Origin of the sequence: Caballeronia sp. ATUFL_F1_KS39 (assembly GCF_023630985.1) — a bacterium.
Lineage (GTDB): Bacteria > Pseudomonadota > Gammaproteobacteria > Burkholderiales > Burkholderiaceae > Caballeronia > Caballeronia zhejiangensis.
This window is the reverse complement of sequence record NZ_JALQDZ010000001.1, coordinates 168754-279657: the sequence shown is the minus strand read 5'-3', so window position 1 is coordinate 279657 and position 110904 is coordinate 168754. Positions and strand designations below refer to the sequence as shown.

The following is a 110904-nucleotide window of genomic DNA, read 5'->3' as shown; positions in this document are numbered from 1 at the left end:
CGCCGGTACGACGCCGGCGTCGCGCATCGAACGGCACAGCGCGCGCAGGCCCGCGACCGGCGTCGCGACGACGCACAGCGCGTCATCCGCCGATGCATGCGCGAGCGCCGCGGCGAAATCGGTCTCGAATGCGAGCGCGTGCGGCAGCGTCACGCCTTCGAGATAGCGCGTGTTTTCGTGCGTGCGGGAAAGTGATTCGATGAGCGCGGAGTCGCGCGCCCAGAGCTTCGTGTCGTGCCGGGTCGCGAGGTGGCCCGCGAGCGCGGTGCCCCATGCGCCGGCGCCGAGAACGGCTACTTTCATGCTCGGCTCCGGTCCGGCAGAGTCAGGTCAGTGCGTCGCGCCGTTCGCCGCGCCTTCCTGGGCGCTCGCGAGTTGGGCGATACGCTGCTCGTACAGCGCCTGGAAGTTGATCTCCGCGAGGTGGATCGGCGGGAAACCGGCGCGCGTGATCGCGTCGGCGATGTTCGAGCGCAGGTACGGGAACAGAATGGTCGGGCACGCGATGCCGACGAGCGGATCGATCTGCTCCGCCGGAATGTTGCGGATGTCGAAGATGCCTGCCTGCTTGGCTTCGATCAGGAATGCGACCTTGTCGGTGACTTTCGCCGTGACCGTGCCCGTGACCAGCACTTCGAAGACGCTTTCCGCGAGGCGGTCGGCCTTCACGTCGACTTCGACTTCGACCGACGGCATTTCCTGTTCGAGGAAGATAGCCGGCGAATTCGGCTGCTCCAGCGACATGTCCTTCAAATAGATGCGCTGGATGTTGAAAAACGGCTGGTTGTTCTCGTCAGACATTTTGATTTCCTAGGTAATCCGGTATGCGGCGCGCGTTCGTGTCGAATCGCGCGCCGCGAGTATGCATGTGTCAGGCCGATTCGAGCAGCGGCACGAGGCCGCCCTTTCGATCGAGCGCGGACAGATCGTCGTAGCCGCCGACGTGCGTCTCGCCGATGTACACCTGCGGCACGGTCCGCCGTCCGGTGCGCGTCATCATTTCCTCGCGCCGGCCCGGCTCGCGATCGATCAGGATCTTCTCGATCGTTTCGACGCCGCGGGACTTTAAAAGACGTTCGGCCATCTGGCAATACGGGCACACGACCGTGCTGTACATCACCACTTTTTTCACTTGACTGCTCCTTGTTTCACCACCGGCATGCCGGCTTTTTGCCAGGCGTCCACTCCGCCTTGCAAAACGTGGACCTCGGCGTAACCCGCCTCGGACACGGTGCGGCTCGCACGCTGCGATTCTTGACCGGTTTGGCAAACGAGCACGACCGGATTGCTCTTATTCTTCGCGATCTGGCCGATTTTTGCTTGAAGCTCCGTGGCTTCGATTTTTCGTGCAGACGGCAGATGTCCCTTCGCGAATTCCGCGGCGGGCCGCAAATCGACGACCACGGCGTTGCGCCGGTTGATGAGCGTCGTGGCTTCGGCGGCCGAAATGCCGCCGCGCCCGCGCCGCGTGACGGCGGGCCAAAGGAGCAGCGCGCCGGAAACCAGCGCGATGACGATAAGTGCAATATTCGTGTAATCAGTGAAAAACTTCACGTCGAGGGCCGCCGAAATTTAGTAGGAAAGGAAGAAAGGGAAATGGGCGCAATCGGGGCATTATAAAATAACCGTTTCCCGCGATGGCCTCTGCCGTCCGGCCGATGGCGACACCCCGCCCGTTCGGGCAGCATGACGGGGTGCGATCGGCGCACCGCTTTTCCAACTGACCGACCGAAATCATGTACAAGCTAGTGCTCATCCGCCACGGCGAATCGACGTGGAACAAGGAAAACCGCTTCACCGGCTGGGTCGACGTCGACCTGACCGAGCAGGGCAACCGTGAGGCGCGCCAGGCAGGCGTGCTGCTGAAGGAGGCGGGCTACCAGTTCGACATCGCGTATACGTCGGTGTTGAAGCGCGCCATCCGCACGCTGTGGCACGTCCAGGACGAGATGGATCAGATGTATATACCGGTTGTGCATTCGTGGCGCCTGAACGAACGCCACTACGGCGCGCTCGCGGGCCTGAACAAAGCAGAAACCGCGAAGAAGTACGGCGACGATCAGGTGCTCGTCTGGCGCCGCAGCTACGACACGCCGCCGCCCGCGCTCGAACCGGGCGACGAGCGTGCGTCGTACAACGATCCGCGTTACGCGAAGGTGCCGCGCGAACAGTTGCCGCTCACCGAATGCCTGAAAGACACGGTCGCGCGCGTCCTGCCGATCTGGAACGAATCGATCGCACCCGCCATCAAGTCCGGCAAACAGGTCGTGATTTCGGCGCACGGCAACTCGATCCGCGCGCTGGTCAAGTATCTGGACAACATCTCCGATCAGGACATCGTCGGGCTGAACATCCCGAACGGCGTGCCGCTCGTGTACGAACTCGATGAAAACCTGAAGCCCATCCAGCACTACTATCTGGGCGATCCGGAAGCCATCGCGGCCGCGCAGGCCGCTGTCGCCAAGCAAGGCAAAGCGGGCTGATTCCGGCTGTCCGGCAGGTGTTTGGCCTGACGAGGGCGCCATAACGGGCGCCCTCGCCGCGTTCATGGCGCCCGGCTGACGAACCGCGAGCGGCATCGACAGGATCGCGTCGAAACGTGCGCGAGCCATCGCTTCAACGGATGAAAGCCTCAGGCATTTAAGTTGCGTTTAAGTCGCCAATCAAGGCGAGCGGGTATACTGGCCCGTCACCAACGATGCAGCCCATCCGATTCCGACCGCACTCTCTATGCGAAAGAACCTGAAAAACTTCGGCCTGGTAGCCGTTGGCGTTGCTGCCGGCGCACTCGCCACCCTGCAGATCTCCGCATCCGCACAGCAAGCTGCTTCCTCGCCTCTGCCGCTCGAACAATTGCGGCTTTTCGCCGAAGTTTTCGGTCAGATCAAGCACGAATACGTCGAACCGGTCGACGACAAGAAGCTCCTCACCGCCGCCATCAAGGGCATGGTGTCGAGCCTCGACCCGCACTCGTCCTATCTCGACAAGACCGATTACGAAGAGCTGCAGGAACAGACCAAGGGCCGATTCGCGGGCCTCGGCATCGAGATTTCTTCGGAAGACGGCCTCATCAAGGTCATTTCGCCGATCGAAGACACGCCAGCGTTTCGCGCCGGCATTCGTCCGGGCGACCTCATCACGCGCATCAACGACAAGCCGGTGCGCGGCATGACGCTGGATAAAGCCGTGAAGCAGATGCGCGGCGAGCCGGGCACGAAGGTCACGCTCACGATCTTCCGCAAGAGCGACGACCGCACGTTCCCGCTCACCGTGACGCGCGCCGTGATCCGCGTGCAGTCGGTGAAGATGAAGGTGCCGGAGCCGGGCTACGGCTACATCCGCATCACGAGCTTCCAGGAGCGCACGGTGCCGGATCTCGCGTCGAAGCTGCAGGATCTCGCGCGCCAGCAACCGAATCTGAAGGGCCTCGTGCTCGATCTGCGCAACAACGGCGGCGGCTTGCTGCAAAGCGCGGTCGGCGTCGCGGGCGCGTTCCTGCCGGATAACGCGGTCGTCGTGTCGACCAACGGCCAGATCGCGGATGCGAAGCAGACTTTCCGCGACACCTACGACAACTATCGCCTGCCGTCCTTCGATTCCGATCCGCTGAAGAGCGTGCCGGAAATCTTCAAGAAGGTGCCGATGGTCGTGCTGACCAACGCGTATTCGGCGTCGGCCTCCGAGATCGTCGCGGGTGCGCTGCAGGATCATCATCGCGCGCTGATCGTCGGCAAGACCACGTTCGGCAAGGGCTCGGTGCAGACCGTGCGTCCGATGACCGCCGACAGCGCCCTGCGCCTGACGACGGCCTATTACTACACGCCGAGCGGCAAGTCGATCCAGAATCAGGGCGTGCGCCCCGACGTGCCGGTCGATCAATACGCGGACGGCGATCCGGACGACGCGCTCGTCACGCGCGAAGTCGATTACTCGAACCACCTCGCGAACACGCAGGATCCGAACGAGAAGAAGGAACAGGAGCAGCGCGAGGCGGATCGTCTGGAGCAACTGCGCATTCTCGAAGAGCAGAACGACAAGAAGACGCCCGAGCAGCGCCGCAAGGACCGCGAGCGCAAGCCGGTCGAGTTCGGCAGCGCGGACGACTTCATGCTCCAGCAAGGTCTGAACAAGCTGGAAGGCAAGCAGGTCGTGGAGTCCAAGTCGTACAGCGAACGCAAGCTCGCGCAGAACAAGCCGGCACGTTCGGCGTCCGCTCCGGTGGTTGCACCGCCTGCGCTGCCGGCCACGCCGGGTTCCGCGCCGGCGTCGGGCGCGCAGCCGGCATCGGCGCCTACCGCGCAGCAGTCGAAGTAACTTTTCCGTAGTCCCCGCAAAGGCTTCGCAGCGTAACGTTGCGAAGCCTTTCTTCTTTTCGCGCTTAGAATGCTTCGTTCGAGCAAGCCGATTCTTTCCGCGATGAACGACGACCAACTCCTTCGCTATTCCCGCCACATCCTCGTCGATGAAATCGGCATCGAGGCGCAGCAGCGCTTTCTCGACGCGCACGCCGTCATCATCGGCGCGGGCGGACTCGGCGCGCCCGCGGCGATGTATCTCGCGGCGTCAGGTGTCGGAAAAATCACGCTCGTCGATGCCGATACTGTCGATCTCACGAATCTCCAGCGGCAGATCGTGCACATGACGCGATCGGTCGGAGCGCCCAAGGTGGAATCGGCACGCGAGACGTTGAGCGCGCTGAATCCGGACATCGACGTCATCGCGGTGAACGCGCGCGCCGACGCCGCGTGGCTCGACATCAACATGCCCGGTAAAACCGTGGTGCTCGATTGCAGTGACAACTTCGCGACGCGTCACGCGATCAACGCGGCCTGCGTCACGCATCGCGTGCCGCTCGTGTCGGGCGCGGCGCTGCGTTTCGACGGGCAGATCAGCACCTTCGACTTCCGCGCACCCGATTCGCCCTGCTACGCGTGCGTGTTCCCGCCGGATCAGCCGTTCGAGGAAGTCGCGTGTTCGACGATGGGCGTGTTCGCGCCGACGGTCGGCATCATCGGTGCGATGCAGGCGGCGGAGGCGCTGCGCGTGATCGGCGGTTTCGGCGAGACGCTCGCGGGCCGGCTGATGATGCTCGACTCGCTGCGCATGGAATGGAACACGATGCGAATCGCGCGGCAGCCGGATTGCGCTGTCTGCGGGCACACCGGAAACCGCGAAGCAGCGCGCTAAATCGGTCGCGTCTTACGCCGTCGACCGGACGGTCCGCTTAAGCTCATCGATTCTTCAATCGCAGGGCGGATCGTTCTTTGAGCGCCATCACTTCGCCGGCGAGCGCGCAACGCGGGCTCACGCAAAGCGCGTTCGCGCGGCCGTCGCTTCCGCGAATCACCCGCACACGGAGTTCCGCACGCCGTATCGCGTGATCAATTTCCACGCATGCATTGGTTGCTTCAACGACACGACGTGCGACTTCGACAACCGCGATTTTCTGTGGTGTCCGCGCAGGCGCGGCAAGCCAAGCCGCTTTCAATGCACTTCGGCGATCTCACCCGAGCAGGTCATCGCTCGGGTGGATCGACTGATTGCGGATCACGGCTTGGCCTAGACCTTCTGCAACGCCGTGAGCGCGGCCTGCAATTCAGCGGGTTCGTAGGCCGCAAGCACATCCGCGACCGGCTTTTCCAGCGCCTTCAGGTTCGAGCGCAGAATTTCCTGCTTCACGATCAGCAACTGGCTCGGATGCATCGAAAACTCGGTGAGCCCGAGGCCGAGCAACAGGCGCGTGACGGCGGGATCGCCCGCCATTTCCCCGCACACCGACACCGGCACGCCCGCGCGCTTCGCCTCGCGCAACGTGAACGCGATCAGGTTCAGCACCGCCGGATGCAGCGGATCGTAAAGATGCGCGACGCTGTTATCGGCGCGATCGATCGCGAGCGTGTACTGGATCAGATCGTTCGTGCCGATCGACAGAAAATCGAGCCGGCTCAGGAACAGCCGCACGGCGATGGCCGCCGCCGGAATCTCGATCATCGCGCCGACCTGAACCTGACGGTCGTACGCCACGCCTTCGTCGTCGAGTTGACGCTTCGCCTCGCGGATCAGATCGAGCGTCTGGTCGATTTCCTGTGCGTGCGCGAGCATCGGAATGAGAATCTTGGTCGGCCCGAACGCCGACGCCCGCAGAATGGCGCGCAACTGCGTGATGAACATCTGCGGCTCGGACAGGCTCCAGCGGATCGCGCGCAAGCCCAGCGCGGGATTCGGCGCGGTTTCGTAGCCATCGCTTCCGGTCATGGAATCGAGCGGCTTGTCCGCGCCGACATCGATCGTGCGGATCGTCACCGGCTTGCCGTTCATCAACTCGACGGCGCGCTTGTATGCCTCGAACTGCTCCTCTTCCTCCGGCAACTGGTCCTTGTGATTCATGAAGAGGAATTCGGTGCGGAACAGGCCGACGCCCATCGCGCCCGCTTCGACGGCGACTTGCGCGTCTTCCGGCAACTCGATGTTCGCGCACAGTTCGATCTTCGTACCGCAGAGCGTCTGCGTCGGCGAGAACTTCAGGCGCTGGAGCTTGCGCTGTTCCAGCAGTTTCTCGCTCTGACGATACGAATACTCTTCGAGAACGATCGGCGCCGGATCGACGATCACGATGCCATGATCGCCGTCGACGATGATGAGATCGTTCTGGCGGATCAGCACGCTCGCCTGCTGCACGCCGACGGACGCCGGAATGCCGAGACTGCGCGCGACGATCGCCGTATGCGAGGTGCGGCCGCCGAGGTCGGTGACGAAGCCCTTGAACGCCTGCGTCTTGAACTGAAGCATGTCCGCCGGCGCGATATCGTGGGCGACGACGATCATTTCGTTGTGCCCGTTGCTGGCGGCCGTATGCACGACGAGCGACGCGGCCGTCGGCGCGCCGGCCAACGCTTTCAAAAGACGCTCGACGACCTGCTCGACATCCGCCTTGCGTTCGCGCAGATATTCGTCTTCGATCTCGTCGAAATAACCGCCGAGGATTTCCAGTTGCTCGGTGAGCGCCCACTCGACGTTGTAGCGGCGCGTGCGAATCAGGTCGATGGTTTCCTGCACGAGCATGGCGTCGTTCAGGATCATCGTATGGACGTTGATGAACGCGCCCATTTCGCTCGGCGCATCGGCGGAAAGGTCTTCGCGCAGCGCTTCGAGTTCGGCGAGGACGGCCGCCTGCGCCGCGTGGAATCGGGCGATTTCCGCGTCGATCTGATCCGGCTCGATCAGATAGTGGTCTACGTCGAGCGCCGCCGGCGCGATCAGATACGCGCGCCCAATGGCGATGCCGCGCGAGACGGGAATTCCATGCAGCGTGAAGGACACGCGCCCTCCTCTAGTTCTTTGAATGTCGCGGTCTGCCAGGCGCCCCCTCGACGGGCACAAACCGCGCGTCCATTATATGTTCGATCGTGCTCACAAGTCCCTGAACACCCGGTGACGACAGGGCCGGAACGGTTGCACGACGTTACGCGAAAGCGTGATGCGGATACGAAAAAGCCGCGTCGATGCGCGGCTTTTCACTGACGGACACTGCGGCGAAACGCTTACTGCCCTTCTCCGAATTTATCGGCGATGAGCGCGAGAATGGCTTGCATCGCTTCGGCTTCGTCCGCGCCTTCGGTTTCGATCGTCACCGTGCTGCCGATGCCCGCCGCCAGCATCATCACGCCCATGATGCTTTTCGCGTTGATCCGGCGCCCGTTGCGGCTCATCCAGATCTCGCATTGAAAATTGCCCGCCAGTTGTGTGAGCTTGGCCGAAGCGCGTGCGTGGAGCCCCAGCTTGTTCACGATTGTTGTTTCTTGTTGCAGCATGATGCTCCGAAGCGCTAGATGGATGAAATGAGCGGCGTCAGTGGCTGGCGGCCTTCGCGCTGATGAGATCGGCGCTCGCCGAGCATGCCGGATCGGGCGAGCCGGCGGCCTTCGTCGCGAGGGCGCAGGGGTTGAGCGGCGTAGACGAATCCAGTTCCTGGATGCCCTTCGAGCCGCCCTGAAGAATCTTTTCGGCGAGCGTGTCGAGCGGCGTCGCGCGGTAGCAGACGGCGCGCACGAGCATCGGCAGATTGCAGCCGGCGAGCACGCGCACATCGGTGTCGTGCAGGCTCGCCGCGATGTTCGCGGGCGTCGCGCCGAACACGTCGGTGAGCACGATCGCGCCGTTTTCTTCTTTCAGGCGATCGATTTCGGAGCGCGCGAACGCGCGAACTTCGACCGGATCGCAGTCGGGCATCACGTCGATGACGCCGATGCGCGCCGGCAAGCCACCGTAAATATGTGCGATGCACTCGCGTAGCGCGGTGGCGAAAGGTGCGTGCGCGATGATCAGAATGCCAGCCATGTCAGGAAATTGCCTCAGCGACAAATCAACGACGAAAAATCGGACAAATACGTCGGAGTTCGCTCGAAAGCGCGCGAGCGGCGCGGAACACAACTCTAAAGTGGATGCCGTTACAACGAAATCAACCGCCTTCCAGCTTCATTACCCCAAGCCTGCGCGTCGATGCTTAAGCGAACTTTAAGCGCACTTTTAGACGCGATCGCGCCCCAGAAACGCGGGCGCGGGAAAGTCAATTCTAACAGTCCCGCCGAGGTGAGTTTGGCGCGCTGTCCGCGCGCGTTTCGTTGGCCGGCAGACTCAGTGCGCCGCGCGCTCGAGCGCGTCGATAAACATGCCCGCAACGTCGAAGCCGGTCTGATCCATGATTTCGCGAAAGCACGTCGGACTCGTGACGTTGACTTCGGTGAGATAGTCGCCGATCGCATCCAGCCCGGCGAGCAGCAGGCCGCGCGCCTGCAGCACCGGCCCGAGCGTCTCGGCGATTTCGCGATCGCGCGCCGACAGCGGCTGCGCGCGCCCGAGCCCGCCCGCCGCAAGATTGCCGCGCACTTCGCTGCCCTGCGGAACGCGCGCCAGCGAATACGGCACCGGCTGACCGCCGATGACGAGAATGCGCTTGTCGCCATCCTTGATTTCGGGGATGAACTTCTGCGCCATCACCGTGCGCGCGCCGTCCTCGGACAACATCTCGACGATCGAGCCGAGATTCATCCCGTCCGCCTTCACGCGGAACACGCCCATGCCGCCCATGCCGTCGAGCGGCTTCAGGATCACGTCGCCGTGCTCGGCGTGGAAAGCGCGCAGGCGCGCGGCATCGCGCGTGACGAGCGTCGGCGTGACGAACTGCGGCCATTCCGCGATGGCGAGCTTCTCGGAATGATCGCGGATCGCCTGCGGCTTGTTGAAGATGCGCGCGCCGTTGCGCTCGGCGATCTCCAGCAGCCACGTCGCGTTCACGTATTCCAGATCGAACGGCGGATCCTTGCGCATCAGCACGGCGTCGAAATGCGTGAGCGGCAGATGCTCGGCCTGCTCGGCGGCATACCACGGCCAGCGGTCACTGTTGGCCTCGTCGCCGACGATCGCGATGCGCCGCGCGCTCGCCTCGACCTTCGTTCCGGTCCACGCGAGATGCTGCGGCTCGCACGCGTAGAGCACGTGGCCGCGCCGCGCGGCTTCGGCCATCATCGCGTAGGTCGTGTCCTTGTAGATCTTGAAGCGATCGAGCGGGTCGGCGATAAAGAGGATGTTCATGACGATTTGCTAGTTCGGTGCGCGGCCTGCGAGCTTACCGCAAGCCGCGAACTCACACCTGAATGGCTTCAGGATCGGTCTTTTCGAGCTCGACCGATGCCGCCAGCAGCGCCAGCCGCGCCACCACGCCGTACATGTAGAAGCGGTTCGGCGGCGCGGCGCCGGGCTTCGCGTGCGTGTCGGGCAACGCCGTGTGCTCGAAGCCGAGCGGCACGAAATGCATGCCCGGCGCGTTGAGGTTCTGATCGCGCTCGCGCGAATCGTGCACGCGGTAAAACCCGCCGACGACATACCGGTCGATCATGTACACGACCGGCTCCGCGACCGCATTTTCCACGCGCTCGAACGTATGCACGCCTTCCTGCACGATCACGTCGTGAACTTGCAGGCCTTCCTTGGCGTCGTTCATCTTCGTGCGTTCGCGCTTGGTCAGCGCGGCGACTTCGCTCGCGTCGTGGACGGTCATCACGCCCTTTCCGTACGTGCCGGCATCCGCCTTGATGACGACATACGGACGCTCGCTGATGCCGTACTCGCGATACTTCTTCGCGATCTTCTTGAGCACGCCGTCGATGGCTTCCGCGAGCGCTTGTTCGCCCGTGCGCGCTTCGTAATCGACGCCTTCCACATGCGCGAAGTACGGATTCACCATCCACGGATCGATCTCGACGAGCTTCGAGAACTTCTTAGCGACGTCGTCATAGCAGGAGAAATGGGTCGACTTGCGGCGCACCGCCCAGCCGGCGTGCAGCGGCGGCAGCAGATACTGCTCGTGCAGATTTTCCAGCACGGGCGGAATGCCGGCCGAAAGATCGTTGTTGAGCAGGATCGAGCAGGGATCGAAGTTCTTCAGGCCGAGGCGCCGCGGCGTGCGTTCGAGCGGCTCCAGCACGATTTTCTGGCCATCGGCGAGCGCGATGGTCACAGGACCGTGGATATTCTCGTCCAGCGTGCCGAAGCGGATGTTGAGCCCCGCTTGCCGCATGATGAGCGCGAGGCGCGCGACGTTCTCGAGATAGAACGCGTTGCGCGTATGGCGCTCGGGAATGACGAGCAGATTCTTCGCGTCCGGGCAGATTTTTTCGATGGACGCCATCGCTGCCTGCACCGCGAGCGGCAACACTTCCTGCGGCAGATTGTTGAAACCGCCGGGAAAGAGATTGGTGTCGACGGGCGCGAGCTTGAACCCCGCGTTGCGCAGATCGACGGAACAGTAGAACGGCGGCGTGTGCTCCTGCCATTCGAGCCGGAACCAGCGCTCGATGGCGGGCATGGCCTCGAGGATTTTCCGCTCGAGATCGAGCAGCGGGCCACTTAACGCCGTAACAAGGTGCGGAACCATGTATTACTCGCGGAAGAAGACAAAAGATTGTAGAGCAATTGCTTTGCCTAAATGGGTATCAACCGCCAATTGACAAGGTTTTGCGGCCCGCGCCGCGCCGCTTCCACGCACTTTTCCGCCTGTCGCTTCAATAGGTTTGGCCGCCGCCTTCGACGAAACCCGGACGGAAATGGCGCACCAAAAAAAATGCCCGCCATAAGGCGGGCGAAGTCGCTGCGCTCGTTCCTTGCTCGCAGCCTACGCGCTCTCGCGGCGCGCCGGTTGCGGCGTAAGACTTACTCGACGTGCTCGCCGTGCAGCGTGACGTCGAGACCTTCGCGTTCCTGTTCTTCCGTGACGCGCAGGCCCATGGTCATGTCGATGATCTTCAGCAAAACGAAGCTGACGACGCCGCTGTAGACGAGCGTGACGAGCACGCCCTTCGCCTGCACGAGCACGCTGCCGTCGAAGCCGCCGATGTCCTTCACCGCGAACACGCCCGTCAGCAGCGCGCCGATGATCCCGCCCACGCCGTGCACGCCGAACGCGTCGAGCGAGTCGTCGTAGTTGAACTTGTGCTTGAGCCACGTCGCCGACCAGAAGCAGACCACGCCCGCGACAATGCCGATCACGATCGCGCCCGTCACGCCGACGAAACCCGACGCCGGCGTCACGGCCACCAGACCCGCAACCGCGCCCGAGATGATGCCGAGCACCGACGGCTTGCCCTTCGTGATCCACTCCGCGAACATCCAGCCGAATGCGGCGAACGCGGTGGCGATCTGCGTCGTGAGCATCGCGAAACCGGCACGGCCGTCAGCCGCCACTGCCGAACCCGCGTTGAAGCCGAACCAGCCCACCCACAGCATCGATGCGCCGATCAGCGAGAGCACGAGGTTGTGCGGCGCCATCACTTCGCGGCCATAGCCGACGCGCTTGCCGAGCACGAGACAGCACATCAGACCCGCGATACCGGCGTTGATGTGAACCACCGTGCCGCCCGCGAAGTCGAGCACGCCAGCCGATGCGAGCCAGCCGGTAGGTTCCCAGACCATGTGCGCGATCGGCGAGTAGACGATCAGCGACCACAGCGCCATGAACACGAGCATCGCCGAGAACTTCATGCGATCCGCGAACGCGCCGGTAATGAGCGCCGGGGTGATGATCGCGAACGTCAACTGGAATGCGAAATAGACCGACTCGGGGATCGTCACGGCCAGATGGCTGACGGTAAGCGTCGTCGCCTTGTCGCCCTTGATGTAGGCCATGCCGTGCAGGAACACGCGCGAGAAGCCGCCGAGGAACGAGCCGCCCGGCGTGAACGCGATGCTGTAGCCGACGACCGTCCAGAGGATCGTCACGAGACAGCAGATCGCGAAGCTCTGCATGACCGTCGCGAGCACGTTCTTCTTGCGGACCATGCCCGCGTAGAAGAGCGCGAGGCCGGGAATCGTCATGAACAGCACGAGCGCCACGGAAGTCAGCATCCACGCGGTGTCGCCGGAGCTGATCTTCGACGAATCGACCATGACCGGCTCGGTCGGTGCGGCCGGCGCGGCATCGGACGCGGCGGATGCGCCGGACGCGGCTTCTGCCGCCGATGCCGCCTGAGCCGACGACGCCATCGCCGTGTTGGCGCTTTCGGGCGCGCTTGCAGCGGGTGCCGAGGCTGCGGCCGGAGCGGACGCATCCTGAGCGAGAGCGGTGCCGACATTCGCGCCGATCAGCGCGCCCGCCACCAACAGTGACATCAAAAAGTTACGCATTCTTCTGGTTCCTCTTATCGCCAATTTCTTGTTAGAGCGCGTCGGCGCCGGTCTCGCCGGTGCGGATGCGGATCACCTGTTCGATTGAGGTGACGAAGATCTTTCCGTCACCGATTTTTCCCGTGCGTGCGGCGCGTTCGACGGCTTCGATCGCCTGATCGACGATGTCGTCCGAGACGGCCGCCTCGATCTTCACTTTCGGCAGAAAGTCGACGACGTACTCCGCGCCCCGATACAGCTCGGTGTGCCCCTTCTGTCGGCCAAAGCCTTTCACCTCGGTCACGGTGATGCCCGAGACGCCGATGGCCGAGAGCGCTTCACGCGCTTCGTCCAGCTTGAACGGCTTGATGATTGCGGTAATGAGCTTCATGTATCCCTCGCTGTGGTGTGCTGATCCTTCGATGCCGTCCATTGAAGCGTGCAGAAAAGGTCGCGCCACTTATGCAACTCGTATGCCATGCGAGCATCCATGCGGCTTTGCGCGATTTCGCGAAACAATCGCACGAAGGGTCGGCCGAACGGCTAACGCGGGCCGCGCGTGCTGGCGTCGGGGTAGGTTCATTGCTAGAGTGGTCCAGAGGTCCCGCAAAAAGGGGCATGGGCGGACAACGCGAGCGCGCGGCGGCGCTAAAATCGCGGCGCCTCAAGGGTGCTTCGACGCGCGTTCGCGCATTCGGCGGCGCGCACCAATATCGAACATTCGATAATTCGGGGCACTGACCTAACAATGAATGCACTTTTTTTGTGCAAGAAGGGAGAAACGATGAAGCAGCCCAACGACGTTTTCAACGATTTGCAGCAGAAGATGAGCGATCTCTTCAAGAATTCGCCCGCGAAAGACGTCGAACGGAATATGAAGGCGATGCTCTCGCAAGGCTTTTCGAAGCTCGATCTCGTGACGCGCGAGGAATTCGACACGCAGACGCAAGTGCTCGTCCGCACGCGCGCTCGTCTCGAAGAACTCGAAAAGCGCGTCGCGCAGCTGGAGCAGCGTCTCGCGGGCGGAAACACGGCCGCGCAAGACTGAGGCGCCAGCACTGCCTATCGCGTACCTCGGCTAGCGAGCCGTGAGTTTCTAGTTTTATTGCCGGCGCGGTCCATGCGCCGTTTCAGGTGAAATCATGTCGCTTGCCGTGGTACGCAGCCGCGCGCCCGCTCCTGGGCGCGCGCCCGAAGTCGTCGTCGAAGTCCATCTCGCCAACGGGTTGCCGTCGTTTTCCATCGTCGGTCTGCCCGATCTCGAAGTCCGCGAAAGCCGCGAGCGCGTGCGCGCCGCGCTGCAGAACTGCGGCTTCGATTTCCCCGTCCGCAGAATCACCGTCAATCTCGCACCCGCCGATCTTCCGAAGGAAAGCGGCCGCTTCGATCTGCCGATCGCGCTCGGCATTCTGGCCGCGAGCGGACAGATTCCGGCCGCAGCGCTCGAACATCGCGAGTTCGCGGGCGAGCTTTCGCTGACCGGCGCGCTGCGTCCGATGCGCGGCGCGTTCGCAATGGTCTGCGGCGCGGCGCGCCACTATGCATCGATGCGCGATGCAGCCCCGCCAATCCCCGAAATCTACGTGCCGCTCGCAAGCGCGGCGGAAGCGGCGCTCGTGCCGGGCATCGAGGTCTTCGGCGCGGCGGACTTGCCCACGCTCTGCGCGCATCTGAACGATGTCCCCGACGCCCGTCTGCGACCCGTGCAAGCCGCTCCGCTTCCCTCGACAGCCGCGCCGTCCGCGGATCTCGCCGATGTCATCGGCCATCCCGCCGCCCGCCGCGCGCTCGAAGTGGCGGCTGCGGGCGGTCATCATCTGCTGATGGTCGGTCCGCCCGGCGCGGGCAAGTCGATGCTCGCCGCGCGCCTGGCCGGCCTGCTCCCGCCGATGAACGACGACGAAGCGCTCACCTCCGCCGCGATCCTTTCGGCGAGTTCGCTCGGCTTTACGCCCGAGCAGTGGCGGCGACGGCCGTTCCGCGCGCCGCATCATTCGGCGAGCGCGGCGGCGCTCGTCGGCGGGCGCAATCCGCCGCAGCCGGGCGAGATCACGCTCGCGCATCTCGGCGTCCTGTTTCTCGACGAGCTGCCCGAATTCGACCGAAAAGTGCTGGAAACCCTGCGTGAGCCGCTCGAAGTCGGCCAGATCACGATTTCGCGCGCCGCACAGCAGGCGGAATTTCCGGCGGCCTGCCAGCTCGTCGCCGCGATGAATCCATGTCCGTGCGGCTGGCGCGGCGACCCGAGCGCGCGCTGCCGCTGCTCGCCCGATGTCGCCGCGCGTTATCTGCGCAAGCTGTCGGGTCCGCTGATGGATCGCATCGACATTCAGATCGAGTTGCCGGCGCTCTCGCCCGCGGAACTGTCGGCGCGCGGCACCGAGCGCGGCGAGTCGAGCGCCGTCGTCGCGGCGCGGGTCGCGGCGGCCCGCGACATACAGACGCAGCGTCAGGGCAAGATCAACCGCGATCTCGACGGCCGCGAAGCCGACGCCGTCTGCCGCCCCGATTCCGCCGGCGAAGCCTTGCTGCGCGCTGCGGGCGAGCGCTTCGGCTGGTCCGCGCGCGCGTACTACCGCGTGCTGAAGGTCGTGCGGACGATCGCGGATCTCGCCGGCGCCGATATGCCCGACGCGTCCCATGTCGCGGAAGCCGTTCAGTACCGCCGGGCGCTGTCGATCGCCTGAAGCCAGCGCGGACGCGGGGTGGTCCGCGCGATGCTAAGCGGAAAATTACTTGTCAAGACTTGACTTATGCACACTGAAGCGATCCGGGGCGGTCCTTCGTCTGATCAAACCCCGGTTTTGGCCACATTTCACAGACCATTGATTTTATTGAATTATTTAACTTGCCGCGAACGAAGGCAAACTAACGTAAACCGCATGAGTCGGGCTTTTGAGCGCTACCACACACTGTTTTCCACAAAGTTATCCACAGACATTGTGGATAGCGCAAAAAGTCCATATGAATCCGAGAATTAGCGCGTAAACTTCTGAAGGAACTTCGGCTATTTCCGACACACTAAGACACTTCTTAAGTTAGTGCCTGCAGAATTCGAGGCCTTCCTCTAAAACAGTTTGAACGACGAAAAGAACTGCTCGGCCTGCTCGGTCGGCGTCGTCTTGTCTGACACGATCGCCAGTTGATAGACGTGCGCGCCGCGCGCCACGAAGCGCGCGTGAATCGTCCGCGACTCGCGCTTCTCCCCGCCTTCGCCCTTCACCTCGATCTCGCTGCCCGACACGCGTCCGCCCGCCGCGAGGTCGATCTGCGTCGCACGCGCCTCGGGCTTCGCATTCACGTTGCGCGCGAGACCTTGCTGGAGGAAATCGAGTGTCGCGCGCTGCAATTGCGGATCGGCGCTCGGCAGCACGACCGTGCCGACGGCGAACACGGCGTCGCCGGCTTCTGCGGTCTGCATGTGCATCGTCATCGACCGGCCTGCGATGTCGATCTTGCGCTCCTCGGAACGCGGCTTCGCGGGCAGCGTCACTTCGTAGCCGTCGTCGTTGTTCGTCACGGTGCGCCAGTCGTATGAGGGCGTGCACGCGAGCAATGCGCCGCATGTGACAGTTGCGCACATCAGCTTGTTGGCGGAAGCAATATTCGGAAGAAAGCGCGCGGCCGCGCGCCGCAAACGGACAGGAAACACGGGGAAAACTCGTTTCATGAGGAATCGCTGCGTGAAAACCATCATTATCGCGCTGCGATGCCGGGCTTATCGGCGCGTCACGAACGCATCCCGAAATTGGCGCTAAAATACGCAGCAGTCTCCGTTCCGTTCGCCGGAGCGCCATCCGAGGTTCCCATGTCCCAAGCCACGCAAGAAACATCCACGCGCGCGAAGAGTCCGCTGCGTTACATCGTGATGGCGCTCGTCGCGGGCGTGATCGCCTGCACCGGGTATTTCGCCTTCGGCGGCCAGCAGAAAGTGCCGGACGCGACCTTCACGCTGCTTTCGGGACAGAAGATTTCGACGTCGGGCGATCTGAAGGGCAAGGTCTATCTCGTCAATTTTTGGGCGACGAGCTGCGAGACATGCATGAAGGAAATGCCGCAGATGATCGACACGTACAACAAATTCAAGGGCCGCGGCCTGGAGTTCGTCGCGGTCGCGATGAACTACGACGCGCCGATGTACGTCAACAACTACGCGCAGACGCGCAAGTTGCCGTTCAAGGTCGCGATGGACGACGGCAGCGCTGCCAAGCAGTTCGGCAACGTGCAACTGACGCCGACGACCTTCGTCATCGACAAGAACGGGAAGATTTTGAAGCGCTATGTCGGCGAGCCGACGTTCGCGGAACTGGATCAACTGCTCGACAAGGCGCTCGGTTCGGCCTGAACGCCTTTACGCGAAACACGCAGCCCGCTGGCGACAACCAGCGGGCTTTTTTATCGCTCGGACGAATCGCCTTTCACGACGATTCCGTATCGCTTGATCTTCTCGTACAGCGTCGCCTTGCCGAGCTGCAGCCGATCAGCCGCCACCGCGACCGCGCCGCCGCACTGCTCCAGCGCCTGCCCGATCACCGCGCGCTCGAACTGCTCGGTGCGTTCCTTGAGCGATTGCGTCGATGTGTCGAGCGCCGCCGCCGCACCGCTGTCGTCGAGAATGCCGAGCACCATGCGATCCGCCGCGTTGCGCAACTCGCGCACGTTGCCCGGCCAGTCGCGCTGCATCAGTTCGGCGCGCTGACGATCCGTGATGAGCGGCGCGGGCCGCTCGTAGCGCACGGCCGCATCGAGCAGAAAATGCTCGAAGAGCGGCACGATATCTTCGCGCCGCTCGTTGAGCGGCGGCAGCGTGATCGTCACCACGTTCAGCCGATACAGCAAGTCGCGTCGGAACGTGCCATCGGCGACGAGTTCGTTCATGTCGCCCTTCGCCGCCGCGACGACGCGCAGATTCGCGCGCACCGGCTGATTCGAGCCGAGCCGCTCCAGCACGCCGTCCTGCAATACGCGCAGCAGTTTCACTTGCAATGACAGCGGCATGCTCTCGATTTCATCGAGAAAGAGCGTGCCGCCCGACGCGTGTTCCAGCTTGCCGATACGCCGCTTCTGCGCGCCCGTAAACGCGCCGGCCTCGTAGCCGAACATCTCCGATTCGAACATCTGCTCCGGCAGCGCGCCGCAATTCACCGCGATGAACGGCTTGTCGCGACGCGGCGACATGTCGTGCAGGCTGCGCGCGATGAGTTCCTTGCCCGCGCCCGTATCGCCGTTGATGAGCACGGAGGCATCCGTCGGCGCGATGTTCGCGATCAGCCGGCGCACCTGCTCGATCGCGAGACTGCGCCCGATGATGCGGCTCTGCCCCGCGCCCGCCAGCTCGCGCCGCAGCGCCTGATTCTCGAGCACGAGCGTGCGGCGCTCCAGCGCGCGGCGCACCGCTTCGATCAGGCGCTCGGACGCGAACGGCTTTTCGATGAAGTCGTAGGCGCCGTCGCGCATCGCCTGCACGGCCATGGAGATGTCGCCGTGGCCGGTGACGAGAATGACCGGCACTTCGGGCGCACGCTCGCGGCATTGCGCGAGCAGATCGAGGCCGCTCGCGCCGGGCAAGCGGATATCGCTCACGATCACGCCGGGGAAACTCGCGTCGATCGCGCGCGCGGCGGATTCGACGCTGCCGTGCCCGATCACGTCGAAGCCCGCGAGTTGCAGGCTCTGCACGCTCGCGCGGCGCACGAGTTCGTCGTCCTCGATGAAGATCACCTGCAAACCGGTGGTCATGTGTTGCTCCAACTGTGTTTTCAAGCGCGCCGCAAAGTCAGCACGAACTCCGCGCCGTGCGAATGATCGGCGTCCGCCTGGGTGCCGCCTTCGGGACCGTCCGCGACGATCGGCGCCTCGCGATTGCGCGCGACGAGCGTGCCGCCGTAATCGCGCGCGATCGCCGATGAAATCGCAAGCCCGAGGCCCAGTCCCTGCCCCATTTCCTTCGTCGTGAAGAACGGCTCGAAGAGTTTCGGCAGCGCATCGACGGGAATGCCGGGACCATTGTCGCGCACGATGAGCTCGATCGTATCCGCGTGGCCATTCAGTTCGATGACGATGCGCGGCCTGTCACACGACGCGACCGCATCGAGCGCGTTGCCGATCAAGTTGATGAGCACCTGCTCCAGCCGCAAGTCCTCGCAACGCACGAAGATCGGCGCGCTGCCTTCGGCGAGTTCCGGCGCGATATCGATGACGACGTTCTTCATGCGCGGACGCAGCATCGAGAACACTTGGCGCAGCGCCCGCGCGACGTCGGCGCGCGCATTCTTCGGCCGCGCCTTCGTGACGAACAACTTCAGCTGATTCGTGATGTTGCCCATGCGCTCGGTCAGCGACGCGATCGCTTCGAGATTCTCGCGCGCCGCCGCCTGATCGCCGCGATCGATCAGCACGCGAGTGTTGTCGGAAAAACTGCGCAACGCGGCGAGCGGCTGATTCAGTTCATGCGTGATGCCCGCCGCCATCTGGCCGAGCGCGGCGAGCTTGCTCGCCTGAATGAGCTCGTCGTGCGCGGCGCGCAGATCCTGTTCGGCGCGCGTGCGCTCGTTCACTTCCTTCGTGAGTTGCGCGTTCGCTTCCGATAAATCCGCCGTGCGCTCCGCGACGCGTTGATTCAATTCGGCATACGCGGTCTGCAACATCTCCCGGCTGCGGATCATCTCGCGCACGCGCGCGCGCCGCATGCGCCAGTAGAACGCGAGCAGGCACAGCGAGACGAATACGAGCGCGGTGACGATGACCGCGATCTGCGCGCCGCTCTCGACGGGATCGAGCGCGGCCATCGTGATCAGTTGCCAGTCGGGTTCGCCGATGGAGCGATGCGTCGCGAGAAACGCCGGCGCATGGTGTCCGTCTCGCCCGCCGCCGCCGACGCGCACGATCTGCGCGCCGCCCTCGAGCGTCTTTACGATAGTCATCGGCAGCGGCGTGATCGCCTGTTGCGCGTATTGGCGCGTCGCATAGACGGACGCCTCGACGTTCTGCGGCAGCGGCCGCACCGTGTGATATTTCCACGCGGGCACGGACGAGAGAAAGATGACGCCGTGATCGTCGGTGACGATGAGCGGCTCGGATGCATCCGCGCCTTGCAGCCATTCGAGATTCAGCTTCACGACCGCGACGCCGATGATCTCTTTCGTGCCCTCGCGATAGACCGGTTGCGAGATGTAGTAGCCGGGCTCGGTCGAGATCGTCCCGATGCCGAAGAAACGGCCGGTGCTGCCCTTCATCGCGTCGATGAAATACGGCCGGAAGTTGTAGTCCACGCCGACGAAACTGTCCGTCGCGTTCCAGTTGCTCGCGGCAACCGCGATGCCGTTTGCGCGAATCAGATACGTGACGGTGGCGTGCGAGCGCGCGTTGAGGTCTTCGAGATAACGGTTCGCGCGCTCGACGTTCGCACGATCCGGATGATCGAGCGCGTCCTGCACGACCGGATGCCGCGACAGCAGATAAGGTAGATATTCGTAGCGGTCGAGCGTGCTCTTGAGCGTGTTCGTCGTGCGATCGACGCGCGCGGCGGCGTTGAGCCTCAACTCGTCGATGCCGCTTTGCCACGCGAGATGCCACGTGAGCGCGCAGCACGCCACGAGCGCGGCGAGAAGCGCGAAGAACACGACGATGCGGCGCGACACGTGAGCAGATTCCCGCGAAAGAGGATCTGCCATTGTGTCATAGGCTTGTGGCGAATCAGGCGCCGGAAACGACTGCGGCGAAGCACTCGCGGACTGAGGCTTCGCCGCTTGCATGATCGCTTCCGGCTTCAGTGCGGATTCAGACCGACTTCGCTTCTTCGGCGTCGGTCACGTCGACATCGCGCGACAACGCCGCCTTCAGCTTGCTGCGATCCAGCTCCTTCTCCCATGCCGACACGACGACCGTCGCCACGCCGTTACCGACGATGTTCGTCAGCGCGCGGCATTCCGACATGAAGCGGTCGATGCCGAGAATCAGCACCATGCCCGCGAGCGGAATCGTCGGCACGACGGCGAGCGTCGCGGCCAGTGTGATGAAGCCTGCGCCGGTCACGCCCGAAGCGCCCTTCGACGTGAGCATCGTCACGGCGAGCAGCGTCAGTTGCTGGCCCCACGAGAGATCGGTGTTGGTCGCCTGCGCGATGAACAGCACGGCCATCGTCATGTAGATGTTGGTGCCGTCGAGGTTGAACGAGTAGCCTGTCGGCACGACGAGACCCACGACCGAACGCGAGCAGCCGAGCTTTTCGAGCTTGAGCATCAGTTGCGGCAGCGCGGCTTCCGACGACGACGTGCCGAGCACGATCAGCATTTCTTCCTTGATGTACGCGATGAACTTCAGGATGTTGAAGCCCACCATGCGCGCGATCGCACCGAGCACCACGACGACGAAGACGATCGACGTCAGATAGAACGTGCCGATGAGCTTGAGCATCGGCAGCAGCGAACCGATGCCGTACTTGCCGATGGTGAACGCCATCGCGCCGAACGCACCGATCGGCGCGAGCTTCGTGATGATGCCGACCATGCCGAACAGGATGCTCGACAGACCTTCGATGAACGTCGTCACGACCTTGCCGCGCTCGCCGATATGCGCGAGCACCGCGCCGAACAGGAGCGCGATCAGCAGGATCTGGAGGATTTCGCCCTGCGCGAACGCCGACACCAGCGTGTCCGGGATGATGTGCAGGAAGAAATCGACCGTGCTCTGGCCGTGCGCCTTCGTCGCGAAGGAATCGACGGCCTTGTGGTCGAGCGTCGAAGGATCGACGTTGAAGCCGACGCCCGGCCGCAGGAGGTGCGTCGCGGCGAGACCGAGGATCAGCGCGAACGTCGACACGACTTCGAAGTACAGCAGCGCCTTGCCGCCGACGCGGCCGACCTTCTTCATGTCTTCCATGCCGGCGATGCCGGTCACGACGGTACAGAAGATGATCGGGCCGATGACCATCTTGATGAGTTTGATGAACCCGTCGCCGAGCGGCTTCATGTCGGTGGCGAGCGAGGGATAGAAGTGCCCGAGCGCGATGCCGATGATGATCGCGACGATCACCTGCACGTACAGGACTTTATGGATGGGTTTTTTCACGATGTTTCCAGGCGATAACAAGCAGTTGGCGGAAGTACGGCCAGCGGCGAGCGTTGACGCGGGGCGGGCGTGTGTGGGCACGTCTGAACGCGTCGATGGGCGATAGCCGCTTCGTCGACGGATCAGGGACGTTTGGATGCGAGAGGGGTCATCGGCTTGTCTCCTTGACTTTTATGGGCGGCTCATGGGCCGTGCCGTTTGTATCGCAAGGGCAATGCCAGGTTTAAGTTTCGCTTAAGCCGATGATTCTATGGGAGTTTTCTGAGCGGCTGGCGGCTTCGAATCCGGGATTCCGGAAATCCGGAATGCGGGCGTCCGGGGTTCTGGACGGTTAGCGCCTCGATTACGAGAAACAAAAAACCCACCGTCTCCGGTGGGCTTTCTCTCAGCGGAAGGGCAAAACCGGCGTCAAACCACGCCCGCCCCATGCGCCTGCACATCCGCGTGATAGCTCGAGCGCACCATCGCGCCGACCGCCGCGTGCGTGAAGCCCATCTTGTACGCCTCTTCCTCGTACATCTTGAAGGTATCCGGATGCACGTACGCCCGCACCGGCAGATGATGCTCCGAAGGCTGCAGATACTGCCCGATCGTCAGCATGTCGACGTCGTGGGCGCGCAGGTCGCGCATCACCTGAAGAATTTCCTCTTCCGTTTCGCCGAGACCCACCATCAGGCCCGATTTCGTCGCGACTTCCGGATGCAGCGCCTTGAAGTCCTTCAGCAACTTCAGCGAATGGTGATAATCCGAACCCGGGCGCGCTTCCTTGTAGAGACGCGGCACCGTTTCGAGGTTGTGGTTCATCACATCGGGCGGCGCGGCGGTCAGAATGCCGATCGCGCGATCCAGACGCCCGCGGAAGTCCGGCGTCAGAATTTCGATGCGCGTTTCCGGCGAATGCTCGCGAACCTGCCTGATGCACTCGACGAAGTGCGCGGCGCCGCCATCGCGCAGATCGTCGCGATCGACGGACGTGATCACCACGTATTTCAGCTTCAGCGCGCCGATGGTGCGCGCGAGATTCAGCGGCTCGTCGGCGTCGAGCGGATCGGGGCGGCCGTGTCCGACATCGCAGAACGGACAGCGGCGCGTGCACTTGTCGCCCATGATCATGAACGTCGCGGTGCCCTTGCCGAAGCATTCGCCGATGTTCGGGCAGCTCGCTTCCTCGCAAACCGTATGAAGACTGTGCTCGCGCAGGATCTTCTTGATCTCGTTGAAGCGCGAGTTGCCCGTCGCGGTGCGTACGCGAATCCACTCCGGCTTCTTCAGCTTCTCGATCGGAATGACCTTGATCGGAATGCGCGATGTCTTCGCCTGTGCCTTCTGCTTTGCAGTGGCGTCGTAAGCGGCGGGCGACGAAGCAGAAGCGGCGGTGTCGCCAGCCAGGTTTGCGGTTGCGTCAGTCATTCGGTCGATCCGGTTGTTGCAGCGGCAATTGCGGGGAGGCCGCCGATTTGAAGTGCCAGCCGTTCGGCCAGCACGAGAGCTACGTCGCGCCAGTCGGCCGCGACGCCGAGCGTCGCCATGTCGACCGTTTCGAGCCCCGCGTAGCCGCACGGGTTGATTGCGAGGAACGGCTGCAGGTCCATTCGCACATTGAGGCTCACGCCGTGATAACTGCAGCCGTTGCGAATCTTGAGTCCGAGCGCGGCGATCTTCGCGCCTTCATGCGCCTGCGTACGATCGTTCGCGCCTTGAGGATGCCGCGCCACGTAAATGCCCGGCGCGCCGGCCTTGCGGTCGGTCGCGAGATTATACGTCGCGAGGGTTTCGATCACGGCCTCTTCGATGCGCCGCACTAGCTCGCGCACCATGAGCTTGCGGCGGCGCAGGTCGATCAGCAGATAAGCGACGATCTGCCCCGGCCCGTGATACGTGATCTGTCCGCCCCGATCCACCTTGACGAGCGGAATGCCGCTTTCGGCGAGCAGCAGATGCGCCGGATCCCCCGCGAGACCGAGCGTGAAGACGGGCGGATGCTCGACGAGCCAGATTTCGTCCTGTGTTTCGGGCGTGCGGGCGTCGGTGAAGGCGCGCATCGCGTCGAAGCTCTGGCTGTACGGTTCGAGACCGCGCCAGCGCAACGCGACCGGAAAGTCACCGGAACTGAGCACGGTGGCGGGCGCGTCGTGGATTGCTTGTGGGATGGCGAGCGGTGTAGCGAACATGGTGCCGGTAGTTTACCGAAATAGCCCCATGCCCGCCGATGGTGAATTCGCATGCCTTCGATGGCAAATGCGAATACTTGGGGTCAGACGGTTCTCCATCCGGAGCGCAACCGCTGCGCGAGACGCTCGATGCGCGTCGAAACCCAGTGCATCGCGCGTTCGTCGCAGCGCGGCAGGATCGTGAAGACGACATAGGCCGGACGGTCGCCCTCGACGGAAAGCCAGAGCCGCTCGCGCTCGCGCAGCTTGAGATTGTCGCCGGGCACGAGCCAGTAATCCTCGATGTCGTTGCTTCGCGTCGCCCAGACGGGACTGCCGTGGACCATGAGACGCGTGCCGCGCGCAATTCTCATCGGCACGGTTTCGCCGGGCTTGATTTCGAAGGTGACGCTTGTTGATATTTCTCGCATGATCCACTCCGCCAAGGGAACGTTTCGATGACTACAATCCTAGGCGTGACAAGGCATCAGGCAAAACGATCAATTTTCACTGCTATGTGAGCTGTATTGACAACGACACCGCCGACAATCCATATGGACCTCCGCCAGCTTCCCGCCCTGAACGCGCTGCGCGCCTTCGAAGCCGCCGCCCGTCACGAGAGCTTTTCCCGCGCCGCCGACGAGCTTTTCGTCACGCACGGCGCGGTCAGTCATCAGATTCGCGCGCTGGAGTCGGAGCTCGGCGTGTCGCTGTTCGCGCGCGACGGCAAACGCGTGCGTCTCACCGATCGCGGCCGGCAGTACGCAGCGGAAGTGCGCTCGGCGCTCGTCGCGCTGGCGGAATCGACGCGCCGCATCCGCTCCGGCGATCGCGACCGGCGGCTGATCGTATCGACGATTCCGTCGTTTTCCGCCCGCTGGCTGACGCCGCGCGTCGGCAGATTCATCGAGCAGCATCCGGATATCGATCTCGAACTGCTGACGACGGCCTCGCTCATCGATTTCAACCGCGACGACGCGGACGTGGCGCTGCGTTTCGGCTACGGCAAGTACGCGGGTCTGCACACCGAGGAATTGCTCGACGAGGTTTTTTTCCCGGCGTGCTCACCGAACTTTCGCGGCGGCGCGCTGCCCCGCGTGCCGCGCGATCTGGAAAAGCTGCCGCTTCTGCGCTCGGACGACGAGCTCTGGCGTCCGTGGTTCGACGCCGCGGGACTCACCGATCTGCCCGAACCGAAGCGCGGCGTCTTGTATGAGGATTCGTCGAATTTGCTGCAGGCGGCGATCGACGGTCAGGGCATCGCGCTCGTGCGCCGTTCGCTCGCGATGCAGGAAATCATCGCGGGACGGCTCGTGCGGCTTTTCAATGTCGAAGGGCCGAGTCCGTGGAAGTATTACTTCGTGTGCCCGACCGCGCTGCTTCAGACGAAGCGCGTCCACGCGTTCAGGGAGTGGGTTTTCGAGGAAGCGGAGCAGTTCAGGCTGCTCTACGAGCGCACGCCGGCGGTGTGCGATGCGCCCGCGGGCAAGATCAAAGCACTACCTTGACCATCGGATGGCCGGTGAGCGCGCGATAGATATCGTCGAGATGCGCGCGATTCTGCGCGCGCACGGTGCAGGTGAGACCGGTGTAGTTGCCGCCCGAAGACGGGCGCGACTCCACACGCGACGCGTCGAAATCCTTGTCGAAAGCCTTGAGCACATCGACGATCGTGTCGTGGAATTCCGGATGCGTCTTGCCCATCACCTTGATCGGGAAATCGCAGGGAAAATCGAACAGCTCGTCGGCGCTGTGCTTGGCGCTGTCGGTCGGATCGGTGGCTTGTGGCTTGTCAGTCATGACTTTCTCCTTCACTTGCCGCGCTTGGCCTCTTCGGCGAACTCGCGCGCTTTGGCCCGCTGGTAGGCGTCGTACAGTGCAGCATAGACCGGACCGGGGCGGCCGTCGCCGACGCTCTTGCCGTCGAGCGTCGTGACCGGCATGACTTCTTTCGTCGCCGAGCTGATCATGACTTCGTCCGCCGAACGCAATTCTGCTTCGGTGATGTCGCGCTCCTCGAACGCGATACCCGCCTCGCGCGCCAGTTCCTCGATGAGCCCGTAGCGGATGCCTTCGAGAATGCGCGGTCCGCGCGGCGCGCCCAGCAGCGTGCCGCCCTTCACGATCCACACATTTGAGGACGAACCCTCGGTAAGCAAGCCGTCGCGCAACTGAATGGTTTCGAGCGCGTCGTTTTCGGCGGCGTGCTGCGCCATCAGCACGTTGCCGAGCAACGAGACCGATTTGATGTCGCAATGCAGCCAGCGTTTGTCTTCGGCGGTGACGGCGACGGCGCCGCGCGCGCGATCCGCCGCGCTCGGGAACACGAGCTGGCCGAGCATGACGAACACGGTCGGCACGATTCCCGCCGGGAACGCGTGCCCGCGCCGTTTGGCGACGCCGCGCGTCACCTGGATGTAGACGAGCGCATCGCCCGCGCCGGCGTTCTCCGCGATGACGCGATCGATCAGCGCGCGCCAGCCGGCGTCATCGAACGGATTGCCGATGCGAATCTTGCCGAGACTGCGATCGAGCCGCGCCAGATGCTGCTTCAGGCGGAACGGCAGACGCGCGCCGTCGGCTTGCGCGTAGAGCGGCACGACTTCGTACACGCCGTCGCCGAAGATGAAACCGCGATCGAGCACGGGAATGCGCGCTTCGGAAAGCGGTCCCCACTCGCCGTTCAGATAGACCGTCGGATCGAATGCTTCGGCTTGGCTCATCACAGGCTCCTTACTTACGCTTTTGCCACCAGAGCAGCGCCGAATCCCACAGGCGGCCGAAGATGCCCGCTTCCGGCACATCCTGCAACGCGACGAGCGGGAACTGCGCGACTTCCTTGCCATCGGCCATCATCTTGACGCTGCCGATCTGCTGGCCCTTCTTGATCGGCGCGACGATCAGATTGTCGTGCGTGACCGTTGGCTTGACCTTCTCGCCCAAGCCCTTCGGCACGGTGATGTACTGATCCGTCGTGACGCCCGCCTGCACGTTGTCGGCCGCGCCCTTGTACACGCGCGGCGAATCGATCACCTGATTCGCCTTGTACAGACGCAGCGCGTCGTACGCGGTGTAGCCGTAGTTCAGCATCTTCAGGCTGTCCTGCACGCGGTTGTGTTCTTTCGGCTCGCCCATCATCACGGCGACGAGGCGGCGGCTCGCGTCGGGCACGCCGACGAGCGAACGCTTCGCGGTCGCGATCAGGCAGTAGCCGGCGGCCTTCGTGTGGCCGGTCTTGAGGCCGTCGACGGTCGGATCGAGCCACAGCAGGCGATTGCGGTTCGGCTGCTTGATCTTGTTGTACGTGAAGTCCTTCACCGAGAAGATGCTGTAGTACTCGGGGAAGTCGCGGATCAGGCGCGTCGACAGCACGGCGAGATCGCCCGCGGTCGTGTAGTGCTGCGGATCGGGCATGCCGTTCACATCGGCGAAATTCGTGTGTGTCATGCCGATGCGCTTCGCCGCCGCGTTCATCAGCGTGACGAAGTTGCCTTCGCTGCCGCCGACGAGTTCCGCGAGCGCGATGGCCGCGTCGTTGCCCGACTGCACGATCATGCCGTACACGAGATCGTGCACGGTGACGGGCTTGTTCGCCTCGATGAACATGCGCGACTCGTCGGTGCGCACGCGGCGCACGGCCTCGCTCGGCATGACGGTCTGATCCATGTTGATCTTCTTCGACTTCAACGCATCGAAGACGAGATACGCGGTCATCAGCTTGGTGAGCGATGCCGGCTCGACGCGCTCATCGGGATTGCCCGAGGCGAGCACCTGATTGCTGGTGGCGTCGACGAGCACCCACGAACGGGCCGTCACGTCGGGCGGCGGAACCTGGGCGAAAGCGCTCGCCGCCGCCAGCACGGCGGGCAGAACGAAAACGGCTTTTGCGGAAACGGAAACGGAAGGAAAAGACAGGCCGGAAGGGACAAAGCGCATAGGATCGATCGGCGGAAAAAGCACGCTGCGACGATGACGATCGAGGATCGGATGATCGGCGAAGCACGGGTTGAACAGGCTGACCGTCGCTGTCGGTCGGGCATTTCGCCAGGACAGCGGCACGCGCGGCGCCGCGGCGAAAAGCGCTCGTTCGACAGACGGACGCAAAAACGGTTCTCAGAAGCCGGGGTTTCGACGGCCGCGATACGTCGAATGCAACGTCGCGCGGCCGGAATCCGTGAAAAAATTCTGCGCCATTATACGCGCGGGCCGCTTCCGTTTTCCTTGGAATCTGCGCGGTTGCCGCTCGTTTTAACGTTTTTCAGGCTGCGCTTAGCCGCTTTTGCCGATCGATGACGAGCGATGCGCTCAACGCCACGCGTCGACGATCACGCGCTTCAGGATATGCAGCTTGCGATGGAAGAAATGCTCGCCGCCCGGAATTACGACGACGGGCAGTTCCTGCGGCCGCGCCCAGTCGTAGACGGATTGAATCGGCACGGTGTCGTCGACTTCGCCGTGGATCACGAGCGTCGTGTCGGGCACGGGCGCGACTTCCCAGCGGCTCGCCGCCGTGCCGACGAACACCATGCGCTCGATGTTCTTGCCGGCATCACGCATGCGCTTCGCGACGTGCGACAGCACGAAGGTGCCGAACGAAAAGCCCGCGAGCACGATCGGCACGTCCGCCTGACCCGGCTGCGCGCGCATGTGATCGATCAGCGCGAGCAGATCGTCCTGTTCGCCGATGCCGTTGTCATGCTCGCCGCCCGTCTGCCCGACGCCGCGAAAGTTCGAGCGATACGTCGTGTAGCCGAGCTGGACGAACGTGCGCGCGAGCGTCTGCGCGACCTTGTTGTCCATCGTGCCGCCGAAAAGCGGATGCGGATGCGCGACGAGCGCGATGCCGCGCGGCGCGCTGTCGGTCTTGTCGAGCGCGCATTCGATCTTGCCGACCGGACCGTCGATGAGAAACTTTTCGGTTTGCGCGTTCATGCGGGTTGATCGATCAGAAGACGTTCGACGATTTTGCCGTTGGCGAGATGCGAATCGACGATCTCGTCGATGTCGGTTTCATCGACATACGTGTACCAGGTGCCTTCCGGATACACGACCACGACCGGCCCGAGTTCGCAGCGGTCGAGGCAGCCGGCCTTGTTGATCCGCACGTTGCCTTCGCCCGCGAGACCCAGTTTTTTCACGCGCTTTTTAGCGTATTCCTGCATGGCCTGCGCGTTGCAGTTCGCGCAGCTCGGACGCGCCGCATCGGCTTCGCGCTGGTTCAGGCAGAAGAACACGTGGTACTTGTAGAAGGAATCCATGAGCGGGTGCGATGAGAGTGTCGGTCGATTATAGCCAGCGATGTTCGTGCCCGCCGTATCAGGCCGAGCGCCCCGCCTTGCGCGCGCGCCGCCGCGCGAGCCACGCGCGCTCCGCCGCCGAAGCGAGCCAGCCGAGCGCCGCGTACGGCCACACCCACGCGAGCCAGTGCGCAAGCCCGTTGAAATGCAGATAGCGGCCCTGCCGCCAGTCGGCGAGCACGATGTCGAAATACGGATTCACCGGCAGCAGATTGATGAGCGCGAGCGAGATCACGAGCGCCCCGCCCGCGAGCGCCGCGCGCAAGCCGCGCGGCAACGCGACCGACAGCACGCCCGCGATCGTCGCGATGGCGATGCCTTCCAGCGCGCCGTCCGTCGCCCAGTCGAAGGTCAGGCCCGCGCGCGACTGCAGAAAGCTTGCGCCCGCTTTCGCGAAGATCGTCATCGCGATCAGGCCGAGCATCAGCCGGATGCGTGGCGCGCGCTGCCGCGTGAGCAGCGTCGCGAGCACGAGCGCGGCGAACAGGCTCGTCGATGTGATCAGCGCTTCCCAGGCGTCGTCCGGCAGAAGCGCGCCGAGCCGGTCCGGCCAGCTTTCGATGTCCCACGCGGCGGGCGTCCACGCGAGAATCGCGTCCTGCATCGCCGGGTCGAGCTCGTCCCACAGCACGCGCGGAAGATCGCCGCCGCCGAAGAGATACGGCGCGGGGAACATCGCCGCGAACGGCCAGAGCGCCGTCAGCCCGAGCACATACGCCGCGTCGCGTTCGAACCACGTAAAGCGGATGCGCCGCAACAGGCCGCGATCGAGCAGCGCGCTCGTCGCGGGCGCGATCAGCATGCCGCCGACGAGCGCGCCGAACGCGTTCGCGGCGAGATCGAGGTTCGAGGCGACGCGCGTCGGCAGATACGTCTGGATCGCTTCCATCGCGCCGGAGAGCAGCGCGCCGCCGATGAGCGCCGCGCCGACCGCGAATGTGCCGCGCAGACGCGGATAGAGCGCGAGCACGATCAGCGCGCCGAGCGGCATGTAGCCGAGCACGTTGGTCACGACATCGAAAACGGTCAGATATTGCGGCAGCGGATCGGTGAGATACGCGAACGGGCTCAATCCGAGCGAGCGCCAGCCGGAAAACGGATAAAGCGAACCGTAGACGACGAGCGCCGCATACGCGGCGAGCGCCTGCCGGGAGAACGCCGACGGGCGACGCTGCCATTGCTTGATCGTCATGAGCCGCCCGGACGCTTCGATGCTGGGCGGAAGATCATCGTGACGCGGAGAGCGGCTGCGCGGCGAGCCACGCGGAAAGTTGCGCGATCACATCGTCCGATGCAGCCGCGAGCGCCCGCGCGCCGCCGGGGGCATCGGCGCTCGGCGCGGGCGCGCTCGCGGCGAAGCTGCGCTGGCCGACGACGCGGCCTTGCTGCGTGAGCGTCGCGCGCACCGACACGAGGCCGCGGCTTTGCTCGGGCGCATCGAAGACCTGTTCGAAGCTCGTCAGCTCGACTTCGAGCAGCGGCACGGCGCGCACCGGATCGGCGCCCGACAGAACCGGGCCGCGCGCCGCGAGCGCATCGCGCAGGCGTTGCGTCAGCAACTGCGCGGGCGGCATCGTCCAGTGGCTGTTCGAATAGTTGCCGGTGCGCTGTGCATCGACATAGCTCAGCCGATACGCGAACGAATCGGTTTCGAGACTGCGCGGCGCGCCCACCGCGAGCACTTTGACCGGCGGCATCGGCGCGGCGTTGGCGCTTGCGTTGGCAGCCGGTATCGCGCCGAGGTCGTAATGCGCGTTCGGCATCGCGGTCGACGTCGATCCGCAACCTGCGAGCAACGCGGCGCAGCCGAGCGCGAACGCCGCGACCGCTCCTTTCATGTCGATGTCCGTCATATCTTTTCCCCGATCAATGCGCCGCTTTCGCCGGCCACGCGAAGCCCGGCTCGCCCGGTCCCGGCTCCTTCTGCGGCGCGCCGAAGAGCACGCTGCGCGGATTGGTGCTGAACGCGTCGGCGGCGCGATCGACGGAACGCGCCGCCGCGCTCACGTCGTCGCTGAACGAATAGAAGCGCGGCAACGCCTCGAAACCGACGCGCGCCGTGATGAAACGCAGCGATTCGTTCATGTCCGCGAGCGCCGCGCCCGCGTCTTCGGCGGCCTTGCCCGCCTTGTTCAAGTTGGACACGAGCGGGCCGTCCGGACGATTCAGGTTCTGCACGAGCTGATGCGTCGAGGCGAGCGTCGTGTTGATCTGCCTGAGCGTCTGCGGCAACTGCGCCGTCGCGGGCTGCACCTGGCTCGCGAGCGTCGCGATGCCGTCGGCGGCGGTTTGCAGGCTCTTCGTCGTCGCCATGAGCTGATTGCGCACGTCGTCGGAGAGGAACTTGTCGGCGTCGTCGGAAAGGCGCTCGAACTTCTTCAGGATGATGTCGCCGCGCTGCTGCAACTGCTCGAAAAGACCGGGACGCATCGGCACTTCGGCGACGTGCTGCGGCGACGAAGCCAGCGCGGCCGTATCGGTGCCGGTGTCGTCGAGCTGCACGAACGCGATGCCCGTCACGCCCTGAAAGCCGAGCGTCGCGTACGTGGAATGCGTCATCGGCGCGTTCTTGTCGACGACAATGCGGATGCGGATCTGCCCCGGATGCGACTTGTCGAAGCTGATCGACTGCACCTTGCCGACGCCCAGGCCGCGATAGCGCACGGCCGCGTCCGTGAAGAGGCCGGTCACGTTGGTGCGCGCGATCAGATCGTACGGCACGCGCACGGTGCGATCGACGTTGAAGAAGAACACGGCGAACGCGATGGCCAGCACGAGCACGATCGTGAAAAGCCCGGTCCAGAACGCGTGTGATTTGTTTTCCATCGGCAGGTTCCTTTGGCGCTCGCTTCGCGCTTACTTGTTCACGGCGATCGGCGCATCTTCGAGCGCGGCCGGCGGCAGCTTCGCGCGGCGCTCGGACGGCAATGCCTGCAACGCGCGGCGGCCGCGTCGCCCCAGAAAGTACTCGCGGATGAACGGATGATCCACCGCGCACGCCTCTTCCACCGGCGCCGCGACGAGCACGCGATGATCCGCCAGCACCGCGACGCGCGTGGACAGCGCGACCATGGTGTCGAGATCGTGCGTGACCATCACGACCGTCAGACCGAGCGCGCGATGCAGCGTCGCGATCAGATCGACGAATTCGTCCGATGCCTTCGGATCGAGACCGGCCGTGGGTTCGTCGAGGAACAGCAGTTCGGGCTCGAGCGCGATCGCCCGCGCGATGCCGACGCGCTTCACCATTCCGCCCGACAACGCGGACGGCATCTTGCTCGCGTGCTTGCACGACAGGCCGACCATTTCGAGCTTCAGCATCACGAATTCGCGGATCAGGTCCTCGGGAATCTTGCCGAGTTCGCGAAACGGCTGCGCGATGTTGTCATATACCGTCAGCGACGAAAACAGCGCGCCTTGCTGAAACATCATGCCGGAGCGCGTGCGCAGCATCTTCGCGGTTTCGTCGTCCATTTGCGCCCATTCCTCGCCGAGCACGCGAATGGTGCCCGATGTCGGCGACTCGAGGCCGAGAATCTGCCGCACGAGCGTGGTCTTGCCCGAGCCCGAACCGCCGAGCAACGCGACGATCTCGCCGCGCCGCACATCCAGATTCAGATGCTCGTGAATCACCGTGCGCCCGTAGCGCTTGGTGAGATCGCGCACTTCGATCACCGGTTCCGCGATGACGGGCGGCGGCTGATGACGAACGGCGGTGGCGAGCGTGGTCGACATGGCGGTCAGAGTCCGACGTTCTGGAACAGGATCGCGAAGACGGCGTCCGCGAGAATGACGATGGTGATCGACGTCACCACGGACGTCGTCGTGCCTTCGCCGAGACTCTGCGAATTCGCCTTGATGCGAAAGCCGAAGTGACACGCGGCGAGCGCGATCAGCATGCCGAACACGACGCCCTTGCCGAGCCCGATCCACAGGTTCGCGATCGGCACGACCGACGGCAGCGAGCGAATGAAGAAGTTCATGTCGATGGACAGCACGAGCTTCGCCGCGAGCGCGCCGCCCGTCAGCGCGATGATGTTGGTCCACATGACGAGCAGCGGCATTGCGATGCCGAGCGCGATCACGCGCGGCAGCACGAGGCGCAGGCTATGCGGAATGCCCATGACCTGCATCGCGTCGAGTTCTTCGGTGACGCGCATCACGCCGATCTGCGCGGTGATCGCCGAACCCGAGCGGCCCGCGACGAGAATCGCGGAAAGCACCGGCCCGAGCTCGCGGATCACGGAAAGCCCGAGAATATTGACGATGTACTGGTTCGCCCCGAACGCCTGCAACTGCTGCGCGGACAAGTAGCTCAACACGATGCCGATCAGGAACGCGACGAGCGCGGTGATCGCGAGCGCCTGTGCGCCGGCGCTGTAGATGTTCGCGGAGATTTCCGTCCACGGAATGCGCTGCGGGCGCCGCACCAGCCCGATGAGATCGAGCACGAAGGCGCCGAACATCGCGAGGCCGCCGTACAGGTGATCGAAGAAACCGAAGATGAGCTGGCCGAGCCGCGTGACCGGATCGACGCGATCGACGGCTTCGGGTTCCTCGCGTTCGGCGTCGAGCAGCGCGACGCGCTCGAAGATTTCGCGCTGCGTGTCGGACAGCGCGATGGTCGCGGGCATCTTGCGTCCCCACACGCGCCAGAGCGCCTGGCCGCCGACGTGATCGAGCCGCTCGACGGAAAGCAGATCCCACTGGCTGATCGCCTCGCGCCCGATGGCGCGCAGACGCCGCGTGACGCCGCTCTTCGCGCGATCGCGAGCGAGCGCGAGCGCGGTCCACTGGCCCGATAGCCGGACCACCTTGCCCTGCAGACCGGCTTCCACTCTTAGGCGCGGCGGCGTGTCGAAGTCCAAGGATCGATGGCGCGATGAGACGCGGTTAAAGGGGAGAGGACATTGTAGCGAAGAGTGTCGGGGGGACGCGGGGATGGTGGCAGGCGGGTTTCGGCTGGAAGGCGCAAGGATCGGAATTTCCGTGTTGCGGTGCACTTGAGTCGCTGAGCCATCATGGTTTCGACAACTCTGGTGCAACCGCAATGGACAAACGACTCGATCCGCTTATTTCCGAACTCGGATTCGCTCGAAGAGGCTGAACTGTATGACGCCTGGTTCCGCGCGGAGGTAGAAGCGTCACTTGCGGACCCGGAGCCGTCGATTCCCAACGATCAAGTATTCGCGGAAATGGATGCGCTCGTGGCGGCCAAGCGAAAGGCACGGAATGCTCGTTGATTGGCGGCCGCGCGCACGGAGACAACTCAGGGAAATCTACGAATACATTGAAGAGCGTGATCCGCAAGCGGCCGACAATCTACTTTCGATGAACAGGGAAGCAGTCCGGACGTTAGCGGATGTTCCATACATCGATCGTCACGGGGGGGTGTCGAATACCAGAGAGATGGTGGTTCATCCGAATTACCTGGTGGTTTACCGTGTGACGCACCGCGTCACTGTACTCGACTCGCTGCATGCACGGCGGCGGTATCCGAGCGACAAGACGCGCTGAAGCGGAGTTTCACGGGCTTCGAACACGCATCCCACGGCTACAATACCCGCCATGACCCCCTCTCCTTTCGCCCCCTTCGCCCCCGACGCGCCCTGGCGCATCGACCGCTCGCGGCTTGCGACGCTTGCCGAGCGGCCCGCTCGCGACTGGACCATCGACATCGTCGACGAAACGGGCTCCACCAACGCCGACGTTTTGGAGCAGTTGCGCGCCTCGCGACGCGACGGCACGCCTGCACCCGTCGTCCGCGTCGCGTACTCGCAATCCGCCGGTCGCGGGCGGCGCGGGCGCGCGTGGCTCGCCGAACCGGGCAATGCGCTGCTGATGTCGGTCGGCTGCGTGCTGCGGCGGCCGATCGAAGGGCTGTCGGGTCTGAGTCTCGCCATCGGCACCGCCGTCCTCGATGCGCTCGCGCGTCTGCCGCTCACGCCATCCGCGCGTCCTGCGCTGAAATGGCCGAACGACGTCCTGCTCGACGACGGCAAGCTCGCCGGGATTCTCATCGAAACCGCGTGGAACACGCCTGACGCGACCGCGGTCGTGATCGGCATCGGCATGAATCTGCACGGCGCGGAACAACTCGCCGCGCAGGTCGACGAAGCCAACCGGCTCGCCGCGCAATCCGCGCCCGGCGCCGCGCCGGCAGCGCTCGCGCGGGCATGGCCCGACGCCAATCTCACCGACACTCTCGCCGCGCTCCTCAACGCGCTCGACGCAGCGCTGCCGCGCTTCGAAGCCGAGGGCTTCAGGCCGTTCCGCCAGCGCTGGCTCGACGCGCACGCGTGGGCCGGACGTGAAGTCGCGCTGATCGACCAGGGCATGGAAGTGACGCGCGGCATCGCATCGGGCGTCGACGAGGGCGGCCAGTTGCTGATCGACGCGCCCGAAGGCCCGCGCGCCGTCACGACCGGCGAACTCACGCTGCGCCTTGCGAAGGAACGTCCGTGAACGCGTCGGGAACCGAGGCGCCGTATCTGCTCATCGATGCGGGTAACAGCCGCATCAAATGGTCGCTCGTCGATGAAGCCGGCGCGTCGCTCGCGAACGGCGCATTCGAGCACGCGCATCACTCGACCGTCGCCGACGACGCCGCGCTCGACGATTGGTCCGAACTTCCCGCGCCGGCGAGCGCGTGGATTTCGAACGTCGCGGGCATGCCGGTACAGAACCGCATCCAGCGCCTGCTCGACGCGCGCTGGCCGACGCTGCCGCGCACCGTGGTCCGCGCGCGCGCCGAGCAGTGCGGCGTGATCAACACCTATGCCGATCCGGCCCGACTCGGCAGCGACCGCTGGGCCGGCATGATCGCAGCGCGCGCGGCGTATCCGGGCGAGCATCTGCTGGTCGCGACCTTCGGCACGGCGACGACGCTCGAAGCACTGCGCGCCGACGGCGTGTTCACCGGCGGCCTCATCGCGCCCGGCTGGTCGCTGATGATGGAATCGCTCGGCAGCCATACGGCGCAATTGCCGACGCTCGACGCGGCATCGGCGCGTGAGGCGCTGAGTCAGACGCGCAGTCTTTTCGCCACCGACACCGCCGCCGCGCTATCCGCCGGATGCCTGCTCGCGCAGGCGAGCCTGATTGAGCGTGCGTGGCGCGACCTCAAGGCCGACTGGCGCGCCGACGTCCGGCTCGTGCTGGGCGGCGGCGCGGCAAATGAAATCGCGGGCGCGCTCGACGTGCCGCACACCCGACACGATTCCCTCGTGCTGTCCGGCCTCGCGCTCATCGCGCGCGACGCGACGGCGCGCCACTCATCCTGACTTTTCTGATTTGATTGACGGACGGAGCCCAAGAATGCTGCGCTGGCTGATCGCCCTTCTGATTCTCGCCAACTTGCTGATGTTCGCGGTCATGCGCGGCATGTTCGGCCCGCTTCCCGCGGCCGGCGTGCGCGAACCGCATCACTTATTGCAGCAGGTTCATCCCGAGGCGCTCGCGACGCGCCCGCTGAGTCCCGAAGAAGCGTTCGATCAGCCGCGCGTCGGCGGACCGGCGCCTGCCGCCAACGTGCAGACCGCGCCGCTCGGGCAGTGATCGCGCGCGTGCGAATCAGCTCTGCGCGCGGACTTTCTTGAGGAGCGCGGTCGTCGATCGATCGTGCTCGAACGCGATGGCGAGCGCCTTGCCGCCCCAGCCGCGCACGAGTGCCGATTCGGCCAGCTTGTCCATGTCGTAGTCGCCGCCCTTCACGAGCACGTCGGGGTGCACGGCTTCGATCAATTGCAGCGGCGTCGTTTCCTCGAACTTCACGACCCAGTCGACGCTCTCCAGCGCGGCGAGCAGCGCCATGCGGTCATCTTCCCGATTGATCGGGCGATCGTCGCCCTTGCCTAGCGTGCGTACCGACGCATCGCTGTTCACGCCGACGATGAGCGTCGCGCCGAGCGCTTTGGCATCAGCGAGATAGGTCACGTGGCCGCGATGAAGGATGTCGAAGACGCCGTTGGTGAAAACGACGGGACCGGCGAGCGTCGGACGGCGCGCGGCGAGCACTTCGCGCGTGATGATCTTGCGTTCGAAAATAGCGGGCATGACGGCGCTCGTTGCGATGTGCTGAAAGCGCGCATTGTGCCACGGCGCTTCGCACGGGAAAAATGCAAAACGGCTCGCCGGTGCTGACCGGCGAGCCGTCCGTTCATCGAAGCCGAAACTCAGGCCGGCTGTTCAGCCCCGCCGCCCGGCGCGGCCTGCAGGCGCTGCGTCACTTCCTTGCGATAGCGATTCAGTTCCTGCGCGGTCACGAACGAACGCTCGAACAGAATCGACAGGTTGTGCAGAATGCGCTCGACGACCTTCTTCTCCCAACTGTCGTCGAAGCGGATCTGGTCGTCCAGCCAGCGCTCGAGCCATTCGGGATCGGGCAAACGCGACTGCACGGTGTCGCGCGGGAAGAGCGCCTGATTCACATGCAGGTTGGTCGGATGCAGCGGCTTTTCCGTACGGCGCGCGGACGCCATGAGCACGCCGATCTTCGCGAACGCCGCACGCGCGGTGTCGCCGGCGTTGACGAGCGCCTTCTTCATGTAACGCAGATACGCGCCGCCGTGACGGGCTTCGTCGCGCGAAATGGTTTCATAAATGTGCTTGATGACGGGTTCCGTGTGCCACTCGGCCGCGCGGCGATACCAGTGATTCAGGCGGATTTCGCCGCAGAAATGCAGCATCAGCGTTTCGAGCGGCGGCGCCGGATCGAACTCGAAGCGCACCGCGTGCAGCTCTTCTTCGCTCGGCACCATGTCGGGCTTGAAGCGCCGCAGATACTCCATCAGCACCAGCGAATGCTTCTGCTCCTCGAAAAACCACACGCTCATGAACGCGGAGAAATCGCTGTCGTGGTGGTTGTCACGCAGGAACATTTCGGTTGCGGGAAGAGCGGACCATTCGGTGATCGCGTTCATCTTGATGGTTTTGGCCTGCTCGTCGGTGAGCAGGGAAGCATCGAATTTGTCCCAGGGAATGTCCTTCTCCATATCCCAGCGGACGGATTCCAGCGATTTATAAAGTTCCGGATAAAGCATGGTGTTCATAGTCCACCCCTGATGCCACTTATGCGACGTTATATCTGTATTGACTTTCGGCCGGAACGTGCAGACATGCCTTGCACGCGCGCAGCCAAGCTTTCAATTTTACGCGGGATTCGGTCGGCCGAAGACGAAATGCGACAACGAAGCGCGACATTCGGCGCTGCGGCAACGCGTCGCGTCCCGCGTAAACACTGCACTCCCCGTGCAAATGTTGCTGTTGTGCGTCTTGTTCTACCGTGGGTGAGGAGCGAAACCTGTGCCTGAGGTATGTTCAAGTGGCGCCGAACTGCCGCCGGAACCGCGCCGGCCGCGCAGTATGACGTGCGCGCATGACAACGATGCGATGCGCGCTTGATGCGGATTTCCGCGCCAATGCCCGACGTTTCGGGCGTCGTCGATCATAGCACGGTGGATTGACGCCAATCCGCGACGGTCTCATCGATCGGGGTCAACCCCGCGATGTGATGCACGCCGTCGTCGAACTTGCGGCGCAGCGCCGGGCTGCTGCCGCCAACCCAGATGCGGACGTGCGGCGGCAGCAGGTTGCGCAGGTCGGTCAGCCCGTTCGAAATGGACTGCGCCGGCAGCACCGCCGTGAACGACAGCGCGACGATATCGATCTTGTGCACCGACACGGCATCGACGATATCGTGCAGCGGCGTCTGCAATCCCAGTTGCACGCATTCGCACTCGGATAGCGTGAACATCGCCTCGGCCATCAGGATGCCGAGGCCGTGACCTTCGCCGGAAAGCGTCGTGAGCAGCACGCGCGGACGGCCGTTGCGCCCGCGCACGGCATCCGAGAGCGGACGTATCAGCGTGCGCAGCGTCGACTGGATCGCCTCGCTGAACAGATGTTCGTGATAGACCTGCAACGTGCCCGCCGCCCACGCATTGCCGATGCGTGCCGACAGCGGCGCCGCGACATCCAGCACGAAGCGTTCGAGGCCGTCGCGCGTTGCGCGCTTCAGCAGGCCGAAGCGGAAATCGTCATAAGCGCCCGCGCGCAGCAGTGAGATCAGATGGTCGAGCTCGGCGTCCGGCGCGTCCTGGCCGACGCCCGAGCTTTCGGCCAGTTGCTGCAGCGCGTCGATCGATTGCCCGAGCACTTTGCTCGGCCGATGTCCCGCGTCGAGCAATCGCTTCACGAGCCGCAGCTTCGTCACCTGTTCCTGCGGATACAGCCGCTCCCCGCCGGAAGTGCGCATCGGCTGCGGAAATCCATACCGGCGCTCCCAGACACGCAAAGTGTCCTTCGTCAGACCAATCTCCTGAGCGATGGCGCCGATGCCTATGCCGGTCGCGCCCGCCGTTGCGGCGCTTGGCGGCACGGGTTCCGGACGCTCGGGGCCATCGGAGATCGAATCCGAATCGAAATCTTGTTCTGATGAATTTGTCATGGACAGATCGGTTCGAACGAAATATCGCATTCGATGCAGATTGCGTGCCCAACGCCGATGGATGGACAAAGATTCCGCACCGTCAAGCTTTCATCATAGACAAAATCGAAATGTGCGTCGGTGCTGAGATGCGTTTCGGCTACGGAAATGTGCGCGTCGAGGGGAATTGGCGAGCGCGGCGGCGCTATGCGCGCCGCCGGTCGTAGTGAGGGAAGTGAGCGCGCCGGAACGCGCGTAGTCAGCCGGGTTTCTTGCGCGGCGCCGTCTTGCGCGCGGCCGCCTTCTTCGCGGCCGCCGCGTCGGGCCTTTCATCGGCGTCGTTGGCGGGCTGCTCCGCGGCGCTCTCACCAGCGGCGGCCGGCTGCGCGCCCGCGGCGCCCATCGGGTGGAGCGGGCCGCTCATGCCGGGCTGAATCATCGCGAGATGCGCAAGCTGATTGAACTGCGATTGCAGCACGTTCCACCAGCCGGTCGGATCGAAGCCGGGCGGCGGCGCTGAAGTCTGCCCCGAAGCGTCTTCGCCTTCAGCCGATGCCTCGCTCGCGGGCGCGGCGCCCGACGCTTCCTGCTTCGGGGCATCGGTCTTCGCCGCGCCGCCCATCGGCCATCCGGCTGACGCGGCCTTCGCATTCTCCGCCGCCGCGGTGTGCGCGCTCTCGACGGACGTCTGAGCGAACGCGCCGAACGCGCGCAGCGTCGCGAGCGTCGCGCGCTGCACTTCGAGCGCCTGAATCGCCGATTGCAGCATGTTGAGATTGAGCTTCAGCCAGTGCTCGACGGCGCGCATGTCGGTCACGCGCTTGTCGAGTTCTTCGATGTTGGTGAGCGGAGCGAGCATGTCGGACATCATCGAGAGGGAGGGGCCCATGCCCTGCCCGCCGCCGGGCATCGCGGCGGCGAACGGATTCAGGCGCATCAGTTCCCACATCTTGCCCATCATGTCGGCCTGGCCGAATCCGGGAAAACCGGGAATCGTGTAGGGCGGCGTGCCGCCGGCGTTATCGGTCATTCGACTCTCCTTGTTTTCGTGTGAGGTTCGCGCGGTTCAGAACGGCGCGCCGCCCGGGAAATCCGGCGCGCGCCGTTCGCGCAGCGAGCGCATGCCTTCGTGCACGTCCGGCCCCGCGAAGCCCATGAATTCGAGCGCGAGCGACGTATCGAAAGTCGGCCCCGCCGAGCGCAGCCAGTTGTTGAGCGCGTACTTGGTCCAGCGAATCGCGGTCTGCGAACCTTGCGCCAGACGGTTCGCCACTTCGATTGCCTTCGGCATGAGTTCGTTCTCGTCGACGGCGAGCGACACCAGCCCGATGCGTTCCGCTTCCTCGCCGCTCACCGGCTCGCACAGCAGCAGATAGTACTTGGCCTTCGCCATGCCGCACAGCAGCGGCCAGACGATCGCCGCGTGATCGCCCGCCGCGACGCCGAGCCGCGTATGCCCATCGATGATGCGCGCCGACTTCGACGCGATCGAAATATCGGCGAGCAAGCCCGCGACCAGCCCCGCGCCGACCGCCGCACCGTGCATCGCGGAGACGATCGGCTTGCCGCAGTTGATCACGTTATAGACGAGATCGCGCGCCTCGCGCCACACGCGCGCGCGCACGTCGAAATCGTTCGCCATCTCTTCGACGAGCCCGAGATCGCCGCCCGCCGAAAAGCCCTTGCCTTCGCCGCGAATGAGCGCGACGCGCGTGTCCGGATCGCGATCGATGTCGCGCCAGATATCCGCGAGCTCGCGATGCATGTTGGCGTCGGCGGTGGACAGGCCGCTCTTGTTCGCCCCCGCGCCGGGCATGACGACTTCGAGCACGCCATGCGGATGGCGGCGCAGTTCGAGCGACTTATAGCCCGAATACATGGATAGATCGCTCATGGTCTCGTCGATTGAAGGTTAGCGCGGCTGATAGACCCACTTGCCGTCGCGGATCTCGACCATCACGCGCGCGCGCTGATCGAGGCCGATGTGATCGTTGGGCGACATGTTGACCTGCCCGTTGGTGTCGGAGAAATTCTTCGTGCCTTCGAGCGCATCGCGCAGCGCAGCGCGAAACGCCGGCGTGCCGGGCGCGCCCGCTTTCATCGCGATAGGCACCGCGCGATTGAGCAGCATGCCCGCGTCCCACGCATAGGAGCCGAACGCCGAGACCGTGCCCGCGCCCTGCTTCGCCTCGTACAGTTTGATGTATTCGAGTGCGAGCCGCTTGGCCGGATGGTCGTCGGGCAACTGCGCGGCGACGAGCACCGGGCTCGCGGGCAGGAACGTGCCGTTGCAATCCGCGCCGCACACGCGCAGGAAGTCGCGGTTGCCGACGCCGTGATTGTGATAGACCTTGCCTTTGAAGCCGCGCTGCGCGAGCGTTTTCGGCGGCAGCGCGGCGGGCGTGCCGGCCGCGCCGACGACCACCGCATCGGGCTTGGCCGCGAGAATCTTCAGGATCTGCCCGGTCACGCTCGGATCGGTGCGATTGAAGCGTTCATTCGCGACCACTTCGATCTTGTGCAGCTGCGCGAACTTCGCGACTTCGGCGTAGAAGGTCTCGCCGAGCGCGTCCGCCTGGCCGATGTACGCAAGCGTCTTCACGCCATGATTGCTCGCATGCGCGATGATCGCGGAGGCCATCATCGCGTCGGTTTGCGGCGTCTTGAAGACCCAGCGGCGCTTGTCGTCGACAGGCTCGATGATCTTCGCCGACGACGCCAGCGAGATCATCGGCGTTTGGCCTTGCGCGACGACATCGATCATCGCGAGCGAGTTCGGCGTGATCGACGAACCGATGATCGCATCGACCTGATCCTCGCTGATGAGCTTCTTCGTGCTTTGCACGGCCTGCGTGGTGTCGGAGGCGTCGTCGAGCACGATGTAGTCGACGGGCTTGCCACCCATTTCCTTCGGCAAGAGCGCGACGGTATCGCGCGCGGGAATGCCGAGCGACGCGGCCGGCCCCGTAAGCGACAGCACGAGACCGATCTTCACGTGCTGCGCCGTCTGCGCGAATGCCGCCGTTGCCACCGTCGCGGCGGTGAGCGCGAATGCCGCGCCCGCCAGAAATTTCCACTTGCCTGCCGCCATCGAAGTCTCCTTTTTTTGATCGTTCTTGTGCTGCCCGAAGAGCAGCCCGGCAAAGTGTAAGGCGAGGCTTGGGCGCGCCGCATCGGGCGAAACCCGTTCAATGCTCCGGTTGCACGACCGCCTGATCGATTGCGCCGAAGATCGACTTGCCTTCTTCGTCGAACATTTCGATCTTCACGCTGTCGCCGAATTTCATGAACTCTGTCTGCGGCGCGCCGTGCTCGATCGTCTCCAGACAGCGCTTCTCGGCGATGCAGCAGTAGCCGCGCTTCGTGTCCTTGTTCGAGATCGTGCCCGAGCCGACGATCGAGCCCGCGCGCAGATTGCGCGTCTTCGCCGCGTGCGCGATGAGCTGGCCGAAGTGGAACACCATGTCGGTGCCGCAGTCCGGCTGGCCGACTTTCCTGCCGTTCCAGTGCACGATCATCGGGCGATGCACGCGCCCTTCGCGCCACGCGTCGCCGAGTTCGTCGGGCGTCACGGCAACCGGCGAGAACGCGGTCGCGGGCTTGCTCTGGAAAAAGCCGAAGCCCTTCGCAAGTTCGGCGGGAATGAGATTGCGCAGCGACACGTCGTTGACGAGCATCAGCAGGCGCACGCTGCGAAGCGCTTCGTCGGGCATCGCGGCCATGTGTACGTCGGACGTGATGACGGCGACTTCCGCTTCGAAGTCGATGCCATACGATTCCGTCGCGCACACGATGTCGTCCGTCGGGCCGATGAAGTCGTCGCTGCCGCCTTGATACATCAGCGGATCGGTCCAGAATTCGGGCGGCATTTCCGCTTTGCGCGCCTTTCGCACGAGCTCGACGTGATTCACGTACGAGGAGCCGTCCGCCCACTGGAACGCGCGCGGCAACGGCGCCATGCAGGCTTTCGGATCGAACGAAAAGCTGTTGCGCGCGCGGCCGGCGTTCAGCGCTTCGTAGACTTCCATGAGTTGCGGCGCGTAAAAGGTCCAGTCGTCGAGCGCGCGTTGCAGCGTCGAGACGATTCCATCGGCGATTGCGGCCGTGCGCAGGTCGCGCGAGACGACGATCAGCTGGCCGTCGCGCGTGCCGTCCTTCAAGGTTGCAAGTTTCATGGAGCAGTGCCGGGTGAGCGTGGTGACGCGGGTGACGTTAAAGGAAATGTATTTTACGATGGTGAATCCGCCGCCGGCACTCGGCCGAACGGCATAGGCCTTTTCGCACATGCAACCCACCTCTCTCACCGACGACGAAGACACCAGCGACGCCGCCGAAGAAAAAACGCGCTCCGGCATTCAGTCGATCGAAGTCGGCTTCCGGCTGCTCGACGTCCTCACCAACGAGCCGCGCGCGATGATGCTGCGCGATCTCGCCCAACGCGCGGGCATGAGCCCGGCAAAGGCGCATCGTTATCTGGTGAGTTTTTTGCGGCTCGGCGTCGCATCGCAGGATCCGGTTTCCGGGCGCTACGAACTCGGCGGTTTCGCGTTGCAAATGGGCCTCGCGCGGCTTGCGCGCGTCGATGGCGTGCGGCTGGCGCGCATCGCGCTCGCGGAACTGCGCGACCGGCTGGATCAGACGGTCGGCATCGCGGTGTGGGGCAATCAGGGGCCGACCGTCGTGCACTGGATGGAATCGAGCCATCCGGCGAAGGCATCGCTCAAGCTGGGCGACGTGATGCCGCTGCTTTCATCCGCGACGGGTCTGCTTTTCGCCGCGTATCTGCCGCGCAGCAAGACGCAGCCGATGCTCGATCGCGAGCTCGCCGCAATGAAGCAGACGATGGCCGATGTCGAGCCGCTTCTCGCCGAGGTGCGCGAGCACGGCGCGGCGCGCGTCGAAGGCATGCTGCTGCCGACGATCCACGCGTTCTGCACGCCGGTCTTCGATTCGACGGGCGAACTCGCGCTCGGTCTCATCGCGCTCGGGCACGAAGGCACGTTCGACACGCGCTGGGGCGGCGAAATCGACTCTGCCTTGCGCGAGTGCGCACGCGGCCTGTCGTACGAATTGGGGCACAAGGCGAGCGAGCGCTGAAAACGTCCGTCGAAGGGCCCAGGAACATCGTTTCCCTCGCGCATGTCTTATGCCTTTCGCCCGATCGTCCGTAACACGCGCTTTTCACGCTTTCCACGATGTCACTGTTTCAATTCCGCCGTCCTCGCCCCGCGTCCGGCGAGCCGCCCGATGCCGCTATCGAATCCGCCGCGCCCCGCCGCTGGGGACGCTGGGTGCTGGCCGTGCTCGTCGTTGCGGGCCTGCATCTGAGCGCGATGCGGTGGATCGAGCACAACCGTCAGCCGGCGAGCGCGCCGCCCGAAACGCCGCCCGTGCAGGTGGAATTGCTGACGCCCAAGCCGATCGCGCCGCCCGCGCCGACGCCGCCCGCGCCGCCGAAACCGGCCGCGTCTCCGGAACCCGTCGCGCCTCCGAAGCCCGCCGCGCCTGCGCCGAAGCCTTCGCCCGCTCCGGTGCTGAGCGCTGCGACGCCAGAGCCCGACGCGCCCGCAGCCGCTTCCGCTCCCGCGCAAATGCCGCAGGCTCAAGCGCCGTCGCTCGCTTCGCAGACCGCGCCGCAATCCAACGCTGCATCGGGCGACAAGTTCAGCGTCCCGCCCACGGGCGATTTACGTTACGACACGCTCGTGAACGGCATGATGAATCAGACCGGCACGATCCACTGGAGCAACGACGGCCAGCATTACGAAATGATCGTCTCGATCCCGCTGCCTTTCGTCGGTCCGTATGTGTATTCGAGCAAAGGCCATATCGACGGCTTCGGCATCGCGCCGGAACAGTATTCGGAACAGCGCGGCCGCCGTGCCGCCGATATCGCCATCTTCAATCGCGAAACGAAGCAGATCGTCTACACGAAAACGCCGCAAAGCCAGCCGCTCGCGGACGGCGCGCAGGACCGCTTCAGCGTCGTCATGCAGTTGGCGAGCCTCGTGCGCGGCGCGCCGGACAAGTACAAGCCGGGCGTCACGCGGCAATTCAGCGTCGCGGATAACGACAGCAACGAAATCTGGCCGATAGAAACCGTCGGCGACGAAACCGTGGAGGCGCGCGGCGGCTTTACGACGGCGCGCCACTTCACGCGCCTGCCGCGCAAGGAAGGCGACCGCCGCAAGCTCGATATCTGGCTCGCGCCGTCGATCGGCTGGCTGCCCGTGCGGATTCTGCAAACCGAGCCGAACGGAATGCAAATCGAACTGCTCTGGGCAGGCAAGCTCGCCGCGCCGCCGGCGGCGGCACAGGATGTCACCTCGGGCACGCAAGCTGCGTCTGATGAATCCGCGCCCGCCATGCCGAGCACGCCCGCCGCGGACAAACCGTAACGGGGCCGTCACACTCCGTCATGTCAGGCACGAGCGCATTCTTTACGGAGCCGATATGCAGTTGACGATCAATCGCATCGATACACGCTATGTTCTCGACAACGAAGGCGGCGGTCCCTGGCTCGTCTTCATCCATCAGCTCGCCGGCGATCTTTCGATCTGGGATCAGATGGCCGGCTACTTCCGCGACGACTTCACCGTGTTGCGCTACGACCTGCGCGGACACGGCGAAACGACCGTGTCGCCGGATTCGTTCACGATCGACGATCTCGCCGACGATCTCGCGCAACTGCTCGACAAACTCGGCGCGCCTTCGGCGCATGTGGTCGGGCTGTCGATAGGCGGCATGGTCGCGCAGAAATTCGCGATCAACCATGCCGACAAAGTGGATTCGCTGACGGTCGTGGGCGCGCCCGCCTTTATTCCCGAGGACGCGCGTCCGACATTCGCGCAACGTGCAGCATCCGTGCGCGAACACGGGACAGCGAGTATCGTGGAAGCCACGCTCGAACGCTGGCTCACGCCGGAGTTCCGCAAGGCGCACCCTGAAGTGACCGAGCCGATCGCGGACACGATCGCGCGCACGCCCGTCGAGGGTTTCGCGCGCGCGGCGGAGGCGATCAGCCGTTTCGATGCGCGAGATAAACTGGCTTCCGTGAAGCAGCGCACGCTCGTCGTCGCGGGTGAAAAGGATGTTGGCACGCCGCATGCTGCTTCAAAGGTTGTCGCAGACACGGTGCCGGGCGCACGCTTCGAATTACTTAACGCCGCGCACCTTGCACCGGTGGAGGAATCGCAGCGCTTCTCCGCTTTATTGGGGAACTTCTTGCGCGGTTCGAGTTGATTCTTCCTGTTTTTGTTGCAAAAGAAAGCCTCGATACAACCGGCATCACGTCGAGGCCACCCCTTGAATTCCAACCCAATCGCTCCAACTACGATTCAGGATTGCCACGGAGCAAACAAGGAATAAGGAGTGTCGCCATGCAAATGATCTACAACAGCCCCAACTATTGCGTCGTCGAATTTCCGCCGCAAGACAACCACCTCGCCATGAAGGCGGGCGGCTACGAGATCGTCGACAAGAACACGCAGCGGGAGATCTTCATCGACGGCGCGCTCGCGGCGAAGTTTCGCGAGCACGTGCAACAGTTGATCGCCGAAGAGCCGTCGCTCGAGGATGTCGATGAATTCCTCGGCCAGTTCGATATCTTGATGAATCAACCCGTCGTGCTTCACTGATGCATGCACGCGCGCGTGCGGCGCCATGCCGCTCGCGCCCGCCGCCGCCCGGACCAGCGGCACAGGCGACACTCGCCACTTCCCAAAGACCCCGCCCGCGCCAGGCGGGGTTCTTTTTTTGCCCGCCCGGAATCGCGCACGCGCCCGCCCATCGGGAGCGACCGTTGCGCGCTGCGGCTACAATGTCAGGCTATTTCACATTTGGTGCAGGCCTCGTCCGTCATGACCCAGAACGCCATTCCGAAAGCCCCCGCGCGCGCCTATACGCGCGGCGCCGCGCTGCCCGCGCTGCTGCAAAAGCGCATCCTGATTCTCGACGGCGCGATGGGCACGATGATCCAGCGCTACAAGCTCGACGAAGCCGCGTATCGCGGCGAGCGCTTCAAGGACTACGGCCGCGACATCAAGGGCAATAACGAACTGCTGTCGATCACGCAGCCGCAGGTGATCCGCGAGATTCACGAGCAGTATCTGGCTGCGGGCGCGGACATCCTCGAAACGAACACGTTCGGCGCGACGCGTGTCGCCCAGGCCGATTACGGCATGGAAGACCTCGCCGCCGAGATGAACATCGAGTCGGCGAAGCTTGCGCGCGAAGCCTGCGACAAATACTCGACGCCCGACAAGCCGCGTTTCGTCGCGGGCGCGATCGGACCGACGCCGAAGACCGCGAGCATTTCGCCCGACGTGAACGATCCGGGCGCGCGCAACGTGACCTTCGACGAACTGCGCGACGCGTACTACGAGCAGGCGAAGGCGCTGCTCGATGCGGGCTGCGATCTGTTCCTCGTCGAAACGATCTTCGACACGCTCAATGCAAAGGCCGCGCTGTTCGCGCTCGATCAACTGTTCGAGGACACCGGCGAACTCGTGCCGATCATGATCTCCGGCACCGTCACCGATGCATCGGGCCGCATTCTCTCCGGGCAAACGGTCGAGGCGTTCTGGAACTCGCTGCGTCACGCGAAGCCGCTCACGTTCGGCCTGAACTGCGCGCTCGGCGCGGCGCTGATGCGTCCGTACATCGCCGAGCTGGCGAAGCTGTGCGATACCTACGTGTCCTGCTACCCGAACGCGGGCCTACCGAATCCGATGAGCGACACCGGCTTCGACGAGACGCCGGACGTAACGTCCGGATTGCTGAAGGAATTCGCGTCCGCCGGGCTCGTCAACGTCGCGGGCGGCTGCTGCGGCACGACGCCGGAGCACATCGCGGAAATCGCGAAGGCGCTCGCCGAAGTGAAGCCGCGCGCTTTCCCCTCGCAATACCGCGACGCCGCCTGAATCAGAGAAGAGAACAAGACATGACCGATCACACGATGCGTCTTTCCGGCCTCGAGCCGTTCAACGTCACCGACGGCTCGCTTTTCATCAACGTCGGCGAGCGCACGAACGTGACCGGCTCGAAGGCGTTCGCGCGCATGATCCTGAACGGCCAGTTCGACGAAGCGCTCGCCGTCGCGCGCCAGCAGGTCGAGAACGGCGCGCAGGTCATCGACATCAACATGGACGAAGCGATGCTCGATTCGAAAGCCGCGATGGTGCGCTTTCTGAATCTGATCGCGTCGGAGCCGGATATCGCGCGCGTGCCGATCATGATCGACTCGTCGAAGTGGGACGTGATCGAAGCGGGCCTGAAATGCGTGCAAGGCAAGGCGATCGTCAATTCGATCTCGCTGAAGGAAGGCAAGGAGCAGTTCGTTCATCACGCGAAGCTGATTCGCCGCTACGGCGCGGCATCGGTGGTGATGGCCTTCGACGAGCAAGGCCAGGCCGACACGTTTCAGCGCAAGACGGAAATCTGCAAACGCTCTTACGACATTCTCGTGAACGAAGTCGGCTTCGAGCCCGAAGACATCATCTTCGATCCGAACATCTTCGCAATCGCGACGGGCATCGAAGAGCACAACAACTACGCGGTCGATTTCATCGAAGCGACGCGCTGGATCAAGCAGAACCTGCCGCACGCGAAAGTGAGCGGCGGCGTGTCGAACGTGTCGTTCTCGTTTCGCGGCAACGATCCGGTGCGCGAGGCGATCCATACCGTGTTTCTGTATCACGCGATTCAGGCTGGCATGGACATGGGCATCGTCAACGCGGGCCAGCTCGGCGTGTATGCCGATCTCGACGCCGAGTTGCGCGAGCGCGTGGAAGACGTCGTGCTGAATCGTCGTGAGGACGGCACCGACCGTCTGCTCGAAATCGCGGACAAGTTCAAGACCGGCGCCGCGAAGAAGGAAGAAAACCTCGAATGGCGCAATCAGCCGGTCGAGGCGCGTCTGTCGCATGCGCTCGTGCACGGCATCACGAACTTCATCGTCGAAGATACGGAAGAAGTGCGGCAGAAGATCGACAAGGCCGGCGGTCGTCCGATCAACGTGATCGAAGGCCCGCTGATGGACGGCATGAACATCGTCGGCGACCTGTTCGGCGCGGGCAAGATGTTCCTGCCGCAAGTCGTGAAGTCGGCGCGCGTGATGAAGCAGGCGGTCGCGCACCTGATCCCGTTCATCGAAGAAGAGAAGAAGCGTCTCGCCGATGCCGGCGCGGACGTGCGGCCGAAGGGCAAGATCGTCATCGCGACCGTGAAGGGCGATGTGCACGACATCGGCAAGAACATCGTGTCGGTCGTGCTCCAGTGCAACAACTTCGAAGTGGTCAACATGGGCGTGATGGTGCCCTGCGCGACCATCCTGCAGAAGGCGAAGGAAGAAGGCGCGGACATCATCGGGCTGTCGGGACTGATCACGCCGAGCCTCGAAGAGATGGCTTATGTCGCGTCCGAAATGCAGCGCGACGAATACTTCCGCGGCAAGCAGACGCCGCTGCTCATCGGCGGCGCGACGACTTCGCGCGTGCATACCGCCGTGAAGATCGCGCCGCATTACGAAGGGCCGGTCGTGTACGTGCCGGATGCGTCGCGTTCGGTGTCGGTGGCGTCGAGCCTGTTGTCGGACGAAGGCGCGGCGAAGTATCTCGACGAACTCAAGAGCGACTACGAGCGCATCCGCACGCAGCACGCGAACCGCAAAGCGCAGCCGATGGTCACGTACGACGAAGCGCGCGCCAACAAGACGAAGATCGACTGGAGCGCCTACGCGCCGAAGAAGCCGAGCTTCATCGGGCGGCGCGTGTTCAAGAACTACGACCTCGCGGAACTGGCGAATTACATCGACTGGGGTCCGTTCTTTCAGACGTGGGATCTCGCCGGTCCCTATCCCGCGATTCTCAATGACGAGATCGTCGGCGAGTCGGCGCGGCGCGTGTTCTCCGACGGCAAGTCGATGCTCTCGCGCCTCATTCAGGGCCGCTGGCTGACGGCGAACGGCGTCATCACGCTTTTGCCCGCCAACACCGTGAACGACGACGACATCGAGATCTACACGGACGAATCGCGCTCGCAAGTGGCGATGACGTGGCGCAATCTGCGTCAACAAAGCGTGCGTCCGGTCGTCGATGGCGTGATGCGCCCGAACCGCTCGCTCGCCGATTTCATCGCGCCGAAGGATTCGGGCGTGAAGGACTACATCGGCATGTTCGCGGTGACGGCGGGCATCGGCGTCGATAAAAAGGAACAACAGTTCGAAGCCGATCACGACGACTACAGCGCGATCATGCTGAAGGCGCTCGCCGACCGTTTCGCGGAAGCCTTCGCCGAAGCGCTTCATGCGCGCGTGCGCCGCGAACTGTGGGGCTACGCCGCGAACGAGACGCTCGACAACGATGCGCTGATCGCGGAGAAGTACGTCGGCATTCGTCCGGCGCCGGGTTATCCGGCGTGCCCGGATCACCTCGTCAAGCGCGACATGTTCGAAGTGCTTCAGGCGAACGAGATCGGCATGAGCGTGACCGAATCGCTCGCGATGCTGCCGGCCGCGAGCGTCTCGGGCTTCTATATCGCGCATCCGGACAGCACGTACTTTTCGGTGGGCAAGATCGGCGACGATCAGCTCGCGAGCTACGCCGAACGCATGGCGATCTCGACCTCCGACGCCGAACGCGCGCTCGCGCCGTTGCGCTAAGGCATCGTGAAAACGACATATCGCGCAACTGATAGCCGGAATATGCACGGAACAGGCGGGAAATTTTTGAATTCCGTAGACTTGTCAGCGCGATAAGCCGTCGACATGACGGCCAACGCATTCTTTTCGTCAACGGAGAAAGTCGCATGAAGAAGATGACGTCCGCCGTAACCGTAGCGATCACCGCGGCTTTGCTCGCCGCGTCGAGTACCGCCGCTTTCGCGCAGGCGAGCAGCACCGAGGCTTCGTCGTACTCGCCGCCGCAAACCGAGCACAAGAAGAAACCGAAGAAGCCGAAGAAGCAACATCCGCCCGCGAAACCCGCCGGGCCGGAAGGCGGCCAGTCGCAGTAACCCGCCGCAGCGCGACTGAAGCCGTCAGACGTTTCGTCGGAAGAAAAAAACCCGCATCGGAAACGATGCGGGTTTTTCTTTGTGTCGCTGCGAATCGCGCGCCTCAGACGCCCCAGAGAATGTCCTTGTCGTGCTTTTGCGCGAGGCGAAGCATGTCGAGGAAAGGAAACGCGCGCTGCGCGAGCCCAATGGGAAGCTCGTGCGGCTCATGTCCTTCTTCGCCTTCATGAAAACGGCCGTCGTGCTCGGCGCGCTCTCTCTTGTCGGTGACGACCGCCGCTTCGAGCTTCTGAATGGCGGCGGGAATTTCATCGTGCGTGATGACGCCCCGCGCCGTGAGCTGCTTGCCGATGATGCCGAGCAAGTACTCCGCGAGGTTCTCGAGCATGATGACATCCGGTGCGGCCGGGGATTTGAATGTGATCAGCATGGCATGGTCCTTTTGTTTATGTTGGGTCATAGGCGGTTTGCAAACGAAACGCGCAGACGAGCCGGTCTCCCTGACAACATGACGACACCCTGATTCGACATATTAGCACCTGCTAAAATCCCCACTTTATGTGGTGGCCGGTTCCGTTCGCCTGCCAACACCACATGCGGGGCCAACGCGTCGCGAAGACGTCCTTCCGAGCCGGCATGCACGCCGGAACGCGCCCCGTCAGCCCTCGCTCCACTGGATCACATTCAGCATGCTGCCCGCACATAAACACACTCTCGAAACGCTCATCACCGACGCGGTCAAGCAGGTCGCGCAAGCCACACAAGGCGCCAGCGAAGCGGCTTTCGTCACGCCCACGATCGTCCTCGAACGACCGAAGGTCGCGGCGCACGGCGACGTGGCGTCGAATGTCGCGATGCAGCTCGCCAGGCCGCTGCGCGCGAATCCGCGTCAGCTCGCGCAGCAGATCGTCGATGCGGTGCTCGGCCTGCCGGCCGCGAAGGGTCTCGTCGAGAGCGCCGAAGTGGCGGGTCCGGGCTTCATCAATCTGCGTCTTTCGGCGACGGCCAAGCAAGACGTGATCCCGGCCGTGCTCGGCGAAGCCGCCGCGTTCGGCCGTTCGACGCGCGACGCCGGCAGGCACGTGCTCGTCGAATTCGTATCAGCGAACCCGACGGGCCCGCTGCATGTCGGCCACGGCCGTCAGGCGGCGCTCGGCGATGCGCTCTCGAACCTGCTCGAAACGCAGGGCTACGACGTGCATCGCGAGTTCTACTACAACGACGCGGGCGTGCAGATCGGCAATCTCGCCACGTCCACGCAACTGCGCGCGCGCGGCCTCAAGCCGGGCGACGAGCAGTGGCCGGAAGCGGCGTACAACGGCGAGTACATCGCCGATATCGCGCGCGACTACATGGCGGGCGAAACCGTCGCGGCGAAGGACGGCGAACCGGTGAAGGGCAAAGGCGACGTCGAGGACCTCGAAGCCATCCGTCATTTCGCGGTCGCGTATCTGCGTCACGAGCAGGACATGGATCTCACCGCGTTCGGCGTGAAGTTCGACCAGTTCTATCTGGAGTCGTCGCTGTACAAGGAAGGCCGTGTCGAGAAGACGGTCGCGGCGCTCGTCGATGCCGGCAAGACGTACGAGCAGGACGGCGCGCTGTGGCTGCGCACCACCGACGACGGCGACGACAAGGACCGCGTCATGAAGAAGTCCGACGGCACGTACACGTACTTCGTGCCGGACGTGGCGTATCACGTGACCAAGTGGGAACGCGGCTACACGAAGGTCATCAACATCCAGGGCTCGGACCATCACGGCACGATCGCGCGCGTGCGCGCCGGCTTGCAGGGACTCGGCATCGGCATTCCGAAGGGCTATCCCGACTACGTGCTGCACAAGATGGTCACCGTCATGCGCGACGGCCAGGAAGTGAAAATCTCCAAACGCGCGGGCAGCTACGTGACGGTGCGCGATCTGATCGAATGGTCGGGCGGACTCACGCCGGGCCACGAAACCGCGCCCGATCAGATCGACGAGGACACCATCCGCCGCGGCCGCGATGCCGTGCGCTTCTTCCTCATTTCGCGCAAGGCCGACACCGAATTCGTGTTCGACATCGACCTCGCGCTCAAGCAGAACGACGAGAATCCGGTCTATTACGTGCAATACGCGCACGCGCGCATTTGCACGATCCTGAACGACTGGAAGGAGAAGTTCGGCGGCGACATTTCGAAGGCAGCGCAGGCCAATCTCTCGCCGCTGTCGAGCGACCGCGCAATGGCGCTGCTCAACAAGCTCGCCGAATTCCCCGAAATGCTCGCGCACGCCGCCGACGAACTCGCGCCGCACGCCGTCGCGTTCTATCTGCGCGATCTCGCTGGCGAATTTCACTCGTTCTACAATGCGGAGCGCGTGCTCGTGGACGACGAAAAGGAACGCACCGCGCGCATCGCGCTGCTCGCGGCGACGCGTCAAGTTCTCGAAAACGGTCTCGCGACCATCGGCGTTTCCGCTCCTCAAAAGATGTGACCCTTCTGCCGCGCACGCACGAATTCAGAATTTTCGGCGTGCGCAAGCAGATGCCTGGCGCGGGCTTGTCTTGAGCCGCCGCTATAATCGTCGCCCAACCAGAAGACTTTCTCGCAGGTGATTCATACGATGGCAAAACCACGCCGCACATCGAAGCAGTCGAAGCAAACGGGGGGAACGTTCATCGGTATCGTGCTGGGCCTGATCGTCGGCCTCGCGATTGCCGTAATCGTCGCGCTGTACATCACGCGTGCGCCCACGCCATTCGTGGCGAAGGTCGCGCCGCCGCCGTCCGAGGCCAACTCCGCGCCTGCCGCCGCGCAACCGTACGATCCGAATCGTCCGCTGCAAGGCAAGACGCCGGGCCAGGCGGTGCCGCAAGCCGCGCAGCCCACGCCGCCCAACACCGCGCCGGGCCAGACCAACAATCAGACGCAGTCGTCGGGCATGCTCGACGAGCCGCAGATCGTCGAAGTACCGCCGTCGGGCGCAACGGCATCGGCGCCGAAGACCGCGAGCACGGCGCCCGCGAAGAAGCCCGAAGCCGCACCGGGCGCGCCCGCCGCGACGAGCAACGCGAACGCCACGCCGCCGAAGGGCGGCTCGGCGCCCACGACGGCGAAGACCACGCCGCCCGCGCCCGGCGAGCCGAACACGGGCTACTTCCTGCAAGTCGGCGCGTACAAGACGCAGGCGGATGCCGAACAGCAGCGCGCGCGTCTCGGCTTCCAGGGCTTCGAATCGAAGGTCACGCAGCGCGATGCAGGCGGCGTCACGTACTATCGCGTGCGGATCGGGCCGTTCGCGAAGTTCGAGGACATGAACACCGCGCGCCAGCGTCTGTCCGATGCGGGCGTCGATACCGCCGTCATCCGTTTCTCGAAGCAATAACGAAGCAATAACGCAGCAAACGAAGTCGAAGCGCCGCGACGCTTAAGCGTGGCTTAAGCGTCGTATGTCCCACTTATGGGCCTGCTTTTGTTCCGTCGCGTTTCCATTGCGTATCTCTTCAATCATGAAAAAAATCTTTAGCGCGTTGGCTCTCTCCCTCGGCATCGCAGCCGCATCCCTGAGCGTCGCGAATTCCGCGATGGCCGCGCCCACCGCCGGCAAGGATTACACCGTGCTGCAGGCGGCTCAGCCGATCGCCGCGCCTGCGGGCAAGGTCGAGGTCATCGAGTTCTTCTGGTACGGCTGCCCGCATTGCAACGAGTTCGAGCCGTACATCGAGGCATGGGCGAAGAAGCAAGGTCCGGACGTCGTGTTCAAGCGCGTGCCGGTGGCATTCCGCGACGACTTCATTCCGCACTCTAAGATGTATCACGCGCTCGACGCGCTCGGCGTCGCGGAAAAGGTCACGCCGGCCGTGTTCAACGAAATCCACGTGAAGAAGAACTATCTGCTGACGCCGCAGGCGCAGGCGGACTTCCTCAAGACGCAGGGCGTCGATCCGAAGAAGTACATGGACGCGTATAACTCGTTCTCGACGCAAAGCGCCGTGCAGCGCGACGCCAAGCTCCTGCAGGACTACAAGATCGACGGCGTGCCGACGGTCGTCGTGCAGGGCAAGTACGAAACCGGCCCGGCGATGACCAACAGCCTGCCGGGGACGACGCAGGTCATGGACTTCCTCGTCCAGCAAGTCCGCGACAAGAAGCTGTAAGCACCGACGCTCCGCATGACCGCAGTTCGGTTGAAGGTCTTTATCACCGGGGCGTCGAGCGGCATCGGCCTTGCAATGGCCGAAGAGTATGTGAAGCGCGGGGCCATCCTCGGCCTCGTCGCCCGCCGCGCCGATTCCCTCGCCGCATTCGCGGCCCGTCATCTGCAAAGCTCCATCTCGATCTATCCCGCCGATGTGCGCGACCCCGACGCGCTCGCCGATGCCGCGCGCCGCTTCATCGCGGAGCACGGCACGGCGGATGTCGTCATCGCGAACGCGGGCATGAGCCGCGGCGCGCTGACGGGCCACGGCGATCTCGACACCTTCCGTGCAGTGATGGACGTGAACTATTTCGGCATGGTCGCGACGTTCGAGCCGTTCGTCGCGTCGATGACGGCCGCGCGGCGCGGCACGCTCGTCGGCATTGCAAGCGTCGCGGGCGTGCGCGGGCTGCCCGGCGGCGGCGCGTACAGCGCGTCGAAATCGGCGGTGGCGAAATATCTGGAATCGTTGCGCGTGGAGATGCGCCCGCTCGGCGTGGCCGTCGTCACGATCGCGCCGGGCTACGTGCGCTCGGAGATGACCGCGCACAATCCGTATCGCATGCCGTTCCTGATGGACGCCGACCGCTTCGCCGCGAAAGCCGCCGACGCGATCGAACGCAAGGTGCGCTACGCGACGTTTCCATGGCAGATGCGCGTCGCGGGCATGCTGATGCACGTCCTGCCGCGCTGGCTCTACGACGCGCTCGCCGAACGCGCGCCACGCAAACCACGCGCGGACGAATGACGTAAAAAAACCGGCTGCGCGCAAACGCAGCCGGTTTTTTATCGGGCGAACGTCCGAACGGTCAGAACGCCACGTAGGCCGAGCTGTTCGGCAACTGGTATCCGACGTAGACATGCCGGCCGAAGAAGAACGGCAGGCCGAAGTCGAAGAAGTTCGACATGCCCAACTGACCGCCGAGACTGTTGAAGGCGAACTTGTTCTTGCCTTGTGTCAGCGTGCTCGCGTTGGCGAGCAGGAACGGCACGGTGGCGCTGTTGCCTTCGCTGCCTTTGATCGTGGTCGACAGCGACTGCGTCGCGCTCGGGCAATAGAACGCCGACGATCCGTTGCACAGCGGAAAACTATCCTGGAAGAAGTTGCCGTTCGACCCGGTGTCGAAGAACGTCTTGTACGTCTTGCCCTTGTACGTGCCGGTCAGGTCGCCATAGGGATCGGTGCCGTACTTCGTCACGTTGCTGATCCCGTTGTTGCTCTGCGTGCCGATGCCGAATATCAGCACGCCGGTCGCGGTGGCCGCGCCGTTATCGGCAACGGGCGGCAATTGCACGATCACGCCGTTGTTGTTGACCGCGAACTTGGTGACCGGATTCGTCACTTGCTGCGCCAGCGGCACCGCGACACCCGAGCAATTCGCGCCGTTGGTGCACGAGAAGTACATCGCGTTGAGCGCCGTGCTCGCGCAGCCGTCGCCGCAGTCGTAGGCCTGCGGGCCGATGCCGAGAATGCCGTTCGCGCCGATGTCGGCGGTCGAATTTTCGTCGCTGCCGGACGGACAGCCGTTGTCGCCGGTCGGCGCCGCGGATGCACTCAGATCGCCGATGATCTGAATCGGCACGCCCGACGCCACTTCCGTGCCCATCTTCACGTCGGCCGTGCGGACGGTGCCCCACGTGTAGCCGTCGGCGAAACCGGCGCATTCGGCGAGCTGCCCGCCGTTCGACGCGCGCGAGGTCGGCAGGCTGCCGAGCACGTTCTGCGCCGCCGATCCGAGAATGCGCAGGCCGAAGGACGCCGTGTCGACCTGAATGTTGTCGATCGTCTGACACACCGACGAGCCCGGCGCGCACACCGTCACCGATACGTTCGGAATGTTGACGAAGCCCGCGGCGCCGGAGTTGACGTTGATCGCCACCGCGTTCGTGCCGTTGGGCGCGATCGGCTGCGCGTTCGCGGTGCTGGTGGTCGAGCCGCCGCCGCTGGAACCGCCCGAGCCGCCGGAGCCGCCCGACGAACCGCCGCCGCTGCTGGAACTGGAGTCGTCGCCGCCGCCACCGCCGCAGGCCGCGAGCATGACGGAAAGGCAGAGCACGCCGAGCCAGCGGGCAAAGCCGCCGCGCCGGGACGAAGAGAGAGCGGGATGGCCGAGTGTCGTTCTATGCATACTGAGTCTCCCGTCGCTTACTGGATGTCGCTGGCGGACACGCCGGCAGGCAACGATTGCGGCAAATACGCGCTGCCCGCGAACGAGCCCATGTGACCGCCCGAATCCACGACGAGTCCGGAATCCTGCACGCTGACCGGCCCGCGGCCGCCGCGCGCGGCGCGTTGCGCCTTCAGGCCCTGCTGATACTGCGGGAAATAGCTGCCGAGCAGGCTGGCGAGATCCGGCATGCGGGGACCGTGCCACGCGATGCCGAACACGACGCCTTCCGTCGACAAATATTCGTTGATGACCGTTCCGCTCGCGAGCGTGGTCGTGCGAACGGTGTAGTTCGACGCCGATGTCGTCGATGCGCTCGATGCGCCGCTTGCGACGGCCGCACGCGCGACCGCGGCCGTGGATGATTCCGCCGTGGCGCCTTGCGGCGCTGCCATCGGCTGGCCGCCGAGCACGGCGTAGGCGGGCGCTGCCGCGCTCACGCCGAGCGCGCCGGCAACGATTGCCAACGCGCTCATGAGATGCCCATGACGGGATTGCTTCGGTGCCTTCACTGGGCCTCCTATCGGTTATCCGCCGGCCCCGCCACTTGATTCAGAGACCGGTGCTTGACGATTGAGTGACAGATGCGCCACCGCCTTTCGCCCCAAAATCGTGCGGGCGCGAACATCGTCAGTATGCCAGCCAGGTGGAACCGTCCTAACGTTCGCAAGCGCACGAAATAAAAAACGCGAAGCGCAATGGTATGCGCTTCGCGTCATCTCGCAACTTCGATGCCGGCCTAAGTTACGAAGGCTTACAAAATCACCCTCAAAATCCCAGGCTGGCGAGCAGATCGTCCACTTGTGACTGATCCTGCACGACGTCGCTGCGTCCTTCGGGATTGATTTGCGGACCGTTCAGCAGGCTTTCCGGACTGCCGGTCGACACTGCCGACATGAGCGCCGCCGCCGATGCAGCGAACTGCTCGCGGCGTTCCGGCGCGATGTTCTCGAGCAAAACGCCCAGCAATTGCTGCTCGATCAGATACACGACGTCCGTAATCTTTTTGATGACCTGGCCGGTCAGATCCTGGAAATCCTGCGCGAGCATGATTTCGAGCAATTGGGCATTGGTCGCCTGCGTGCGCTCCGGCACGCTCTGCAGGAACGAGCGCGTCTGCGCGAGCAGTTCCCCCGCCTCGCCCTGCGCGAGCGGCGCGCCGTACCACTTCGCCCAGCGCGCGTCGAGCGCCTGCGCTTCGGTTTGCAGCGATTCCTGCATCGGCTTGGCAAGCTCGATCGCGTTGAGCGCGCGCTCGGCGGCCTGCTCGGTCATCGTCGCGACATATTTCAGGCGGTCGCGCGCGTCGGGCACGGCTTGCGCGGCAGCTTCGACCTGCTTGTCGAGGCCGAGCTCGCGCATCGAATCGCGCAGCGTGCGCGTCAGTTGGCCGATGCGCGCGAGAATGCGGTCGCTCGACGGATCGCCTTCGCTTTCGGCAACCGCGGCGACCGCGGCTGCGAGTTCAGTGGTCAGATCGTTCAAGATCAGCTCCCCGCTTTGGCCATCTTCTCGAGAATCTTGGTGAGCTTCTCGTCGAGCGTGGCGGCCGTGAAAGGCTTCACCACGTAACCGTTCGCGCCCGCTTGCGCCGCCGCGATGATGTTTTCCTTCTTCGACTCGGCCGTCACCATCAGCACCGGCAGATGCGAGAGCGTCGCGTCCGCGCGGATCTGCTGAAGCATCGACAGGCCGTCGAGGTTCGGCATGTTCCAGTCGGTGATCACGAAGTCGAAGCCGCCGCCGCGCAGACGCGCGAGGCCCGCCGCGCCGTCTTCGGCTTCGTCGACGTTGCCGTAGCCCAGCTCCTTGAGCAGGTTACGCACGATACGGCGCATCGTCGGAAAATCGTCGACGACGAGGATCTTCATGTTCTTGTCCATCATGACTCCAGTGTGTTCTCAATGCGGCGGCGCCGCTTAAATCCAAAGTTCAGACGCGCTGTACGCGTTCGCCCATCGAGGCAAGCCGCGCCATCACGCGCCGGCTCATTTCAGAGAGCGGCGCGATTTCGCTCGCACCGCCCATTGCAATCGCTTCGCGCGGCATGCCGAACACCACGCAACTCGCTTCGTCCTGCGCGAGCGTGTAAGCGCCCGCCTGCTGCATGTCCAGAAGACCGGCGGCGCCGTCGCGGCCCATGCCGGTCAGGATCACGCCGATCGCGTTCTTGCCCGCGTGCTGCGCCGCCGAACGGAACAGCACGTCGACCGAAGGCCGATGCCGGTTCACGGGCGGCGCATCCGACAGATGCGCGACATAGTTCGCACCGCTCCTCGCGAGCACCAGATGCGCGTGGCCGGGCGCGATGTACGCGTGGCCCGGCAACACGCGCTCGCCGTGCTCGGCTTCCTTCACGGTGATGCGGCACAGCCCGTTCAGGCGCTGCGCGAACGACTTCGTGAAGCCCGGCGGCATGTGCTGCGCGATGAGCACCGCGGGCGCATCGGGCGGCAGCGGCACGAGCACTTCGCGGATCGCTTCCGTTCCGCCCGTCGAAGCGCCGACGATCACGAGCTTTTCCGTCGACACGAGCGGATTGTTGAAATGCGGCGCGGGCTTGTGCGTCGCCGCGTTCGCCGGCGCGCTCGCCGCGTGCGTCGTCTGCTTCACGCGTGCCCGCGATGCGGCGCGCACCTTGTCGGCGAGCTTTTCCGCGTAATCGAGCATGCCGTCGCGGATGCCGACTTTCGGCTTCGTGACGAAATCGACCGCGCCGAGTTCCAGCGCGCGCAGCGTGATTTCGTTGCCGCGCTCGGTCAGCGACGACACCATCACGACCGGCATCGGTCGCAGGCGCATCAGCTTTTCCAGGAAGTCGAGGCCGTCCATGCGCGGCATTTCGACGTCGAGCGTGAGCACGTCCGGGTTATGCAGCTTGATGAGCTCGCGCGCGACGAGCGGATCGGGCGCGGTCGCGCAGACGTGCATGTCGGGCTGCGCGTTGATGATCTCGGTCATCAGGCTGCGCACGAGCGCCGAATCGTCGACGCACAGCACTTTGATCTTTGGCGCTGTGTTCATGCTTCCTCCACGGTCTTGAGACGCGACGTGAACAACTCGACGCGCGGGCGCTTCGCCGCCGATGCATTCGTCGTGAACGACTCCGCACGCGGTTTCGCGTTCGACTGAAACAGCTCGACGCGCGCACGCGCTTTCGCGAGCCGCTCCGCGCGCTCTTCCGGCGTGCGCTGCACGAGCGCCTGCTCGCGCTCGACGACCACCGGGTCATGCGCCGTCTTCAGCTTCTTGACCATCACCTGACCCGAGCGCGGCATGAACGCGACCTTGCGCGGATGCGCGCCCTGCAAGTCCTCGGCGACGATGCGAATCTTTTCCAGCGCGAGATAACGCCGCACGAACTCCGAATTGCGATCGCCGATGTTGATGGTCGTCATGCCCGCGAGCACCGCGCCGCCGCCGAACACCTTCGCTTCGAAGCGCTCGCGCCGTCCGCCGCGCTTGATGAGCTCGTTGATGAGCACTTCCATCGCGTACGCGCCGTAGCGCATCGAATCCGACGATGCGTGCGACGCGTCGGAACCGTCATCGGGCAGCATGAAGTGATTCATGCCGCCGATGCCCGCCGTGCGATCGTGGATGCACGCCGCCACGCATGAACCCAGCACCGTGACGAGCACCATGTCTTCGCTCGTCATGTAGAACTCGTTCGGCAGGAGCTTCACGCCCTGCTTCTTGAAGTGATTGTCGAAATAGAGATTCGACGCCATTGGCAGACCGCTCATGCCGGCTCTCCCGCGAGCGCGCGCTTCGATCCGCTCGCAACCTTCGTATCGCGCGTGAGTTCGTACACGGTCTGGCCGCGCAGCCTGAACGCCTGCGACACATACGTGAAGTTCTCCGAATGCCCCGCGAAGAGCAGAGCGCCCGGCTTCATCAGCGGCTCGAAGCGCGTGAGCACCTGGCCCTGCGTCGGCTTGTCGAAGTAGATCATCACGTTGCGGCAGAAGATCGCGTCGAACGGGCCTTTCACGTCGTAGCGCGCTTCGGTCAGATTCACGCGGCCGAAGTTCACCATCGCGCGCAACTCGGGGCGCACTTTGACGAGACCCGCGTGCGCGCCCGTGCCCTTCAGGAAGAAGCGCTTGAGACGCTCGACGGGCAATGCCTTCACCTGATCGAGCGAATACACGCCCGCTTCGGCTTTCGCGAGCACTTGACTGTCGATGTCGCTCGCGAACACCGTGCACTGGCGCGCGGCGTGTTCGCCCAACGCTTCGACGAGCGTCATCGCGATGGAATACGGCTCCTCGCCGGTCGACGCCGCCGAGCACCACACCGAGAACGGCTGCTGCCGGCGCTTCACGAAGTCCGCGAGAATCGGAAAGTGATGCGACTCGCGGAAAAACGCCGTCAGGTTCGTGGTCAGCGCGTTGACGAACGCTTCCCATTCGGCGTTGTCGTCGTTGGTTTCGAGACGGTCGAGATACTGCTTGAACGTATCGATGCCGCAGGCGCGCAGCCGGCGCGCGAGGCGGCTGTACGCCATGTCGCGTTTGTGGTCCGACAGCGAGATGCCTGCGCGGCGATGAATCAGCTCGCGAATGCGGGCGAAATCCGCCGATGTGAATTCGAAATCGCGCTCGACTTCCGTGCCGCGCACATTGGCGGGCAAGTCGACGCGCGCGTTGCGCGTTGCCATCATGATGTTTCGTGCTTCCTTGACGTCGTCCCCGACGTCCGATGTGGCGTGTTCGTCGCGCTCGACCATGCGGACTCGCGCTTTTCCTGCGTGTCGATCGTGGTGCGCGATGCCTGCATGGCCGTTTTCGTTCCGGTCCGGTTAAAAGGTTTCCCAGTCGCCGTCGTCGGCGGTCGTCGCTTTCGCACGCGGTGCCGCAGCGGGCTTGGCAACGCTCGCCGGCTTGATCGCCGGCTTGACTGTTTCCTTGACTGCTTCCTTATTAACGGCCGCTTCCGGCGCAACTTTTGGCGTCTCGACAGCTTTCGCTTTCGCTGCAACCGAAGACGTCGACGGTTCGACGCGCGCCGCCGGCGCAAGACGCGCCACGGCCGTCGATGCGCTCGTGCGCGCCGGCGCTGCCGCCGCGCCTTGCACGCGCCATTGCGCGACCACGTCCTTCAGCTGACGCGTCTGCTCTTCGAGCGATGCCGCAGCGGCGGCCGCCTGCTCGACGAGCGCGGCGTTCTGCTGCGTCACGCTGTCCATCTGCGTGACGGCGCGATTGACCTGCTCGATGCCATCGGACTGTTCCTCCGACGCCGCGCTGATCTCGCCCATGATGTCGGTCACGCGGCGCACCGCCTGCACGATCTCGCTCATCGTCTGACCGGCGCGCGCGACGAGTTCCGTGCCGCTGTCGACCTTCGCGGCCGAATCGCCGATGAGCGCCTTGATTTCCTTCGCCGCCGCCGCGCTGCGTTGCGCGAGCGAGCGCACTTCGCCCGCCACGACCGCGAATCCTCGCCCTTCCTCGCCCGCGCGCGCCGCTTCCACGGCCGCGTTCAACGCGAGAATGTTGGTCTGGAACGCGATGCCTTCGATCACGCCGATGATGTCCACGACCTTGTTCGAGCTCGATGCAATGGCGTGCATCGTCTCGACGACCTGCTCGACGACTTCACCGCCGCGCGAAGCGATATCCGACGCGTTCACCGCGAGCTGGCTCGCCTGGCGCGCGTTGTCGGCGTTCTGCTTCACCGTGCTCGTGAGCTCTTCCATGCTCGACGCCGTTTCCTGCAGCGACGCCGCCTGCTCTTCCGTGCGCTGCGACAGATCCGTGTTGCCGCTCGCGATTTCATGCGCGCCGACATCGATCGATTCCGCGCCGCGATGTACCGCGCCGACCATCGTCGTCAGATTGCCGCGCATGCGCTCGATACCCGCGAACAGGCGGCCGATTTCGTTGCCGCTTTCGCTCTGCGCGGACTGCGTGAGATCGCCGCGCGAGATGCGGTCGAAGTGATCGACGGCCTCGTTGATCGGCTTCACGATCAGGCTGGAGAGCGCCATGCGCGTGCCGATCAGCATCAGCACCGCGAGCACGAGCACCGCGCCGATCGTCATGTTGAGCGCCGCGATATTCGACGACGTGCTGACGCGCGAGCTTTCCGCGTGCGCCTGATGCGACGCGACCGCAGCCGTCACGGCCTGATCGAACGCGACGAACATCGGGCTGATCTTCGTGTCCGCGATCGCGTGATACGCGGCCAGGTCGTTCGCCCGGATCGCGGTGAATTCCGGCTCCACGCCGGTCTTCACGAGCGTCTCGTGCTGGGCGACGAGCGCATCGAGCGTGTCCTTCGGGAGCATCGGCTTCGGCGTATCGAGATAGAGCTTCCAGTTCTCGTTGCTCTTGTCGAGCAGATACTGGCCGCGATCGATCGCCTTCTTCGCTTCTTCCGTATTGCCCGCTTCGGCGAGCGAACGCACGCGGTCGAGCGTCACGCGCGAGCGCAGCAGATACGACGACGTTTCTGAAAGCGCGCGCATCGCGACCATGTCTTCCTGCGCGAGCGACGCGAGCGACGCATTGGCCGAGTTCAGTCCGACGAGCGCGAGTGCGCCGATGAGCGCCGCGCAACCGACGAACAACAAGCCGACGAGCGTGAGCGTCGTGCGGATCGACAACTTCTTCAGCATGGCTTCTTCCTGCTTCCTGAATACGTTTTTATGCGCCGACGGAGTCGATCAACTCCATCTCGCGGCTCGTCATGAGCTTCTCGATGTCCATCAGGATCAGCATGCGGCCGTCGACCGTGCCGAGGCCCGTCAGATATTCGGTCGCGAGCGTGCCGCCGAATTCCGGCGCGGGCATCACCTGTTCCTGCGTGAGCGTGAGCACGTCCGACACGCCGTCGACGACCATGCCGACCACGCGATGCGCGACGTTCAGGATGATGACGACCGTCTGGTTGTCGTACTCGACGCGGCCCAGATTGAACTTGATGCGCATGTCGACGATCGGCACGATGATGCCGCGCAGATTGATCACGCCCTTGATGAACCCGGGCGCATTCGCGATGCGTGTAACGTTGTCGTAGCCGCGAATCTCCTGCACTTTCAGGATGTCGATGCCGTATTCCTCGGCGCCGAGCGTGAACACGAGGAATTCCTGTCCGGCTGCTTCCGTGTTTTGCGTGTCACGACGCGAAGGCGCAGCGGTTTGAATCGATTGAACGTCTGCCATGAAAGACTCCTTCGGTATTAGTGAGCGTGCGCGCCGTGCTGTGCGCGCGATTCGCGGTTGAGCGCGGCCACGTCGACGATCAGCGCGACGCTGCCGTCGCCCAGGATGGTCGCGGCGGAAATGCCGTGCACCTTGCGGTAATTCGTTTCGAGGTTCTTGACGACGACTTGCTGCTGGCCGACGAGCTCGTCGATCAGCATCGCGAAGCGGCGTCCTTCCGTCTGCATGATCGTGACGATGCCCTGCGTCGGCTCCGTGCGCGCGCCTTCGACATCGAACACGCGATGCAGCGCGACGAGCGGCAGATATTCGCCGCGCACGCGCACGACGCGCTCGCCGTTCGCGACCGTGTAGATGTCCTCGGCGACCGGTTGCAGCGACTCCATCACGAAGTTGAGCGGCAGAATGAAGATCTCGTTGCCGACCTTCACCGACATGCCGTCGAGAATCGCGAGCGTGAGCGGCAGCACGATCTTCGTCGTCGTGCCCGCGCCCTGGCGCGACATGATTTCGACGTGGCCGCCCATCGACTGGATGTTGCGCTTCACCACGTCCATGCCGACGCCGCGGCCGGAAATGTCCGTCACTTGTTCGGCGGTCGAGAAGCCCGGCATGAAGATGAGTTGCCAGACTTCTTCGTCGCTCATCGATTCGGAAACCTGCATGCCCTGCTTCTGCGCCTTCGCGAGAATCTTGTCGCGGCGCAGGCCCGCGCCGTCGTCGCTCACTTCGATCACGATGTTGCCGCCGTGATGCGCCGCCGAGAGCACGAGCTGGCCGGTCGTCGACTTGCCCGCCGCGCGGCGCGCTTCCACGGTCTCGATGCCGTGATCGAGCGAGTTGCGCACGAGGTGCGTGAGCGGATCGATGATGCGCTCGATCAGGCTCTTGTCGAGTTCGGTCGCCTGACCGAACGTGACGAGTTCCACTTCCTTGCCGAGCTTGCCGGCGATGTCGCGCACGAGGCGCGGGAAGCGGCTGAAAACGTAATCCATCGGCATCATGCGGATGGACATGACGGCCTCTTGCAGATCGCGCGCGTTGCGCTCGAGCTGCGCCATGCCGTTGAACAGGCGGTCGTGCAACGCGGGATCGAACGTGCTCGTGGTTTCCGCGAGCATCGCCTGCGTGATGACGAGTTCGCCCACCAGGTTGATGAGCTGATCGACCTTCTCCACGCCGACGCGAATCGAGCTGCCTTCCGCCGATGCCGCAGCCTGGGGGCGCGCTTTCTTGTCGGCGTCGCTTGCTGCGGACTTTGCCGGCTGAGCGGCGGACGGGTCTTTCGAGCCCGCCGCCGTCGCCGCTTCTTCCTTCACTGCTTCCTTGCCAGCGGCGGATGCGGGCGCCGCGTGCGCCTGCGATTGCTTCGGCTCTTCGTGTATCGTGGGTTGCGCAATCTGCGTGGCCGTCGCTTCCAGGCGCGCCGGCTGGGCTTCTGCGGATTGCGCCGCTGCATCGCCGCGGCCGATCGTGATCTGCTTTTCATCGATCACGAAGCAGCACACAGCGACGATATCGTCGGCGGGGACGTCCGAGTCGAGCCATACCACGTACTCGGCGTCCGCTTTCTTTTCTCCGACGATGCTTCCCAGGTTCCCCAGCTCCTCGATCAGAGTCGCCAGGTCCTTCTCGCCCACCCCCCGTAGCGTAATTTTCAGGTGGGGTCCAACTTCCGCGTGCGGCGCGCCGGTGTGTCCCGGCGTCGCGGCAGCGGTTCCTGCATTCGTTCCATCGGCGAGCTCGAACGCGCCGTCCCAGTTGCCGTCGTCCTCGATCGCGTCCATCGCCTGTGAAAGCACGTGAGCGGGCGGCGCATTCGGGCCGTCGTAGGCCGGCGCGGCGTTCGCGCTCGCGGCGGACGCGACGTTCGCGTCGGCGCCCGGCAGCGCGGGCGGCTCGATCCGGCCGGACGGTGCGCCTTCGGCCTGTTCGTTCTTCAGACGCTCGAGCTTCGCGCAGATCGCGGCGGCCGCGGCCGCATCCGGCTCCGCGCTCGCGCGATACGCGGCGAGCTGATCCGACAGCACGTCCTTCGTCGCGAGGAACGTGTCGATCATGTCGCGGCGCAGGACGAGTTCGTTGTTGCGCGCGCGGTCCAGCAGCGATTCGAGGATGTGCGTCGTTTCGGTGAGCGCGGTGAAACCAAACGTCGCCGCGCCGCCCTTGATCGAGTGCGCCGCGCGGAAGATCGCCGCGAGGTCTTCCGGATCGGGATTCGCGATGTCCAGAACGAGCAGCAGTTGCTCCATCTGCGCGAGCAGTTCGTCTGCTTCGTCGAAGAAGGTCTGGTAGAACTGGGTAATGTCGAGTGTCATGCTTGAGTCACCATCGGCGCGTGCGTGCGCGAGTTGTCTTGTGCGTTCGCTTTAGTGCTGCGTTTCTTCGGAGAGCGCGGCGACCAGTTCCGTCAGCAGGTCCGGATCGAGCGGCTTCTCGATCCAGCCTGTCGCGCCCGCCGAGCGCGCCGCGTCCTTGAACGGCTCGCCGCCTTCGGTCGTCAGCACGAGAATCGGCGTCGCCTTGTATGCGGGATTTCCGCGCAGCGCCACGATCAGATCGAGCCCGCTTCTGCCCGGCATGTGCTGATCGGTCAGAACCAGATCGAAGCGCTCCGCGAGCGCCCACTCCAGCCCCTCGTCGCCGTCCGACGCAACGGTCACTTGGTAACCCGCCGCCGCCAGCGTCGCCGAGAGGATTTGCCGCATCGCGGCTGAATCGTCGATTGCCAGAATGTGTTTGATCATGTTTGTCTCTTGCCGGGATGACGGTCGAAACGTGTCGACACTTGAGCGTCTTTTTCGAGGTTTTTGCTCACTTCGCCACGGGTCTCACCGCGACGCCGGGAATGAGCTGGCCGAGCGCCGACGACGGATTGCCGTTCGCGTCCGTGCCGTTGTCGAGCGTCGCGCCGCGTGAGCCGTCGTCGCGCAGCATCGACAGCTCCGTCTTGCGATTGAGCACGATCACGCTGATGCGCCGGTTCTCCGGATCGAGCGGATCTTTCTTGTTCAGGTTTTGCGTCGACGCGAGTCCGAGCACGCGCATCACCTTTCCTTCGTCCATGCCGCCCGCGACCAGCTCGCGCCGCGACGCGTTCGCGCGGTCCGCGGACAGCTCCCAGTTGCTGTAGCCCTTGTCGCCGCCCGCGTACTTCACGGCGTCTGTGTGTCCCTGCACGACGATGTGATTCGGCACGTCGTTGAGCGAGCGGCCGATCTCGCGCAGGATGTCGCGCATGTACGGCTGCACGGCGTCGCTGGAGAGCGCGAACATCGGGCGCTTCTGGGTATCGACGATTTCGATGCGCAAGCCCTGTTGCGTCGATTCGATGCGGATCTGCTGCTTGAACTGGCGCAGCGTCGGATTGGCCTCGATCGCGGCCATGAGCTTCACCTGAAGATCGTGCAGGCGCACCTGCTCGCGCCGTTCGAGCTCGCCCTGCGCGGACTTGAGCAGTTCTTCGTCGGTGTCGGACGAGGCGCGCTGCGCGAGCTGCGTGGCGCCATCGGTCTTGCGCGCGGCGCCTGCGTCGGTGCTGGAAATGTCGCGGCCGCCGCCCATGATGATGCTGTTGTCCATGCCGACGGTCTTGCCGCCGACCATCGCGGCCTTGAGCGGCATCTGGAAATATTCGGCGATGCCGCGCCGCTGCACCGGCGACGTCGACGAAAGCAGCCACATCAGCAGGAAGAACGCCATCATCGCGGTCATGAAGTCCGCGTAGGCGAGTTTCCACGCGCCGCCGTGATGGCCTTTCTTGCCCGCGACGACGCGCTTGATGAATATCGGGCGATCGGTATCGTTGCTCATCGCTGTGTCTCGACTATGGCGGAAGTCACTTCGACTTGACCTTGCGCACGTGTTCTTCCAGCTCGGAGAACGACGGGCGCTCCGTCGAGAACAGCACCTTGCGGCCGAATTCCACCGCGATCGCGGGGGCGTAGCCATTCAGGCTCGCGAGGATCGTCACCTTGATGCACTGGAACATCTTGGTCTGCTCCGCGACGCGCTGTTCCGCGACGTTCGCGAGCGGTCCGATGAAGCCGTACGAAAGCAGAATGCCGAGGAAGGTGCCGACGAGCGCCTGCGCGATCATCTCGCCGAGAATCGCGGGCGGCTGATCGGCGGAGGCCATCGTGTGCACGACGCCCATCACCGCCGCGACGATGCCGAACGCGGGCATCGCGTCGCCGACCTTGGTGAGCGCGTGCGCCGGCGCTTCGCCTTCGACGTGATGCGTCTCGATTTCCTCGTCCATGAGGCTTTCGATCTCGAACGCGTTCATATTGCCGCTCACCATGAGGCGCAGGTAATCCGTCAGGAATTCGACGATGTGATGGTCCGCGAGAATCTTCGGGTACTGGCTGAACACCGGGCTCTTCGCCGGATCTTCGATATCCGCTTCGAGCGCGAGCGTGCCTTCCTTGCGCGCTTTCGCGAGCAGCACGTAGAGCAGGCCCATCAGCTCCATGTACATGCTCTTGTCGTACTTCGCGCCCTTGAAGAGCGTCGGCAGCACCTGAATCGTCGCCTTGATGGTCTTGACGTTGTTGCCGAGGATGAACGCGCCGACGCCCGCGCCCGCGATCATCAGAATTTCGACCGGCTGCATGAGCGCGCCAAGGTGGCCGCCTTCGATGGCATAGCCGCCGAAGACGGACAGCAATGTCACGAGCGATCCAATGAAAATCAGCACAGTCGAGTCCTCACGTTTGATGCGGTAAGACCGCCGTTAAGTGGTTTACGGCACTCGACTGGAAAACTTTGGGGCACGGTCAAACCGCTGTAGGTTCCGTGCGGTTTGCCGCGCGACCTTCTCGCTGTTTCGCAAAAATCTGCGTCTCAATCGCTGATTCACGGCAACGAAATATCGAACTTTTCCTAGCGGCGAAACAAAATTTTCCCGTTCGACACGAAACATCACATTTTCTGCCGATAATACGAACGCGCGTTCAGTTTTGTTGGAGACGCGAAGTCATGAAATCGGAGAGAACGATGACAAGAGCAATGAAACAGGCCAGCGCGCTCGCGCTGACAGTGACCGCGAGTTCATTCGCGCATGCGGGTTTCGACTGCAGCGGTTCGCGCGGCGGCTGGCGTATGCAGACATCGGATAGCTGGACCGGCTCCGACAAACTTGCCCACGTGGCCGCGTCCGCGCCGTTCGGCGCGCTCGGCGCCTATTTGACGCGCGGCTCGGACCATCCGGTCGTCTACGGCACGTTGATCGGCACTGCGCCGGGCTTGGTGAAGGAAATCGTCGACGGAACCTGCCGCACGGACGGCTTCTCCTACAAGGATCTGGCCGCCGACGCGCTCGGTGCGTGGATCGGCGCATCGGTGACGCATTGGGCGATCATGTATCAGCGCACGCCGCACGGGATGACCGTCGGGCTTTCGTACCACGATCGCTTTTAGACGGACGCGGGCGCGCGGATCAGGCGGCGATCCGCCCCGCTTCGCGGTCCGCGCCCGCCTTGCGCGTCTTGCCCGCGCGCGATGGCGGCTGGCAGAGGCCGCACACGTAACCGGCGCGCAGTTCGTACGCATGTGCGACGAAACGTCCGCGGCAGCGCGTGCAGACGTTGGTCTGGAGCATGCCGGATTCGAAGTAGCGCACGAGCGTCCACGCGCGCGTGAGCGACAGCACGGGTTCGTCGCCGTACAGCGCCGCGTGTTCGAGATAGAGGCGGTAGCTTTTCACGATCGCGTGAATCGTCGGCTGGCTCTTGTCGTTGGCCGCCATGAAGCGATAAATGCCGTGAAACAGCGACGAATGGATGTTCGGCTGCCACGTCATGAACCAGTCCGTCGAGAACGGCAGCATGCCCTTGGGCGGCGACACGCCTTTCAGTTCCTTATAGAGCTTGATGAGACGGTCGCGCGACAGGCTCGTTTCCGCTTCGAGCAGTTGCAGGCGCGCGCCGAGCTCGATCAGCTCGATCGCCAAAGTGATTTCGCGGACCTCCGCGACCACGCTTTTCGTCGCCATCGGGCTTCGCGCGCGGCGTCAGCCGATCTGCTCGACGGGACTGTCCGCCAGCACAATCGCCGCGTGGGCGTGCGCGAGCGCCGCGCTGCGGTCCTTGTCGGCGAGCGACGAAAGGATCGCGTGGTCATCGAAACGAAAGCGGCACAGCAAATGGCTCGACGACGCCACTTTCACTGCCTGCGCGAGCGTCAGCGAAGCCAGAACTTGCGCAACCTGCTCCGAAAGGCCCAGGCGATACATCGCCGAGATGCGGTCTTCCTGAAGAAGCCGCTGAGCGAGGAGCAAGTACGACAGGTTCACCTCGCGGATTTCCGCGAGCGTACTCGTAGTGCTGGTCGTCATCTTTTCCCCGAATCGAAACGTGGCTGGTCAGGCCCGGCGGGAACGTTTGCTCGAATTCGCAAAGAAACGCGAATGCGGCCCCGCGCGTGTTGTCTGTTGTCGATTCGATTGTCGCCGATGCCCGCGGCCGCGCCTGTCGGACAAAGCATCCGACGCTGCGACGGAGTTTCGCGAAGAATCGTGTAGGAAAATTTCTTACAAGCCGGCCGCTTCGATGCCGCTCGGCAGACATGCGTTATCGGCACGTATTCGTCTGACTTAATAGCCGCGCCCCGTTTTTTTAAGACGGGCGCGCGCTGTCGCGCCTTTCAGGCCGCAGGACCGCGAATTGCTGATTCATGCCGCCCGGCGCGTCCGACGCTTCAAATCCGCCCTCATCGCCGCCATCGATGCAATTTCTGACTTCGTAACAGCACATGTATCGCGCTGTAACAACGATAAGCGATTGAAAAATGAAGTGAAATGCCGGTCTCGATCCCGATAATGATCGGTAAGGGATAACCCGGTCGCGATGTTTTTTCATCTCCGGGCCTGTCTCGGGCGGCGTCCAACCACACGCGGCCCGCCCGAATGGCATGCGTTGAGCGCTCGACCGGAGCGTGACTGCAATGCCTTACCTAAATGGAGAGTCACGTTATGCGAATCGCACAAATTGCACCGTTGCACGAAGCAGTTCCTCCGAAGTTTTACGGCGGCACTGAGCGCGTCGTGTCTTATCTGACGGATGCGCTCGTCGAACTCGGCCACGATGTAACGTTGTTTGCCAGCGGCGATTCGCAAACCAAGGCGACGCTCGAACCCGTGTGGCCGCGTGCGTTGCGTCTCGATCCGACCGTGCGCGACGCGCTCGCGCCGCACATGCTGCTGCTCGAAACCGTCCGCCAGCGCGCGCACGAGTTCGACGTGCTGCACTTCCACCTCGATTACATGCCGTTCCCGCTGTTCACGCAGATGGACACGCCGTTCGTGACGACGCTGCACGGCCGGCTCGATCTGCCGGAACTGCAGCCGATCTTCAACACGTTCACGAAGGCGAACGTCATTTCGATCTCGGACAATCAGCGCGGGCCGCTGCCGCAGGCGAACTGGCTGAACACCGTTTATCACGGTCTGCCGAGCCAGTTGCTGACGCCGCAGCCCCACAAGAAGCCAGAATATCTGGCGTTCCTGGGCCGCATCTGCCCGGAAAAGCGCGCCGATCTCGCAATCAAGATCGCGGCCCAGAGCGGTCTGCCGCTGAAGATCGCCGCCAAGGTGGACAAGGTCGACCAGGAATACTTCAAGTCGACGATCGAACCGCTGCTTTCGCAGGCGCACGTCGAGTTCATCGGCGAGATCAATGAAGCGCAGAAGCCGGAATTTCTGTCGGGCGCGAAGGCGCTGCTCTTCCCGATCGATTGGAACGAGCCGTTCGGCCTCGTGATGATCGAGGCGATGGCCTGCGGCACGCCGGTGATCGCGTTCAATCGCGGTTCGGTGCCGGAAGTGATCGACCACGGCGTGACGGGCTTCATCTGCGAGGACGTGCAAGGCGCGGTCGGCGCGCTGCAACGTCTCGACGAGCTGTCGCGCACGGAAATCCGCGCGCAGTTCGAGCGCCGCTTCAGCGCGCAGACGATGGCGCAGAACTACGTCGAAAGCTACACGGCGATGCTTCAGGCCGCGAAGCGCCCGGTGTTGCGTCAGGTCGCGGTGGGCTGATTGCCTTCCTGACCAGAATTGCTGGAACTGCCGCCCGCTTGCCGGGCGGCATTTTTTTGCGCGCTTGTTAAGACATTCGCTAAGGAATGATCCGAAGTTTCGGTGCAATGCCCGTGAATTGAGAGCCGATCGACCATTTTTGACAGTTCGCCAAAGACACCGCGCTTAAACTGCGCTGCGCAAAAGCGCGTCACGCGTTCTTGTTTGAAATCAACGGCTTTTCATCTTTTTCACGAAGGCAGAATCATGCATTTGTCGAAGCGTCTCGGCGCTGAAATTTTCGGTACTTTCTGGCTCGTGCTGGGCGGCTGCGGAAGCGCCGTGCTCGCCGCGGCCTTTCCTGAACTCGGCATCGGATTCGCCGGCGTTTCGCTGGCATTCGGTCTCACCGTCCTGACGATGGCCTACGCCATCGGCCACGTCTCGGGCTGCCACCTGAACCCGGCCGTGAGCATCGGGCTCGCGACGGCGGGCCGCTTTCCGGTGCGCGATCTCGTGCCGTACATCGCGGCGCAAGTGATCGGCGCGACGCTCGGCGCGTGGGTAATCTATCTGATCGCCACGGGCAATCCGAGCTTCGACTTCGCGTCGAGCGCATTCGCCGCGAACGGTTTCGGCGAGCACTCGCCGGGGCACTTCTCGATGGCCGCCGCGCTCATCGCCGAAATCGCGATGACGTTCTTCTTCCTCTTCGTGATCCTCGGCGCCACCGACGAGCGCGCGCCGAAAGGCTTCGCGCCGCTCGCCATCGGCCTGTGCCTGACGCTCATCCATCTGATCTCGATTCCGGTCACGAATACGTCGGTGAATCCGGCGCGCTCGTCGAGCCAGGCGTTCTTCGTCGGCGGCTGGGCGCTCGATCAGCTGTGGCTGTTCTGGATTGCGCCGATCGTCGGCGCGATTCTCGCGGGCGTGCTTTATCCGTTGCTGACGCGTCAGAAGTAAGTCACGGCGGCAGCAAACGGCGGCAAGCAAAACGGGCGCGAAATGCGCCCGTTTTTGTTTTTGCGCCACAGCGCGCATACGAAAGATTAAACGCGCGCGACAAATGTAATGCCGAATTACGCAGCCTGCTTATGAATTTCCGTCACGCGATGCCAAGGATCATTTCCCGCGCCGCCGAAGGCTTGAAGGATAAGGCTTCCAGCGATGTCGACGGCGCCGCCGCGCTTGCGAACTCCCTTACGCCGTCCTTGCACACGGTAACAAGTCCTCGAAGCATGTAAGACGGCGGGCGCTTAAATTGGACCCATGCGACACACGTCGCCTTAAAGGAGAAACACAATGAAGCGCATCGTCACCCACATGCTTGTCGCGACTGGTCTTGCTATCGGTGCTGTCGGCGCGGCTCAGGCTCACAGCGATCTGCACATCGGCGTCTCGCTCGGCGCGCCGGCTTATGTGGCGCCGGCTCCGGTGTACGTGCGTCCGGCGGTTCCGGCGTATCGCGCGCCGTACTATCGCCACGAAGCGCCGCGCTGGTATGGCCGCGATCATCGCGACTATGGCCGATACGACCGCGCGGGCTGGAACCACGGCGGCTACGGCAACAACTGGGGCCATCGCGGATAAGCGGGACCGGCCGCGGATCGAGGTCCGCGGCCCGCCGTGACGGATATCAGTCGGGCGTCTGTCCCGGCGACGCGAGTTCGTCGCGAATGTCGAACAGCTTGCGCAGCTGATGCGCGACGCCCGCCTCGAAGTTGTACCCAATACGCGGCACGTTCGGCAGGCGCTTGATCAGATCGGGGTTCGCGTTGTTCATCATGAACGGATGCCCGGCGGTTTCGAGCAGATCGATATCGTTCATGTTGTCGCCGAACGCGACGCATTGCGCGGTATCGACATCGAGCCGCTCCAGCACGAAACGCAGCGCGCGCCCTTTCGATACGTCCGACGTCATCACTTCCAGACAGTCCGGCAGCGAATACGTGACGTAGAGCGAATCGCCGAACTCCCGTTCGAGGTTCGCGGCGGTCACCTTCAGATCGGCCGGATCGCCGATATACAGCACTTTCGCGATGTTCTCGCCATCATGCTCGCGCAGATCCATCACTTCGTACTTGAAGCCGGAATCCTGGTGGAAGACCAGCAACTCGGGCGCGTGACGGTCGATGAGCCAGGCGTCGTCGGCAAAAAGATTGACGATGACGCGCTCGCTGCCCGCGATCTCGGGCTGCACGAGGCGGCGCACGGCGGCGGGCTCGAGGTCGCGCGAATAAATGCGCTCGTCGGCCGGCGTATGCACGCGCGCGCCGTTGGACGTGATGAGATACGCGTCGACGCCGAGCACATCGCGAATGCCGGCGACGTCGCGATAATGCCGGCCCGTCGCGATGACGATAGGCACGCCGCGCGCCGCGAGCGCGCGCACGGTTTCGGCGGTGAAGGGATCGAGCTGGTGGTCGCTGTTGAGAAGCGTACCGTCGAGATCAGTAGCGATAACCGAATACATGACTGCCTTTGTGGTGCCGCGAAGGTCGGTATTTTATCGCGCCGCACCGTCCGCACCCGCGAAAGCGGACGCCGCGCGTCGCGCCAGTTCGAGCGCGCCCGCTGCGGAATCGGCGCGTGGCGCACGCATGCGTTCGCGCAACATGGCCGGCACGAATGGCTCGTAAGGCGCGGCCAGCCCGCCGCACAGCGCGACGGGCAGCACGCCGGCGGGATCGAGCGCCGCGACGAGTTTCGCGATTTCCTGCCCCGCCTGATCCAGCAGACGCGCGGCCTCGGGATGGTCGCGGAACTCGAACACGGTGGGCGCAAGCGTCGCATAAGCGGTTTGATTCGCGGCGCACAGCCAGACGACGAGACTGTCGCGATCCGTCGCGCCAGTGTGGGCGAGCATCGCGCGCGACCAGCCATCTTCGGGCGCGCGGCCGTCGAGCACGCGCTGCAGATGCACCACCGCGCGCAGGCCGAGCCACGCGCCGCTGGCTTCATCGCCGCTCGGAAAGCCGTAGCCGCCCGCGATTCGGCAAACGCCCGATTCGTCCAGCGACGCCGCGATGCTGCCCGTGCCGAGCGCGACGATCACGCCGGATTCCCCGCCGTGCGCGCCGAGCACGGTCGTATAGGCGTCGCTTTCCACGCTCAACGCGCGCACGTCCGGCGCCGCGCCGAGAAACGCGGTGAGCCAGTCCGCGTTGTTGACGCCCGCCAGGCCACAGCCGAGTGCGCAGTTGCGCCAGTCGAACGGCAGCGCGGCGGCCTCGAATGCGCGCGCGCACGCGTCGCCGATCGATTGCCACGCGCGCGCCACCCCGAGCCCGAGCCCCGAAGGTCCGCCGCTCGCGCGCGCCAGTTCGTTGCCGTGCGCGTCGGCGAGAATCACGCGCGTGCCGCTCCCGCCGCCGTCGATGCCGAGCAGGAAGCCGTCAAATGCCGAAGTCGAAGATGTAGTCATGGGCGCAAGCTTACCGGCGGCCGCGACGCGCGCCAATTGGCCGAATGGCATAGATGGCGCGATACGGGCGATCCGTTATGCTGACGCGATTCAAAATAATGATGAGGACTCGCAATGGCAGACGCCGAACACACCCGCTGCGCCTGGGCCACGACCGACGCGATGATCGAATATCACGACGGCGAATGGGGCGTGCCGTCGCACGACGACCGGCATCTGTTCGAAATGCTGGTGCTGGAAGGCGCGCAGGCGGGCCTTTCCTGGTCGACGATCCTCAACAAGCGCGAGGGCTATCGCGCGCTCTTCGCGGGCTTCGACATCGACAAGGTGGCGCGCTTCACCGAGAAGGACGTCGAGCGGATCGTGCAGGACGCGCGCATCGTGCGTAACCGGGCGAAGATCGAATCGGCGGTGCTCAATGCACGCGCCGTGAAGCAGATCCAGCAGGAACACGGCTCGTTCGCGGATTTCGTCTGGGCGTTCGTCGACGGCAAAACGATCGACACGCCGCGCGATGCGAAAAATCCCACGCCCGCGTCCACGCCGGAATCGGACGCGCTCAGCAAGGCGCTCAAGAAATACGGCTGCAAGTTCGTCGGCACGACCATTTGCTACGCGTTCATGCAGGCCACCGGCATGGTCAACGATCACGCCGTGGGTTGCATGTCGCGAGAAAAACCTAAGACAAAACGGAAGACCGTTGCAAAAACCCCGCTTTGATCGATTCCTATGCGGAAAAATTTTGCCTTTTGACAACATCGTATAGCGTAATTTACGCCATCTAGGGTAAATCCTTATAGATGACGGTTTTTTTGCAGTGAAGCACGCGCAATTGCCCGAACTCAAAGGCTTTTGGCCGGGTTTTCCGCACTGCACGAACGTACGAGCCGTGTAAAAATGGCTTCCTCGCGTGCGCTGGCGCACCTTTTTACCGTTCCGAACCGTTATAACTGACGGTGTACGGATCGTCACTGAGTGTAGAAATCCGACGCGAGCACACAGGGCGCAGTCAGACCACACGCCCAGGCCGGGAAAACCGCCGTGCTCGGAGCAGAGGCCGGGCGGCGAGCGTCGATTCTGTTGCGCCACATTTGCAACGACGCTGCCGCTTTCGGTAAGCAGGTGCAGGTTCTCGAATACTTAAACGTATGGCCGCTGCGCAGGGGCGCAGGGGAGAAGATCATGAAAAGCTTGAACTTCCTGACGCATCAGGAGATTTTCAACAGCGCAGTCCAGCATCTTTTCGGACAAGGGCAAGCGGCTTTGCTGCCGCGGGGCGGCGGCGCCTATCGCGGATACTGCGGCGGCTGCCCTGTCGGGAGCTTCATCAAGCCGCGCGACTATGTCACCGCGATGGAAGGCGTGCCCATTCGCTTCATCGCGAAGCCGCCCGAGCAGGTGCCGGCGTACATGGATGTCGGCGTCGTGGCGCTGAAGCGCGCGCTGCTCCGTTCGCGCATCAACGTGTTCGATCCCAACACCGTCGAGCTGCTGTCGTGCCTGCAGAACGTGCATGACGTCTTCGGCAAATGGGAATGGCGCGAGCGTTTGACGTCGATCGCGCGTCAGTTCGGGTTGTCAGCCGAACTTCTTAAAACGGCCGCGTGATATTGCAGGTGCTGTGATGTTGAGCCCTATTACGATGTTGAGCCCGAAGGACATTTACGAGCGCGTCAGCGAGCACTTGCTGACGCAGCGCGCGGTCTCGGAAGACGACAACGGTTCGTGCAGGCTTCGCAGTCCGGAAGGCCGCAAGTGCGCGATCGGGTCGCTCGTGCGCGACGATGTGTACGAGCCGGAGCTGGAAGGCGTCGGCATTTCCTACTATCGGCATGCGCGGGACGGCGGTCTGCTGCGGGCGCTCTACGCATCGAACGTGAATGCCTACGATCCGAACATCATCGATCTGCTGATCGAGCTGGAGGAAGTTCACGACTACGCCGAAATCGAAGAGTGGCCGGCGTTGCTCGCGGCGCTTGGCAGGCGTCACGCGTTCGTCTGAACGCCCTCGCTAAAAAAGGCAATAGAAACGAAAACGGCGGTGCGCCCTTACGGGTCGCACCGCCGTTTTGCCGTTCGGCGCGAGGATCCGAAAACCCTCGCCCGAACAAGACGCTTAGTGCATCTTCTTCGGCAGCATCTGGCTGCGCAGGCGCTTGCGCAGGCGCGCGACAGCGGCGGCCTTCTTGCGCTTGCGCTCGGTGGTCGGCTTTTCGTACGACTGGCGCTCGCGCAGTTCGGCGATCAGGCCATTGCGCTCGATGGTGCGGCGGAAACGCCGAATCGCGACATCGAACGGCTCGTTTTCTTTGAGGACGATAGTGGTCATGTAAATCCTGGTTTGCTAAACGTATTTTCAAGCGCGCGACGACAGCGAGTTGCCGCGCCCCGGCACTCCGATCGTCCGCCGGACGTGAGAACGGCGCGACGGACACGAGCAAAGCGGCCACGGAGGCCGGAAAAGAGAGCGTTGAGATTCAGCCGCGGAAGCGGCAGGCGCTTTCGAAAGAACCACACGAAGGCGCGTTTCAGAGCCGTTCGCCGCTGTTGGTTGACGTTGTCATTTTCAGCGGCGAAGGCAGGAAATCGGGCACATTTCTCGATTCGGGCGCGATGTTACCAGAACACCGCGCCATTGCCAACTCCCGCGCGCCGGCCAACTCATTGATGCAACAGAACTATTTCTGCCACGCGCTGGCTTCGTCGAGCAGATGGATATCGTCGGCTGCGAGTTGCAGGCGCGTCGCGGCGGCCAAGCTCTCCAGTTGCGCGACCGACGTGGCGCTGGCGATCGGCGCCGTCACGCTCGGGCGCGCGATCATCCACGCGAGCGCGACCGTCGCGGGCGTCGTGTCGTTGCGTTTCGCGACTTCGTCGAGCGCGTCGAGAATCTCGAGGCCGCGCGGCGTCAGATACTTTTCGACGCGCGAGCCGCGCGCCTTGTGCTGCGTGTCCGCCTTCGACCGATATTTGCCCGACAGAAAGCCGCTCGCGAGCGCGTAATACGGCACGACGGCGATCTTGTGCTGTTCTGCCACCGGTTCGAGACCGGTCTCGTAGCCCTCGCGGTCGTAGAGGTTGTATTCGGGTTGCAGAATCTGATACGCCGGCAAGCCCGAATCCTTCGCGACTTTCAACGCCTCTTCTAGCCGCTCGCCCGTGTAGTTCGACGCGCCGATCACCCGCACCTTCCCCGCCTTGATGAGCGTCTGATACGCGTCGAGGGTTTCGTCGAGCGGCGTGGTTTCGTCGTCGTAATGGGAGAAATAGACGTCGATGTAATCGGTCTTGAGACGCCGCAGCGAATCGTCGACGGCCGCCGCGATGTTCGCCGCCGAGAGCCCGGCGCGCGTGGACAGCTTGCCGACTTTCGTCGCGAGCACGACCTGGTGGCGCTTGCCGCTTTCCCTGAACCACTTGCCGATGATCGTCTCCGATTCGCCGCCCTGATGCCCGTCGACCCAGGCGGAATAGACGTCGGCTGTATCGATGAAATTCAGCCCGTGATCGACGAACGCGTCGAGGATCGAAAACGACGTGCGCTCGTTGGCAGTCCAGCCGAACACGTTGCCGCCGAAGACGAGCGGCGCAACTTTCAGTTCCGATGTGCCGATATTGCGTGTCTGCATGTGCGCTCCGAATGCGTCGTGAGGGACCAAAAAGCATACGCGCGAAATCGGCGCCTTGCCGGGCAAGGCTTCGCGGCCTCGCAACAGAATTCGTTACACAAATCGTTTGCGCGGGCCTTAAGTTTTTTTCGAGGGGCCCGATAACCACAAGTAGGCGGCCGGCTATCACCGAGCGCAGGACCGCCAGGCAACTTACTCGGTGCTTTAGCCAAAGCCAGATACAGTCTCCCAGGAGAGAACAAAATGATCGGTATCAACAGCAACATCAACTCGCTGGTTGCACAGCAGAACCTCAACGGCACGCAAAGCGCGCTGTCTTCGGCGATCACCCGCCTCTCGTCGGGCAAGCGCATCAACAGCGCTGCTGACGACGCAGCAGGTCTCGCGATCTCGAACCGGATGCAAACGCAGATCAACGGCCTGAACCAGGGCGTTTCGAATGCGAACGACGGTGTGTCGATTGCCCAGACGGCTTCGAGCGCGCTTTCGTCGATGACCTCCAGCCTGCAGCGTATCCGTACGCTGGCCGTGCAAGCCGCGAGCGGCTCGCTCTCGTCGAGCGACCAGGCTTCGCTGCAGAAGGAAGTTTCGCAGCAGATCGCCGAAGTGAACCGTATCGCTTCGCAAACGACGTACAACGGCCGCAACATTCTTGACGGTTCGGCTGGCAGCCTGAGCTTCCAGGTCGGCGCGAACGTCGGTCAGACGATCAATCTGGACCTGAGCCAAGACATGGGCGCGAACTCGCTCGGCGGCGGCATGGTGCAGAAGGGCAACACGCTCGGCACGTTCTCGAACCTGTCGCTGTCGTCGAGCGGCGCCTACGCCTCTTCCGGCGCGACGATCACCTCGATCAACGTGCTGTCGGACGGCAAGGGCGGCTTCTCGTTCACCGACCAGAACAACGTCGCGCTGAGCTCGACGGCTGTCACGGCCATCTTCGGCTCGGGCACCGCAGGCACGGGCACGGCTGCAGCACCGCACGAAAACACGCTGACGTTCAGCACGAGCATTGCCGGTTCGATGGGCGCATCCGTGAGCTCCGCGATCACCACCCTCAACGCGTCGATCAACAAGATCAACAAGCCGGACACGGTCGCGAACCTCGACATCAGCACCACGACGGGCGCCAACGTCGCGCTGGTCTCGATCGACAACGCACTGCAGACGCTGAACAACGTGCAGGCAACGCTGGGTGCAGCCCAGAACCGTCTGAGCGCAATCGCTTCGTCGCAGCAAGCCGAATCGACCGACCTGTCGTCGGCTCAGTCGCAGATCACCGACGCGAACTTCGCGCAGGAAACGGCGAACCTCAGCAAGGCTCAAGTGCTGCAACAGGCTGGTATCTCGGTGCTCGCGCAAGCGAACTCCCTGCCGCAGCAAGTTCTGAAGCTCCTCGGCTAAGCGGTACGCCAAGGTAGCACCCGACGCCGGATCTTCATCCCGAAGATCCGGCGTCGGGCCGTCCCGGCGACGAAACCACGTTTCGATCTCTTGCGTGTGCGCCCGCGCCCACGAGCGCACACGCAAGAGTTTGTTTCCCGCAACGAGCAGTTGACTGCGATCACGCGCAATCAGGCGACAGCGCGATACACGGAGTTACCCGATGTCCACGATCAGTACGGCCACCACGGCGGCGACCGCCGCGCAGACCCAGGCGTCCGCGAACGCGGCGCTTGCCGAAGCAGCGCAATCCATCATCAGCGGCGCGACGGGCAACTCGTCGATGGACGTCAACGCGCTCGTCACCGCGATGGTCAACGCGAAAACGGCCGGCCAGAGCGCATCGCTCGCCGCCGCGCAATCGAACGACAACACGAAGCTCTCGGCGATCGGCACGCTGTCGTCGGCGCTCTCGACGCTGCAAACTACGATGACGAGCCTGACCGACGGCACGCTGATGTCGACCTTCACGACCAACGTGACGGGCACCGGCATCACCGCATCGGGCGCCGCCGGCGCCGTGGCGGGCAGCTACGACGTGACGGTCTCGCAGATAGCGAAGGCGCAATCGCTGACGTCGACCGGCTTCGCAACGGACGAAAAGCTCGGCACCGGCACGATGCAGATCAGCGTCGGCTCCAAGTCGATGTCGATCAACATCACGAGCAGCAACAACACGCTTTCGGGCATCGCCGCCGCGATCAACAACGCGTCCGGCAATCCGGGCGTGAGCGCGACGATCGTGACCGGCACGGACGGCCAGCATCTGGTGCTCAACTCCACGACGACGGGCGCGTCGAACGTCATCTCGACCACGATCACCGGCGCGGCCAGCGGCAGCGACCTGAACAAGCTCGGGGTCTCGTCGACGGCCGGCGCAAACGGCGCGGCGTCCACGATTTCCGACGATTCCGTCACCAACGGCTGGTCGCAAAGCGCGACCGCGCAGGACGCGATGTACAAGGTCGGCGGCGTCGCGGGCACGAGTTCGAGCAACACGGTCACGAGCGCGATCAAGGGCGTGACGCTGAACCTGACGGCGGCGGCGGTGACGACCCCGGCGAGCACGCAGACGGTCACGATCTCGCAGGACACGTCGTCGATTTCGAGCGCGATTTCGAACTTCGTCAGCCTCTACAACACGGTCGTCTCGACGATCAACTCTTATACGTCGTTCAACAGCAGCGCGTCCGCGGGCTCGCAGGGCGGCGTGCTGCTCGGCAACTCGGCGGTCAACACGATCAAGAATCAGCTTTCCGCGATCATCGGCAGCGCGGTCGGCAAGGGCAGCGGCTCGATCTCGCTGGCGTCGCTCGGCATCAGCCAGGTTTCGTCACTCGATGCGACCGCGGAGCAGCCGGCCGGCACGCTGACCATCGACAGCGACAAGCTCAACGACGCGCTGACGAACAACGCAACCGGCGTGTCGCAGCTTTTCAACGCGATCAACGGCGTCGGGGCGCAGCTGACCGACAAGATTTCGAGCTATCTCAGCACGGGCGGCCTGCTCACGTCCGAGACGGATTCGATCAACAAGGATCTCGCCAACATCTCGACGCAGCAGACGACGCTGACCAACTACGCCGCGCAGCTCACGTCGGACTACAACGCGCAGTTCACGGCGCTCAATACGCTGATGGCGAGCATGAACCAGAACACGCAATATCTGACGGCGCTCTTCGGCGGCACGAACAGCGCGGGCGCGATGGCGACCAACAAGTCCTAAAAGCGGAGAACCGGCACGATGAACCAGGACGCTCTCGTCGAACAACTGTTCGCACTGACGAAAGACATGGAAACGGCGGCCACGCTCGCGGACTGGCCGCGCGCAGCGGAGCTCGATGCCGCGCGCACGCCGCTTTTGCAGGCGCTGACGCGCGAGCAGAGCCCGCAGGCGCTCGCGAAAATCCGCGAAATCCAGGGTATCGACGCTGCCGTGCTCGCGGACGCGAGCGCGACCCGCACCGGTCTCGCCGCCGAATATCACGCGGCGATGAAGCGCGTGAACGCCGTCAACCGCTACCAGCAAGGCGCGCGGTTCTAGAAACACCGCGCTTTCGCTTCAGTTTTCCCCCGATGCCCGCTTCACGCGGGCATTTTTTCGCCCGCTGGCGATCCCCCAAATTACGGCGGCTTTCCCGCTCATCTCCGCGCTTCGGTTTGGCGGCCTCGCTTGGATAATCAGTTCAATCGCAAGGAGCACGCCGAAGATCATGAGCATTTCCCTACAGGTTCCGGACGCCACGACGCTGACGCCGGAGCAACAGTTCGAGCAGGACATCGCGACCGTCATGCAGTCGGCGCTGGAGAATCATCACGCCGGCAATCATGCCGACGCCGAAGCGCTCTATCGCGCGATTCTCGATCACAAGCCGGATCACGCGGACGTGCTGTACAACCTCGCGGTTCTCTTTATCCAGACGCAACGTCCGGACGACGCGGTGCCGCTGTTCGAATCCGTGCTCGGCCTGCGTCCGGACAACGGCCAGTACTGGGTCTCGTACATCGACGCGCTCGCGCGCACCAATCAGACGCAGGCTGCCTGGTTCGCGGTTGAAATGGCGCAGCAGCGCGGCGCGCGCGGTCCGGCGATGGACGGCCTGATCGAGCGCCTGTCGCACCCGAATGGCTACGCGGCGGCCGTGCTCGCCGAGGCCTCGCAGCTCGCGCGCCTCGCGCCGAAGACCGTCGATGGCAGCGCGGACGACGCGTCGCAATCGACCGCCGGCAAGCGCGGCAATCCGACGCCGCAGGACCTGAACCAGTTCGCGTCGCTCTACAACAAGGGCCGCCACGACGAAGCGATCAAGCTGGCGCGCGTGCTCGTCGAACGTTATCCGCATCACGTCGGCGCGCAGCGTTCGCTCGGCCTGGCGCTGTACTCGCACGGCCGCTTCGTCGAAGCCATCGAGCCGCTCGGCCGCACGGTCGAGCTGGAGCCCGCGGACCAGCATTCGCGCATGCTGTTCGCGAGCGCGCTGCAGGTTCATGGCGACAACGTCGGCGCCGAGCGGCAGTGCCGTCTGGTGATCGCGCGCGACCCGAATCACGCGGAAGCGCATCGCGTGCTCGGCGTGTCGCTGTCGGCGATGCGCCGTCACGCCGAAGCCATCGAAGCCTGCGAACGCGCGATCGAGCTCGCGCCGAAAAACGGCGACATGCACGGCGCGCTCGGCGTCGTGCTGATGGACGACGGTCAGATCGCGCGCGCCGAAGGCACCTTCCGCAAGGCGCTCGAGTGCAACCCGATCGACTTCATTTCGCACAGCAACCTGCTGTTCTGCCTCACGCACCGTACCGATCTGACGCCCGTCGCGCTCTTCGACGAACATCGCGAATTCGACCGCCGTCACGGCGATCCGGCGCGCCGCCTGTGGCGCGCGCACGAGAACGCGAAGGATCCGCACAAGACGCTGCGCGTCGGTCTCGTGTCCGGCGACTTGTTCCGCCACGCCGTCGCATCGTTTCTGGAACCCGTGCTCGCATTGCTCGCGAAGGATCCGGGCATCGAGATTCACGTCTACAGCACCCATGCGCGCGAGGATTCGACGACGCAGCGCCTGCGCGGCCACGCGCCACGCTGGAACGTCGTCTCGGGCTTGTCGGACGATGCGTTCGTCGAGAAAGTGCGCGCCGACGGCATCGATATCCTGATCGACCTGTCGGGCCATACCGGCCGCAACCGCCTGCGCGCCTTCGCACGCAAGCCCGCGCCGGTCCAGGCGTCGTGGATCGGCTATCCGCAGACGACCGGCGTCAGCGCCATCGACTATTACTTCGCGAACCGCACGCCGCATTTCTCGCCGATCGACGACCAGTTCGTCGAAAAGATCGCGTACCTGCCGGCGGCGGCGCCGTTCCTGCCCGATGCGAATTCGCCGCCGGTCAATCTGCTGCCCGCGCTCCACAAGGGCTACGTCACGTTCGGCAGCTTCAACCGCGTGTCGAAGCTGCGCCGCGAAGTGATCGCGCTGTGGGCGCGCGTGCTGCACGCCGTGCCGGATTCGAAGATGCTGATGGGCGCGATGCCCGACGACAGCGCCGTCGCCGAACTGGGCAAGTGGTTCGCCGAAGAAGGCATCGCCGCGGACCGGCTTGCGCTGCTCAAGCGCTCGAACGTGTCGGTGTATCTGCAGCAGCATCATCAGGTCGATCTGTGTCTCGACACCTTCCCGTATGCGGGCGGCACGACGACGCTGCACGCGCTCTGGATGGGCGTGCCGACGCTGACGCTGCTCGGCGACACGATGCCCGGCCGCGCGGGCGGCACGTTGATGAGCCAGGTCGGACTCGAATCGTTCATCGCACGCGACGCGGATGAATTCGTCGCGAAGGGCGTCGCGTACGCAAGCGATCTGAATGCGCTCGCGGCCCTGCGCACCGGCATGCGCGAGCGCTGCTCGGAATCGGCGCGCTTCCGTCCGGACGTGATCGCCGCGAGCATGAGCCACGCGCTTCGTCACATGTGGCAGCGCTGGTGCGCCGGCCTGCCCGCCGAATCTTTCGATACCGAACTCCTCGCCGCCGCGCCCGCCGCAGCGAATTCAGCAGCCACCACGCAAGGTTGATCATGAGCGCCATTCCTCTCTTTCGCGAGCAGCCCGCCATCGACGAGCGTATCTTCGTCACGCAGCCGCATCTGCCGCCGCTCGACGAATTCGTTCCGTATCTCGAGAAGATCTGGGAAAACAAGACGCTGACCAACGGCGGCCCGTTTCATCAGCAGCTCGAACAGGCGCTGTGCGAATACCTCGGCGTGCAGCACCTCGCGCTGTTCTCGAACGGCACGATGGGTCTCGTCACCGCGCTGCAGGCGCTGCGCATCACGGGCGAAGTGATCACCACGCCGTATTCGTTCGTCGCGACCGCGCATTCGCTGCTGTGGAACGGCATCAAGCCGGTGTTCGTCGACGTGGACCCGGTCACGCTGAATCTGGATCCGCGTCAGATCGAAGCCGCCATCACGCCGCAGACCACCGCGATCATGCCGGTGCACTGCTACGGCCAGCCGTGCGACGTCGAAGCGATCCAGGCGATCGCCGACAACTACAACTTGAAGGTGATCTACGACGCCGCGCACGCGTTCGGCGTGCGCAACGAGGCGGGCAGCATCCTCACGCACGGCGACCTGTCGGTGCTGAGCTTCCACGCGACGAAAGTCTTCAACACGTTCGAGGGCGGCGCGATCGTCTGCCCGGACGCGAAGGTGAAGCAGCGCATCGACCATCTGAAGAACTTCGGCTTCGTCAACGAGACGACCGTGGTCGCGGCCGGCATCAACGGCAAGATGAGCGAAATCAATGCGGCATTCGGCCTGTTGCAGCTTCAGCACATCGATCGCGCGCTCGCGCGCCGTCAGGAGATCGACGCGCTGTATCGCACCCTGCTCGCCGACGTCGACGGCATCGTGCCACTGCCCGGTCTCGCGGGCGGCGCGACGAACCACTCGTATTTCCCGGTGCTCGTGCAAAGCGACTACAAGCTGACGCGCGACGAGCTGTATCAGCGTCTGCGCGATCACGAGATTTTCGGCCGCCGCTATTTTTATCCGCTGATTTCGGATTTCCCGATGTATCGCGGCCTGCCCTCCGCGCAGCCGAGCCGACTGCCGAACGCGCAGGAAGCATCGCGCAAGGTGCTGTGCCTGCCGATCTATCCGGCGCTCGCGGACCGCGACGTCGAGCGCGTCGTGGACGTGATCCGCGCGGCCAACGTCTAAGGCCCGGCAGCCCGGCGCACGCAGGATCGACCCATGCACGTGTTTCTTCTCTTCAGCGGCACCAACGATCGCGCCGTCGTCGCGCTGCTGCGCGCGATCGGCAAGCTCGGGCAACAGGCGGCGGTGATCGCGCGTTCGGCCGCCGATCAGGTTCTGTCGAGCGCGTATCGCGATCTCGTGGTCGCCGTGCGCGAAAACGACACGCTCTCGGTCCCGCTGCTCGCCGGTTATATCGCGCAGGCGAAGGCGAAGTTCGGCGCGCGCCGCGTGACGCTCGTGCCGATCTCCGAATTCTTCAACACCTTCCTGCTGAATCACAAGGAAGCGCTGGAATCCATCGACGGCGTGCATGTGCCGCTCGTCGATCCGTCGCTGTACGCGAAGCTCACGAACAAGGCGAGCGCCACCGAGTTCTTCGCGCGCGAAGGCATCGCGCCGCCGCCCGAATACGCGGGCATCGACGATGCCGTGGTGCCTTTCGTCGCCAAGCCGAAATGCAACGTCGACGGCAAGCGCGTGCTTTATCCGGTGCTCGTGAAAAGCGACGCGGACCTCGCCGCTTTCAAGGCGAGCGAAGATCCGTCGCACTATTTCTTTCAGCACTTCGTGACGGGACGCAGCTTTTATCTGCTCGCCTATTTCGCGCGCACGGGCGAAGTCTTCTGCTCGTCGCAGGAAAACCTCGCGCAGCAGCCCGGCGGCAAGTCGATCGTGCTCGCGCGCACCGCCGATTTTCATGCGAGCGATATCGGCGTGAAGCTGCGGCAGGCGCTTTCGCAATGCGGCTATTTCGGCTTCGCGATGATCGAATGCATCGTCGGGGACGACGGCGCGTACTTCATCGAAATGAATCCCCGTCCGTGGGGACCGCTCGACCTGTGCCTGAACCACGACTGCGGCATCGTCGAAGCTTTCGTGGGCGACTGGGCGACGGAAGATGCAACCGCTTATCAAGGCCGGCGCCTATCGCGCGCACGCCACGCCACGTATCTGTGGACGGGCGGCATCGTGAACACATGGCGCCGGCGCCGGACGACCGTGCATCGCTATGGCAGCGAAGCGCGTCTCGCGGGCGCTGCGTTGCGCGCCCTGGCCGGCGACGTCTATCTCGCAAGCGACAGCTGGCGAATCTTTTACAAGGAACTATGGAAATGACCTCTGGCGCCACCGCAGTCAAGGAGCGGCTCGCTCAACTCTACGGAGAAGTCTCCAAGCACTCGGGGTATCAGACGATCCCCGACTTCGTCGCGAGTACGCTCGGTTATCAGGAGACCATTCAGAGCCAATGGCGCGGCGACCGCAACCGCCTCGACTGGATTCTCGCGCATCGCGCGCCGCAAGCCGGCGAGCGCTGGGCCGACTTCGGCGCGAATACGGGCTTCTTCACGTACACGATCGCGCATGCGCATCCCGATGCGCGCGTGACGGCGATCGAAGCGAACGCCGAACACGCGAGGTTCCTGCGCGAACTCGGCGACGCCTTCTCGATCGGCAATGTCGACGTGCATCACGAAGCGCTGCCCTTCGATGGCCTCGACAAGCTGTCGAACATCGACGTGCTTTTGCATCTGAATGTGCTGCATCACGCGGGCGCGGATTTCGACCGCGAATATGTGACCGGCGCGCACGACTTTCCGGCGTATGCGGTCGCTTATCTGAAGAAGCTGCGTCAGGCGTCGCGCTCGCTCGTGTTCCAGCTCGGCTGCAATCTGTGGGGCGACAAGACGCATCCGCTGCAGCCGGGCGCGACCGATGCGGAGCGTCTCGCGTATGTGTCGAAGCTGCTGACGGACGCCGGCTGGCGCATTCGCGATCTCGCGTACGCGAAGAAGACGACCGACGCGCCGATCGCCTATGCCGATCTCGGCAAGGACGTCATCGAAGCGCTGAACGGCCAGCACGGACAAGCCGAACTGCGCCTCTTCGCCGACGCGCTCGCGCCGTATGCGCTGGAACAGCACATCGGCGAGTTTTATCGGCGCGCGATTTACATCGTCGATTAATTGACGGACGGCACTAAAGTTATCGGCGCACGTGCCGATAACCCCTATAAGAACAACAAGAACGACGTGCCGGTTTTCTCGGCGCGCTGCTTCGCTCTTCGATGCCCGCCTCGCGCGGGCATTCTTCTTTGTGCCGCAGCTTGTCAGCGCCCGAGCGTCAACGCGAGATAGGCCGCGTACAGCACGCCGTTGCCGAGCAGCGCCCACAGCACGACGCCGTTCTCCTTCGCATTGAAGCGCAGCCACGCCGCCGCCGCGAGCGTGATGAGCACGCCCGTCAGCACTTCGATGCGCGGCTCCCACGGCGTCAGCATGATGCCGATGGCCGGCAGCAACGTCCCTTGAAACACCATCGCGCCGGTGATGTTGCCGAACGCGAGCGTGTCCTTTCCTCGGCGCGCCCACAGAATGCTGTTCACTTTCTCGGGCAGTTCCGTCGCGATCGGAATGATGATGAGCGACAGCAGCAGCGCCGAAATTCCCAGCGCATGCGACACGCCCTCGACGCCGTGAATGAAGCCCTTCGCGCCGCCGACGAGCAGCACGATGCCGAAGAAAAACTGCAGCATGATCGTGCCGAGCGACGTTTTCAAACCGAGACGCGAAGCGAACAAGGCCTCGGGCGCTTCCGTTCCGTGTCCGCCCTCGACGAGCTTCGCCGAAGCCTTGAACGTCGAAATCACATAAACGATATAGAGCGCGACGAGCCCGACCGCGAACAACGCGCGCACTTGCCACGCGTGATGCGGCACGAACATCGCGGCGCACGCGATGAGAAACGCGACCAGGAAGAAGTTCAGATCGCGCACGAAGCCGCTGCGCTCCGGCACGATGCGTCCGCTCATGCCGCGCGACTTGAGGATCGCGAACGTCATCAGACACGTCGAAAGCGTCGCGAGCATAAGCGGCGCGCCGAGAATCGCGCCGACGCCGATCTCTTCGTTGACCGCACGGCTCGTCGTGCCGCCGAGCAGCGCGATGATCGGCACCGTCGTCTCGGGCAATGCCGTGCCGACCGCCGCGAACAGCGATCCGGTCACGCCTTCGGAAATGCCGAGCCGTTCGCCGAGATGTTCGAGCGCATTCGTGAATAGCTCCGCCGCGACCAGGATGATCGCGAGCATCAGCGCGAGTTCGAGAAAGAGCATCGTCATGCGGCACCTCGCATCGAAACATGCGACGGGTGCGCGAGCGTGCGCGGGAAACGGGGATGTTGTAGTTGTGGGGACACGATGATTCCACGGCCGGACGTCGAGCGAACCACGATGCGCCACGCGCCGTCCGGCCAGGAACGACATAGCGCATCGATGGTCTCGCCAAACCGTTCCGGTCGAACGCGCCACGGCAGCAGGGCCGAGGATGTTGACGCGTTCTCCTTCGCTCGCGAAGGAAGGCTACTCCCCAAAGAAGGCGCAAGTTTAGCCCGATGCGCCCCGTTTCGGCAACCCGCGGAATAAGCGTATGCCGATCGGATCGTTGTCGTCGACGGATGCATCCGCTAATCTGGCCGCGCCGGGCGCGTCGCTTGCTGCGCGTGCTCAAGCTCATCCACGAACAAAAATGAAGATCACGGGAGATCTCATGCGTCTGAAACTCTTCGCCGCGGCCGCCGCGATGGCCATGCTCGCCGCGCCGATGCTCGCGATGTCCAAGCCGCTCACCGTCTGCACCGAATCGAGCCCGGACGGCTTCGATGTCGTGCAATTCAATTCGCTCGTAACGACCAACGCATCGGCGGATGTCATCTTCAATACGCTCGTCTCCTACGACGAAGCCGCGAAGAAGGTCGTGCCCTCGCTCGCGGAAAAGTGGGACGTGACGAGCGACGGGCTCACGTACACATTCCATCTGCGTCCGAACGTTCAGTTTCAGACGACCGATTACTTCAAGCCGACGCGTCCGCTCAGTGCCGACGACGTCGTGTTCACGTTCTCGCGCATGCTCTCGGACGACAATCCGTGGCACAAGATCGCTGGCGCGAGCGGCTTTCCGCACGCGCAGTCGATGGGCCTCGTGAAGCTCATCAAGGCCGTATCGAAAGTCGATGACCATACCGTGAAGTTCGAGCTCAACGAGCCGAACGCGACCTTCGTGCCGATCCTCACGATGGGCTTCGCATCGATCTATTCGGCCGAATATGCGGACAAGCTGCTGAAGGCGAACCAGCAGGTCGATCTGAACAGCAAGCCGATCGGCACCGGCCCGTTCGTGCTGAAGAGCTACACGAAAGATTCGGTCATCCGCTACGACGTGAATCCGTCGTACTGGGGCGCGAAACCGAAGATCGACCGGCTGATCTACGCGATCACGCCCGACGCCGCCGTGCGCGCGCAGAAGATCAAGGCGGGCGAATGCCAGATCGCGCTGTCGCCGAAGCCGCAGGACGTCATCGACGCGAAGAAGGACAAGTCGCTGAAGGTGAGCGAAGCGCCCGCATTCATGACGGCGTTCGTCGCGCTCAACACGCAGAAGAAGCCGCTCGACAATCCGAAGGTGCGTCAGGCGATCAACATGGCCTTCGATCGCACGACCTACATGAAGACCGTGTTCGACAACACGGCGACGCAAGCGGTGAATCCGTATCCGCCGAATACGTGGAGTTACGACAAGAGCATCGAGGCGTACAAATATTCATCCGCCGATGCGAAGAAGCTGCTCGCCGATGCGGGCTTTCCGAACGGTTTCGACACGACGATCTGGGTACGCCCGAACGGCAGCGTGCTCAATCCGAATCCGAAGGCGGGCGCGGAATTGCTGCAAGCCGATCTCGCGAAAATCGGCGTGAAGGCGCAGGTGAAAGTGATCGAATGGGGCGAACTCATCAAGCAGGCGAAGCAGGGTCAGCACGACATGCTGTTCATGGGCTGGGCCGGCGACAACGGCGACCCGGACAACTACATGTCGCCGCTTTTCAGTTGCAACGCGGTGAAGTCAGGCATCAACTTCGCGCGCTATTGCGATCCGCAACTGGACAAGCTCATCGCCGATGGCAAGTCGACCGCCGATGTCGCCAAACGCACGAAGGCGTATGTCGACGCGCAGAAGATCATCCACGATCAGGCGCTGTGGATTCCGCTCGTCTATCCGACGGCGGCGGCGCTCACGCGCGCGAACGTCAGCGGCTATAACGTGAGTCCGTTCGGGCGCGTGAATTTCGGCGCTGTTTCCGTGCAGTAAGCGAAGTCAGGCCGGCGTGAAGCGGATCACGCCGTCAGCGCCGGTCTGACGTTTCAGCGTGCCATCGAGCCAAAGCAGGTTCAGATGCGCGAGCGCTTCGCCGAGCGCGAACGTCATCTGATGAATATCGAGCTTGCGCTTGAACATGAGCGGGACGATGTCTGCGGCGTTGCATGGCTTTTGAGCGCACGCGTCGCGCACTTCCGCCAGCCGCGCGCGATGATGCTCGCGCAATTGCCCGATGCGCGTTTGCACGCCGCGAAACGGCTTGCCGTGTGAGGGCAACGCGAGCGTATCGGCGGGCATGGTTTCGTAGCGGCCGAGCGATTCCAGATACAGCGCAAGCGGATTGCCTTCCGGCTCGACCGCGAACACCGACACGTTTGTCGAAATGCGCGGCAACACCATGTCGCCGGAAATGAGCAACTTGTCGGCGGCGCAGAAAAGCGCGCTGTGCTCCGGCGAATGGCCGTAGCCCGACACCACTTCCCAATTGCGCGCGCCGATACGCATGACATCGCCATCGCGGATACGCCGATATTCCGCCGGAATCGACGGCACGAGCGTCGGGTAATAGCTATCGCGCTTGCGCAGCGCATCGAGCGACGCTTCGTCGGACAGGCCGTGCGCCGCGAAATGCGCCGCCGCTCGCTCGCCGCCCGCGTTCGAGCCGTCGCCGGCGGCCATCACCCGGCCCATCGCGTATTCGCCGAGCGACATCCACAGGCGCACGTTCCATCGATTCTTGTCGCCGCCCGTGCAGATCCAGTCGGCAAGTCCCAGATGATCCGGATGACAATGCGTGACGATCACACGCAGCACCGGCTTTCCATCGAGCACGGAATCGAACACGCGCTCCCAGTTCGCGCGGATCGTATCGCTCGAAATGCCGCAATCGACGACGGTCCAGCCTTTCACACCGTCGATTTCATCGGCGAGCAGCCACAGATTGATGTGATCGAGCGCGAACGGCAGCGGCATGCGCAGCCAGAACACGCCCGGCGCCACTTCCATGACGCCGCCCGATTCGGGCAGCCGGTCCGCGAAAACATAGTCGAGCTGGTGTTCGAGTGCGTTCATTCGGTGCCTGTCTCCGGGTTTGCGCCGCGTTGCAATTTGGCCAAGTTGACGATAACGTAAACGTCCATTCTAACGTTGCGCGCGCATTTGCGCTGCCGGCCGGCAATGACCCAACCGACGCATTACACGATCACCGAACTGGCGCGCGAGTTCGACATTACGCCGCGCGCCATTCGCTTTTACGAAGATCAGGGGCTGCTCGCGCCGAAGCGCGAAGGCTCGAACGGCCTGCGGCGTGTGTATTCGGCGCGCGATCGCACGCGCCTCAAGCTCACGCTGCGCGGCAAGCGGCTCGGTTTCACGCTGTCGGAAATCCGCACGCTGCTCGATCTGTATGACTCGCCTACCGGCACCGCGACGCAGCTACAGGCTTTCGTCGATACGATCGCGGCGCATCGCGAAGTGCTGCAGCGTCAGCTCGAAGACCTGAACACGACGCTCGCCGAACTTTCCGCGTATGAGGAACAGGGCCGCGCGCTGCTCGCGGCGGGCGCGGAAAAGCGTGCGCGCAAACCCAAAGCGGCATAACGCGTGACGCCCGCACACGAAGCGCAGGGTCGATATGAATCATTTCCCCAAGCTGCTCTCGTCGCAAATCGGCTTCGATGTCGCCAAGACGATACTCGAAGGCTTCGAGCATCATTACCGCGTGTTCCGCGAAGCCGCGATCAAGGCGAAGGAGCTATTCGAGCGCGGCGACTGGCTCGCGTTGCAACAACTGGCGCGCGATCGCATCGCGTCGTATGACGATCGCGTCACGGAATGCGTGACGGCGCTCGAAGACGAATACGACGCGGAGAATATCGAGGACGACGTGTGGCAGCAGATCAAGCTGCATTACATCGGCTTGCTGACGACGCATCGTCAGCCGGAATGCGCGGAAACGTTCTTCAATTCCGTGTGCTGCAAGATCCTGCATCGCTCGTACTTCAACAATGACTTCATCTTTGTGCGGCCGGCCATTTCGACGGAATACATCGAGAACGACGAGCCCGCCGCAAAGCCGACGTATCGCGCGTATTACCCGGAAAAGGACGGCCTCGCCGCGACGCTCGAACGCATCGTCACGAACTTTCAGTTGGAACCGCCGTTCGAGGATTTGCCGCGCGACGTGCAATGCGTGATGCAGGCGCTGCGCGAAGCCTTCGGCGATATCACGCCGGCGCCGAACTTTCAGATTCATGTGCTTTCGTCGCTGTTCTTTCGCAACAAGGCGGCGTATGTCGTCGGGCGGATCATCAACGGCGATGCGCTGCTGCCCTTCGCCATCGCGATCCGGCATACGAAGCCCGGCTTGCTCGCGCTCGATACCGTGCTGCTCTCGCGCGAGCAGGTGCTCATCATCTTCAGCTTCTCGCATTCGTACTTTCTCGTCGATATGGAAGTGCCGTCGGCGTTCGTGCAATTTCTGAGCACGATCCTGCCGCGCAAGCCGAAGGCCGAAATCTATACGTCGGTCGGTTTGCAGAAGCAGGGCAAGAACGATTTCTATCGCGACTTGCTGCATCATCTGTCGCATTCGAGCGATAAGTTCATCGTCGCGCCGGGCATCAAGGGACTCGTGATGATCGTCTTCACGCTGCCGTCGTTTCCTTACGTGTTCAAGCTCATCAAGGACGCGTTTCCGCCGCCGAAGGAAACCACGCGGCAGAAGATTCAGGACAAATATCAACTCGTGAAGCGGCACGATCGCGTTGGCCGAATGGCCGATACGCTCGAATATTCGAGCGTCGCGCTGCCGGTCGCGCGCCTCGACGACGCGCTCATCCGCGAACTCGAAAAGGAAGCGCCTTCGATGATCGAATACGAAGGCGACAAGCTCGTCATCCGGCATGTGTATATCGAGCGCCGCATGGTGCCGCTCAATCTCTTCCTGCAGAACGGCAACGCCGACGACGTCGATCACGGCATCAAGGAATATGGCGACGCGATCAAACAGCTGATTCAGGCGAACATCTTCCCCGGCGACATGCTGTACAAGAACTTCGGCGTGACGCGGCACGGTCGCGTGGTGTTCTACGACTACGATGAAATCGAGTATCTGACCGATTGCAACGTGCGCCGCGTCCCTGCGCCGCGCACGGAAGAGGACGAGCTGTCCGGCGAACCGTGGTATACCGTCGGGCCGCACGATATCTTTCCCGAAACGTACGGCACATTTTTGCTCGGCGATCCGCGCGTGCGCGAAGCGTTCATGCGTCATCACGCGGATTTTTTCGATCCCGCGTTCTGGCAGCATCACAAGGAACAACTGCTGCGCGGCGAACTCGCCGATTTCTTTCCCTATGACCGGGACGTCCGATTCTGCATCCGTTATCCGGAGCGTTTCGACGAGCCCGGCCGATCGGACGCGCGCGCCGCGTGAAGCGCGCGGTCCGGCTTTTGACTTTCGAACATGAAACACATTGACGATAAAACGCCGCTTGCTCACCTGTTCGCAAACAATCAGGAATGGGTCGAACGCAAGCTCGCCGAAGACGCCGCTTTCTTCGAGCGCCTCGCGCATCAGCAGACGCCCGAATATCTGTGGATCGGCTGCGCGGACTCGCGCGTGCCGGCCAACGAGATCATCGGCTTGCCGCCGGGCGAAGTCTTCGTGCACAGAAACATCGCGAACGTCGTCGTGCACTCCGATCTCAATTGTCTGTCGGTGATCCAGTTCGCCGTCGATCTGCTGAAGGTGAAGCACATCATGGTCGTCGGCCATTACGGCTGCTCGGGCGTGGGCGCGGCGCTCGTCGGGCGGCGCGTCGGTCTCGCCGATAACTGGCTGCGCCATGTCGAAGACGTGCGCGAAAAGCACGGCGCGCTGCTCGACGAATGGCCGATGGGCGACGCGCGCCATCGCCGTCTCGTGGAGCTGAACACGATCGAGCAGACCATCAACGTCTGCCGCACGACCGTCGTACAGGACGCATGGGCGCGCGGACAGGAGCTCACCGTGCACGGCTGGACCTACGGCGTGCACGACGGCCGCCTGCGCAACATGGGCATGATGATCGGCGCACCGGCCGAGATCGATCCGGTTTATCAGTCGTGCGTTGCCGCGATGACTCGCAGCGGCGCGCATTCCGCGGAAAACGATGTCCTCGCGTCAGATGCGGCACTTGCCGAACGCTTGGGCGACGTTCCCGAAGTGATCAAGGGCGTCATCAAGGAGCTGAAACATGAGTGAGACAAGGAACGATCCGATCGTCATCGTGTCGGCGGCGCGCACGCCGATGGCCGCGTTTCAGGGCGATTTCGCGTCGCTGACCGCGCCGCAGCTTGGCGCTGCTGCGGTGAAGGCGGCGGTCGAACGCGCGGGATTAAAACCCGAGCAGATCGACGAAGCCATCATGGGCTGCGTGCTGCCCGCCGGTCAGGGTCAGGCGCCCGCGCGTCAGGCGGCGCTCGGCGCGGGCTTGCCGCTATCCACCGGCTGCACGACGATCAACAAGATGTGCGGCTCGGGCATGCGCGCGGCGATGTTCGCGCACGACATGCTGCTGGCCGGATCGGTCGACGTGATCGTCGCGGGCGGCATGGAAAGCATGACGAACGCGCCGTATCTGCTGCCGAAAGCGCGCGGCGGCATGCGCATGGGTCACGGTCAGGTTCTCGATCACATGTTCCTCGACGGCCTCGAAGACGCTTACGAAAAAGGCCGTCTGATGGGCGCGTTCGCGGAGCAATGCGCTTCGTCGTATGCGTTCTCGCGCGAGTCGCAGGATGCGTTCGCGGTCGAATCGTTGCGGCGCGCGCAGCGAGCGAACGACGATGGCTCGTTCGACTGGGAAATCGCGCCCGTGACGGTACAGGGCAGGAAGGGCGATACGGTGATCGGGCGCGACGAGCAGCCGTTCAAGGCGAACATCGAGAAGATTCCGTCGCTCAAGCCCGCGTTCGCGAAGGACGGCACGGTGACGGCCGCGAATTCGTCGTCGATTTCCGATGGCGCGGCGGCGCTCGTGATGATGCGCGAATCGACCGCGATGCGGCTCGGCGTCACGCCGATCGCGCGTATCGCCGGACACAGCACGTTCGCGCAACAACCGGCCTTGTTCACGACGGCGCCCGTCGGCGCGATCAGCAAGCTCTTCGAGAAAAACGGCTGGCGCGCGGGCGATGTCGATCTGTATGAAATCAACGAAGCGTTCGCCGTCGTGACGATGGCCGCGATGCGTGAGCACGATCTGCCGCATGACAAGGTCAATGTGAACGGCGGCGCGTGCGCGCTCGGGCATCCGATCGGTGCGTCGGGCGCGCGGATTCTTGTGACGCTGCTCGGTGCGTTGAAGGCGCGTGGGCTGAAGCGCGGGGTGGCGAGCTTATGTATCGGCGGTGGGGAGGCGACGGCGATGGGGGTGGAGTTGGTTTGAGTGTTCCGGGCCGGTCCGGCGCGAGCCGGGCCGCATTCATTCCTATTCGAAGGGATTCAGCATCTCGACGCCCATTCGCTCGAAGTCTCTGACGTTGCGCGTGACCACCGTCAATCCGTGGAAAATGACCGTTGCACCTATGAGCTTGTCCAAAGCGGGTTCAGGGTGCGGCGCGCGCAGGTTTCCCCATAGCCTGCCGATCTCCTTGCCCGCCGGCAGGATTCTCGTGTCGTATTCTCGCAGGACGTTGTTCACCCACGATTGGAGCTTTTCGGCCTGCCGTTTATCGCCTCTTCGGCGCACCCGCTCGACGCCCTGTCGAAGTTCCGCGACAGTCACGACGGAGAGATGAACGCATCTCTTATCGAGCTTGGCTTGCCGGAAGAACACGCGAACGCCTTCATTGGCGCGTTCTTCGAGTCTCGTTTCACTGATCACGTTCGTATCAGCCAGATACATCGGAGGCTCCTCGTTTCGGATGACGATCGAAGAAGTCGTCCTCCACGTCGAGTTTCCGAAAGTTCAGCAGATGATCGATGAAACGGCTGTTGTACTCGGGACTGTCGATGTATTCCTCGGCCGTCCCTTTGCGGCTTTCGATCTCGAGCTTGCGACGGATGGCAGCCTGTTCCGCGTATTCGCGAATCTCCTCGGCGGTTATATTCCAAGGTAACTCGGCCTTGATGACCTTGAACATGCTCGGCTCCTTATCGATGTTGCGACAGTCGTCACTCTATCGAATTCAATAAGCACGACTAGTCATCCAAACGAAATAAGCGAAATCTCACTCACCCCGCCAGCGACATCGCCACGGCCCGCTTGAACGGCGTCAGCTTCTCTCCGATCCGCAGCATCGCATCGCGCGCGATCCGCGCCGGCAGCGAGTCGCGCGTATAAACCTCCGTGATGAATCGCGTGATCAGATAAAGCGGCCGCGTTTCCTGCCGATGCTTCGCTTCATATCGCGCGAGCAGCCCATCGCCGGCGATGTCGAGCCCCGCCGCCTGCGCGTCGCGAATCGCGCGCGTGAGCGTCTCGATGCCGGCCAGCCCGAAGTTGAACCCGTGCGCCGTGACCGGATGCATGCCGACCGCCGCATCGCCGACCGTCGCAAAACGCTTCGCCACGAAGCGCTTCGGATAAACCGACACCAGCGGATAAACATGCCGCGTCGTGCGCAGCGCCATCGTTCCGAGTCTGCGCTCGAAGCGGCGTTCGATCTCGCGATTGAACGCATCCTCGTCGAGCTTGCTCAGGCGCTCGATGTCGCGCGCCTCGAGCGTCACCACGACCGACGACCGATGCGCGCCCGTCTCCGGATCGGGATTCATCGGCAAGAGCGCGAGCGTCTGCCGGTGGCCGAACCATTCCCACGCCGCGTGATCGTGGGGCACGTCGTGCGTCATGCAGCAGACCAACATCGACTTGCCGAAATCGTGCATGTCGGCGGCGATGCCCATCATGCGGCGCGTCGCGGAGAACCGGCTGTCCGCCGCGACGACGAGCCGCGCCGCGATCGTCTCGCCGCTTTCGAGCCGCACGCGCGCGCCACATGCGTCGGTATCGAGGTCGGTCACGCGTTCGGACGTCATGATGCGGACGTCCGCGCTCACTGCTTCGAACGCGGCGCGCCGGATCAGATGATTCGACACGAGCCAACCGAGCTCGTCGTGACCGGAAAGCGCATGACCGATTTTCATCGCGAACGGCGACGATCCGTTGAAAACGCGCGCATCGGCCAACTGCGATTTCGCGTGCGCGTCGATGCGCTCCCACACGCCGAGCGTCTTGAGAAACGCGACGGATTTCTGCGTCAACGCGATCTCGCGGCCGTCGAAGGCGGGCTCGCGCAGCGCGTCGTGGCTTTGCTGCTCGACGAACACGATCGACAAACCCGCGCCGCTCAGCGCGTTCGCGAGACACAAGCCCGCCGGCCCCGCGCCGACGATCACGACATCGGTTTGCATCATCTTTCCGGTCCTGCTGTTTGAAAGCGCACAACGATAGCCGAAAGGCCGAACGGCGATCCGCGACAGCGGGTCGCGCGTTATATTCACGAAGTCTGTTCACACAAGGAACATGTCGCTCATGAAAACGGTTCTGATCGTCGGCGCGTCGCGCGGCCTCGGCCACGAATTCGCACGCGAATATTGTCGCGACGGCTGGCGCGTGCTCGCCACGGCCCGCGATAAAACCTCGCTCTCGGCGCTCGACGCGATGGGTGCGCAAACCTTCCCGCTCGACGTCACGCAGCCCGAGCAGATCGCCGCGCTGGCCTGGCAACTGGACGAGGAAAAGCTGAATGTCGCGATCGTCGTGTCGGGCGTGTATGGACCGCGCACCGAAGGCGTCGAGACGATCGGCGCGGAGGACTTCGATCAGGTCATGCACACCAACGTGCGTGGTCCGATGCAACTGATTCCCGTGCTCCTGCCGCTAACCGACGCCGCGAACGGCGTGCTCGCGGTCGTGTCGAGCAAGATGGGCAGCATCGCCGAGACGAGCGGCACGACCGGCTGGCTGTATCGCGCGAGCAAGGCGGCGCTCAATTCTGCGCTGAAGGTGGCGTCGCTGGAATCGCGGCATTCGGCGTGCATCGCGCTGCATCCGGGCTGGGTTCGCACGGAAATGGGCGGGCCATCGGCGGCGATCGACGTCGCGCGCAGCGTCGCCGGCATGCGCGCGGTGATCGCCGAAGCGGGCGCGCTGCGCGAGGAATTCAACGGGACTTTCGTGCAGTACGACGGCACGAAGATCGAATGGTGAACAAGGAGTGAATGTGACCTATCAGGTACACGGCGTTTCGGCATCGGGCAACTGTCACAAGGTTCGCCTCGTCCTCGAACAGCTCGGCCAGCCTTATGTCTGGCACGAAGTCGACATGATGAACGGCGCAACGCGCACCGACGAATTCAAAAAGCTGAATCCGAACGGCAAGGTGCCGGTGCTCGTCATCGACGAGAACACGACGCTCTCCGAATCCGACGCGATTCTCTGCTATCTCGCCGACGGCACGCCGCTCATGCCCGACGACCGGCTCGAACGCGCGCAAGTGCTGCAGTGGATGTTCTTCGAGCAGTACAGCCACGAGCCGTATGTCGCGGTGGCGCGCTTCATCCTGCAGTTTCAGAAGAATCCCGGCGACGCGCGACTGCCGGAGAAGATCGCCGGTTCGTATCGCGCGCTCGACGTGATGGAACGGCATTTGTCGACGCGCACGTTTTTAGTCGGCGAGCGCTACACCGTCGCCGATATCGCGCTGTACGCGTACACGCATGTCGCGGATCAGGCGAATCTCGATCTGTCGCGCTATCCGGCGATCCGCGCGTGGCTCGAACGCGTGCGCAGCCAGCCGCGCCATGTCGTCATGCCGGGTGTCGATCAATGAAACTCGTGGAATGTCCGTGCGGCGGCGCCGCGCCCGGCCAGCGGCCTGACGCGCGCGCGCCGCGTTACGACGCGTGTTGCGGACGATTCATCGAAGGCGGCGAAAAGCCCGCGAACGCAATGGAACTGATGCGCTCGCGCTACACCGCCTACGTGCTCGGCGACACCGCGTATCTGCGCGCGACCTGGGCGGAAGCGACCTGCCCGCCCGATCTCGACGCCTCCGACGCCGGCACGCGCTGGCTCGGCTTGCAAATCAAACGCCACACGCCGACCGACGCGAATCACGAGGAAGTCGAGTTCGTCGCGCGCTACAAGGTCGGCGGGCGCGCGCATCGCTTGCACGAAGCGAGCCGCTTCACGCGAGACAGCACCGGAAACTGGATCTACGTCGATGGTCAGATTAAAGAAAACTAAATATTCCTTTAAGAAATATGCTGTGGCACGCGGTATTAATTTCCTAAGAATTTCCTTACAGATTAAACAGTTACGGGGTTTCTCTTATTGTGCAGTGCAATTTTGAACGGTTAATCTGTGTTCACGTCAGGGCGCTGTCATTCCCGTGCCCGGACACTCGCAGCGAAGCCCCGTTTTGAAGCCAATTGTCATGCCTTTTCAGGGCATGACTCCCGGAACCCGCAGCCGATACTGCTCTCATCGAGCAGCGCGATAGGTTTGTGACTTCAAAAAGACGTTCGGGGCTCGCCGTATCAACGTCCTTTGGAAGCGCAGTCGGAGTTCACGGATGGCGATCAGAACCTGGTTGGTCGGATGCAGCATGGTGTGCGCGCTCGCGGCATCGCTCGTCACGTCCGCCGTGCGTGCCGAACCGGTCGGCGGCGTGCGTCAATCCGAAGGTCTACAGGCGCCCGCATTCGGCCAGACGCTCTCGCAGATTCCCGATTCGCTCGATGCCGGCCTGCCCGTCGTCGCGATCGGACTGAACGAAAGCGTCATCGAGATTCCCGAAGCCGACATCTCGCTCGAAACCACCGTGTTCAAGCCGGACGGCGCCGGCCCGTTCCCGATGATCGTCTTCAATCACGGCAAGCTCCCCGGCGATTCGCACGCGCAACCGCGCAATCGTCCGGTCGCGCTCGCGCGTGAATTCGTGCGCCACGGCTATGTCGTCGTCGTGCCGAACCGGCGCGGCTTCGCGGGCTCGGGCGGCGATTACACCGGCCACGGCTGCGACGTCGAGGCGAACGGGTTCGCGCAAGCGCAGGACGTCGCCGCGACCATCGCCTATATGAGCCAGCAAGCGTATGTCGACAAGACGCATATCGTCGTCGCGGGCACGTCGCACGGCGGTTTGACGACCATCGCCTACGGCGCGCGCGATGCCGTCGCGGCGCCCGGCGTGCGCGGTCTCATCAATTTCTCGGGCGGGCTGCGTCAGGACGAATGCGGCGACTGGCGGAAGAATCTCGTCAACGCGTTCGGCGATTACGGGCATAACGTGCGCCTGCCGTCGCTGTGGCTCTACGGCGACAACGATTCGGTCTGGGACGGCGACTTGTCCGCGCAGATGTACACCGCGTTCACCGCGCACGGCGCGCGCGCCAACATGGTCGATTTCGGCAGCTACAAGAACGACGCGCATCGGCTCGTCGGCGACCGCGACGGCGTGCAGATCTGGTGGCCGCGCGTGAAGGCCTTCCTCGCGCAGATCGGCATGCCGACCGCCGTGCAATATCAGGTGGCCGAGCCGCGCATGCCGAACGCGACGCACTTCGCGGACCTCGATTCCGTGCAGGCCGTGCCGTTCGTCGATGAAAACGGCCGCGCCGGTTATCGCAACTTCCTTTCGCAGTATTCGAGCCGCGCGTTCGCCGTGTCCGATTCGGGCGCGTGGTCGTGGGCCGAAGGCGGCGACGATCCGATGGCCGTCGCCATCGCGAGCTGCCAGAAGCAGAGCGCCGATCCGTGCCGGCTGTACGCGGTGAATAATCGCGTCGTCTGGAACGATCAGGCCGCCGAGACGCAGACGGCGTCGCGCTAGAACACCTTTTCCGCCTGTCGGGAACGCCGGCCTTCGCGCCGGCGTTTTTGCGTCGATCGCACGTTAAGCGACCCATTTGGCCGACGTTGCACGCGATAGCGCGTTTTCGCATTTCCATTGCGCGCGCACGCATGTCCAAAAAACCTTCCGAATACGGAAGGTCGGCCATGTTTTAGGGATAATTGACTCGCGCAGTTTTCACGCAGTTTCCCCGTAACGCAGGCGCCTGGCGCTTGCCCGATGTATCCGGCCCGCATCGCGCGCGCGGGCCTGGGAGCCGTTTTTGAACACAGAAGCCAATCAGGACTGGGTTGCCCGCTCGCTTGCGGCCGTGTGGCATCCGTGCACCCAGATGAAACATCACGAGCGCGTGCCGCTCGTGCCGATCGCGCGCGGCAAGGGCGCGTGGCTCTACGACCACGAAGGCCACCGCTATCTCGATGCGATCAGTTCGTGGTGGGTCAATCTCTTCGGCCACGCTAACGACGACATCAACCGCGCGCTCAAGGATCAACTCGACACGCTCGAACACGCGATGCTCGCGGGCTGCACGCACGCGCCGGCCGTCGAACTGGCCGAGCGTCTTTGCGCGCTCACCGATCGCACGCTCGGCCATGCGTTTTTCGCGTCCGATGGCGCGTCGGCGGTCGAGATCGCGCTGAAGATGAGCTTTCACTTCTGGCGCAATCGCGGCGCAAGCGAGAAGCGCGAATTCGCGTGTCTCGCGAACAGCTATCACGGCGAAACGATCGGCGCGCTCGGCGTGACGGACGTCGCCATTTTCAAGGACGCTTACGATCCGCTGATCCGTCACGCGCATGTGGTCGCGTCGCCGGCGGCGGTCGGCGTCGACGAAGCCATCGCCGCGATGCGCGCGCTCTTCGGGCAGCGCGCGTCGCAGCTTGCGGCCGTGATCGTCGAGCCGCTCGTGCAGTGCGCGGCCGGCATGTCGATGTACGACGCGTCGTATCTCACGCGTTTGCGCGCGCTGTGCGACGAATTCGGCGTACATCTGATCGCCGATGAAATCGCGGTCGGCTGCGGGCGCACCGGCACTTTTTTCGCGTGCGAGCAGGCGGGCATCTGGCCTGATTTCATCTGCTTGTCGAAGGGCATCAGCGGCGGATACTTGCCGCTTTCGATCGTGCTCACGCGCGACGACATCTACGCCGCGTTCTACGACGACGACGTCACGCGCGGCTTTCTGCATTCGCATTCGTACACGGGCAATCCGCTCGCGTGCCGCGCCGCGCTGGCGACGCTCGATCTGTTCGACAGCGCGAAGGTGCTCGCGGAAAACAAACGCAAATCGGCGTTGCTGGGCGAGGCGTTGCGCGCGCGCGTCGGCGAGCACGAACGCGTGAAGAATCTGCGCAATCGCGGCACGATCTTCGCGTTCGATGTCGATATCGACGACAAGACGTTCTCGCGCCGCTTCTTCGCAAACGCGTTGCAGCGCGAACTGCTGATGCGCCCCATCGGCACGACGGTCTACATGATGCCGCCGTACATCCTCTCCGACGACGAACTGCTGCTCCTCGCGCAACGCACGCGCGAAACGCTCGACGCCACGCTCGCGGGGGTCGCAGCATGAGCACGACAGCGAGAGCGCTGTACGAAACGCTCGAACAGGGCTTGAACGATATCGATGCGCGCGGCCTGCGGCGTCGCCGCAAGACGATCGACGGCGCCTGTTCCGCGCACATGACCGTCGATGGCCGCGCGATCGTCGGCTTCGCGAGCAACGATTATCTCGGCCTCGCCGCGCACGATGCGATTCGCGCGGCGCTCGCCGAAGGCGCGTCGCTTTTCGGCGCGGGCAGCGGCGGCTCGCATCTGCTGGGCGGCCATTCACGCGCGCACGCGCAACTCGAAGACGATCTCGCCGCGTTCTCGGGCGGTTTCGTCGATAACCCGCGCGCGCTTTACTTCAGCACCGGCTACATGGCGAACCTCGCGGTCGTCACGGCGCTCGCCGGACGCGGCACGCTCGTGTTTTCGGACGCGCTCAATCACGCATCGCTGATCGACGGCGTGCGCCTGTCGCGCGCGCAAACGCAGATTTATCCGCACGCCGACATCGACGCGCTCGACGCGATGCTCGACGCCTCCCGCGACGAAACAGCGACGAAGCTCATCGTCACCGACACGGTGTTCAGCATGGACGGCGATATCGCGCCGCTCGCGCGTCTCGTCGAGCTTGCGGAGAAGTACGGCGCGTGGCTCGTCGTCGACGACGCGCACGGCTTCGGCGTGCTCGGCCCGCAAGGACGCGGCGCGCTGGCGCATTACGCACTGCGCTCGTCGCATCTCGTCTATGTCGGCACGCTCGGCAAGGCGGCGGGCGTGTCGGGCGCGTTCGTCGCGGCGGATGAAACCGTCATCGAATGGCTCATTCAGCGCGCGCGTCCGTATATCTTCACGACGGCGTCCGCGCCGGCGGTCGCGCATGCGGTGTCGAAGAGCATCGAAATCATCGCGGGCGATGAAGGCGACGCGCGCCGCGCGCACCTCGCGTTGCTCATCGAAATTACGCGCGCGATGCTGAAACGCACGCGCTGGATGCCTGTCGATTCGCATACCGCCGTTCAGCCGCTCGTGATCGGCGGCAACGACGAAACGCTGGAAATCGCCGCCGCGCTCGACAAGCAAGGCCTCTGGGTTCCGGCGATTCGTCCGCCGACGGTTCCGGCGGGCACGTCGCGCCTGCGCATTTCCCTTTCCGCCGCGCACAGTGAGGACGATCTCGCGCGGCTCGATCACGCGTTAAACGCTTTGAATACGCTATGACCGCTTTATCCCTGTTCGTCGCCGGAACCGATACGGAAATCGGCAAGACGCTCGTCTCTTGCGCGCTGCTGCACGGCTTCGCGCGCGCGGGCCTTTCCGCCGCCGCGATGAAGCCGATCGCGTCGGGCGCGGTCGAGCGCGACGGCGTGCTGCACAACGAAGACGCCGATCAGCTCGACGCCGCCGCGAACGTCGCGCTGCCGAACGACATCCGCACGCCGTTCATGATGCGCGAGCCGATCGCGCCGCATATCGCTGCGGCGCGCGAAGGCGTGGCGCTCGACATCGGGCGCATTGTGCGAGCGCATCAGTTCGCGATGACGAAAGCGGATATCGTCGTGGTGGAAGGCGTCGGTGGTTTTCGCGTGCCGCTCACCGACACGCACGACACCGCCGATCTCGCCGTCGCGCTGAATCTGCCGGTCGTGCTCGTCGTCGGCATGCGGCTCGGCTGCATCAGCCATGCGTTGCTGACGGTCGAAGCCATCGCGTCGCGCGGCCTGAAGCTCGCCGGCTGGGTGGCGAATCGCGTCGATCCGAATATGCTGTATCCCGACGAAAACATCGCAACACTGAAACAACGCATCAAGGCGCCGCTCATCGGCGTGATTCCGCATCTCGCGGCACCCGATGCAACGCGCGCCGCCGATTCGCTCGATATCGGCGCTCTGACTGACTCGCTTCATCAAAAGGATTGAATACATGACACAGCAAATCGCCACTGAGACCACCTCGAAAACCACGCCGCAACCGGTGCAGCGCTGGCGCGTCGCCGATGTCGTCGCGCTGTACGAACTGCCGTTCAACGATCTGCTCTTCCGCGCGCAGACCGTGCATCGCGAACACTTCGATCCGAACGCGGTGCACTTGTCCACGCTGCTGTCGATCAAGACGGGCGGCTGCGAGGAAGATTGCGCGTACTGTCCGCAGTCGGTGCATCACGACACCGGCCTCAAGGCCGAAAAACTGATGGACGTCGATGAAGTCCTGAAGGCCGCCGAAGTCGCGAAGTCGAACGGTGCGACGCGCTTTTGCATGGGCGCGGCGTGGCGCAATCCGAAGGATCGCCATCTCGAGCCGATCAAGGACATGATTCGCGGCGTGAAGGCGATGGGTCTCGAAACCTGCGTGACGCTCGGCATGCTCGAAGCGCATCAGGCGCAAGGCTTGCGCGACGCCGGCCTCGATTACTACAACCACAATCTCGACACGTCGCCGGAGTTCTACGGCCAGATCATTTCGACGCGCACGTATCAGGATCGCCTCGATACGCTCGAACACGTTCGCGACGCGGGCATCAACGTGTGCTGTGGCGGGATCGTCGGCATGGGCGAATCGCGACGCGAACGCGCGGGACTGATCTCGCAGCTCGCGAACATGGAGCCGTATCCGGAATCGGTGCCGATCAACAATCTCGTGCAGGTCGCGGGCACGCCGCTCACCGGCGTCGACGCGCTCGATCCGTTCGAGTTCGTGAGGACGATCGCGGTCGCGCGCATCACGATGCCGAAGGCGATGGTGCGTCTGTCCGCCGGACGCGAGCAGATGGATGAAGCGTTGCAGGCGCTGTGCTTCGCGGCGGGCGCAAACTCGATCTTCTACGGCGATCAGCTTCTGACGACGAGCAACCCGCAAGCCGAAGCCGACCGCAAGCTGATCGAGCGCCTCGGCATGCGCGCGGAAGCCGCGCAGAACGCCGGCGCGCAGGAAGCCGAACGCGGTTGCGGACACAAGCACGCGAACTAAACGGAAAACGGACGCGGCCATGAAAATCATCTTCTTCGAGAAGGGCGCCGATATCGACGCGTGGCTCGGCGGCCTGAAACGCGAGTTGCCCGATGCGGACCTGCGCGTATGGGAGCCGGGCGACACCGCGAGCGCCGACTACGCGATCGTGTGGCGCGCGCCGCGCGAGCTCTTTGCGAATCGTCCCGATCTTCAGGCCGTGTTCAATCTCGGCGCGGGCGTCGACGCGATTCTCGATGTCGAGCGCCGCGAACCCGGCACGCTGCCGCCGAACGCGAAGCTCGTGCGTCTCGAAGACACCGGCATGGCGCAGCAGATGGTCGAATACGCGACGTACTGCGTGCTGCGCTACCTGCGCCGCTTCGACGAATACGACGCGCTGCAACGCGAAGGCCGCTGGGAAAAACTGCCGCAGCACGCGCGCGAATCGTTCACTGTCGGCGTGCTCGGGCTCGGCGTGCTCGGCGCGGAAGTCGCGAAGGGTTTGCTGAAACTCGGCGTGCCCGTGCGCGGATACAGCCGCACGCCGAAGACGATCGAAGGCGTCCACGTTCACGCGGGCGCGGACGAATTCGACGCGTTTCTCGACGGCGTAAAAGTGCTCATCAATCTGTTGCCGCACACGCCGGACACCGAAGGCATTCTGAACGCGCGCACGTTCGGCAAGCTCGCGCGCGGCGCGTATCTGGTGAACGTGGCGCGCGGCCCGCATCTCGTCGATGCCGATCTCATCGCCGCGCTCGACAGCGGCCAGATCGCCGCCGCGACGCTCGATGTCTTCCACACCGAGCCGCTGCCGCAGGAACATCCGTTCTGGACGCATCCGCGCGTGTCGGTGACGCCGCATATTTCGGCGGAAACGCTGCGCGAGGAAAGCATCGTGCAGATCGCCGGCAAGATCAAAGCGCTCGCGCGCGGCGAGCCGATCAGCGGCATCGTCGATTTCAAGCGCGGGTACTGAGACCACATCGAAAGGAGACAGAGACATGATTCCGTCAAAAGTGAAAATCGTCGAAGTCGGGCCGCGCGACGGCCTGCAGAACGAAAAGGAATTCGTGCCCACCGAAACCAAGATCGAGCTCGTGAACCGGCTCGCGCGGGCGGGCATCGTGAACGTGGAATCGACATCGTTCGTGTCGCCGAAATGGGTGCCGCAAATGTCCGACGCCGCCGCACTCATGGCCGGCATCGAGCGCCGTCCGGGCACGATCTACTCCGTGCTCACGCCGAACATGCGCGGCTTCGAAGGCGCGCTCGAAGCCAAAGCCGATGAAATCGTGATCTTCGGCGCGGCGAGCGAGGCGTTCTCGCAGAAGAACATCAATTGCAGCATCGCGGAGAGCATCGCGCGCTTCGAGCCGGTCGCGAAAGCCGCGAAGGACGCCGGCATGCGGCTGCGCGGATCCATCTCGTGCGCGCTCGGCTGTCCGTATCAGGGCGAAGTGAGCATCGAATCGGTCGTGGATGTCGTCGAACGCATGAAAGCGCTCGGCTGCGACGAGATCGATATCGCCGATACCATCGGCGTCGGCACGCCCAAACGCACGCGCGAAGTGCTCGCGGCAGCGCAGAAAGCGTTTCCGCGCGAGCGCCTTTCCGGACATTTCCACGACACGTACGGGCAAGCCATCGGCAACATTTATGCGGCGCTGCTCGAAGGCATCGAGATCTTCCACGCGTCGGTGGCGGGGCTCGGCGGCTGTCCGTATGCGAAGGGCGCGACTGGGAATGTCGCGACCGAAGACGTCGTGTATCTGATGAACGGGCTCGGCATCGAGACCGGCGTCGATCTGGATCAGCTCGTCGATATCGGCGATTTCATTTCGCGCGCGATCGGCAAGCCGAGTTCGTCGCGTGCAGGAAAGGCGATCTTCACGAAGAAACGCGACGGCGCCGCCGCCTGCGTCTGAACAACAAAGGACAAAGATGATCGATCAATTGCCCGATTCCGCGCGCCGCGTCGCGCTCTTGTTGAAGGAACGCGGCCATCCGCATGACGTCGTGATGCTGCCCGAAACCGGCAAGACGTCGGCGGAAGCGGCGGCCGGCCTCGGCTGCGACGTCGCGCAGATCGCCAAGTCGATTCTGTTTCGCCGCAAGGAAGACGACGCGCCCGTGCTCGTGATCGCGAGCGGCGCGAATCGCGTCGATGAAGCGAAGGTCGCGGCGCGCGTCGGCGCTCTGGCGCGCGCGGACGCGAAGTTCGTGCGCGAGAAGACCGGCTACGCGATCGGCGGCGTGTGCCCGATCGGCCATGCGGTCACGCCGGTCACGCTCATCGACGAAGACCTGCTCGCGCTCGACAGCCTGTGGGCGGCGGCCGGGCATCCGCACGCGGTGTTCAATCTGTCGCCGCGGGAATTGATCGAGCTGACGGGCGCGCCGGTCGCGGACGTCGCGTTGCGCGAGACGGCGGAATCGTGACGAATGTGACGGACATTGCGTCGCCGTGCGTCGATGTATGCCGCATGAATCCGGAGACCGGTTTCTGCGACGGCTGCTTTCGCAACATCGACGAAATCGCCGCGTGGTCCTCCCATGACGATGACGCGAAACGCGCGGTGCTCGCGCGCGTCGAGAGCCGTCGTCAGGGCGCGCGCGTGGTGACGCTCGGCGAATCGTTCGACGCGACGCTCACGCTGCCGCCCGATTCGATCAAGCACTTCGCGACGCTCGTCAACGATCTCAACCCGCTGCATCACGACGACGCCTACGCGCGCGCAAGCCGTTTCCGTGCGCTGATCGCATCGGGCACGCAGCCGACCGCGCATCTGATGGCGATGCTCGCCACGCACTTCTCGAAATACGCGCAGCCGCTCGGACTCGAATTCGGCATCAGGCTGACGCGCGCGGTGAAGGCGAACGACGTGCTCGCGATGTCCTGGCGCGTGACCGAAGCGAAGTGGAAAGCGAGTCTGAACGGGGATCTCGTGAAGCTGGAAGGCGACGCGCGCAATCAGCTCGGCGAAACGGTGATGAAGGCGACGGCGACCA

General features: G+C 63.9%; 115 protein-coding genes and 1 riboswitch (2 of these 116 cut by a window edge). Of the genes, 55 read left to right on the top strand and 60 right to left on the bottom strand.

The genetic code is table 11. The features are described 5' to 3' along the window. From NCR93_RS01395 to NCR93_RS01380, 4 genes are all read right to left on the bottom strand, one after another. Positions 1-303, bottom strand: the start of a protein-coding gene (locus NCR93_RS01395) for an NAD(P)H-dependent glycerol-3-phosphate dehydrogenase (protein ID WP_250519286.1). The gene continues 696 nt to the left of window position 1, outside the view; 303 of the gene's 999 nt are visible here — the first part of the coding sequence; the start codon lies at positions 301-303; its stop codon lies beyond the left edge, outside the window. Between the two features lie 27 nt (positions 304-330). Beyond that, complete coding sequence (gene secB / locus NCR93_RS01390; protein ID WP_008351779.1) at positions 331-801, bottom strand: protein-export chaperone SecB; 471 nt, start codon at positions 799-801, stop codon at positions 331-333. Between the two features lie 70 nt (positions 802-871). Continuing rightward, complete coding sequence (grxC, locus tag NCR93_RS01385) at positions 872-1132, bottom strand: glutaredoxin 3 (protein ID WP_008351780.1); 261 nt, start codon at positions 1130-1132, stop codon at positions 872-874. Then, positions 1129-1554 carry a rhodanese-like domain-containing protein gene (locus NCR93_RS01380; protein WP_250532136.1) on the bottom strand — a complete coding sequence of 142 codons (426 nt, stop codon included), beginning with the start codon at positions 1552-1554 and terminating at the stop codon, positions 1129-1131. Before NCR93_RS01380 ends, grxC begins: the two co-directional genes overlap by 4 nt. Before the next feature lie 182 nt (positions 1555-1736). On the opposite strand from NCR93_RS01380, the gene gpmA reads away from it, so the two are divergent. The 3 genes from gpmA to NCR93_RS01365 all read left to right on the top strand — a co-directional run bounded on the left by gpmA (position 1737) and on the right by NCR93_RS01365 (position 5187). Beyond that, entirely contained in the window at positions 1737-2483 is a 747-nt protein-coding gene (gene gpmA / locus NCR93_RS01375) for a 2,3-diphosphoglycerate-dependent phosphoglycerate mutase (RefSeq protein WP_008351782.1), read from the top strand. 247 nt (positions 2484-2730) lie between these two features. Beyond that, a complete protein-coding gene (locus NCR93_RS01370) occupies positions 2731-4314 on the top strand; it encodes a S41 family peptidase (RefSeq protein WP_008351783.1) in 1584 nt (527 codons plus the stop codon). Between the two features lie 102 nt (positions 4315-4416). Continuing rightward, on the top strand, positions 4417-5187 hold the full coding sequence (locus NCR93_RS01365; protein WP_250519285.1) for a HesA/MoeB/ThiF family protein: 771 nt from the start codon (positions 4417-4419) through the stop codon (positions 5185-5187). 372 nt (positions 5188-5559) lie between these two features. On the opposite strand, the gene ptsP is transcribed toward NCR93_RS01365, so the two are convergent. From ptsP to NCR93_RS01330, 7 genes are all read right to left on the bottom strand, one after another. After that, on the bottom strand, positions 5560-7320 hold the full coding sequence (gene ptsP / locus NCR93_RS01360; RefSeq protein WP_008351786.1) for a phosphoenolpyruvate--protein phosphotransferase: 1761 nt from the start codon (positions 7318-7320) through the stop codon (positions 5560-5562). Between the two features lie 221 nt (positions 7321-7541). Continuing rightward, positions 7542-7811, bottom strand: coding sequence for an HPr family phosphocarrier protein (locus NCR93_RS01355; RefSeq protein WP_008351787.1), 270 nt, complete (start codon positions 7809-7811; stop codon positions 7542-7544). Positions 7812-7848: 37 nt separating this feature from the next. After that, complete coding sequence (locus NCR93_RS01350; RefSeq protein WP_008351788.1) at positions 7849-8337, bottom strand: PTS sugar transporter subunit IIA; 489 nt, start codon at positions 8335-8337, stop codon at positions 7849-7851. Between the two features lie 297 nt (positions 8338-8634). Beyond that, the gene (gene gshB / locus NCR93_RS01345; RefSeq protein WP_008351790.1) at positions 8635-9591 is read right to left on the bottom strand and encodes a glutathione synthase; all 957 of its coding nucleotides are present in this window, start codon (positions 9589-9591) and stop codon (positions 8635-8637) included. A gap of 52 nt (positions 9592-9643) precedes the next feature. Further along, positions 9644-10933 carry a glutamate--cysteine ligase gene (gshA, locus tag NCR93_RS01340; protein ID WP_033536547.1) on the bottom strand — a complete coding sequence of 430 codons (1290 nt, stop codon included), beginning with the start codon at positions 10931-10933 and terminating at the stop codon, positions 9644-9646. A 275-nt stretch (positions 10934-11208) separates the two neighbouring features. Then, on the bottom strand, positions 11209-12678 hold the full coding sequence (locus NCR93_RS01335) for an ammonium transporter (RefSeq protein ID WP_008351793.1): 1470 nt from the start codon (positions 12676-12678) through the stop codon (positions 11209-11211). A 31-nt stretch (positions 12679-12709) separates the two neighbouring features. Further along, a complete protein-coding gene (locus NCR93_RS01330; RefSeq protein ID WP_008351794.1) occupies positions 12710-13048 on the bottom strand; it encodes a P-II family nitrogen regulator in 339 nt (112 codons plus the stop codon). A gap of 393 nt (positions 13049-13441) precedes the next feature. Between NCR93_RS01330 and NCR93_RS01325 the strand changes: the two genes are divergently transcribed. Continuing rightward, positions 13442-13705, top strand: coding sequence for an accessory factor UbiK family protein (locus tag NCR93_RS01325; protein WP_008351796.1), 264 nt, complete (start codon positions 13442-13444; stop codon positions 13703-13705). Positions 13706-13799: 94 nt separating this feature from the next. Further along, positions 13800-15344 (top strand): YifB family Mg chelatase-like AAA ATPase, encoded by a 1545-nt coding sequence (locus NCR93_RS01320; RefSeq protein WP_175979755.1) that lies wholly within the window; start codon positions 13800-13802, stop codon positions 15342-15344. Positions 15345-15724: 380 nt separating this feature from the next. On the opposite strand, the gene NCR93_RS01315 is transcribed toward NCR93_RS01320, so the two are convergent. Further along, positions 15725-16327 (bottom strand): hypothetical protein, encoded by a 603-nt coding sequence (locus NCR93_RS01315; RefSeq protein WP_250532135.1) that lies wholly within the window; start codon positions 16325-16327, stop codon positions 15725-15727. A 138-nt stretch (positions 16328-16465) separates the two neighbouring features. On the opposite strand from NCR93_RS01315, the gene NCR93_RS01310 reads away from it, so the two are divergent. Beyond that, a complete protein-coding gene (locus NCR93_RS01310) occupies positions 16466-17002 on the top strand; it encodes a peroxiredoxin family protein (protein ID WP_008351800.1) in 537 nt (178 codons plus the stop codon). 50 nt (positions 17003-17052) lie between these two features. On the opposite strand, the gene NCR93_RS01305 is transcribed toward NCR93_RS01310, so the two are convergent. The 6 genes from NCR93_RS01305 to NCR93_RS01280 all read right to left on the bottom strand — a co-directional run bounded on the left by NCR93_RS01305 (position 17053) and on the right by NCR93_RS01280 (position 24307). Then, on the bottom strand, positions 17053-18396 hold the full coding sequence (locus NCR93_RS01305; RefSeq protein WP_008351801.1) for a sigma-54-dependent transcriptional regulator: 1344 nt from the start codon (positions 18394-18396) through the stop codon (positions 17053-17055). Positions 18397-18416: 20 nt separating this feature from the next. Continuing rightward, the gene (locus tag NCR93_RS01300; protein ID WP_502799839.1) at positions 18417-20411 is read right to left on the bottom strand and encodes a sensor histidine kinase; all 1995 of its coding nucleotides are present in this window, start codon (positions 20409-20411) and stop codon (positions 18417-18419) included. A gap of 25 nt (positions 20412-20436) precedes the next feature. Continuing rightward, positions 20437-21726 (bottom strand): dicarboxylate/amino acid:cation symporter, encoded by a 1290-nt coding sequence (locus NCR93_RS01295; RefSeq protein ID WP_008351804.1) that lies wholly within the window; start codon positions 21724-21726, stop codon positions 20437-20439. A 408-nt stretch (positions 21727-22134) separates the two neighbouring features. Then, on the bottom strand, positions 22135-23136 hold the full coding sequence (gene lipA / locus NCR93_RS01290) for a lipoyl synthase (protein WP_250532134.1): 1002 nt from the start codon (positions 23134-23136) through the stop codon (positions 22135-22137). Next, a complete protein-coding gene (lipB, locus tag NCR93_RS01285) occupies positions 23133-23897 on the bottom strand; it encodes a lipoyl(octanoyl) transferase LipB (protein WP_250480235.1) in 765 nt (254 codons plus the stop codon). Before lipB ends, lipA begins: the two co-directional genes overlap by 4 nt. Positions 23898-23980: 83 nt before the next feature. After that, complete coding sequence (locus NCR93_RS01280; RefSeq protein WP_033536549.1) at positions 23981-24307, bottom strand: DUF2917 domain-containing protein; 327 nt, start codon at positions 24305-24307, stop codon at positions 23981-23983. Between the two features lie 123 nt (positions 24308-24430). Between NCR93_RS01280 and NCR93_RS01275 the strand changes: the two genes are divergently transcribed. Beyond that, the gene (locus NCR93_RS01275) at positions 24431-25384 is read left to right on the top strand and encodes a transcriptional regulator GcvA (protein WP_008351810.1); all 954 of its coding nucleotides are present in this window, start codon (positions 24431-24433) and stop codon (positions 25382-25384) included. Here the strand turns inward: NCR93_RS01275 and NCR93_RS01270 are convergent. From NCR93_RS01270 to NCR93_RS01260, 3 genes are read right to left on the bottom strand one after another with little or no spacing between them, the layout of a single operon-like run. After that, positions 25368-25676: a DUF493 family protein gene (locus NCR93_RS01270; RefSeq protein ID WP_034470775.1), complete on the bottom strand. Its 309-nt coding sequence runs from the start codon at positions 25674-25676 to the stop codon at positions 25368-25370. The two genes, NCR93_RS01275 and NCR93_RS01270, sit on opposite strands and share 17 nt — an antisense overlap. Positions 25677-25687: 11 nt before the next feature. Further along, entirely contained in the window at positions 25688-26599 is a 912-nt protein-coding gene (locus NCR93_RS01265; protein ID WP_008351813.1) for a D-amino acid aminotransferase, read from the bottom strand. Positions 26600-26609: 10 nt separating this feature from the next. Next, on the bottom strand, positions 26610-27812 hold the full coding sequence (locus NCR93_RS01260; protein ID WP_033536586.1) for a D-alanyl-D-alanine carboxypeptidase family protein: 1203 nt from the start codon (positions 27810-27812) through the stop codon (positions 26610-26612). A gap of 33 nt (positions 27813-27845) precedes the next feature. Between NCR93_RS01260 and NCR93_RS01255 the strand changes: the two genes are divergently transcribed. Further along, a complete protein-coding gene (locus NCR93_RS01255) occupies positions 27846-28169 on the top strand; it encodes a hypothetical protein (protein WP_144403732.1) in 324 nt (107 codons plus the stop codon). A gap of 12 nt (positions 28170-28181) precedes the next feature. Here NCR93_RS01255 and NCR93_RS01250 read toward each other — a convergent pair whose 3' ends face one another. The 7 genes from NCR93_RS01250 to NCR93_RS01220 are packed head-to-tail and all read right to left on the bottom strand — an operon-like array spanning position 28182 to position 34041. Beyond that, the gene (locus NCR93_RS01250) at positions 28182-28808 is read right to left on the bottom strand and encodes an alpha/beta hydrolase (protein ID WP_250522861.1); all 627 of its coding nucleotides are present in this window, start codon (positions 28806-28808) and stop codon (positions 28182-28184) included. After that, positions 28805-29134 (bottom strand): (2Fe-2S) ferredoxin domain-containing protein, encoded by a 330-nt coding sequence (locus NCR93_RS01245; RefSeq protein WP_008351817.1) that lies wholly within the window; start codon positions 29132-29134, stop codon positions 28805-28807. The genes NCR93_RS01250 and NCR93_RS01245 overlap by 4 nt, the downstream gene beginning before the upstream one ends. A gap of 58 nt (positions 29135-29192) precedes the next feature. Then, positions 29193-30365, bottom strand: coding sequence for a VanZ family protein (locus NCR93_RS01240; protein ID WP_250480230.1), 1173 nt, complete (start codon positions 30363-30365; stop codon positions 29193-29195). A gap of 34 nt (positions 30366-30399) precedes the next feature. Then, complete coding sequence (locus NCR93_RS01235; RefSeq protein ID WP_008351820.1) at positions 30400-31026, bottom strand: ABC-type transport auxiliary lipoprotein family protein; 627 nt, start codon at positions 31024-31026, stop codon at positions 30400-30402. A 13-nt stretch (positions 31027-31039) separates the two neighbouring features. Then, complete coding sequence (locus NCR93_RS01230) at positions 31040-31999, bottom strand: MlaD family protein (protein ID WP_175979746.1); 960 nt, start codon at positions 31997-31999, stop codon at positions 31040-31042. A gap of 30 nt (positions 32000-32029) precedes the next feature. After that, positions 32030-32908: an ABC transporter ATP-binding protein gene (locus NCR93_RS01225; protein ID WP_008351823.1), complete on the bottom strand. Its 879-nt coding sequence runs from the start codon at positions 32906-32908 to the stop codon at positions 32030-32032. Positions 32909-32913: 5 nt separating this feature from the next. Further along, positions 32914-34041: an MlaE family ABC transporter permease gene (locus tag NCR93_RS01220; protein ID WP_008351824.1), complete on the bottom strand. Its 1128-nt coding sequence runs from the start codon at positions 34039-34041 to the stop codon at positions 32914-32916. 153 nt (positions 34042-34194) lie between these two features. Between NCR93_RS01220 and relB the strand changes: the two genes are divergently transcribed. From relB to NCR93_RS01195, 5 genes are read left to right on the top strand one after another with little or no spacing between them, the layout of a single operon-like run. Further along, complete coding sequence (gene relB, locus NCR93_RS01215) at positions 34195-34416, top strand: type II toxin-antitoxin system RelB family antitoxin (RefSeq protein ID WP_241814077.1); 222 nt, start codon at positions 34195-34197, stop codon at positions 34414-34416. Further along, positions 34373-34690 (top strand): type II toxin-antitoxin system RelE/ParE family toxin, encoded by a 318-nt coding sequence (locus tag NCR93_RS01210; protein ID WP_350029151.1) that lies wholly within the window; start codon positions 34373-34375, stop codon positions 34688-34690. The genes relB and NCR93_RS01210 overlap by 44 nt, the downstream gene beginning before the upstream one ends. 51 nt (positions 34691-34741) lie before the next feature. After that, entirely contained in the window at positions 34742-35638 is an 897-nt protein-coding gene (locus NCR93_RS01205; protein WP_175979745.1) for a biotin--[acetyl-CoA-carboxylase] ligase, read from the top strand. Continuing rightward, positions 35635-36456 carry a type III pantothenate kinase gene (locus NCR93_RS01200; protein ID WP_008351830.1) on the top strand — a complete coding sequence of 274 codons (822 nt, stop codon included), beginning with the start codon at positions 35635-35637 and terminating at the stop codon, positions 36454-36456. Before NCR93_RS01205 ends, NCR93_RS01200 begins: the two co-directional genes overlap by 4 nt. 34 nt (positions 36457-36490) lie before the next feature. Next, entirely contained in the window at positions 36491-36730 is a 240-nt protein-coding gene (locus NCR93_RS01195) for a hypothetical protein (protein WP_008351832.1), read from the top strand. Positions 36731-36745: 15 nt separating this feature from the next. Here the strand turns inward: NCR93_RS01195 and rfaE2 are convergent, their stop codons facing one another. The 7 genes from rfaE2 to NCR93_RS01160 form a co-directional block, all read right to left on the bottom strand. Continuing rightward, a complete protein-coding gene (gene rfaE2, locus NCR93_RS01190) occupies positions 36746-37228 on the bottom strand; it encodes a D-glycero-beta-D-manno-heptose 1-phosphate adenylyltransferase (RefSeq protein WP_250522859.1) in 483 nt (160 codons plus the stop codon). 119 nt (positions 37229-37347) lie between these two features. Further along, complete coding sequence (locus NCR93_RS01185; protein WP_033536551.1) at positions 37348-38223, bottom strand: ferritin family protein; 876 nt, start codon at positions 38221-38223, stop codon at positions 37348-37350. Between the two features lie 395 nt (positions 38224-38618). Then, positions 38619-39620, bottom strand: a complete 1002-nt coding sequence (locus NCR93_RS01180) for a MerR family transcriptional regulator (RefSeq protein WP_239294312.1) — start codon at positions 39618-39620, stop codon at positions 38619-38621. Between the two features lie 238 nt (positions 39621-39858). Beyond that, positions 39859-40629, bottom strand: coding sequence for a PhaM family polyhydroxyalkanoate granule multifunctional regulatory protein (locus NCR93_RS01175; RefSeq protein WP_250456630.1), 771 nt, complete (start codon positions 40627-40629; stop codon positions 39859-39861). Positions 40630-40665: 36 nt separating this feature from the next. Further along, entirely contained in the window at positions 40666-41493 is an 828-nt protein-coding gene (locus NCR93_RS01170) for an enoyl-CoA hydratase/isomerase family protein (RefSeq protein WP_250522858.1), read from the bottom strand. 18 nt (positions 41494-41511) lie between these two features. Then, positions 41512-42690 carry an ABC transporter substrate-binding protein gene (locus NCR93_RS01165; protein WP_034470460.1) on the bottom strand — a complete coding sequence of 393 codons (1179 nt, stop codon included), beginning with the start codon at positions 42688-42690 and terminating at the stop codon, positions 41512-41514. Positions 42691-42787: 97 nt separating this feature from the next. Beyond that, positions 42788-43774, bottom strand: coding sequence for a fumarylacetoacetate hydrolase family protein (locus NCR93_RS01160; protein WP_175979741.1), 987 nt, complete (start codon positions 43772-43774; stop codon positions 42788-42790). Positions 43775-43883: 109 nt separating this feature from the next. Between NCR93_RS01160 and NCR93_RS01155 the strand changes: the two genes are divergently transcribed. From NCR93_RS01155 to NCR93_RS01125, 7 genes are all read left to right on the top strand, one after another. Then, positions 43884-44696 (top strand): IclR family transcriptional regulator, encoded by an 813-nt coding sequence (locus NCR93_RS01155; protein ID WP_250481438.1) that lies wholly within the window; start codon positions 43884-43886, stop codon positions 44694-44696. A gap of 98 nt (positions 44697-44794) precedes the next feature. After that, positions 44795-45997, top strand: coding sequence for a DUF3108 domain-containing protein (locus NCR93_RS01150; protein ID WP_250522857.1), 1203 nt, complete (start codon positions 44795-44797; stop codon positions 45995-45997). Between the two features lie 55 nt (positions 45998-46052). Next, complete coding sequence (locus NCR93_RS01145; protein ID WP_008351848.1) at positions 46053-46841, top strand: alpha/beta fold hydrolase; 789 nt, start codon at positions 46053-46055, stop codon at positions 46839-46841. Between the two features lie 137 nt (positions 46842-46978). Continuing rightward, positions 46979-47236: a BTH_I0359 family protein gene (locus tag NCR93_RS01140; protein ID WP_008351849.1), complete on the top strand. Its 258-nt coding sequence runs from the start codon at positions 46979-46981 to the stop codon at positions 47234-47236. Positions 47237-47458: 222 nt separating this feature from the next. Then, positions 47459-48520 carry a homocysteine S-methyltransferase family protein gene (locus NCR93_RS01135; protein ID WP_008351850.1) on the top strand — a complete coding sequence of 354 codons (1062 nt, stop codon included), beginning with the start codon at positions 47459-47461 and terminating at the stop codon, positions 48518-48520. Continuing rightward, positions 48517-51258, top strand: a complete 2742-nt coding sequence (gene metH / locus NCR93_RS01130; protein ID WP_275445841.1) for a methionine synthase — start codon at positions 48517-48519, stop codon at positions 51256-51258. The genes NCR93_RS01135 and metH overlap by 4 nt, the downstream gene beginning before the upstream one ends. Positions 51259-51404: 146 nt before the next feature. Beyond that, the gene (locus NCR93_RS01125; RefSeq protein WP_008351852.1) at positions 51405-51611 is read left to right on the top strand and encodes a hypothetical protein; all 207 of its coding nucleotides are present in this window, start codon (positions 51405-51407) and stop codon (positions 51609-51611) included. Between the two features lie 103 nt (positions 51612-51714). Here the strand turns inward: NCR93_RS01125 and NCR93_RS01120 are convergent, their stop codons facing one another. Continuing rightward, complete coding sequence (locus NCR93_RS01120; RefSeq protein ID WP_008351853.1) at positions 51715-52041, bottom strand: DUF1840 domain-containing protein; 327 nt, start codon at positions 52039-52041, stop codon at positions 51715-51717. A gap of 259 nt (positions 52042-52300) precedes the next feature. On the opposite strand from NCR93_RS01120, the gene argS reads away from it, so the two are divergent. From argS to NCR93_RS01100, 4 genes are all read left to right on the top strand, one after another. Beyond that, positions 52301-54085: an arginine--tRNA ligase gene (argS, locus tag NCR93_RS01115; protein WP_250507148.1), complete on the top strand. Its 1785-nt coding sequence runs from the start codon at positions 52301-52303 to the stop codon at positions 54083-54085. Between the two features lie 129 nt (positions 54086-54214). Further along, on the top strand, positions 54215-54976 hold the full coding sequence (locus NCR93_RS01110; RefSeq protein WP_008351857.1) for an SPOR domain-containing protein: 762 nt from the start codon (positions 54215-54217) through the stop codon (positions 54974-54976). Between the two features lie 124 nt (positions 54977-55100). Continuing rightward, a complete protein-coding gene (locus NCR93_RS01105) occupies positions 55101-55748 on the top strand; it encodes a thiol:disulfide interchange protein DsbA/DsbL (protein ID WP_034470441.1) in 648 nt (215 codons plus the stop codon). A 15-nt stretch (positions 55749-55763) separates the two neighbouring features. Further along, the gene (locus NCR93_RS01100; protein ID WP_250507147.1) at positions 55764-56537 is read left to right on the top strand and encodes an SDR family oxidoreductase; all 774 of its coding nucleotides are present in this window, start codon (positions 55764-55766) and stop codon (positions 56535-56537) included. A gap of 61 nt (positions 56538-56598) precedes the next feature. On the opposite strand, the gene NCR93_RS01095 is transcribed toward NCR93_RS01100, so the two are convergent. The 13 genes from NCR93_RS01095 to motA all read right to left on the bottom strand — a co-directional run bounded on the left by NCR93_RS01095 (position 56599) and on the right by motA (position 69828). After that, positions 56599-57918 (bottom strand): DUF3443 domain-containing protein, encoded by a 1320-nt coding sequence (locus NCR93_RS01095; protein ID WP_008351864.1) that lies wholly within the window; start codon positions 57916-57918, stop codon positions 56599-56601. A 17-nt stretch (positions 57919-57935) separates the two neighbouring features. Beyond that, a complete protein-coding gene (locus NCR93_RS01090) occupies positions 57936-58469 on the bottom strand; it encodes a DUF2844 domain-containing protein (RefSeq protein ID WP_239294313.1) in 534 nt (177 codons plus the stop codon). A gap of 256 nt (positions 58470-58725) precedes the next feature. Continuing rightward, on the bottom strand, positions 58726-59442 hold the full coding sequence (cheZ, locus tag NCR93_RS01085) for a protein phosphatase CheZ (protein WP_008351868.1): 717 nt from the start codon (positions 59440-59442) through the stop codon (positions 58726-58728). A gap of 2 nt (positions 59443-59444) precedes the next feature. After that, a complete protein-coding gene (gene cheY / locus NCR93_RS01080) occupies positions 59445-59840 on the bottom strand; it encodes a chemotaxis response regulator CheY (protein WP_008351870.1) in 396 nt (131 codons plus the stop codon). Positions 59841-59889: 49 nt separating this feature from the next. Next, entirely contained in the window at positions 59890-60981 is a 1092-nt protein-coding gene (locus NCR93_RS01075; RefSeq protein ID WP_008351872.1) for a protein-glutamate methylesterase/protein-glutamine glutaminase, read from the bottom strand. Beyond that, the gene (gene cheD, locus NCR93_RS01070; protein ID WP_033536555.1) at positions 60978-61703 is read right to left on the bottom strand and encodes a chemoreceptor glutamine deamidase CheD; all 726 of its coding nucleotides are present in this window, start codon (positions 61701-61703) and stop codon (positions 60978-60980) included. Before cheD ends, NCR93_RS01075 begins: the two co-directional genes overlap by 4 nt. After that, positions 61700-62623, bottom strand: coding sequence for a CheR family methyltransferase (locus NCR93_RS01065; protein ID WP_033536589.1), 924 nt, complete (start codon positions 62621-62623; stop codon positions 61700-61702). Before NCR93_RS01065 ends, cheD begins: the two co-directional genes overlap by 4 nt. A gap of 138 nt (positions 62624-62761) precedes the next feature. Further along, on the bottom strand, positions 62762-64582 hold the full coding sequence (locus NCR93_RS01060; RefSeq protein WP_008351877.1) for a methyl-accepting chemotaxis protein: 1821 nt from the start codon (positions 64580-64582) through the stop codon (positions 62762-62764). Between the two features lie 28 nt (positions 64583-64610). Further along, positions 64611-65129 carry a chemotaxis protein CheW gene (gene cheW / locus NCR93_RS01055; protein ID WP_008351879.1) on the bottom strand — a complete coding sequence of 173 codons (519 nt, stop codon included), beginning with the start codon at positions 65127-65129 and terminating at the stop codon, positions 64611-64613. 17 nt (positions 65130-65146) lie between these two features. Next, positions 65147-67447 carry a chemotaxis protein CheA gene (gene cheA / locus NCR93_RS01050; RefSeq protein WP_008351881.1) on the bottom strand — a complete coding sequence of 767 codons (2301 nt, stop codon included), beginning with the start codon at positions 67445-67447 and terminating at the stop codon, positions 65147-65149. Positions 67448-67498: 51 nt separating this feature from the next. Then, entirely contained in the window at positions 67499-67876 is a 378-nt protein-coding gene (locus tag NCR93_RS01045) for a response regulator (protein ID WP_008351883.1), read from the bottom strand. Positions 67877-67943: 67 nt separating this feature from the next. Next, a complete protein-coding gene (gene motB / locus NCR93_RS01040; protein WP_250433526.1) occupies positions 67944-68942 on the bottom strand; it encodes a flagellar motor protein MotB in 999 nt (332 codons plus the stop codon). A gap of 25 nt (positions 68943-68967) precedes the next feature. Further along, positions 68968-69828 (bottom strand): flagellar motor stator protein MotA, encoded by an 861-nt coding sequence (gene motA / locus NCR93_RS01035; protein ID WP_008351887.1) that lies wholly within the window; start codon positions 69826-69828, stop codon positions 68968-68970. A 311-nt stretch (positions 69829-70139) separates the two neighbouring features. On the opposite strand from motA, the gene NCR93_RS01030 reads away from it, so the two are divergent. Further along, positions 70140-70550: a YfiM family lipoprotein gene (locus NCR93_RS01030; RefSeq protein ID WP_008351888.1), complete on the top strand. Its 411-nt coding sequence runs from the start codon at positions 70140-70142 to the stop codon at positions 70548-70550. Positions 70551-70569: 19 nt separating this feature from the next. Here NCR93_RS01030 and flhC read toward each other — a convergent pair whose 3' ends face one another. Then, positions 70570-71124: a flagellar transcriptional regulator FlhC gene (gene flhC / locus NCR93_RS01025; RefSeq protein WP_008351890.1), complete on the bottom strand. Its 555-nt coding sequence runs from the start codon at positions 71122-71124 to the stop codon at positions 70570-70572. 18 nt (positions 71125-71142) lie between these two features. Next, complete coding sequence (flhD, locus tag NCR93_RS01020) at positions 71143-71466, bottom strand: flagellar transcriptional regulator FlhD (protein ID WP_008351892.1); 324 nt, start codon at positions 71464-71466, stop codon at positions 71143-71145. Between the two features lie 636 nt (positions 71467-72102). Between flhD and NCR93_RS01015 the strand changes: the two genes are divergently transcribed. The 3 genes from NCR93_RS01015 to NCR93_RS01005 all read left to right on the top strand — a co-directional run bounded on the left by NCR93_RS01015 (position 72103) and on the right by NCR93_RS01005 (position 74739). Beyond that, the gene (locus tag NCR93_RS01015) at positions 72103-73167 is read left to right on the top strand and encodes a glycosyltransferase family 4 protein (protein ID WP_008351894.1); all 1065 of its coding nucleotides are present in this window, start codon (positions 72103-72105) and stop codon (positions 73165-73167) included. Positions 73168-73413: 246 nt separating this feature from the next. After that, complete coding sequence (aqpZ, locus tag NCR93_RS01010) at positions 73414-74112, top strand: aquaporin Z (RefSeq protein WP_008351895.1); 699 nt, start codon at positions 73414-73416, stop codon at positions 74110-74112. A 339-nt stretch (positions 74113-74451) separates the two neighbouring features. Beyond that, the gene (locus NCR93_RS01005) at positions 74452-74739 is read left to right on the top strand and encodes a hypothetical protein (protein ID WP_008351896.1); all 288 of its coding nucleotides are present in this window, start codon (positions 74452-74454) and stop codon (positions 74737-74739) included. A 46-nt stretch (positions 74740-74785) separates the two neighbouring features. Here NCR93_RS01005 and NCR93_RS01000 read toward each other — a convergent pair whose 3' ends face one another. Next, on the bottom strand, positions 74786-75622 hold the full coding sequence (locus tag NCR93_RS01000) for a Cof-type HAD-IIB family hydrolase (protein ID WP_008351897.1): 837 nt from the start codon (positions 75620-75622) through the stop codon (positions 74786-74788). A 33-nt stretch (positions 75623-75655) separates the two neighbouring features. After that, a complete protein-coding gene (locus NCR93_RS00995) occupies positions 75656-76573 on the bottom strand; it encodes a glucosamine kinase nucleotide-binding domain-containing protein (protein ID WP_250481433.1) in 918 nt (305 codons plus the stop codon). A 114-nt stretch (positions 76574-76687) separates the two neighbouring features. Here NCR93_RS00995 and NCR93_RS00990 point away from each other — a divergent pair, with 114 nt between their 5' ends. The 3 genes from NCR93_RS00990 (at position 76688) to NCR93_RS00980 (ending at position 78575) form a co-directional block, all read left to right on the top strand. Then, positions 76688-77293: a DNA-3-methyladenine glycosylase I gene (locus tag NCR93_RS00990; protein WP_250507146.1), complete on the top strand. Its 606-nt coding sequence runs from the start codon at positions 76688-76690 to the stop codon at positions 77291-77293. 462 nt (positions 77294-77755) lie between these two features. Next, the gene (locus NCR93_RS00985) at positions 77756-78181 is read left to right on the top strand and encodes a hypothetical protein (RefSeq protein ID WP_175979735.1); all 426 of its coding nucleotides are present in this window, start codon (positions 77756-77758) and stop codon (positions 78179-78181) included. Positions 78182-78197: 16 nt separating this feature from the next. Next, positions 78198-78575 (top strand): hypothetical protein, encoded by a 378-nt coding sequence (locus NCR93_RS00980; protein WP_239294315.1) that lies wholly within the window; start codon positions 78198-78200, stop codon positions 78573-78575. Positions 78576-78689: 114 nt separating this feature from the next. Here the strand turns inward: NCR93_RS00980 and rpsU are convergent, their stop codons facing one another. Further along, positions 78690-78902: a 30S ribosomal protein S21 gene (rpsU, locus tag NCR93_RS00975; RefSeq protein ID WP_008351904.1), complete on the bottom strand. Its 213-nt coding sequence runs from the start codon at positions 78900-78902 to the stop codon at positions 78690-78692. A 349-nt stretch (positions 78903-79251) separates the two neighbouring features. Continuing rightward, on the bottom strand, positions 79252-80202 hold the full coding sequence (locus NCR93_RS00970) for an aldo/keto reductase (protein WP_250433518.1): 951 nt from the start codon (positions 80200-80202) through the stop codon (positions 79252-79254). 243 nt (positions 80203-80445) lie between these two features. Here NCR93_RS00970 and NCR93_RS00965 point away from each other — a divergent pair, with 243 nt between their 5' ends. The 7 genes from NCR93_RS00965 (at position 80446) to NCR93_RS00935 (ending at position 89367) form a co-directional block, all read left to right on the top strand. After that, a complete protein-coding gene (locus NCR93_RS00965; protein WP_250433509.1) occupies positions 80446-81606 on the top strand; it encodes a flagellin in 1161 nt (386 codons plus the stop codon). 202 nt (positions 81607-81808) lie between these two features. Continuing rightward, the gene (gene fliD, locus NCR93_RS00960) at positions 81809-83371 is read left to right on the top strand and encodes a flagellar filament capping protein FliD (protein ID WP_250507145.1); all 1563 of its coding nucleotides are present in this window, start codon (positions 81809-81811) and stop codon (positions 83369-83371) included. 18 nt (positions 83372-83389) lie between these two features. After that, positions 83390-83689, top strand: coding sequence for a flagellar protein FliT (locus NCR93_RS00955; RefSeq protein ID WP_250433483.1), 300 nt, complete (start codon positions 83390-83392; stop codon positions 83687-83689). A gap of 169 nt (positions 83690-83858) precedes the next feature. Beyond that, positions 83859-86213 (top strand): tetratricopeptide repeat protein, encoded by a 2355-nt coding sequence (locus NCR93_RS00950; RefSeq protein ID WP_250438864.1) that lies wholly within the window; start codon positions 83859-83861, stop codon positions 86211-86213. Between the two features lie 2 nt (positions 86214-86215). Further along, positions 86216-87364 (top strand): dTDP-4-amino-4,6-dideoxy-D-glucose aminotransferase VioA, encoded by a 1149-nt coding sequence (vioA, locus tag NCR93_RS00945; RefSeq protein WP_250433479.1) that lies wholly within the window; start codon positions 86216-86218, stop codon positions 87362-87364. Between the two features lie 33 nt (positions 87365-87397). Next, positions 87398-88519 (top strand): ATP-grasp domain-containing protein, encoded by a 1122-nt coding sequence (locus tag NCR93_RS00940; protein ID WP_250507143.1) that lies wholly within the window; start codon positions 87398-87400, stop codon positions 88517-88519. Then, complete coding sequence (locus NCR93_RS00935) at positions 88516-89367, top strand: class I SAM-dependent methyltransferase (protein ID WP_250456640.1); 852 nt, start codon at positions 88516-88518, stop codon at positions 89365-89367. The genes NCR93_RS00940 and NCR93_RS00935 overlap by 4 nt, the downstream gene beginning before the upstream one ends. 143 nt (positions 89368-89510) lie before the next feature. Here NCR93_RS00935 and NCR93_RS00930 read toward each other — a convergent pair whose 3' ends face one another. Continuing rightward, positions 89511-90521: a sodium:calcium antiporter gene (locus NCR93_RS00930; RefSeq protein ID WP_034470401.1), complete on the bottom strand. Its 1011-nt coding sequence runs from the start codon at positions 90519-90521 to the stop codon at positions 89511-89513. 88 nt (positions 90522-90609) lie between these two features. Further along, positions 90610-90785: riboswitch (yybP-ykoY riboswitch) on the bottom strand. A gap of 163 nt (positions 90786-90948) precedes the next feature. On the opposite strand from NCR93_RS00930, the gene NCR93_RS00925 reads away from it, so the two are divergent. Continuing rightward, on the top strand, positions 90949-92544 hold the full coding sequence (locus NCR93_RS00925; protein ID WP_250501865.1) for an ABC transporter substrate-binding protein: 1596 nt from the start codon (positions 90949-90951) through the stop codon (positions 92542-92544). Between the two features lie 6 nt (positions 92545-92550). Here the strand turns inward: NCR93_RS00925 and NCR93_RS00920 are convergent, their stop codons facing one another. Beyond that, positions 92551-93624, bottom strand: a complete 1074-nt coding sequence (locus NCR93_RS00920) for an MBL fold metallo-hydrolase (protein WP_250507142.1) — start codon at positions 93622-93624, stop codon at positions 92551-92553. A gap of 105 nt (positions 93625-93729) precedes the next feature. On the opposite strand from NCR93_RS00920, the gene NCR93_RS00915 reads away from it, so the two are divergent. Genes NCR93_RS00915 through NCR93_RS00900 form a run of 4 tightly spaced genes read left to right on the top strand, consistent with a single transcriptional unit; the run spans position 93730 to position 97985 of the window. Then, the gene (locus tag NCR93_RS00915) at positions 93730-94152 is read left to right on the top strand and encodes a MerR family transcriptional regulator (RefSeq protein WP_008351922.1); all 423 of its coding nucleotides are present in this window, start codon (positions 93730-93732) and stop codon (positions 94150-94152) included. A gap of 34 nt (positions 94153-94186) precedes the next feature. After that, positions 94187-95989 carry a bifunctional isocitrate dehydrogenase kinase/phosphatase gene (gene aceK, locus NCR93_RS00910; RefSeq protein WP_250532133.1) on the top strand — a complete coding sequence of 601 codons (1803 nt, stop codon included), beginning with the start codon at positions 94187-94189 and terminating at the stop codon, positions 95987-95989. A gap of 30 nt (positions 95990-96019) precedes the next feature. Next, positions 96020-96799, top strand: coding sequence for a carbonate dehydratase (gene can / locus NCR93_RS00905; protein WP_250481431.1), 780 nt, complete (start codon positions 96020-96022; stop codon positions 96797-96799). Next, entirely contained in the window at positions 96792-97985 is a 1194-nt protein-coding gene (locus NCR93_RS00900) for an acetyl-CoA C-acetyltransferase (protein WP_250478612.1), read from the top strand. Before can ends, NCR93_RS00900 begins: the two co-directional genes overlap by 8 nt. A gap of 42 nt (positions 97986-98027) precedes the next feature. On the opposite strand, the gene NCR93_RS00895 is transcribed toward NCR93_RS00900, so the two are convergent. The 3 genes from NCR93_RS00895 to ubiM all read right to left on the bottom strand — a co-directional run bounded on the left by NCR93_RS00895 (position 98028) and on the right by ubiM (position 99955). Then, positions 98028-98444 (bottom strand): type II toxin-antitoxin system VapC family toxin, encoded by a 417-nt coding sequence (locus NCR93_RS00895; protein WP_250507141.1) that lies wholly within the window; start codon positions 98442-98444, stop codon positions 98028-98030. After that, on the bottom strand, positions 98431-98682 hold the full coding sequence (locus NCR93_RS00890) for a hypothetical protein (RefSeq protein ID WP_250507140.1): 252 nt from the start codon (positions 98680-98682) through the stop codon (positions 98431-98433). Before NCR93_RS00890 ends, NCR93_RS00895 begins: the two co-directional genes overlap by 14 nt. Before the next feature lie 91 nt (positions 98683-98773). Further along, entirely contained in the window at positions 98774-99955 is a 1182-nt protein-coding gene (ubiM, locus tag NCR93_RS00885; RefSeq protein ID WP_008351932.1) for a 5-demethoxyubiquinol-8 5-hydroxylase UbiM, read from the bottom strand. Positions 99956-100073: 118 nt separating this feature from the next. Between ubiM and NCR93_RS00880 the strand changes: the two genes are divergently transcribed. The 12 genes from NCR93_RS00880 to NCR93_RS00825 all read left to right on the top strand — a co-directional run. Next, positions 100074-100751 carry an SDR family oxidoreductase gene (locus tag NCR93_RS00880; RefSeq protein WP_008351935.1) on the top strand — a complete coding sequence of 226 codons (678 nt, stop codon included), beginning with the start codon at positions 100074-100076 and terminating at the stop codon, positions 100749-100751. 13 nt (positions 100752-100764) lie between these two features. Then, positions 100765-101373 carry a glutathione S-transferase family protein gene (locus NCR93_RS31975; protein WP_008351936.1) on the top strand — a complete coding sequence of 203 codons (609 nt, stop codon included), beginning with the start codon at positions 100765-100767 and terminating at the stop codon, positions 101371-101373. After that, entirely contained in the window at positions 101370-101789 is a 420-nt protein-coding gene (locus tag NCR93_RS00870) for a YchJ family protein (protein WP_250433434.1), read from the top strand. The genes NCR93_RS31975 and NCR93_RS00870 overlap by 4 nt, the downstream gene beginning before the upstream one ends. A 328-nt stretch (positions 101790-102117) precedes the next feature. Next, a complete protein-coding gene (locus NCR93_RS00865) occupies positions 102118-103374 on the top strand; it encodes a dienelactone hydrolase family protein (RefSeq protein ID WP_250507139.1) in 1257 nt (418 codons plus the stop codon). A 283-nt stretch (positions 103375-103657) separates the two neighbouring features. Further along, on the top strand, positions 103658-104968 hold the full coding sequence (locus NCR93_RS00860) for an adenosylmethionine--8-amino-7-oxononanoate transaminase (RefSeq protein WP_250520895.1): 1311 nt from the start codon (positions 103658-103660) through the stop codon (positions 104966-104968). Next, a complete protein-coding gene (gene bioF, locus NCR93_RS00855) occupies positions 104965-106164 on the top strand; it encodes an 8-amino-7-oxononanoate synthase (RefSeq protein ID WP_250501647.1) in 1200 nt (399 codons plus the stop codon). Before NCR93_RS00860 ends, bioF begins: the two co-directional genes overlap by 4 nt. Further along, positions 106161-106862: a dethiobiotin synthase gene (bioD, locus tag NCR93_RS00850; RefSeq protein ID WP_250480213.1), complete on the top strand. Its 702-nt coding sequence runs from the start codon at positions 106161-106163 to the stop codon at positions 106860-106862. The genes bioF and bioD overlap by 4 nt, the downstream gene beginning before the upstream one ends. A gap of 4 nt (positions 106863-106866) precedes the next feature. After that, positions 106867-107910, top strand: coding sequence for a biotin synthase BioB (gene bioB, locus NCR93_RS00845; protein WP_250532132.1), 1044 nt, complete (start codon positions 106867-106869; stop codon positions 107908-107910). A gap of 19 nt (positions 107911-107929) precedes the next feature. Continuing rightward, positions 107930-108871, top strand: coding sequence for a 2-hydroxyacid dehydrogenase (locus NCR93_RS00840; RefSeq protein WP_250532131.1), 942 nt, complete (start codon positions 107930-107932; stop codon positions 108869-108871). Between the two features lie 25 nt (positions 108872-108896). Then, a complete protein-coding gene (locus NCR93_RS00835) occupies positions 108897-109820 on the top strand; it encodes a hydroxymethylglutaryl-CoA lyase (protein ID WP_008351950.1) in 924 nt (307 codons plus the stop codon). Between the two features lie 16 nt (positions 109821-109836). After that, complete coding sequence (locus NCR93_RS00830) at positions 109837-110334, top strand: YbaK/EbsC family protein (protein ID WP_250507135.1); 498 nt, start codon at positions 109837-109839, stop codon at positions 110332-110334. A gap of 44 nt (positions 110335-110378) precedes the next feature. Further along, positions 110379-110904 carry the 5' portion of a DUF1289 domain-containing protein gene (locus tag NCR93_RS00825; RefSeq protein WP_250507156.1) on the top strand. 32 nt of this gene lie beyond the right edge of the window, so only the first 526 of its 558 coding nucleotides appear in the window; it begins with the start codon at positions 110379-110381; the stop codon falls past the right edge of the window.

What these genes read in the sequence shown, in the direction of transcription:
- secB (WP_008351779.1), bottom strand. Translation starts at nt 801, where the DNA reads ATGTCTGACGAGAACAACCAGCCGTTTTTCAACATCCAGCGCATCTAT.
- gpmA (WP_008351782.1), top strand. Translation starts at nt 1,737, where the DNA reads ATGTACAAGCTAGTGCTCATCCGCCACGGCGAATCGACGTGGAACAAG.
- NCR93_RS01370 (WP_008351783.1), top strand. Translation starts at nt 2,731, where the DNA reads ATGCGAAAGAACCTGAAAAACTTCGGCCTGGTAGCCGTTGGCGTTGCT.
- NCR93_RS01365 (WP_250519285.1), top strand. Translation starts at nt 4,417, where the DNA reads ATGAACGACGACCAACTCCTTCGCTATTCCCGCCACATCCTCGTCGAT.
- NCR93_RS01355 (WP_008351787.1), bottom strand. Translation starts at nt 7,811, where the DNA reads ATGCTGCAACAAGAAACAACAATCGTGAACAAGCTGGGGCTCCACGCA.
- NCR93_RS01350 (WP_008351788.1), bottom strand. Translation starts at nt 8,337, where the DNA reads ATGGCTGGCATTCTGATCATCGCGCACGCACCTTTCGCCACCGCGCTA.
- gshB (WP_008351790.1), bottom strand. Translation starts at nt 9,591, where the DNA reads ATGAACATCCTCTTTATCGCCGACCCGCTCGATCGCTTCAAGATCTAC.
- gshA (WP_033536547.1), bottom strand. Translation starts at nt 10,933, where the DNA reads ATGGTTCCGCACCTTGTTACGGCGTTAAGTGGCCCGCTGCTCGATCTC.
- NCR93_RS01335 (WP_008351793.1), bottom strand. Translation starts at nt 12,678, where the DNA reads ATGCGTAACTTTTTGATGTCACTGTTGGTGGCGGGCGCGCTGATCGGC.
- NCR93_RS01330 (WP_008351794.1), bottom strand. Translation starts at nt 13,048, where the DNA reads ATGAAGCTCATTACCGCAATCATCAAGCCGTTCAAGCTGGACGAAGCG.
- NCR93_RS01325 (WP_008351796.1), top strand. Translation starts at nt 13,442, where the DNA reads ATGAAGCAGCCCAACGACGTTTTCAACGATTTGCAGCAGAAGATGAGC.
- NCR93_RS01320 (WP_175979755.1), top strand. Translation starts at nt 13,800, where the DNA reads ATGTCGCTTGCCGTGGTACGCAGCCGCGCGCCCGCTCCTGGGCGCGCG.
- NCR93_RS01315 (WP_250532135.1), bottom strand. Translation starts at nt 16,327, where the DNA reads ATGAAACGAGTTTTCCCCGTGTTTCCTGTCCGTTTGCGGCGCGCGGCC.
- NCR93_RS01310 (WP_008351800.1), top strand. Translation starts at nt 16,466, where the DNA reads ATGTCCCAAGCCACGCAAGAAACATCCACGCGCGCGAAGAGTCCGCTG.
- NCR93_RS01305 (WP_008351801.1), bottom strand. Translation starts at nt 18,396, where the DNA reads ATGACCACCGGTTTGCAGGTGATCTTCATCGAGGACGACGAACTCGTG.
- NCR93_RS01300 (WP_502799839.1), bottom strand. Translation starts at nt 20,411, where the DNA reads ATGCAAGCGGCGAAGCCTCAGTCCGCGAGTGCTTCGCCGCAGTCGTTT.
- lipA (WP_250532134.1), bottom strand. Translation starts at nt 23,136, where the DNA reads ATGACTGACGCAACCGCAAACCTGGCTGGCGACACCGCCGCTTCTGCT.
- lipB (WP_250480235.1), bottom strand. Translation starts at nt 23,897, where the DNA reads ATGTTCGCTACACCGCTCGCCATCCCACAAGCAATCCACGACGCGCCC.
- NCR93_RS01280 (WP_033536549.1), bottom strand. Translation starts at nt 24,307, where the DNA reads ATGCGAGAAATATCAACAAGCGTCACCTTCGAAATCAAGCCCGGCGAA.
- NCR93_RS01275 (WP_008351810.1), top strand. Translation starts at nt 24,431, where the DNA reads ATGGACCTCCGCCAGCTTCCCGCCCTGAACGCGCTGCGCGCCTTCGAA.
- NCR93_RS01270 (WP_034470775.1), bottom strand. Translation starts at nt 25,676, where the DNA reads ATGACTGACAAGCCACAAGCCACCGATCCGACCGACAGCGCCAAGCAC.
- NCR93_RS01265 (WP_008351813.1), bottom strand. Translation starts at nt 26,599, where the DNA reads ATGAGCCAAGCCGAAGCATTCGATCCGACGGTCTATCTGAACGGCGAG.
- NCR93_RS01260 (WP_033536586.1), bottom strand. Translation starts at nt 27,812, where the DNA reads ATGCGCTTTGTCCCTTCCGGCCTGTCTTTTCCTTCCGTTTCCGTTTCC.
- NCR93_RS01255 (WP_144403732.1), top strand. Translation starts at nt 27,846, where the DNA reads ATGACGATCGAGGATCGGATGATCGGCGAAGCACGGGTTGAACAGGCT.
- NCR93_RS01250 (WP_250522861.1), bottom strand. Translation starts at nt 28,808, where the DNA reads ATGAACGCGCAAACCGAAAAGTTTCTCATCGACGGTCCGGTCGGCAAG.
- NCR93_RS01245 (WP_008351817.1), bottom strand. Translation starts at nt 29,134, where the DNA reads ATGGATTCCTTCTACAAGTACCACGTGTTCTTCTGCCTGAACCAGCGC.
- NCR93_RS01240 (WP_250480230.1), bottom strand. Translation starts at nt 30,365, where the DNA reads ATGACGATCAAGCAATGGCAGCGTCGCCCGTCGGCGTTCTCCCGGCAG.
- NCR93_RS01235 (WP_008351820.1), bottom strand. Translation starts at nt 31,026, where the DNA reads ATGACGGACATCGACATGAAAGGAGCGGTCGCGGCGTTCGCGCTCGGC.
- NCR93_RS01230 (WP_175979746.1), bottom strand. Translation starts at nt 31,999, where the DNA reads ATGGAAAACAAATCACACGCGTTCTGGACCGGGCTTTTCACGATCGTG.
- NCR93_RS01225 (WP_008351823.1), bottom strand. Translation starts at nt 32,908, where the DNA reads ATGTCGACCACGCTCGCCACCGCCGTTCGTCATCAGCCGCCGCCCGTC.
- relB (WP_241814077.1), top strand. Translation starts at nt 34,195, where the DNA reads ATGGTTTCGACAACTCTGGTGCAACCGCAATGGACAAACGACTCGATC.
- NCR93_RS01210 (WP_350029151.1), top strand. Translation starts at nt 34,373, where the DNA reads ATGCGCTCGTGGCGGCCAAGCGAAAGGCACGGAATGCTCGTTGATTGG.
- NCR93_RS01205 (WP_175979745.1), top strand. Translation starts at nt 34,742, where the DNA reads ATGACCCCCTCTCCTTTCGCCCCCTTCGCCCCCGACGCGCCCTGGCGC.
- NCR93_RS01195 (WP_008351832.1), top strand. Translation starts at nt 36,491, where the DNA reads ATGCTGCGCTGGCTGATCGCCCTTCTGATTCTCGCCAACTTGCTGATG.
- rfaE2 (WP_250522859.1), bottom strand. Translation starts at nt 37,228, where the DNA reads ATGCCCGCTATTTTCGAACGCAAGATCATCACGCGCGAAGTGCTCGCC.
- NCR93_RS01185 (WP_033536551.1), bottom strand. Translation starts at nt 38,223, where the DNA reads ATGAACACCATGCTTTATCCGGAACTTTATAAATCGCTGGAATCCGTC.
- NCR93_RS01180 (WP_239294312.1), bottom strand. Translation starts at nt 39,620, where the DNA reads ATGACAAATTCATCAGAACAAGATTTCGATTCGGATTCGATCTCCGAT.
- NCR93_RS01175 (WP_250456630.1), bottom strand. Translation starts at nt 40,629, where the DNA reads ATGACCGATAACGCCGGCGGCACGCCGCCCTACACGATTCCCGGTTTT.
- NCR93_RS01170 (WP_250522858.1), bottom strand. Translation starts at nt 41,493, where the DNA reads ATGAGCGATCTATCCATGTATTCGGGCTATAAGTCGCTCGAACTGCGC.
- NCR93_RS01165 (WP_034470460.1), bottom strand. Translation starts at nt 42,690, where the DNA reads ATGGCGGCAGGCAAGTGGAAATTTCTGGCGGGCGCGGCATTCGCGCTC.
- NCR93_RS01160 (WP_175979741.1), bottom strand. Translation starts at nt 43,774, where the DNA reads ATGAAACTTGCAACCTTGAAGGACGGCACGCGCGACGGCCAGCTGATC.
- NCR93_RS01155 (WP_250481438.1), top strand. Translation starts at nt 43,884, where the DNA reads ATGCAACCCACCTCTCTCACCGACGACGAAGACACCAGCGACGCCGCC.
- NCR93_RS01150 (WP_250522857.1), top strand. Translation starts at nt 44,795, where the DNA reads ATGTCACTGTTTCAATTCCGCCGTCCTCGCCCCGCGTCCGGCGAGCCG.
- NCR93_RS01145 (WP_008351848.1), top strand. Translation starts at nt 46,053, where the DNA reads ATGCAGTTGACGATCAATCGCATCGATACACGCTATGTTCTCGACAAC.
- NCR93_RS01140 (WP_008351849.1), top strand. Translation starts at nt 46,979, where the DNA reads ATGCAAATGATCTACAACAGCCCCAACTATTGCGTCGTCGAATTTCCG.
- NCR93_RS01135 (WP_008351850.1), top strand. Translation starts at nt 47,459, where the DNA reads ATGACCCAGAACGCCATTCCGAAAGCCCCCGCGCGCGCCTATACGCGC.
- NCR93_RS01125 (WP_008351852.1), top strand. Translation starts at nt 51,405, where the DNA reads ATGAAGAAGATGACGTCCGCCGTAACCGTAGCGATCACCGCGGCTTTG.
- NCR93_RS01120 (WP_008351853.1), bottom strand. Translation starts at nt 52,041, where the DNA reads ATGCTGATCACATTCAAATCCCCGGCCGCACCGGATGTCATCATGCTC.
- argS (WP_250507148.1), top strand. Translation starts at nt 52,301, where the DNA reads ATGCTGCCCGCACATAAACACACTCTCGAAACGCTCATCACCGACGCG.
- NCR93_RS01110 (WP_008351857.1), top strand. Translation starts at nt 54,215, where the DNA reads ATGGCAAAACCACGCCGCACATCGAAGCAGTCGAAGCAAACGGGGGGA.
- NCR93_RS01105 (WP_034470441.1), top strand. Translation starts at nt 55,101, where the DNA reads ATGAAAAAAATCTTTAGCGCGTTGGCTCTCTCCCTCGGCATCGCAGCC.
- NCR93_RS01100 (WP_250507147.1), top strand. Translation starts at nt 55,764, where the DNA reads ATGACCGCAGTTCGGTTGAAGGTCTTTATCACCGGGGCGTCGAGCGGC.
- NCR93_RS01095 (WP_008351864.1), bottom strand. Translation starts at nt 57,918, where the DNA reads ATGCATAGAACGACACTCGGCCATCCCGCTCTCTCTTCGTCCCGGCGC.
- cheY (WP_008351870.1), bottom strand. Translation starts at nt 59,840, where the DNA reads ATGGACAAGAACATGAAGATCCTCGTCGTCGACGATTTTCCGACGATG.
- NCR93_RS01075 (WP_008351872.1), bottom strand. Translation starts at nt 60,981, where the DNA reads ATGAACACAGCGCCAAAGATCAAAGTGCTGTGCGTCGACGATTCGGCG.
- cheD (WP_033536555.1), bottom strand. Translation starts at nt 61,703, where the DNA reads ATGAGCGGTCTGCCAATGGCGTCGAATCTCTATTTCGACAATCACTTC.
- NCR93_RS01065 (WP_033536589.1), bottom strand. Translation starts at nt 62,623, where the DNA reads ATGATGGCAACGCGCAACGCGCGCGTCGACTTGCCCGCCAATGTGCGC.
- NCR93_RS01060 (WP_008351877.1), bottom strand. Translation starts at nt 64,582, where the DNA reads ATGCTGAAGAAGTTGTCGATCCGCACGACGCTCACGCTCGTCGGCTTG.
- cheW (WP_008351879.1), bottom strand. Translation starts at nt 65,129, where the DNA reads ATGGCAGACGTTCAATCGATTCAAACCGCTGCGCCTTCGCGTCGTGAC.
- cheA (WP_008351881.1), bottom strand. Translation starts at nt 67,447, where the DNA reads ATGACACTCGACATTACCCAGTTCTACCAGACCTTCTTCGACGAAGCA.
- NCR93_RS01045 (WP_008351883.1), bottom strand. Translation starts at nt 67,876, where the DNA reads ATGATCAAACACATTCTGGCAATCGACGATTCAGCCGCGATGCGGCAA.
- motB (WP_250433526.1), bottom strand. Translation starts at nt 68,942, where the DNA reads ATGAGCAACGATACCGATCGCCCGATATTCATCAAGCGCGTCGTCGCG.
- NCR93_RS01030 (WP_008351888.1), top strand. Translation starts at nt 70,140, where the DNA reads ATGAAACAGGCCAGCGCGCTCGCGCTGACAGTGACCGCGAGTTCATTC.
- flhC (WP_008351890.1), bottom strand. Translation starts at nt 71,124, where the DNA reads ATGGCGACGAAAAGCGTGGTCGCGGAGGTCCGCGAAATCACTTTGGCG.
- flhD (WP_008351892.1), bottom strand. Translation starts at nt 71,466, where the DNA reads ATGACGACCAGCACTACGAGTACGCTCGCGGAAATCCGCGAGGTGAAC.
- NCR93_RS01015 (WP_008351894.1), top strand. Translation starts at nt 72,103, where the DNA reads ATGCGAATCGCACAAATTGCACCGTTGCACGAAGCAGTTCCTCCGAAG.
- aqpZ (WP_008351895.1), top strand. Translation starts at nt 73,414, where the DNA reads ATGCATTTGTCGAAGCGTCTCGGCGCTGAAATTTTCGGTACTTTCTGG.
- NCR93_RS01005 (WP_008351896.1), top strand. Translation starts at nt 74,452, where the DNA reads ATGAAGCGCATCGTCACCCACATGCTTGTCGCGACTGGTCTTGCTATC.
- NCR93_RS01000 (WP_008351897.1), bottom strand. Translation starts at nt 75,622, where the DNA reads ATGTATTCGGTTATCGCTACTGATCTCGACGGTACGCTTCTCAACAGC.
- NCR93_RS00995 (WP_250481433.1), bottom strand. Translation starts at nt 76,573, where the DNA reads ATGACTACATCTTCGACTTCGGCATTTGACGGCTTCCTGCTCGGCATC.
- NCR93_RS00990 (WP_250507146.1), top strand. Translation starts at nt 76,688, where the DNA reads ATGGCAGACGCCGAACACACCCGCTGCGCCTGGGCCACGACCGACGCG.
- NCR93_RS00985 (WP_175979735.1), top strand. Translation starts at nt 77,756, where the DNA reads ATGAAAAGCTTGAACTTCCTGACGCATCAGGAGATTTTCAACAGCGCA.
- NCR93_RS00980 (WP_239294315.1), top strand. Translation starts at nt 78,198, where the DNA reads ATGTTGAGCCCTATTACGATGTTGAGCCCGAAGGACATTTACGAGCGC.
- rpsU (WP_008351904.1), bottom strand. Translation starts at nt 78,902, where the DNA reads ATGACCACTATCGTCCTCAAAGAAAACGAGCCGTTCGATGTCGCGATT.
- NCR93_RS00970 (WP_250433518.1), bottom strand. Translation starts at nt 80,202, where the DNA reads ATGCAGACACGCAATATCGGCACATCGGAACTGAAAGTTGCGCCGCTC.
- NCR93_RS00965 (WP_250433509.1), top strand. Translation starts at nt 80,446, where the DNA reads ATGATCGGTATCAACAGCAACATCAACTCGCTGGTTGCACAGCAGAAC.
- fliD (WP_250507145.1), top strand. Translation starts at nt 81,809, where the DNA reads ATGTCCACGATCAGTACGGCCACCACGGCGGCGACCGCCGCGCAGACC.
- NCR93_RS00955 (WP_250433483.1), top strand. Translation starts at nt 83,390, where the DNA reads ATGAACCAGGACGCTCTCGTCGAACAACTGTTCGCACTGACGAAAGAC.
- NCR93_RS00950 (WP_250438864.1), top strand. Translation starts at nt 83,859, where the DNA reads ATGAGCATTTCCCTACAGGTTCCGGACGCCACGACGCTGACGCCGGAG.
- vioA (WP_250433479.1), top strand. Translation starts at nt 86,216, where the DNA reads ATGAGCGCCATTCCTCTCTTTCGCGAGCAGCCCGCCATCGACGAGCGT.
- NCR93_RS00940 (WP_250507143.1), top strand. Translation starts at nt 87,398, where the DNA reads ATGCACGTGTTTCTTCTCTTCAGCGGCACCAACGATCGCGCCGTCGTC.
- NCR93_RS00935 (WP_250456640.1), top strand. Translation starts at nt 88,516, where the DNA reads ATGACCTCTGGCGCCACCGCAGTCAAGGAGCGGCTCGCTCAACTCTAC.
- NCR93_RS00930 (WP_034470401.1), bottom strand. Translation starts at nt 90,521, where the DNA reads ATGACGATGCTCTTTCTCGAACTCGCGCTGATGCTCGCGATCATCCTG.
- NCR93_RS00925 (WP_250501865.1), top strand. Translation starts at nt 90,949, where the DNA reads ATGCGTCTGAAACTCTTCGCCGCGGCCGCCGCGATGGCCATGCTCGCC.
- NCR93_RS00920 (WP_250507142.1), bottom strand. Translation starts at nt 93,624, where the DNA reads ATGAACGCACTCGAACACCAGCTCGACTATGTTTTCGCGGACCGGCTG.
- NCR93_RS00915 (WP_008351922.1), top strand. Translation starts at nt 93,730, where the DNA reads ATGACCCAACCGACGCATTACACGATCACCGAACTGGCGCGCGAGTTC.
- aceK (WP_250532133.1), top strand. Translation starts at nt 94,187, where the DNA reads ATGAATCATTTCCCCAAGCTGCTCTCGTCGCAAATCGGCTTCGATGTC.
- can (WP_250481431.1), top strand. Translation starts at nt 96,020, where the DNA reads ATGAAACACATTGACGATAAAACGCCGCTTGCTCACCTGTTCGCAAAC.
- NCR93_RS00900 (WP_250478612.1), top strand. Translation starts at nt 96,792, where the DNA reads ATGAGTGAGACAAGGAACGATCCGATCGTCATCGTGTCGGCGGCGCGC.
- NCR93_RS00895 (WP_250507141.1), bottom strand. Translation starts at nt 98,444, where the DNA reads ATGTATCTGGCTGATACGAACGTGATCAGTGAAACGAGACTCGAAGAA.
- NCR93_RS00890 (WP_250507140.1), bottom strand. Translation starts at nt 98,682, where the DNA reads ATGTTCAAGGTCATCAAGGCCGAGTTACCTTGGAATATAACCGCCGAG.
- ubiM (WP_008351932.1), bottom strand. Translation starts at nt 99,955, where the DNA reads ATGATGCAAACCGATGTCGTGATCGTCGGCGCGGGGCCGGCGGGCTTG.
- NCR93_RS00880 (WP_008351935.1), top strand. Translation starts at nt 100,074, where the DNA reads ATGAAAACGGTTCTGATCGTCGGCGCGTCGCGCGGCCTCGGCCACGAA.
- NCR93_RS00870 (WP_250433434.1), top strand. Translation starts at nt 101,370, where the DNA reads ATGAAACTCGTGGAATGTCCGTGCGGCGGCGCCGCGCCCGGCCAGCGG.
- NCR93_RS00865 (WP_250507139.1), top strand. Translation starts at nt 102,118, where the DNA reads ATGGCGATCAGAACCTGGTTGGTCGGATGCAGCATGGTGTGCGCGCTC.
- bioF (WP_250501647.1), top strand. Translation starts at nt 104,965, where the DNA reads ATGAGCACGACAGCGAGAGCGCTGTACGAAACGCTCGAACAGGGCTTG.
- bioD (WP_250480213.1), top strand. Translation starts at nt 106,161, where the DNA reads ATGACCGCTTTATCCCTGTTCGTCGCCGGAACCGATACGGAAATCGGC.
- bioB (WP_250532132.1), top strand. Translation starts at nt 106,867, where the DNA reads ATGACACAGCAAATCGCCACTGAGACCACCTCGAAAACCACGCCGCAA.
- NCR93_RS00840 (WP_250532131.1), top strand. Translation starts at nt 107,930, where the DNA reads ATGAAAATCATCTTCTTCGAGAAGGGCGCCGATATCGACGCGTGGCTC.
- NCR93_RS00835 (WP_008351950.1), top strand. Translation starts at nt 108,897, where the DNA reads ATGATTCCGTCAAAAGTGAAAATCGTCGAAGTCGGGCCGCGCGACGGC.
- NCR93_RS00830 (WP_250507135.1), top strand. Translation starts at nt 109,837, where the DNA reads ATGATCGATCAATTGCCCGATTCCGCGCGCCGCGTCGCGCTCTTGTTG.